At 61.2% G+C, this 115,343-nt stretch carries 89 protein-coding genes (2 of these 89 running past the window's edge); 47 read left to right on the top strand and 42 right to left on the bottom strand.

The window, feature by feature from the left end:
- From AEQ63_RS28905 to AEQ63_RS03850, 7 genes are all read right to left on the bottom strand, one after another.
- Positions 1-1,164, bottom strand: the start of a protein-coding gene (locus AEQ63_RS28905; RefSeq protein WP_064361842.1) for a BapA/Bap/LapF family large adhesin. Its footprint begins 5,964 nt before the window's first position; 1,164 of the gene's 7,128 nt are visible here — the first part of the coding sequence; the start codon lies at positions 1,162-1,164; the stop codon falls past the left edge of the window.
- Complete coding sequence (locus tag AEQ63_RS28900) at positions 1,062-5,759, bottom strand: Ig-like domain-containing protein (protein ID WP_064361841.1); 4,698 nt, start codon at positions 5,757-5,759, stop codon at positions 1,062-1,064. The genes AEQ63_RS28905 and AEQ63_RS28900 overlap by 103 nt, the downstream gene beginning before the upstream one ends.
- 420 nt (positions 5,760-6,179) lie before the next feature.
- A complete protein-coding gene (locus AEQ63_RS03870; RefSeq protein WP_064361840.1) occupies positions 6,180-7,124 on the bottom strand; it encodes an alpha/beta hydrolase in 945 nt (314 codons plus the stop codon).
- A gap of 62 nt (positions 7,125-7,186) precedes the next feature.
- The gene (locus tag AEQ63_RS03865) at positions 7,187-8,215 is read right to left on the bottom strand and encodes a transketolase family protein (RefSeq protein WP_042610265.1); all 1,029 of its coding nucleotides are present in this window, start codon (positions 8,213-8,215) and stop codon (positions 7,187-7,189) included.
- Positions 8,212-9,060, bottom strand: a complete 849-nt coding sequence (locus AEQ63_RS03860) for a transketolase (protein WP_064361839.1) — start codon at positions 9,058-9,060, stop codon at positions 8,212-8,214. Before AEQ63_RS03860 ends, AEQ63_RS03865 begins: the two co-directional genes overlap by 4 nt.
- Positions 9,061-9,077: 17 nt before the next feature.
- Positions 9,078-10,376, bottom strand: a complete 1,299-nt coding sequence (locus tag AEQ63_RS03855; RefSeq protein ID WP_042610267.1) for an MFS transporter — start codon at positions 10,374-10,376, stop codon at positions 9,078-9,080.
- A gap of 100 nt (positions 10,377-10,476) precedes the next feature.
- The gene (locus tag AEQ63_RS03850; RefSeq protein ID WP_064361838.1) at positions 10,477-11,226 is read right to left on the bottom strand and encodes an SDR family NAD(P)-dependent oxidoreductase; all 750 of its coding nucleotides are present in this window, start codon (positions 11,224-11,226) and stop codon (positions 10,477-10,479) included.
- 194 nt (positions 11,227-11,420) lie between these two features.
- On the opposite strand from AEQ63_RS03850, the gene AEQ63_RS03845 reads away from it, so the two are divergent.
- The 3 genes from AEQ63_RS03845 to AEQ63_RS03835 all read left to right on the top strand — a co-directional run bounded on the left by AEQ63_RS03845 (position 11,421) and on the right by AEQ63_RS03835 (position 13,005).
- Entirely contained in the window at positions 11,421-12,338 is a 918-nt protein-coding gene (locus AEQ63_RS03845; RefSeq protein ID WP_064361837.1) for a LysR substrate-binding domain-containing protein, read from the top strand.
- A gap of 84 nt (positions 12,339-12,422) precedes the next feature.
- On the top strand, positions 12,423-12,647 hold the full coding sequence (locus AEQ63_RS03840; RefSeq protein WP_042610270.1) for a DUF2188 domain-containing protein: 225 nt from the start codon (positions 12,423-12,425) through the stop codon (positions 12,645-12,647).
- A gap of 112 nt (positions 12,648-12,759) precedes the next feature.
- Complete coding sequence (locus AEQ63_RS03835; protein WP_052512501.1) at positions 12,760-13,005, top strand: hypothetical protein; 246 nt, start codon at positions 12,760-12,762, stop codon at positions 13,003-13,005.
- A gap of 335 nt (positions 13,006-13,340) precedes the next feature.
- On the opposite strand, the gene AEQ63_RS03830 is transcribed toward AEQ63_RS03835, so the two are convergent.
- Positions 13,341-14,249: a LysR family transcriptional regulator gene (locus tag AEQ63_RS03830; protein WP_064361836.1), complete on the bottom strand. Its 909-nt coding sequence runs from the start codon at positions 14,247-14,249 to the stop codon at positions 13,341-13,343.
- Positions 14,250-14,382: 133 nt separating this feature from the next.
- On the opposite strand from AEQ63_RS03830, the gene AEQ63_RS03825 reads away from it, so the two are divergent.
- From AEQ63_RS03825 to AEQ63_RS03815, 3 genes are read left to right on the top strand one after another with little or no spacing between them, the layout of a single operon-like run.
- On the top strand, positions 14,383-15,411 hold the full coding sequence (locus AEQ63_RS03825) for an alpha/beta hydrolase (RefSeq protein WP_064361835.1): 1,029 nt from the start codon (positions 14,383-14,385) through the stop codon (positions 15,409-15,411).
- A 23-nt stretch (positions 15,412-15,434) separates the two neighbouring features.
- Positions 15,435-15,872, top strand: coding sequence for a cyclophilin-like fold protein (locus tag AEQ63_RS03820; protein ID WP_236705230.1), 438 nt, complete (start codon positions 15,435-15,437; stop codon positions 15,870-15,872).
- A 12-nt stretch (positions 15,873-15,884) separates the two neighbouring features.
- On the top strand, positions 15,885-16,646 hold the full coding sequence (locus AEQ63_RS03815; protein ID WP_082367706.1) for a carboxymuconolactone decarboxylase family protein: 762 nt from the start codon (positions 15,885-15,887) through the stop codon (positions 16,644-16,646).
- A 555-nt stretch (positions 16,647-17,201) separates the two neighbouring features.
- Here the strand turns inward: AEQ63_RS03815 and AEQ63_RS03810 are convergent.
- On the bottom strand, positions 17,202-18,176 hold the full coding sequence (locus AEQ63_RS03810) for an AraC family transcriptional regulator (RefSeq protein ID WP_064361833.1): 975 nt from the start codon (positions 18,174-18,176) through the stop codon (positions 17,202-17,204).
- A gap of 97 nt (positions 18,177-18,273) precedes the next feature.
- Between AEQ63_RS03810 and AEQ63_RS03805 the strand changes: the two genes are divergently transcribed.
- On the top strand, positions 18,274-19,515 hold the full coding sequence (locus AEQ63_RS03805) for an MFS transporter (protein ID WP_064361832.1): 1,242 nt from the start codon (positions 18,274-18,276) through the stop codon (positions 19,513-19,515).
- Between the two features lie 5 nt (positions 19,516-19,520).
- On the opposite strand, the gene AEQ63_RS03800 is transcribed toward AEQ63_RS03805, so the two are convergent.
- On the bottom strand, positions 19,521-20,144 hold the full coding sequence (locus AEQ63_RS03800; protein WP_064361831.1) for a TetR/AcrR family transcriptional regulator: 624 nt from the start codon (positions 20,142-20,144) through the stop codon (positions 19,521-19,523).
- 129 nt (positions 20,145-20,273) lie between these two features.
- Between AEQ63_RS03800 and AEQ63_RS03795 the strand changes: the two genes are divergently transcribed.
- The gene (locus AEQ63_RS03795; protein ID WP_064361830.1) at positions 20,274-21,491 is read left to right on the top strand and encodes an MFS transporter; all 1,218 of its coding nucleotides are present in this window, start codon (positions 20,274-20,276) and stop codon (positions 21,489-21,491) included.
- Positions 21,492-21,511: 20 nt separating this feature from the next.
- Here AEQ63_RS03795 and msrA read toward each other — a convergent pair whose 3' ends face one another.
- From msrA to AEQ63_RS03780, 3 genes are all read right to left on the bottom strand, one after another.
- Positions 21,512-22,018, bottom strand: coding sequence for a peptide-methionine (S)-S-oxide reductase MsrA (msrA, locus tag AEQ63_RS03790; RefSeq protein ID WP_064361829.1), 507 nt, complete (start codon positions 22,016-22,018; stop codon positions 21,512-21,514).
- 144 nt (positions 22,019-22,162) lie between these two features.
- Entirely contained in the window at positions 22,163-22,948 is a 786-nt protein-coding gene (gene sseB, locus AEQ63_RS03785; protein ID WP_064361828.1) for an enhanced serine sensitivity protein SseB, read from the bottom strand.
- A gap of 271 nt (positions 22,949-23,219) precedes the next feature.
- Positions 23,220-25,346: a TonB-dependent receptor family protein gene (locus tag AEQ63_RS03780; protein WP_064361827.1), complete on the bottom strand. Its 2,127-nt coding sequence runs from the start codon at positions 25,344-25,346 to the stop codon at positions 23,220-23,222.
- Between the two features lie 189 nt (positions 25,347-25,535).
- Here AEQ63_RS03780 and ppk2 point away from each other — a divergent pair, with 189 nt between their 5' ends.
- From ppk2 to cydB, 5 genes are all read left to right on the top strand, one after another.
- Positions 25,536-26,351, top strand: a complete 816-nt coding sequence (gene ppk2, locus AEQ63_RS03775) for a polyphosphate kinase 2 (RefSeq protein ID WP_064361826.1) — start codon at positions 25,536-25,538, stop codon at positions 26,349-26,351.
- A 719-nt stretch (positions 26,352-27,070) separates the two neighbouring features.
- Entirely contained in the window at positions 27,071-27,286 is a 216-nt protein-coding gene (locus tag AEQ63_RS03770; protein WP_064361825.1) for a hypothetical protein, read from the top strand.
- Between the two features lie 23 nt (positions 27,287-27,309).
- A complete protein-coding gene (locus AEQ63_RS03765; protein ID WP_064361824.1) occupies positions 27,310-27,666 on the top strand; it encodes a VOC family protein in 357 nt (118 codons plus the stop codon).
- Between the two features lie 3 nt (positions 27,667-27,669).
- Positions 27,670-29,043, top strand: a complete 1,374-nt coding sequence (locus tag AEQ63_RS03760) for a cytochrome ubiquinol oxidase subunit I (RefSeq protein WP_064361823.1) — start codon at positions 27,670-27,672, stop codon at positions 29,041-29,043.
- A 12-nt stretch (positions 29,044-29,055) separates the two neighbouring features.
- Positions 29,056-30,057 carry a cytochrome d ubiquinol oxidase subunit II gene (cydB, locus tag AEQ63_RS03755; protein ID WP_064361822.1) on the top strand — a complete coding sequence of 334 codons (1,002 nt, stop codon included), beginning with the start codon at positions 29,056-29,058 and terminating at the stop codon, positions 30,055-30,057.
- Positions 30,058-30,060: 3 nt separating this feature from the next.
- Here cydB and AEQ63_RS03750 read toward each other — a convergent pair whose 3' ends face one another.
- Positions 30,061-32,670, bottom strand: a complete 2,610-nt coding sequence (locus AEQ63_RS03750) for a bifunctional diguanylate cyclase/phosphodiesterase (RefSeq protein ID WP_042610286.1) — start codon at positions 32,668-32,670, stop codon at positions 30,061-30,063.
- Positions 32,671-32,890: 220 nt separating this feature from the next.
- On the opposite strand from AEQ63_RS03750, the gene AEQ63_RS03745 reads away from it, so the two are divergent.
- Positions 32,891-35,095 carry an OsmC domain/YcaO domain-containing protein gene (locus AEQ63_RS03745; protein ID WP_064361821.1) on the top strand — a complete coding sequence of 735 codons (2,205 nt, stop codon included), beginning with the start codon at positions 32,891-32,893 and terminating at the stop codon, positions 35,093-35,095.
- A gap of 217 nt (positions 35,096-35,312) precedes the next feature.
- Here the strand turns inward: AEQ63_RS03745 and AEQ63_RS03740 are convergent, their stop codons facing one another.
- The 3 genes from AEQ63_RS03740 to AEQ63_RS03730 all read right to left on the bottom strand — a co-directional run bounded on the left by AEQ63_RS03740 (position 35,313) and on the right by AEQ63_RS03730 (position 37,327).
- Entirely contained in the window at positions 35,313-35,807 is a 495-nt protein-coding gene (locus AEQ63_RS03740) for a PaaI family thioesterase (protein ID WP_064361820.1), read from the bottom strand.
- A gap of 8 nt (positions 35,808-35,815) precedes the next feature.
- The gene (locus AEQ63_RS03735) at positions 35,816-36,973 is read right to left on the bottom strand and encodes a GGDEF domain-containing protein (RefSeq protein WP_042610289.1); all 1,158 of its coding nucleotides are present in this window, start codon (positions 36,971-36,973) and stop codon (positions 35,816-35,818) included.
- 105 nt (positions 36,974-37,078) lie between these two features.
- Entirely contained in the window at positions 37,079-37,327 is a 249-nt protein-coding gene (locus AEQ63_RS03730) for a hypothetical protein (RefSeq protein ID WP_042610412.1), read from the bottom strand.
- 166 nt (positions 37,328-37,493) lie between these two features.
- Here AEQ63_RS03730 and AEQ63_RS03725 point away from each other — a divergent pair, with 166 nt between their 5' ends.
- Complete coding sequence (locus tag AEQ63_RS03725; RefSeq protein WP_064362043.1) at positions 37,494-38,135, top strand: class II glutamine amidotransferase; 642 nt, start codon at positions 37,494-37,496, stop codon at positions 38,133-38,135.
- A gap of 89 nt (positions 38,136-38,224) precedes the next feature.
- Positions 38,225-38,566 (top strand): hypothetical protein, encoded by a 342-nt coding sequence (locus AEQ63_RS03720; RefSeq protein WP_042610291.1) that lies wholly within the window; start codon positions 38,225-38,227, stop codon positions 38,564-38,566.
- Positions 38,567-39,381: 815 nt separating this feature from the next.
- Here AEQ63_RS03720 and AEQ63_RS03715 read toward each other — a convergent pair.
- From AEQ63_RS03715 to AEQ63_RS03700, 4 genes are all read right to left on the bottom strand, one after another.
- Positions 39,382-40,338, bottom strand: a complete 957-nt coding sequence (locus tag AEQ63_RS03715; protein ID WP_064362042.1) for a 2-hydroxyacid dehydrogenase — start codon at positions 40,336-40,338, stop codon at positions 39,382-39,384.
- Between the two features lie 31 nt (positions 40,339-40,369).
- Positions 40,370-41,128, bottom strand: coding sequence for an SDR family oxidoreductase (locus AEQ63_RS03710; protein WP_064361819.1), 759 nt, complete (start codon positions 41,126-41,128; stop codon positions 40,370-40,372).
- A 33-nt stretch (positions 41,129-41,161) separates the two neighbouring features.
- On the bottom strand, positions 41,162-41,854 hold the full coding sequence (locus tag AEQ63_RS03705) for a fumarylacetoacetate hydrolase family protein (protein ID WP_042610294.1): 693 nt from the start codon (positions 41,852-41,854) through the stop codon (positions 41,162-41,164).
- A gap of 99 nt (positions 41,855-41,953) precedes the next feature.
- Positions 41,954-43,303 (bottom strand): MFS transporter, encoded by a 1,350-nt coding sequence (locus AEQ63_RS03700; RefSeq protein WP_042610295.1) that lies wholly within the window; start codon positions 43,301-43,303, stop codon positions 41,954-41,956.
- 540 nt (positions 43,304-43,843) lie between these two features.
- On the opposite strand from AEQ63_RS03700, the gene AEQ63_RS03695 reads away from it, so the two are divergent.
- Entirely contained in the window at positions 43,844-44,776 is a 933-nt protein-coding gene (locus AEQ63_RS03695; RefSeq protein ID WP_039758730.1) for a helix-turn-helix transcriptional regulator, read from the top strand.
- Between the two features lie 7 nt (positions 44,777-44,783).
- On the opposite strand, the gene AEQ63_RS03690 is transcribed toward AEQ63_RS03695, so the two are convergent.
- The 4 genes from AEQ63_RS03690 to AEQ63_RS03675 form a co-directional block, all read right to left on the bottom strand.
- Positions 44,784-45,977 (bottom strand): GAF domain-containing sensor histidine kinase, encoded by a 1,194-nt coding sequence (locus AEQ63_RS03690; RefSeq protein WP_042610297.1) that lies wholly within the window; start codon positions 45,975-45,977, stop codon positions 44,784-44,786.
- Between the two features lie 127 nt (positions 45,978-46,104).
- Positions 46,105-48,273 (bottom strand): TonB-dependent siderophore receptor, encoded by a 2,169-nt coding sequence (locus AEQ63_RS03685; protein WP_064361818.1) that lies wholly within the window; start codon positions 48,271-48,273, stop codon positions 46,105-46,107.
- A 269-nt stretch (positions 48,274-48,542) separates the two neighbouring features.
- Positions 48,543-49,382 carry a glutathione-dependent disulfide-bond oxidoreductase gene (gene yghU, locus AEQ63_RS03680; protein WP_064361817.1) on the bottom strand — a complete coding sequence of 280 codons (840 nt, stop codon included), beginning with the start codon at positions 49,380-49,382 and terminating at the stop codon, positions 48,543-48,545.
- 209 nt (positions 49,383-49,591) lie between these two features.
- A complete protein-coding gene (locus AEQ63_RS03675; protein ID WP_152972319.1) occupies positions 49,592-50,092 on the bottom strand; it encodes a cupin in 501 nt (166 codons plus the stop codon).
- A gap of 180 nt (positions 50,093-50,272) precedes the next feature.
- Here AEQ63_RS03675 and AEQ63_RS03670 point away from each other — a divergent pair, with 180 nt between their 5' ends.
- From AEQ63_RS03670 to AEQ63_RS03570, 21 genes are all read left to right on the top strand, one after another.
- On the top strand, positions 50,273-52,060 hold the full coding sequence (locus tag AEQ63_RS03670) for a thiamine pyrophosphate-requiring protein (RefSeq protein WP_064362041.1): 1,788 nt from the start codon (positions 50,273-50,275) through the stop codon (positions 52,058-52,060).
- A 25-nt stretch (positions 52,061-52,085) separates the two neighbouring features.
- The gene (locus AEQ63_RS03665) at positions 52,086-52,808 is read left to right on the top strand and encodes a DUF72 domain-containing protein (protein WP_064361815.1); all 723 of its coding nucleotides are present in this window, start codon (positions 52,086-52,088) and stop codon (positions 52,806-52,808) included.
- 75 nt (positions 52,809-52,883) lie between these two features.
- Entirely contained in the window at positions 52,884-53,771 is an 888-nt protein-coding gene (locus AEQ63_RS03660; protein WP_064361814.1) for a Dyp-type peroxidase, read from the top strand.
- A 205-nt stretch (positions 53,772-53,976) separates the two neighbouring features.
- Positions 53,977-54,729, top strand: a complete 753-nt coding sequence (locus AEQ63_RS03655; RefSeq protein WP_064361813.1) for a GntR family transcriptional regulator — start codon at positions 53,977-53,979, stop codon at positions 54,727-54,729.
- Positions 54,726-56,456, top strand: coding sequence for a fumarate reductase/succinate dehydrogenase flavoprotein subunit (locus tag AEQ63_RS03650; protein ID WP_064361812.1), 1,731 nt, complete (start codon positions 54,726-54,728; stop codon positions 56,454-56,456). Before AEQ63_RS03655 ends, AEQ63_RS03650 begins: the two co-directional genes overlap by 4 nt.
- Before the next feature lie 27 nt (positions 56,457-56,483).
- On the top strand, positions 56,484-56,729 hold the full coding sequence (locus AEQ63_RS03645) for a 4Fe-4S dicluster domain-containing protein (protein ID WP_007959413.1): 246 nt from the start codon (positions 56,484-56,486) through the stop codon (positions 56,727-56,729).
- A gap of 211 nt (positions 56,730-56,940) precedes the next feature.
- Positions 56,941-58,365: an ABC transporter substrate-binding protein gene (locus AEQ63_RS03640; RefSeq protein WP_177330586.1), complete on the top strand. Its 1,425-nt coding sequence runs from the start codon at positions 56,941-56,943 to the stop codon at positions 58,363-58,365.
- A gap of 237 nt (positions 58,366-58,602) precedes the next feature.
- Positions 58,603-59,379: an ABC transporter permease gene (locus tag AEQ63_RS03635; RefSeq protein WP_064361810.1), complete on the top strand. Its 777-nt coding sequence runs from the start codon at positions 58,603-58,605 to the stop codon at positions 59,377-59,379.
- Positions 59,379-60,227 carry an ABC transporter ATP-binding protein gene (locus AEQ63_RS03630; RefSeq protein WP_064361809.1) on the top strand — a complete coding sequence of 283 codons (849 nt, stop codon included), beginning with the start codon at positions 59,379-59,381 and terminating at the stop codon, positions 60,225-60,227. The genes AEQ63_RS03635 and AEQ63_RS03630 overlap by 1 nt, the downstream gene beginning before the upstream one ends.
- Positions 60,224-61,186 (top strand): HEAT repeat domain-containing protein, encoded by a 963-nt coding sequence (locus AEQ63_RS03625; protein WP_064361808.1) that lies wholly within the window; start codon positions 60,224-60,226, stop codon positions 61,184-61,186. The genes AEQ63_RS03630 and AEQ63_RS03625 overlap by 4 nt, the downstream gene beginning before the upstream one ends.
- Complete coding sequence (locus AEQ63_RS03620; protein ID WP_064361807.1) at positions 61,183-61,488, top strand: DUF971 domain-containing protein; 306 nt, start codon at positions 61,183-61,185, stop codon at positions 61,486-61,488. The genes AEQ63_RS03625 and AEQ63_RS03620 overlap by 4 nt, the downstream gene beginning before the upstream one ends.
- 147 nt (positions 61,489-61,635) lie before the next feature.
- Positions 61,636-62,253, top strand: coding sequence for a transcriptional repressor LexA (gene lexA, locus AEQ63_RS03615; RefSeq protein WP_064361806.1), 618 nt, complete (start codon positions 61,636-61,638; stop codon positions 62,251-62,253).
- Entirely contained in the window at positions 62,253-62,870 is a 618-nt protein-coding gene (gene imuA / locus AEQ63_RS03610; protein WP_042610311.1) for a translesion DNA synthesis-associated protein ImuA, read from the top strand. Before lexA ends, imuA begins: the two co-directional genes overlap by 1 nt.
- A 5-nt stretch (positions 62,871-62,875) precedes the next feature.
- Entirely contained in the window at positions 62,876-64,291 is a 1,416-nt protein-coding gene (locus tag AEQ63_RS03605; RefSeq protein WP_064361805.1) for a Y-family DNA polymerase, read from the top strand.
- Entirely contained in the window at positions 64,288-67,365 is a 3,078-nt protein-coding gene (locus AEQ63_RS03600) for an error-prone DNA polymerase (RefSeq protein WP_064361804.1), read from the top strand. The genes AEQ63_RS03605 and AEQ63_RS03600 overlap by 4 nt, the downstream gene beginning before the upstream one ends.
- Positions 67,366-67,651: 286 nt before the next feature.
- Entirely contained in the window at positions 67,652-68,326 is a 675-nt protein-coding gene (locus AEQ63_RS03595; RefSeq protein ID WP_161806066.1) for a CsgG/HfaB family protein, read from the top strand.
- Between the two features lie 28 nt (positions 68,327-68,354).
- Complete coding sequence (locus AEQ63_RS03590; RefSeq protein WP_042610315.1) at positions 68,355-68,723, top strand: DUF4810 domain-containing protein; 369 nt, start codon at positions 68,355-68,357, stop codon at positions 68,721-68,723.
- Positions 68,720-69,379: a DUF799 domain-containing protein gene (locus AEQ63_RS03585; protein ID WP_064361803.1), complete on the top strand. Its 660-nt coding sequence runs from the start codon at positions 68,720-68,722 to the stop codon at positions 69,377-69,379. The genes AEQ63_RS03590 and AEQ63_RS03585 overlap by 4 nt, the downstream gene beginning before the upstream one ends.
- A gap of 371 nt (positions 69,380-69,750) precedes the next feature.
- Positions 69,751-70,440, top strand: coding sequence for a GntR family transcriptional regulator (locus AEQ63_RS03580; RefSeq protein ID WP_042610317.1), 690 nt, complete (start codon positions 69,751-69,753; stop codon positions 70,438-70,440).
- Between the two features lie 135 nt (positions 70,441-70,575).
- Positions 70,576-72,687, top strand: a complete 2,112-nt coding sequence (locus AEQ63_RS03575; protein ID WP_064361802.1) for a PAS domain-containing hybrid sensor histidine kinase/response regulator — start codon at positions 70,576-70,578, stop codon at positions 72,685-72,687.
- 39 nt (positions 72,688-72,726) lie between these two features.
- Positions 72,727-75,360 (top strand): excinuclease ABC subunit UvrA, encoded by a 2,634-nt coding sequence (locus AEQ63_RS03570; RefSeq protein WP_064361801.1) that lies wholly within the window; start codon positions 72,727-72,729, stop codon positions 75,358-75,360.
- A gap of 465 nt (positions 75,361-75,825) precedes the next feature.
- On the opposite strand, the gene AEQ63_RS03565 is transcribed toward AEQ63_RS03570, so the two are convergent.
- Genes AEQ63_RS03565 through AEQ63_RS03540 form a run of 6 tightly spaced genes read right to left on the bottom strand, consistent with a single transcriptional unit; the run spans position 75,826 to position 81,254 of the window.
- Positions 75,826-77,769, bottom strand: coding sequence for a response regulator (locus AEQ63_RS03565; RefSeq protein WP_064361800.1), 1,944 nt, complete (start codon positions 77,767-77,769; stop codon positions 75,826-75,828).
- Positions 77,759-78,634, bottom strand: a complete 876-nt coding sequence (locus AEQ63_RS03560) for a sensor histidine kinase (RefSeq protein WP_042610321.1) — start codon at positions 78,632-78,634, stop codon at positions 77,759-77,761. Before AEQ63_RS03560 ends, AEQ63_RS03565 begins: the two co-directional genes overlap by 11 nt.
- Positions 78,627-79,640, bottom strand: a complete 1,014-nt coding sequence (locus AEQ63_RS03555) for an ATP-binding protein (RefSeq protein ID WP_064362040.1) — start codon at positions 79,638-79,640, stop codon at positions 78,627-78,629. The genes AEQ63_RS03560 and AEQ63_RS03555 overlap by 8 nt, the downstream gene beginning before the upstream one ends.
- On the bottom strand, positions 79,637-80,041 hold the full coding sequence (locus AEQ63_RS03550; RefSeq protein ID WP_064361799.1) for an ATP-binding protein: 405 nt from the start codon (positions 80,039-80,041) through the stop codon (positions 79,637-79,639). Before AEQ63_RS03550 ends, AEQ63_RS03555 begins: the two co-directional genes overlap by 4 nt.
- Entirely contained in the window at positions 80,038-80,400 is a 363-nt protein-coding gene (locus tag AEQ63_RS03545) for an STAS domain-containing protein (RefSeq protein WP_042610323.1), read from the bottom strand. Before AEQ63_RS03545 ends, AEQ63_RS03550 begins: the two co-directional genes overlap by 4 nt.
- Before the next feature lie 2 nt (positions 80,401-80,402).
- Positions 80,403-81,254, bottom strand: a complete 852-nt coding sequence (locus AEQ63_RS03540) for an STAS domain-containing protein (RefSeq protein ID WP_042610324.1) — start codon at positions 81,252-81,254, stop codon at positions 80,403-80,405.
- 261 nt (positions 81,255-81,515) lie between these two features.
- On the opposite strand from AEQ63_RS03540, the gene AEQ63_RS03535 reads away from it, so the two are divergent.
- Positions 81,516-81,779 carry a hypothetical protein gene (locus tag AEQ63_RS03535; protein WP_042610415.1) on the top strand — a complete coding sequence of 88 codons (264 nt, stop codon included), beginning with the start codon at positions 81,516-81,518 and terminating at the stop codon, positions 81,777-81,779.
- 58 nt (positions 81,780-81,837) lie between these two features.
- Here AEQ63_RS03535 and AEQ63_RS03530 read toward each other — a convergent pair whose 3' ends face one another.
- Positions 81,838-82,359: a DUF4142 domain-containing protein gene (locus AEQ63_RS03530; protein WP_016774469.1), complete on the bottom strand. Its 522-nt coding sequence runs from the start codon at positions 82,357-82,359 to the stop codon at positions 81,838-81,840.
- Between the two features lie 204 nt (positions 82,360-82,563).
- Here AEQ63_RS03530 and AEQ63_RS03525 point away from each other — a divergent pair, with 204 nt between their 5' ends.
- Together AEQ63_RS03525 and AEQ63_RS28725 are read left to right on the top strand one after the other, a co-directional pair.
- Positions 82,564-82,818: a hypothetical protein gene (locus AEQ63_RS03525; protein ID WP_064361798.1), complete on the top strand. Its 255-nt coding sequence runs from the start codon at positions 82,564-82,566 to the stop codon at positions 82,816-82,818.
- A gap of 99 nt (positions 82,819-82,917) precedes the next feature.
- Positions 82,918-83,082 (top strand): hypothetical protein, encoded by a 165-nt coding sequence (locus AEQ63_RS28725; RefSeq protein ID WP_177330585.1) that lies wholly within the window; start codon positions 82,918-82,920, stop codon positions 83,080-83,082.
- Positions 83,083-83,190: 108 nt separating this feature from the next.
- Here the strand turns inward: AEQ63_RS28725 and AEQ63_RS03520 are convergent, their stop codons facing one another.
- From AEQ63_RS03520 to AEQ63_RS03505, 4 genes are all read right to left on the bottom strand, one after another.
- Positions 83,191-84,267: an SMP-30/gluconolactonase/LRE family protein gene (locus tag AEQ63_RS03520; RefSeq protein ID WP_064361797.1), complete on the bottom strand. Its 1,077-nt coding sequence runs from the start codon at positions 84,265-84,267 to the stop codon at positions 83,191-83,193.
- Entirely contained in the window at positions 84,264-85,409 is a 1,146-nt protein-coding gene (locus tag AEQ63_RS03515) for a sterol desaturase/SRPBCC family protein (RefSeq protein WP_064361796.1), read from the bottom strand. The genes AEQ63_RS03520 and AEQ63_RS03515 overlap by 4 nt, the downstream gene beginning before the upstream one ends.
- A 112-nt stretch (positions 85,410-85,521) precedes the next feature.
- Positions 85,522-86,385, bottom strand: a complete 864-nt coding sequence (locus AEQ63_RS03510) for a LysR family transcriptional regulator (protein WP_064361795.1) — start codon at positions 86,383-86,385, stop codon at positions 85,522-85,524.
- Positions 86,386-86,494: 109 nt separating this feature from the next.
- Positions 86,495-88,222 carry a hydrogenase maturation protein gene (locus AEQ63_RS03505; protein ID WP_064361794.1) on the bottom strand — a complete coding sequence of 576 codons (1,728 nt, stop codon included), beginning with the start codon at positions 88,220-88,222 and terminating at the stop codon, positions 86,495-86,497.
- A 407-nt stretch (positions 88,223-88,629) separates the two neighbouring features.
- Between AEQ63_RS03505 and AEQ63_RS03500 the strand changes: the two genes are divergently transcribed.
- Positions 88,630-89,106 (top strand): antitoxin Xre/MbcA/ParS toxin-binding domain-containing protein, encoded by a 477-nt coding sequence (locus AEQ63_RS03500; RefSeq protein ID WP_064361793.1) that lies wholly within the window; start codon positions 88,630-88,632, stop codon positions 89,104-89,106.
- Positions 89,103-89,597, top strand: a complete 495-nt coding sequence (locus AEQ63_RS03495; RefSeq protein ID WP_064361792.1) for an RES family NAD+ phosphorylase — start codon at positions 89,103-89,105, stop codon at positions 89,595-89,597. The genes AEQ63_RS03500 and AEQ63_RS03495 overlap by 4 nt, the downstream gene beginning before the upstream one ends.
- A gap of 106 nt (positions 89,598-89,703) precedes the next feature.
- On the opposite strand, the gene AEQ63_RS03490 is transcribed toward AEQ63_RS03495, so the two are convergent.
- Together AEQ63_RS03490 and AEQ63_RS03485 are read right to left on the bottom strand one after the other, a co-directional pair.
- A complete protein-coding gene (locus AEQ63_RS03490) occupies positions 89,704-90,021 on the bottom strand; it encodes an SCP2 sterol-binding domain-containing protein (RefSeq protein WP_042610331.1) in 318 nt (105 codons plus the stop codon).
- Between the two features lie 63 nt (positions 90,022-90,084).
- Complete coding sequence (locus AEQ63_RS03485) at positions 90,085-90,795, bottom strand: histidine phosphatase family protein (RefSeq protein WP_064361791.1); 711 nt, start codon at positions 90,793-90,795, stop codon at positions 90,085-90,087.
- A gap of 204 nt (positions 90,796-90,999) precedes the next feature.
- Between AEQ63_RS03485 and sohB the strand changes: the two genes are divergently transcribed.
- On the top strand, positions 91,000-92,031 hold the full coding sequence (gene sohB, locus AEQ63_RS03480; RefSeq protein ID WP_064361790.1) for a protease SohB: 1,032 nt from the start codon (positions 91,000-91,002) through the stop codon (positions 92,029-92,031).
- 66 nt (positions 92,032-92,097) lie between these two features.
- On the opposite strand, the gene AEQ63_RS03475 is transcribed toward sohB, so the two are convergent.
- The 3 genes from AEQ63_RS03475 to AEQ63_RS03465 all read right to left on the bottom strand — a co-directional run bounded on the left by AEQ63_RS03475 (position 92,098) and on the right by AEQ63_RS03465 (position 94,939).
- On the bottom strand, positions 92,098-92,592 hold the full coding sequence (locus AEQ63_RS03475; protein ID WP_039758643.1) for a DUF934 domain-containing protein: 495 nt from the start codon (positions 92,590-92,592) through the stop codon (positions 92,098-92,100).
- Entirely contained in the window at positions 92,576-94,234 is a 1,659-nt protein-coding gene (locus AEQ63_RS03470; RefSeq protein ID WP_064361789.1) for a nitrite/sulfite reductase, read from the bottom strand. Before AEQ63_RS03470 ends, AEQ63_RS03475 begins: the two co-directional genes overlap by 17 nt.
- Positions 94,235-94,720: 486 nt before the next feature.
- The gene (locus tag AEQ63_RS03465) at positions 94,721-94,939 is read right to left on the bottom strand and encodes a DUF2970 domain-containing protein (protein ID WP_042610335.1); all 219 of its coding nucleotides are present in this window, start codon (positions 94,937-94,939) and stop codon (positions 94,721-94,723) included.
- A gap of 158 nt (positions 94,940-95,097) precedes the next feature.
- On the opposite strand from AEQ63_RS03465, the gene AEQ63_RS03460 reads away from it, so the two are divergent.
- Together AEQ63_RS03460 and AEQ63_RS03455 are read left to right on the top strand one after the other, a co-directional pair.
- On the top strand, positions 95,098-102,309 hold the full coding sequence (locus AEQ63_RS03460) for an NEL-type E3 ubiquitin ligase domain-containing protein (protein WP_064361788.1): 7,212 nt from the start codon (positions 95,098-95,100) through the stop codon (positions 102,307-102,309).
- Positions 102,310-102,448: 139 nt separating this feature from the next.
- Entirely contained in the window at positions 102,449-109,804 is a 7,356-nt protein-coding gene (locus AEQ63_RS03455) for an NEL-type E3 ubiquitin ligase domain-containing protein (RefSeq protein ID WP_082367704.1), read from the top strand.
- 51 nt (positions 109,805-109,855) lie between these two features.
- On the opposite strand, the gene metH is transcribed toward AEQ63_RS03455, so the two are convergent.
- Complete coding sequence (metH, locus tag AEQ63_RS03450) at positions 109,856-113,566, bottom strand: methionine synthase (RefSeq protein WP_064361787.1); 3,711 nt, start codon at positions 113,564-113,566, stop codon at positions 109,856-109,858.
- 155 nt (positions 113,567-113,721) lie between these two features.
- Here metH and AEQ63_RS03445 point away from each other — a divergent pair, with 155 nt between their 5' ends.
- Positions 113,722-115,343: the 5' portion of a fatty acid cis/trans isomerase gene (locus AEQ63_RS03445; protein WP_064361786.1), read on the top strand. Its footprint extends 673 nt past the window's final position; only the first 1,622 of its 2,295 coding nucleotides appear in the window; its start codon is at positions 113,722-113,724; the stop codon falls past the right edge of the window.

Below are 115,343 nucleotides of genomic sequence, written 5' to 3'. Positions count from 1 at the left end.
TACGGTCAGTGCCTGACCGTTGGCTTGCGGTGTGGTCAGGGTGATCGCAAACGTGCCATCGATGCTCACGGTGCCGGTGCCGACTAGCGTACCGGCGGCGTTGTACACATTGACCGTGGTGCCGGCCTCGCCGGTACCTGACAGCAGCGCGCCGTCAGCGCTTGCCACCAGCGCCGCTGGCGGATTGGGCGCGATCAGGTCCGGGGCGATCAGGTTGACGCTGTTGGATTCGTTGCCAGCGGCGTCGGCTTGGCTCAGGCTCAAAGTCTGGCCTGCGGTTTGCGCCGGGCTGAGGGTGACGCTGAACGTGCCATTGGCCCCCCCCACGGAGCCGCCGAAAACACCCCCGCCGGTGCCGAGCACCGTCACGGTTGCACCAGCTTCACCGCGACCGGTCAACGCAGTGCCGTTGGCTGCCAGACTCAGTTCGCTCAGCGGGGCTGGCGCAGCAATATCGGCAGCGGTGTAGTCGGTCGGGGACGAATGGATGCCGGTGCTCGACGTCGCTACGGCAGACAGCTGTTCGCCGTTCAGTTGTGCGGCATTCAGCGTGACGCTGAAGGTGCCATTCGCCGCCACCAGCGCGGTGCCGAGCAACACGCCCGAGGCATTGCGGATGCTAACGGTGCTGCCGGCGGTGGCCGAGCCGGTCAGGGTCAGCCCGTCAGAGCTGAGGGCCAGATTGGTCGGTGCGCTTTCCGCCAGATTACCCGGCGCGGTGACGGGGCTGGCCGGCCCGGTGTTGCCAGCGGCGTCGATCTGCACCACGGAAAGAGTCGAACCGGCCACGGCTGCTGGAGACAGGGTGACGCTGAAATTGCCGTTGCTGCCAACAGTGGCGGGGCCCAACAGCGCACCCCCGGCGTCACGCACTTCTACGCTGGCGCCGATTTCGCCGATGCCGGTGAGCGTGGCACCGTTGGCGCTGACTGCCAGATCGCTGGCCGCCAACGGGGCGCTGCTGTCGGCAGCGTTGACAATGGCCGGCGCCGACGGATTTCCCGCCGCGTCGGTGGCCGTCACGTTCAGCGCCTGGCCATTGGTCTGCGGGCTGTTCAGCGTTATTTGAAAGGTGCCGTTTGCAGCGGCCGTGGTGGCGCCGTGAAGCTTGCCCTGGCTGCCGCGCCCGGGCACCGTGCTGCGGGCCCCGGCATTCCCGGCCAATTGCCCGCCGGCCGCGTTCGGGGCCAGCCGCCCGGAATCGCCGGCGCAGTCAAACCCCCCGAGATGACTTCAACCGCCGTGGACACGTTGCCCGGCGGATCCTCTTGGGTGACGGTCAGCACTTCGGCATTCAGTTGTGGCGCGTTGAGGGTGACGGTAAACGCGCCGCCGCTGCCGACTTGTGCGGTACCGAGCAAGGTACCGTCAGCGCTGCGCACAGACACGGTGGCGCCGGGTTCGCCGTGGCCGGTCACGGTGACGCCATCGGCATTCACGGCGACTTGGGTCAGTGCCGCCGGTGGACTGATGTCCGGCGCATTGACGCTGGTCGACGGCGAGACATTGCCGGCAGGGTCGGTCTGGCTGATCGCCAACGCCTCGCCATTGGTCGGTGCTGGCGCCAGGGTCACGCTGAACGAGCCATCCGCGCCGACCACGGCGCTGCCCAGTTGAGTGCCGTCGGCGGTGGTGACATTCACCGTTGCGCCGGCTTCACCAGTGCCGCTGAGGGTACTGCCATCGGCGCTGATCAACGGATTCTGCACGGCGGCCGGTGGGGTGCCGTCGACGGTGATCACGCCGGTGGACGGCGAGGTGTTGCCGTTGGCGTCGGTCAGGGTGACCTGCAGGGTTTCGCCCGTGTTCTGCGCATTGGGCAGGGTGACCTGGAAATTGCCGCTCTGATCGACCAGACCAGTCGACAGGACATTGCCGGCGGCATCGCGCACGGTCACGGTGCTGCCGGCTTCGCCCTGGCCTTTGACCACGGTGCCGACGTCATTGATGCTGACACCGGTAGCGGCGGCGGGCGGTTGCAGGTCCGTAGCGATGATGCTGGCCGGTTGCGACAGGTTGCCGGCGGCATCGCTCTGGACCGCCGTGAGCGCCTGGCCATTGAGCTGCGCCGGGGTCAGCGTCAGGCTGAAGGTGCCATTGCTGGCGACCAGTGCAGTACCGAGCACGGTGCCTGCCGGGTCGGTGACGGTGACCGTTGCGCCGGCCTCGCCGCGACCGGTCAGCGCCGTGCCGTTGGCATTCAGCACCAGATTGGTCACCGCGTCCGGCGGTGTGCCATCGGCAGCGGTGACGGTGCCAGGCACCGACACATCACCGTCGGGGCTGGTGGCGGTGACTTGCAGGACTTGCGCATTGATCTGCTTGACGCTGAGCAGCAGGGTGAAGCGCCCGAAGCTGTTGATCAGGCCGGTGCCCAGGACATCGCCATTGCTGTTGGTCACTGTCACCGTGCTGCCAGGCGTGCCCGCACCGGTCAGGGTGAAACCGTCGGCACTCAACGCCAGATCGCTCGGCGTGGCGACTTGAGTGCCATCGGGACCTGCCAGCGGCACCGCCGGCGAGTCGTTGCCGCCGCCGTCAGTGCTGATCACTTCCAGAGCGCTGCCAGTGCCTGCCGCTGGATCCAGTGTGACGACGAAGCGGCCATCGGCACCTGCCGTTGCGGTGCCCAGGACGCTACCGCCGGCAATGCTCACGGTGACGGTGGTGCCGGGCTCTGCGAGACCGGACACCTGTGTGCCGGCGGGATTGATCGCCAGATCACTCACCGCCGCCGGCGGCGTGCTGTCCGGTGCGCTGACGCTACCTGGCAGCGAACTGTTGGTGCCGTCCGACACCACCACCTGCAAGGCTTCGCCATTGGTCTGGGCGGTATCCAGATTGACCGTGAATGCGCCCGTGCCGTCAGCGGTCGCGGTACCGATGACGTTGCCGTCGGCATCCAGCACCTGCACGGTGTTATTCGGCTGCGTAGTGCCAGTGACTGTGGCGCCTGCCGGGTCGATGACCAGCCCGGTCGGTGCGGGCGGCGCGGTGATGTCGGGTGCCGTGACCGGAGTGACCGGCGAGGGCAGGGCGCTCGCATCGGTCTGGATGACGCTCAATACCTGCCCGTCGAGCTGGGCTGGGCTCAGGTTGACGGTAAAACTGCCGTCGCTGGCAACTACCGTGGTGCCAAGCACCGAGCCATCCGGCGCGCTGACCGTGACGGTGCTGCCGGCCTGTCCGGTCCCGCTCAATGTCACGCCGTTGCTGCTGAGCACGACGTTGTCAGGCGCGAGCGGCGCCGTGGTATCCGCTGCCGTCAACGGCGTGTTGGGAGAAACGTTCACGCCGTCGGACTGGCTTACTTGCAGTTGCTGACCATCGATCTGCGGGCTGTTCAGTGTCACGGAAAACGCGTCGGTACCGTCGACGATCGCCGTGCCCAGCGTGTTGCCGGCCGCGTCCTTCACTGTCACGGTGGCGCCGGGCTCGCCTGTACCGCTGAGCTCAGTGCCGGTGGCGTCCAGCGCCAGATCCGATGGCGCGGCGGGGGCCTGAATGTCGGGCGCTTCAACCGGTACCGCCGGGGAGCCTGTGGGCGAGCCATCGGTCTGCACGACGCTGAGGTTCTGACCATTGGTTTGTGGCGAGGACAGCGTGACTTCGAAGCGTCCGTTGCTGCCGACCACCGCCGTTCCCAATACCACCCCGCCCGCATCGGTGACGGTAACGGTGGCGCCGGCCTGACCTGCGCCGGAGACCACTGCGCCGTTCGCCGAAATGCTCACATCAGACACCGCAACCGGGATCGTCAGGTCGGGTGCGGTCACGTTGACCGGCACAGACGGATTGCCACTGGCGTCGGTTTGAATCACTTGCAGTTGTTGCGCGTCGGTCTGCGCGGTCGAGAGGTTGACGGTGAAATTGCCATCGGTACCGACCGTGCCGGTGCCAATGATGTTGCCCGCCGGATCGCGCACGGTGATCGATGCGCCGATTTCACCTTTGCCGGTGAGCGTCTGTCCCTGACCATCGAGAGTGAGGTCGGACACCGCCGCCGGGCCCTGGGTGTCCGGCGTCACATAATTCAACGGCGGGGAGGTATTGCCGGCGCTGTCGCTTGCACTGATCTGCAACGTATCGCCATTGTTCTGTGGCGTGCTCAGTTGCACGGTAAACGTGCCGTCCGCTGCGACCACTGCCGAGCCGAGCAGATTGCCGTTGGCATCGCGGACAGTCACCGTCGATCCCGCCTGGCCGCGCCCGCTCAATCGGGTGCCGTCCACGCTCAATGCCAGATCGCTCGGTTGGGTCAGGCCATCAAGGTCGACGGCGATGATGGTAACGGCTGGCGAAGGATTGGCAGCGGCGTCGGTGAGCTGCACGATCAGTGCTTCACCGTCGATTTGCGCCGCGCTGAGCTGGACGCTGAACGAGCCGTCGGCTGCGACGAGCGCTGTGCCGAGCACAACCCCTTGCGCATTGGTGACGCTGACGGTGCTGCCGGGTTCGCCACGGCCAGTGACCGACAGCCCGTCATTGCTGACGGCCACCTCGGTTGCAGCGGCGGGACCCGTGATGTCCGGCGCATTCAAGGTGACTGTCGGCGATTGCGCACCGACGCTATTGATTGCCACGATACTGATGACTTCGCCATTGGCTTGCGCGCGGATCAGCGTGAGTATGAAAGTACCGTCAGCACCCACCGCCGCACGCCCGAGCAATTCGCCATTGGCGGCGCGGACCTCGATGGTGGTTCCCGCTCGGGCGGTGCCGGTCAGTTGGCTGCCGTCGCTGCTCAGGCCCAGATTGGCCGGCGTCTGTGGTTCGACGATTTCCGGAGCGCTGACCGTCGTGGCCGGCGACGCATTTCCGGCCGCATCGGTGGCAATCACGCTTAACGGCTGACCGCCGGTTTGCGCAGGGCTGAGCACTACGCTGAAGGTGCCGTCCGCTGCCACGACGGCGCTGCCGAGCAGGGTGCCATCGGCGCCGCGCACCTGAATGGTCGCGCCGGCTTCACCGGTCCCCCCTAGCCGCGTGCCATCGGCGCTCACACTCAAATTGGCTGGCGCCGTGGGCGCGGTCGTATCGGGTGCGGTAATCGTACCCGGCGTGGACACGTTGCCCGCAGGGTCGGTGAGCGTAACGTCCAAGGGTTGTCCATTGTTCTGCGGCGTCCCCAGGTCGACCTGGAAACTGCCATCGGCGCCGACGGTTGCGGAGCCCAGAAGATTACCCGCCGCGTCGCGCACCTGAACCACACTGCCCGCTTCGCCAAAACCACTCAGCACTCGCCCGTCCGCGGACAAGGTCAGTCCGGTCGCAGCAGCAGGGGGCGTCGCGTCGCCAGCGTTATCACCGCCGCCACCACCACCGCCGCCGCCGCCACCCGCAGCGGCCGCTGCACCACCCGCGCCCAACAGACCGAGCCCGGCAATCGCCCACGCGGGCGTTGCGCCGTCGACCACGCCGACGCCGGCGATCAGTTCGTCGAGCGAGTCAATTTCCTCGAAGGTGAATCCGTTGAACGGCTCCGCGCTGTAGCGCGCCTGCCACAGCGTCGCGTCGTCGCCTTGAAAAACAATGTCATTGGGCACGCCGTCAGGGCTGGTGACAAAGAAATTGGAGATTTTGATTTGCTCGCCAGACTTCAGGTTGACGATCAAATCCTGACCGCTGCGACTGGTCGACGCCAGTTGGTCCGGACGCACCGGCATTTGTATAACTGACGGCTGACTGAGCTGAACATTGCCCCAGTTCTGGGCAGTGAGCTGAGAATTGGCTTTGTCGGCAATGACGATGTTGTCCATTACTACTCCCTGTAAATGGTGGGCGGACGTCCACGGATGGTTTTAAAACCATAGATAGGGAGTTTGAAATGAGGCTGCCTGATTTTTGGCGATTCCGTTGATTGGCATTTTGCCAACTTTTATCTGTTTGAAATCAATGGATATTTAGGCAGCTACCGTTTGTCGGGACGTTGGATCCAACCGATATTTGGATGCAACAAAATGTGTCGTCTTTTACATTTCCACAATGGCTCGCAGAAAAATGATGACGTGAGGAGTGACGGGTAATGGCCAATCAATATCGGAGTGCCGACTTCCGATGACGACCTGCGCAGTCACCCATCTGCGAAGGTATTAATCAATAAGCGCAGGAAGTGCGAAAGGCTTTGTATAAGAAATCGGGCTTTTTCGTTTCAGCGGATTTTCAGGCTGTCGAGCATTTCATGCGCTAGCTATCGATCGCTGAAGTGATCGAACGATGTCCCGGGCTGATTGATCGGTAACATTTCCGGGGTGTTTATCAAACATATGCGGCGCACCAGGGTAGACATGCAGCTCGACGGCAACACCGGTGCGGGACAGACGCATGGCGAATGCCACGTCCTCTTCCAGAAACAGATCCAGCGCCCCGACGGCCAGAAACGTCGTGGGCAGGTTACTCAAGTCCTCCTGCAGGGCCGGTGAGAACCAGCCGATTCGCGAGTCATCCAGCGCGTGGTTGCCGCGCAGGCACTGCCAGCAGAACTGGTTGGCTTGTGGCGGCCAGCCAATCACTCCGGTCGTACCGTTTTGGTGAGGCGAAGCAGAGCTGCCCGAGCGGTAATCGAGCATTGGATAAATCAGCACCTGGCTGGCGATGCAATATTCGCCGCGATCGCGCGCCAGGATCGCCAGCGCTGCTGCCAGACCTGCGCCGGCACTGTGGCCCATGACAATCACTTTGTCGGCATCGATATTGAGCGCTTGCTGATGGGCGAAAACCCAGCCGAGGGCGGTGTAACAATCTTCGAGGGGAATGGGGAAGGGGTGTTCCGGGGCGAGGCGATAATCGACGGCGACGATGATTGCCTCGAGTTCGTCGGCAAGATCGGCCAGATAGTCATCGGCCATTTCCGGCCTGCCGAGGACGAAACCTCCGCCATGCAGATAAAGGATGACTGCCGGTTTTTTTTCCCGTGCCGCGCTGGCGGGCCGGTAGAGGCACAGGCGCAAACCTTCGCCGTCGTGGGCCGTTGTCCATAGGCTTTCACAGCGCGCTTGTTGTTCGGATTTGAATGTCCCGTGAACACGTTCTCGAATTGCCGGCAGCGTGTCCAGCGTCCAGGCTTCTGCGCCGGGCGTGAGAAAACTGTTGAAGTCGGGATCAAGCAGTTCATGTGCTTTCACGTTCTGCCTCTCTTTTTACGGATAAGCGGGCGCCGCGAATCGAAGCGCCGCTCCTGATGAAGTTACAGCCAGGCCTTGATCTGCGCGCAGACGGCCGGGGTCGAAATGCCATAGCGATCATGCAGCGTCGGCAGGGCGCCGGCGTCGAGGAAGGCGTCGGGCAAAGCGATCTGTCTGAAGGTAGGCGTCACGCCGTTGCGCAACAACAACCCGGCAACCGCTTCGCCCAAACCACCGATGATCGAGCTGTTTTCCGCGGTGACCACCAGACGCCCGGATTTGCGTGCTTCGGCGAGGATGGTTTGCTCATCCAAAGGCTTGATGGTCGGCACGTGCAGCACGGCCACATCAATGCCATCGGCCTGCAATTGCTTGGCCGCTTCCAGTGAACGCATGGTCATCAGGCCGGTGGAGATGATCAGCACATCATTACCGGTGCGCAGGGTCTTGGCCTTGCCGATCTCGAATTGGTAACCGTACTCGTCCAGCACCAGCGGCACATTGCCGCGCAGCAAGCGCATGTAGACCGGACCTTGGTGCGCAGCGATGGCCGGCACGGCCTGTTCGATTTCCAGCGCATCGCACGGGTCAACAATCATCAGGTTGGGCATGGCGCGGAAAATCGCCAGGTCGTCGGTGGCCTGGTGGCTCGGCCCGTAGCCGGTGGTCAGGCCGGGTAGGCCGCAGACGATTTTGACGTTGAGATTTTCCTCGGCGATGGCCATGCAGATGAAGTCGTAAGCGCGGCGCGAGGCGAATACCGCGTAGGTGGTGGCGAAGGGCACGAAACCTTCGCGCGCCATGCCGGCAGCAGCGCTCATCAGCAATTGTTCAGCCATGCCCATCTGGTAGAAACGCTCCGGGTGCGCCTTGGCGAAGATGTGCAGGTCGGTGTACTTGGACAGGTCAGCAGAGAGCCCGACGATGTCCGCGCGCTGCTCTGCCAGTGCCGCGAGGGCGTGGCCGAACGGTGCCGAGCGGGTCGCCTGACCCTCGGAAGCAATCGAGGCAATCATCGCCGAGGTGGTCAGGCGCTTTTTCACCGGCTCTCCAGTAGAAGTCGAAGTCGAAGTGTTGGCGGCGTTGCTCATTGGTCTTTTCCTTCTGCAAGGTTGCTCAGTGCCAGGTCCCATTCGTGTTCTTCAACGCGAATGAAGTGGGTCTTTTCCCGGTTCTCCAGAAACGGCACGCCTTTGCCCATTTTCGTGTCGCAAATGATCACCCGCGGTTGATTGCCCGAATGCTGGCGTGCGGCATCGAAAGCAGTCACCAGTGCGTCAAGGTCATTGCCATCGACGCGCTGGGTGAACCAGCCGAAGGCTTGCCAGCGATCGACGATGGGTTCGAACGAAAGAATCTCGCTGGAATAACCGTCGGCTTGCTGGTTGTTCACGTCGACGATGGCGATCAGGTTGTCGAGCTTCCAGTGCGAAGCCGACATGACTGCTTCCCAGGTCGAGCCTTCATTCAGTTCGCCATCGGACAGCAAGTTGTAGACGAACGAGGACGAACCTTTGCGCTTGAGTCCAAGGCAAGCGCCGACCGCGATGCCCAGGCCCTGACCCAGCGAGCCGCCGGTGATTTCCATCCCTGGCGTGTAGGCGGCCATGCCCGACATCGGCAGGCGGCTGTCATCCGAGCCGTAGGTTTCCAGTTCATCGAGGGGGATGATTTCGGCTTCGATCAGCGCTGCGTAGAGAGCGATGGCGTAGTGGCCGATGGAGAGATAGAAGCGATCGCGCTGCTCCCATTGCGGATCTGCCGGGCGATGGTTCATCGCATGAAAGTAAGAGACCGCCAGCAGATCAGCCGCGCCGAGGGCCTGACCGACGTACCCTTGACCCTGAACCTGGCCCATGCGCAGCGCGTGGCGGCGAATGTTGTGCGCGCGTTCGGTCAGGCTCGGCGATACAGCGTGTGAAAGATTAGTTGTCATGATGAAACTCCGTTAACTCAACGATTGACCAAAGCGGCGGGAATGCGCAGGACCAGACTGGCGCCGAGGAACAGCACACCGGTGATCAGGTACATGCCGATGGCACTGGAGCCGGTCAGGGTGGTGATCCAGCCGATCAGATAAGGCGAACAGAAGCCGGCGAGGTTGGCGAAGCTGTTGACCGCCGCAATACCGGCAGCCGCCGACACCCCGCCGAGCAGCGTGGTGGGCAGCATCCAGAACAATGAGGTGGCGGACAAAATGCCCGAGGCGGCGAGGCACAGACTGAGGATCGACAAGGTCGAATTGCCGCCCATCATCGCTGCCAGGCTCAAGCCGATGGCCCCGGCGATCATTGGCACGATCAGGTGCCAGCGGCGCTCGCGATGTTTGTCACCACTGCGCCCGACCAGCAGCATGGCGGCGATGGCGCACAGGTAAGGCAGGCTGGTCAGAAAACCGATGTGCAGCGGATCGGAAACCCCCGCATTGCGCACCAGGGTCGGCAGCCAGAAGGTGATTGCGTATTGACCCATCACCACACAGAAGTAGATGGCCGCCAGCAGCCACAAGCGTCGGTCGCGGATGAACTCGCCGACCGAGGCGTGGGTGACTTTTTGCTGGTCGTCTTCGGCCAGTTCGCGAGTGATCAAGGCTTTTTCTTCGTCATTGAGCCAGGTCGCCTGATGCACGCCGTCCTTCAGATAGCTCAGCACCAGCAGGCCGACGACCACGGTGGGCACCGCCTCAAGGACGAACATCCATTGCCAGCCGGCCCAGCCATGCACGCCGGCAAAATGGTTCATGATCCAGCCCGAGAGCGGGCCACCGACCATGCCTGACAGCGGAATGGCGATGAACCACAACACCGTCATGCGCGCCCGCCGATAGGACGGAAACCAATACGTCAGGTAGAGCAACAGGCCCGGTGCCAGGCCGGCTTCGGCAATCCCCAGCAGAAAGCGCAGGGCATAGAACTGCCAGGCGGTTTCGACGAAGGCGAACAGGGCCGACACGATGCCCCAGGTGATCATGATCCGCGCAATCCAGACTCGCGCGCCGACCTTGTGCAGGATGATGTTGCTGGGCACTTCGCAGAGGAAATAGCCAATGAAGAACACGCCGGCGCCCAGTCCGTAGACCGTTTCGCTCAGGGCCAGATCATTCATCATTTGCAGTTTGGCGAAACCGACGTTGACCCGGTCCAGATACGCGCACAGGTAGCACAGCATCAGGAATGGCATCAGGCGCCAGGCCGTTTTGCGATAGGCAGAAGAACGCACGGTCGAAACCGCTTCGAGCGACAGGGTAGTCATGATGGTCTGATCTCTTGTTTTTATTGACCGCCAGGCCATCAGGCCCGGCTGCGTCATCGATCCAGAACCGCACGGGCCACGCGGGCCCGCCCAGAGGTACTCAGTGAATCAGCATGCCGCCGTTCACATCGAGGGTGATGCCGGTCAGATAAGCGGACAAGTCGCTGGCCAGAAACAGCGCGGCGTTGGCGACATCCTGCGCTTGACCCAGGCGACCCAGCGGGATGCCTTCGATGATGGCGTGTCGACGTTCGTCCTGCATCAGGCCGCCGGTGATGTCGGTGTGAATCAGCCCCGGGGCAATGGAGTTGACCCGGATGTTGTCCGGCCCCAGTTCCCGCGCCATGGCTTTGCCCAGACCCAGCACCCCGGCCTTGGCCGCGCTGTAATGCGGGCCGCCGAAGATGCCGCCGCCGCGCTGGGCAGACACCGACGACATGCAGACGATGCTGCCGCAAGACTGTTGCCGCATCAGCGGAATCACCGCCTGCGACATCAGCAACGTGCCGCGCAGGCTGACGTCCAGCACCTTGTCGTAGTCCGAAGGACGAATATCAAGGGTCTTCAGCGGTTGGGTGATGCCGGCGTTGTTGACCAGAATATCAATGCGCCCGAAGTGCTCGATGATGGCGGCGACGGCTTGCTGAACCTGCGCTTCGTCGGCGACGTTGGCCGCCAGGCCGAGATGACCTTCGCCCAGTGATGCGGCGGCGTCCCGCGCGGCGGCGGCATCGAGATCGAGAATCACCACGCGAGCGCCGTGTTGCGCAAACGTGGTCGCGGTGGCGCGGCCAATGCCACGGGCAGACGCGGCACCGGTAATGATTGCGACTTTGTCTTGAAGAAGCATGGAGGAGGCCCTCGAATTGTTTTTATTGGGTCGGTCTGTGAAAAACCGATGACTCAGCTTGTCCTTCGAGGGGAGGGTGAGCAATAACGCGAAAGTCACTCAATGCTGAAAAAAATTCAGCACTCGTCAGGCCAGCTCGCAGATGGTTGAATGAAACCGGTCCGTACACCACAAGAAATCACCACGGAGTCCCCATGCGTCCAGAGACTGAGGCACCTCTCGTCCTGCCACCGCTGAAAGCAATTCAGGCCTTCGAGCAAACCGCGCGCTTCGGCAATGTCGCCAGAGCGGCAGAAGTATTGGACCTGACGCCATCGGCGGTCAGTCATCAACTGGCGAAACTGGAGGGGATGATCGGCCGACAGTTATTTGTTCGCGCCGCTCGGGGTGTCTCCCTGACGCCGGTGGGCGAGCAATACCTCAAGGAAGTCTCAGGGATTCTGCACAGCCTCGCCGTTGCCACTGAACGCGCGGCCAGCGACGTCAGCCTGGATTGCCTGCGTCTGCATTCGTCACCAAGCTTTGGCCTGCTCTGGCTGATGCCGCGCCTGGAAGCGTTCCGCGCCAGTCATCCGGACATTCAGATCAATCTGTCGTGTTCCTATGAATCGCTGCACTTCAGTCGCGACAAGATCGACGTCGATATCCGCCATGGTCTGCCGAACTGGCCAAGCTATGAGGTGCGTACGGTCAGGAACGAAACATTCGCGGTGCTGACCTCACCGAAACTGCTCGCGCAACGACCGGTACGCGGCGCGGCGGATCTGCTCGAATGCGACCTGATTTTATCGGAAGCGACCCTGCTCAAATGGCCGCAATGGTTTGCCCAGCATGGCCTGGCGCGTCCGGAACGCCCTTACGCATTGAGCTTCGATCGTTCGTACATGTCGCTGGAAGCGGCGAGTCATGGCTTGGGTTTCGCGCTGGAAAGCACATTGCTTGCGCAGAAGTATCTGGCGGCGGGCACGTTGGTGGAAGTGGCGCCTGAGTCGCTGAGTGCTGCGGTGGCAGCGCACCACTTGGTGTTTCCCAAGGCGCATTCGAGCTTTCCGCGTGTCCGGCGTTTTCTGGCGTGGATGGAGAGCGAATTGGGCCATGAATTCGCCTATTGAGTCGGAGTCAATTCTTTCAAACTCTCTGACGCGGCCAAGGTCAATCCATTACCGGTCTTGATCATTCACATCAGAGGTGAAGGAATGGATAACTACCACATCAACAAAAACCAGCAGCATTGGGAACTGGTCAAAGAGGGCGCGCAGCGTGCGTCCAAAACGGCTGAGACCAAAGCCGAGATCACCCAGATCGCCAGTGACTATCTGCAGGGTAAAACTGCCTCTCTGAAAATCCACAAAGAGGACGGCACGATCCAGGAAGAGCGCACCTTTCCGCGCGCCGCCGATCCGCGAAAAACCAAAGGCTGAGTCTGCGTATGGTCATTGCATGTCTGGGATGGGGGTCGCTGATCTGGAAACCGCAGGGTTTGCCGCTGGCGAGCGAATGGTTTGCTGATGGCAGCGCCAGGTTGGGGTGGTAATGATGAACGCTCGGCGCCAGGCGCAGATTGTCGCGATCTTCGATCAGTTGTTGGCACTGCGAGAAAGCGTGGACATTCTTCAGCATGTGGAGAACGGTAGCGTCGAGTCGCTTCGTGGCCATCAGACCGTCGACGCCCCCGAATCGCTGGATCTCGTGTTTCAAAAGCTGCATGAGGACATCGCCAGCATGGAGGAAACGTTGGCGACCATTGCCGAGGCTACCGGCGATGTGTCGAAGTTGTGAGGGTTTCGCGGGGTTGCCATGCAGAGATGATTTGCCTGATCTGACGCCTTCGCGAGCAAGCGCGCTCCTACAGGGTTTTTCATACACCGCCTGATTGCTGACCCACCACGAACCCAATGTGGGAGCGAGCTTGCTCGCGAAGGCGGAGTGTCAGGCAACTGTGCATCAACTGACCGACTGCTATCGCGAGCAGGCTCACTCCTACAGGGGTTTTCATGTACCGCCTGATTGCTGACCCACCACGAACCTAATGTAGGAGTGAGCCTGCTCGCGAAGGCGGAGTGTCAGTCAACTTTGCATCAACTGACAAATTGCTATCGCGAGCAGGCTCACTCCTACAAGGGGGCTGGGTCTCTCACCACGCGCAGCGCATCCACCACCAGTGAAAACGCCGGCGACGGTTGGCGGCGGCTGGGGTAGTAGAGGTGAAAGCCGCCGAAGGGTTCGCACCAGTCTTCCAGGACCCTGACCAAGCGGCCTTCAGCCAGATGCGCGCCGAACTCGTCTTCAGGCAGATATGCAACCCCCAACCCGCTCACAGCCGCGTCGGCGATATGCACAGTCGAGTTGAACACCAGTTGGCCGTCGACCCGCACTTTCAGCTTCTTGCCCTGACGCTCGAATTCCCAGGCATCGACACCGTCGTAGGTTGGAAAGCGGATGTCGATGCAGCGATGCGCCGCCAGATCGCGTGGGTGTTGCGGGGCCGGGTGCCGGGCAAAGTAGCTGGGCGAAGCGACCACGGCCATGCGCAGTGGCGGTCCGATCGGCACGGCAATCATGTCCTGGGCGACGGTATCACTGAAGCGCACGCCTGCATCGAAGCGGTCGGCGACGATGTCGCGGAAACCATAGTTGATATCGAATTCGACTTTGATATCCGGGTATTGCAGCAGTAGCGGTGTCAGCTTGGGCAGCAGGGTGGTCTTGATGATGTTGTCGCCGCAAGTGATGCGCACCGTGCCGGCGGGCTTGTCGCGCAACTCGGTGAGAGCGTCGAGTTCGGCTTCGATTTCATCGAAACGATGGCCGACCGTGTGCAACAGCCGTTCACCCGCCGCTGTCAGTGACACGCTGCGTGTGGGGCGCGTTAACAGGCGAATCTTCAGACGTGCTTCGAGCGCCGAGACTACCTGGCTCACCGCCGATTGCGTCACGCCCAGTTGCACCGCCGCGCGGGTGAAACTGCCGGAGCGGGCTACGGTGACGAAGGCGAGCAGATCGTTGAAGTTGGGTTTGGCCATGGTGCGCGCTCGGGTTGATTGATTAGCAGTGTTTATAACCGCATTAAGCACTCATTAGCTAATCAAAGCCTGGAGCCTGCGCAACAATATCTCCATCCCGGCCTCGCCTGGTTTCTCGATCAAGGACGCCCCCATGAAACGACTGTTCGTACTGCTCGGGTTTCTCCTGAGTTCATTCACTGCATTCGGAGCTGACATGTCCCACGGTGCCGATAATTTCTTTAAAAGCGATAAGGTGACCGTGCAGAAGGTCAGCTTCAAAAACCAATATCAACTCACGGTCGTCGGCAACCTGTTCATGCCCAAAGGGCTGGATCCTGCAGCGCGCAGCGCAGCGATTATCGTCGGCCATCCGATGGGCGCGGTAAAGGAGCAGAGCTCCAATCTGTATGCGCAGAAACTGGCGGAGCAGGGCTTCGTCACCCTGTCGCTCGACCTGTCGTTCTGGGGCGAAAGCGAGGGCGCGCCGCGCAACGCCGTCTTGCCGGACATGTATGCCGAAGACTTCAGCGCCGCCGTCGATTACCTCGGCACACGGCCATTCATCGACCGCGAGCGCATCGGCGTGCTGGGCATCTGCGGCAGCGGCAGTTTCGTCATCAGTGCTGCGAAAATCGATCCGCGTATGAAGGCCATCGCCACGGTCAGCATGTACGACATGGGCGCGGCCAACCGTGACGGCCTCAAGCACTCGCAAACGCTGGAGCAGCGCAAGCAGATCATTGCGCAAGCGGCCGAACAGCGTTACGCGGAGTTTACCGGCGGCAAAGTCGAATATACCGGCGGCACGGTGCTGGAACTGAAGGCCGACACGCACCCGATCCAGCGCGAATTCTTCGACTTCTACCGTACCCCGCGCGGCGAATTCACCCCGGCCAGTTCGACCCCGCAACAGACCACGCGGCCAACGCTGAGCAGCAACACCAAGTTCATGAACTTCTATCCGTTCGTCGATATCCAGAGCATTTCGCCGCGCCCGATGTTGTTCATCGCCGGCGCCGACGCACACTCCCGAGAATTCAGTGAAGAGGCGTTCCGGTTGGCTGGGCAGCCGAAAGAATTGGTGATCGTGCCGAATGCCGGCCATGTCGATCTGTATGACCGGGTTGATCTGATTCCTTTTGCCAAGCTGACACAGTTCTTCAAGAGCAACCTGAAGTAGCTTGCAGGCGACGGAGCAGAGGCATGCAAATCTTCGCGGGAATCTGGATGGGATGTGTGCTGATGCCATGGATGTCTTTTGCTCTGTCTGCCACTACCTCTGCGCAGGACACCACGATGTGGATGACTATCGGAAAACAGCGCTTTGCCATTGCCCTGGATGACAACCCGAGCACTCGGGAATTGCTCACGCGTTTGCCGCTGAGCCTGGACATGACCGACCTGCACAGCAATGAAAAATACGCCACCGTGCAGCCGCCATTGCCTACTCAGCCGTACCGGCCGGGCACCATCCACAATGGCGATTTTCTTTTGTATGGCGACGATACGTTGGTGGTCTTCTACAAAACCTTCGATTCGTCTTACCGCTATTCGCGTCTTGGTCGCATCGACCGGCCGCAGGGCCTCGCCGAGGCCTTGGGGCGCGGCGATGTGCGGGTGACGTTCACTTCTGATGAGTGAGGAGAGTCCTTGATGAATCGGAACACGCTGCATCAACGGCGCCTTCTTCGAGCCCTGGCCCTCGGCTGTGCGGTGCTCGCCAGTGCTGCCTGCGTGAATCCTCTTTGCGCCAATCCTTCCCGATCACCGGAGAAACCGATCATGAAAGAACAGCCTTTGACCCCTAAGCAACTGGCGATCGCCCCGATTGCCGCCAACACGGCCGCCGGCGACATGCCGCGTTTGCACGACGCGCTCAATCGCGGCCTCGACGCTGGGCTGAGCATCAGCGAAACCAAGGAAATTCTGGTGCAGCTGTATGCCTACGCCGGCTTCCCGCGCAGCCTCAACGCCTTGTCCCTGCTGATGAACGTTGTGGAGGAACGCGCTGCGCGGGGCATCGACGACGTGCCAGGACGCGAGCCCGGTCCGGTGCCGTCGGGGTATGCGCTCACCGAGCTCGGCACCGACAATCAGACCCGTCTGGTCGGCGCGCCAGTGTCCGGCCCGCTATTCGAATTCGCCCCGGCGATCGATCAGTTTCTGAAAGTGCATCTGTTCGGCGACATCTTCGCCCGCGACAACCTTGCATGGACGGATCGGGAGTTGGCGACTGTTGGTGCACTGGCGGCAATGGCTGGAGTGGAATCGCAGCTGGAGTCGCATCTGAAGATCAGTCTGAACGTGGGACTGACGGTCGAGCAGTTGCGTCAGGTGGCGCAGGAACTGGAGGCGCGCGGCGATTTGCAGGCTGCTGAGCGGGTGGGGGCGGGGCTGGACAAACTTAGAGGCTGAAGTTGGTAGGAATACCAGCATTTCCCGCGAATGACTCAGTCTACGTGCTGCATCTGCGTAACCGCCGCTTTGCTTACACGAAGTGGCGGCTTGAGACATGTTGAGCGACCAGGTCGGCCGCGCGTTCAGCGTTGAAGGCATTTTGAGGTTCGATTCGTCGAAAGCGTTTGATGAAAAAGGCGCCATCGACTAACACCGCAGTGGGCATGTTTTTTACCTAAAAAAAACGCCCAAGGGTTTGGCGCGTTCTGGATGATTAGAACGGCGTACTGCCTTGGGCGGGATGAGAGCAGATTAGGTGGGAGTGACGAATACGTCAACAACACCTTTTTCGTCTGACCTGTCTGTATCAAGTTGAATGTGCCCAGCGTTTTCAACTTTCAGGCAGCGACGGGGAAACGATAAATTGCGGAGGCTAAGCCGGCAAGACAGGCACTTCCGTAAGATTTGTAGGCAAAAACGCTGTATCTCGTAGGCTTGGTTATCTGTGAGCGGGTGAGCGCGGGGCTGGACAAAATCCAGCGGTGAGGGCGGTTCGGATTCATCGCTGCCCTCTTAGTGCGATTCTTGTATTGCGCGCTGGCGCCGACTCGCTCCCGGCGAGTTTCCCGTGATGCGCTTGAACGCGCGACTGAACGCGGCCTGGGAGGTGTAGCCCAAGCGCTGCGCCACTTCTTCGATCGGCAGCCTTTCCAGCGTCAGCCACTGACTGGCCAGGCGCATTCGCAATTCGGTGGCGTAGCGCAGCGGCGGGGTGCCGAGGGTGGTCTGGAAGCGTTCGGCGAAGACTGAGCGTGAGGTGTTGCAGAGCGTTGCCAGTTCGGCGACGCTCCAGTCGCGGCCCGGTTGCTGGTGCAAGGCCAGCAAGGCCTGGGCCAGACGTGGGTCGCGCAGTGCGGCGACGAGACCGGAGGCATTGCCGCAAGCGCATTCGACCCAGCCGCGAACGATCATCGCAGCCACGACGTCGGCAAGGCGGGCGAGAATGCCGGCGAAGCCGATGCGCGCTGCGCTGACTTCGCGTTCCATGGTCGCGAGGATCGGCATGAGGCCCGGATAGCGCTGGCCGCCTGCGTCGATCAGCATCAGTCCCGGCATCAGCCGACCGAGGCCTTGCAGGCTGCCGAGTTCGAATTCCATGCAACCGCTGAAGAGCAGGGCGCTATCGGGCGAATCGGTGCTCTGCCCGACCTGAACCGCACAGACCGTGTCGCCGAGTGGCGCGGCAACGGCGCTGGCAATGTCCTGCACCTCGGCGCCGGGGTGTGACAGCAACTGATGCGCGGCACCGTGGGCGATGAATACCGCATTGCCCGCCGACAATTCGTACAGGCTGCCGTCCTCAAGCTGCAACACCGTCGAGCCAGCGGCGACGAAGTGGAAATACGCATGGCCGGACTTGTCGCTGAAACCCAGGCCATATGGCGGACCGGCGTGGATGCGCCGGTATTGCACGCCACGCAGACGCATGCTGCGCAGCAACTCAGTGATGAGGTCCGAGGACAGTGAAAAGGGATCAGTGCTGCTCATGTTCGGGGTTTCGATCAAAAGTTAAAGACTGTGCATCATAGATCATCCGGTTTGCCACCCATAGACTGCGCTTTCGAAATGTCCGAGGAGTCTTGCGATGAATGATTGTGTATGTGACGGGCGATCCGCTGTGGGTGTGCGCGCTGACGAGGAGCCGCTGGTGCCGGCGTGGATGGCGGTGTTTTCACTCGCGATGGGGGTGTTCGGTCTGCTCACGGCGGAATATCTGCCGGCCAGCCTGTTGACGCCGATGGCGCTCGATCTCGGCGTGAGCGAAGCGTTGGCCGGACAAGCTGTGACGGTGACAGCGGTGGTCGCGCTGTTTGCCGGATTGCTGGTGCCAGGATTGACCCGCAGCCTTGATCGGCGCTTGGTATTGCTCGGTTTTTCGGCTCTGATGATCGCATCGAATCTGCTGGTCGCATTCTCGTCCAGCCTCGCAGTGTTGCTGATCATGCGAATCCTTTTGGGCATCGCCCTGGGCGGATTCTGGAGCATGGCGGCGGCCGTGGCGATGCGCCTGGTCCCGGCGGCGCTGCTGCCCCGCGCGCTGTCGATCATCTTCAGCGGGATCGCTGTGGGTACCGTGGTGGCGGTGCCGTTGGGCAGTTACCTCGGCGGGCAGTTTGGCTGGCGCAGTGCGTTTTTCGCAGCGGCGGCGGTGGGCGTGGTGACGCTGATGTTTCAACTGTTCACGTTACCGAGTCTGGCGCCGCACCGTCCGTCACGCCTGCGCACGGTACTGGAGGTTTTGCTGCGACCGGGTATTGCCATCGGCATGTTCGGCTGCGTGTTGGTGCACACCGGTCACTTTGCGTTGTTCACCTACATCAGGCCATTTCTGGAAAGCACCACCGGCGTCGGCCCGCAGACGCTGGCACTGATGCTGCTCGGTTTCGGCGTGGCGAACTTTGCCGGCACGCTGTTCGCCGGGTGGCTGTTGCAGCGCAGTCCACGGGCGACCCTGGTGCTGATGCCGGTGCTGGTGGGCGTTGCCGCTCTGGCGCTGGTCGGCTTCCCGGCCTCGGTCACCGGGCAGGCGGTGCTCCTGGCGCTCTGGGGGATGGCTTTTGGTGGTGTGCCGGTAGCGTGGTCGAACTGGGTGGCGCGTTCGGTACCCGATCAGGCCGAAAGCGCAGGCGGCATGGTCGTCGCGTCGGTGCAGTCGGCGATTGCCGCAGGCGCTGCCGCCGGCGGTTCGGTGTTCAGTTTCAGCGGCATCAATGGTGTGTTTGTCGCGGCCGGCATTCTGATGTTGCTGGCCGCGTTGCTGATAGCACTGAAGGTCAATGTCGACGTGCCGGAGCCGGGCTCGGCAGCGGTGCCGGTGCATCTGTGATTTGATCAGAGAGGGGTGCGAGTGACGGCAATGTCCCAGGTTTGCATGATCTGAGTAATGGCAGCATCGATGCTTTCCAGCGCGGTGTTGTCTCTGGCGAGTATGGATATGCCTTGCAGGAAACTGTCGAATACCGTCGCCATCGCCGCCGAATTTGTGTCGCTGGCCAGCTCACCGGCACTCACAGCGCGCTCGACGCAGGCTTGAATTCCCGCGCGGGTGCGCTGGCGTGAGCGGGTCAGGGCTCGCACCACGTGGGCATTTTCCGGGCTTGGTGCGCTCATGACGCCCAAAGTGACCATGCAGCCCTTGGGATGCGCGTCGTCGCACTGCATGCGTGCCGACTGGCGCAACGCGCTCTCGATGGCGTTGCGCGGTGCCAGACTTTCGTCCCACAGGCATTCGGTGACTTGCGCGTAGGTTGTCAGATAACGCTGCACACATTCATCGAACAAGGCTTCCTTGGAACCGAACGCGGCGTAGAAGCTCGGCGCTGAAATCCCTCCGCCAAGTCCGGCCTTCAATTGGGCGAGCGATGTCGCGTCGTAGCCGTGTTGCCAGAACAGCTGCATGGCCTGATCGACAGCGTCGTCGCGATCAAACTGACGGGGGCGACCGGTTCTCGCCATGGCAAAGCTCCTCGTTGAATTCATATAAAGACTAGTCGATACAGAAATTGTTGACAACGCTCCTTGTGCGCCTTCAGGATCTAGATCGATCGGTATTTATATCAGCGAAGGCTTTTCAAGGAGCATCCCGTGACACCATCAATAACGTTGACAGCCACCCCAAAACGCCTTCCCATCGGCGCTTTGCTGGCGCTGGCGATGACAGGCTTCATCTGTATCGTCACCGAAACCCTGCCCGCCGGCCTGCTGCCGCTGATCAGCGAGGGTTTAACGATTTCGCCCTCCATGGCAGGGCAAATGGTGACCGCATACGCATTGGGGTCGGTACTGGCGGTGATCCCGATGACCATCGCCACCCGCGGCCGGCGGCGCCGCAATGTGCTGCTGCTGACGCTCGTCGGCTTCCTGGTGTTCAATTCGATCACTGCGCTGTCGTCCCACTACGGCGTAACGCTGGTCGCGCGCTTCTTCGCCGGGGTCGCAGCGGGGTTGGCGTGGAGTTTGTTGGCCGGCTATGCGCGACGCATGGTCGTACCCGAGCAGCAGGGCAAGGCACTGGCACTGGCAATGGTCGGTACGCCGATTGCGCTGTCGCTGGGCGTGCCGCTGGGGACGTGGCTCGGCGGGCTGGTCGGCTGGCGCAGCACATTCGGCCTCATGTCGGCGCTGACCCTGCTATTGATCGTCTGGGTGCTGATGAAAGTGCCGGATTACCCGCCGCAACCGGCCCATCAACGCCTGCCGCTGCGCAACGTCCTGACCACCCCGGGCGTTCGCCCTGTGCTTGCGGTGGTGATCAGCTGGATGCTCGCGCATAACATTCTCTACACCTACATTGCGCCGTTCATTGCGCCGGCAGGAATGGCCGATCGTGTTGATCTGGTCTTGTTGGTCTTTGGCATTGCTGCGCTGGCGGGCATATGGCTGACGGCGAAGCTGGTCGAGCCGCTGCTGCGTACGACGGTCCTTCTGAGCCTTGCGACGTTTGCCGTCGTCTGCGTGGCGCTGGGTTTTGGCGGGGGTATGCCGGAGGTGATCTACGTTGGCGTGGCGGTATGGGGTTTGACCTTTGGCGGCGCGGCAACTTTGCTGCAAACCGCGCTGGCGGATGCGGCGGGCGACGGAGCGGATGTCGCCTTGTCGTTGAACGTGGTGGCGTGGAACAGCGCGATCGCTGGCAGCGGTGTCGTCGGCGGCGTGTTGCTCGATCGCTGGGGCGTTGCCGCATTCCCGTGGGCCATGCTGGCACTGGTCGCTATCGGCTTCGCCATTGCCTGGGGTGCCCGGGCCCACGGTTTCAAGTCGGGCCCGCGCTCTGTCGGAGCTTCGGTAGTGGCGGCGCATTGAACCCGCCATCACCCGTTTCTTTAAGCGCGCTTCGGCAGTTTCCAGTTCGGTCGGATGAAGTGGCAGGTGTAGCCATTCGGAATCCGCTCCAGGTAATCCTGGTGCTCGGGTTCCGCTTCCCAGAAGGGGCCGGCCGGTTCGATCTCGGTGACCACTTTGCCGGGACATAGCTTCGAAGCGTCGACATCGGCAGCGGTGTCTTCGGCGACGGCGCGTTGCTCGTCGTTGAGGTAGTAGATCGCCGAGCGATAGCTCGGGCCAAGATCGTTGCCCTGACGGTTCGGCGTGCTCGGGTCGTGGATCTGGAAGAAGAACTCAAGGATCTGCCGGTAGCTGATCACCGCGGGATCGAACTCGATCTCAATGGCTTCGGCGTGGTTGCCGTGGTTACGGTAGGTGGCATTCGGCACGTCGCCGCCGGTATAACCGACGCGGGTTTTCAGCACGCCCGGGTAGCGACGCAACAGGTCCTGCATGCCCCAGAAGCAGCCGCCGGCGAGAATGGCAGTTTCGGTTTGAGTGGTCATGGTGTGTCCTTCCTCTCGGAGACGATGGGGATATGCATTGTTATGAGGGCGGGTTGAAAGAATCCAAGGGCGCGCTCATCAGAATCGACCACTCGCCCTCTGATCAAGCGACATGCAGACGACTGCGATCTCGTCAGAACGTATTCAACCAAAGCCAAAAAAAGAACGCAGCTTGCTCGGTGACTTGCGTTCGTAGAACGGTTTGGTCTCCTTAAGGAAGTAATCACTCAGCCCGGCTTCTCCCGTCAGCACGCGACAAAAATCAACCGGGCCGCCATCTGGCGCTGTGTTCCCAGCGACGTTGCCGGCTTCGCGAATGACCTGCTCGATATCGCCATCTGCTTCGATGCCGACGATCAGGTGCGGTTTTTCATCGATCGAGGCGTCGTGCATCAGTGCCAGAAATGCGCGCTTCACGTTTGGATGTTTGGCCAGCAGTTGCGAGAGCGAGTGAACCATGGCCGATGGATAGTCCGAAGGTTGTCCAAGCAACACATTGGTTTCTTTCTCAACCGTGCGCTGCGTGGCGGGACGGCCGATTTCACCCGAGAGCAGGTGTTGCACTTCATCCGGGACGAACTCTTTGCCGTAGGGCGACTTGGGATTGAGGAAGAGCAACGCGCCCAAGGTGATTTCGAACAGTGACCGGGCGGGGATCTCAACGTAGCTCTGCTCGCTGTCGATGGATTGTTGCAGTGTTGGCAGCGAGGAGAAGAACGGAATGACCGGCGTGCCATCGGGCTTCTGCCAATGGGCGATGCTGATGTTGCTGCCGGCTTCGAGATTGACATGGCCTTGAGCAGCACCCGCTGTGCCGAGGATGTAGACGGTGGAATCCAGGAGCGTGCGATAGAACTCTGGACGATGCGCAGGTTCGTCGGCGGCCAGTCGGAGTGATGTTTCCAGAGGGTTTTCTTGCGAAGTATCCATGAGGTCAGTCCGTTATTTTCGATGGAATGCGATGATTATCCCGCCGCGACGAATATACCTGCATTCACGATGGGGCTTGTCTGAAGATTCCGGATCCAAAGACTTTCAGACACCAGAACCGGCGCAGTAAGTTGCGCTGCTCTACCCAGCACCACAAAACCAACTGTGGGAGCGAGCCTGCTCGCGAAGGCGTCGTGTCAGGCGAATAATTCATAACTGATACACCGCTTTCGCGAGCAGGCTCGCTCCCACATTGGAATTGGGTTGGGCTTCACAACAAACTCCACGAAACCCCAACATAAACACCCATCCCTTCACCCGGTGTCGACCGTGCGGCATCCAGCCCTTTGTCGTCATACCCCGGGGTGACCGTTGCTGCGTAGCGTTTGCCGGTCAGGTTGCGCATGTCCACCCAGCCTTGCCAGTCACCCTTCGGCGCGTTGTAGCCCAGCGTGGCGCCGAACAGGGCGTACGGGTCGGCGTAATAGCTGTTGGCGTAGTCCACGGCCACTTTGGATACCAGCTGCGTGTTCACGGCCGCGAAGAAACCTTGCGGCCAGTCGTAGCGCAGTTCGCCCTGATAGTAGTGCATCGGCAAACCGGGCAGGCGGTTGTTGCCGAAGCGTTCATCGTCGCGGTAGTGGAAATCGCTGAACGTGTAGGCCTGGCGCAAGCTCAACTGGCGCCCGTCGGCGGCGGTCCAGAGTTTGCTGTCGAGGCTGGCCTCGATGCCTTGGTGAACGGTCGGGCTGGCGTTGAGTTCGTAAGGCGTGACGGCGTTGGCGTCGGGCAGTACCGAGAGCAGTTCGTGACGAACTTGCGCGTAGTACCAGGCAAGGCTCCATTCGCCGAAGGCGCTGTCGCCACGGCCGCCGAGTTCCAGGGTGGTGGCAGTCTGGTTTTGCAGTTCGATCGGGTCGCGCTGGGTGCCGGTGGCGGCACCGTTGCCGGCAGGGAAGCGAACGTTGGAGCTGTAGATCAATGACCACGGATGGGGTGCTTCGACGGAGCGGCTGAGGTTGCCGAACACTTGCACGTCCGGTGTGATCTGGTAGCGCAGGCCAATGCGCGGTGCGTAGTCCCAGTCGTTGAGACTGGTTTTGCCGCCGCCCTGCGGGTAGGTCACGGCGCTCTCGCGGCGGGTGTAGATGGCGGCGAGGCCGGTGGTCAGCCAGAGGTCGTCGGCGATTTCCAGGTCGTTACCGAAATGCAGCACGGTGTCCGACCCCTGATAAGTGAAGTTGCGCATACGCGTGCCCGGTGCATAGCTGGCGGTGTTGCCGCTCGGGATGCGCACGAACTCGCTGGCGCCATCGTTGGGCAGGTGCTTGGTGACGCGCAGCCCGACAGTGCTGCGGCTTTCCAGGCCGAACAGGGTGTCGCGGCGCTTGTAGTCGAAGGTGCCGCTGACGTCGGTGTAAGCCACCTTCAGCCGGTTCGGGCCTTCGCGCAAATCCATCGGGTAGTCGTGGTAGACGAGGCCGGTCTGGATGCTCGAATCGTCGTCGAGGTAGAACGTGGTCTTGTTGCCGATGAAGGTACTGCCGGGTTGTTTGCGGCTGTCGTCGCGCGCCACATACGCCGGGTTGGCTGCCCGAGGACTGTGTTCGATGGAATGTTTGGTCACGCGGCCGGCGAGGTCGTTGTCGGTTTCCCGGTAGCGGAAGTAGAAGCGGGTTTCCAGGTTCGGGTTGAAGCGATAGCCGAAGTTGGCGATCAGGCCTTTGCTTTCACTGGCGGTGTGGTCCTGATAGCCATCGGCGTCGGCACCGGTCAGCGACACGTAGTAATCGAAATCCCCCAGCACTTGCCCGGAGCTGACCTGTCTTTGCTGATAACCATGGCTGCCGGTGGCGTAGCGCACTTGCAGTTTCGGCGCGGTATAACCGGTGTGGCTGACGTAATCGATAGCGCCGCCCAGCGCCAGCGCGCCGCGATCAAAACCGTTGGCGCCGCGCAGCACTTCGACATGGTCGACCCATAGCGGCTCGAGCAATTCATACGGAGTGCCGCCGGGGCCGGTCAACGGCAGGCCATCGAGCATCGTATACAGCCCCGAGGCGTGGGCGCCGGGTGCGCGGTTGATCCCCGATCCGCGAATGGAAATCTTCACGCCTTCGTTGCCCGCCGACTGCGCATACACCCCTGGCTGAAAGGCCAGCACGTCCTGATTGCTGGCCACGCGGCCCTGCAATGGCTGGCGCATGTCGACCACGTTGCTGCCGCCGGGCACCTGTTCGAGGCGTTCGCGAGCCTCTTCGACCGCTGCATCCGTGCCGCTGCGCTCATCCGCCGAAATCAGCACTTGCCCCAGTTCCAGACCCTGGGTCTCGGCCATTGCCGGACAGGCCAGGGCCAGACCGAGCAGGGCAGTGGGCAGTGATTTGGACGACGGCATCGAAAAACTCCAGCAAACAGGGGATCGGGCAATGAACAGTGCGACGTCAGAACAAATGCAGGAAACACATGATGATCCGGCTTTTTTCCCCGGCAATGGCAAACAACCGGGCGTGGACTAACCTCACGGATCAGGCCTCCAGGGTCAATAAACAATTTCACTGGGCTGTTGAAGCGCGAGGATCGATTCATGGCGAAAGACAGGAAGAAACCCGCAAAGGCCATAGAACGCCCGCGCTTGAAAAACAAGGACTACCTCGACCAGTTGCGCAAGCTGCACGTGGAGCTGGTCAAGCTGCAGGAGTGGGTCATCGCCAAGGGTGTCAAGGTGTGTATCGTCTTTGAAGGCCGCGATGGTGCCGGCAAGGGCGGCACGATCAAAGCGATTACCGAGCGCGTGAGCCCACGAGTGTTTCGCGTTGTCGCGCTGCCGGCGCCAACCGATCGCGAGAAGAGCCAGATGCATGTGCAGCGCTATCTTCCGCACCTGCCGGCGGGCGGTGAAGTGGTGATCTTCGACCGCAGTTGGTACAACCGCGCCGGTGTCGAGCGGGTCATGGGTTTTTGCACCGAGGAACAGGCCGACAAGTTTCTCAAGTCGATCCCGTGGGTGGAAAACGCCATCGTCGATTCGGGGGTGATCCTGCTCAAGTACTGGCTTGAGGTCAGCCCCGAAGAGCAGACCCGCCGGCTCGAAGCGCGAATCAATGACGGGCGCAAGATCTGGAAACTGACGCCGATGGATCTGAAATCCTACAGCCGCTGGTTCGACTATTCACGGGCGCGGGACGAGATGTTCAAGCACACCGATACCGATCGGGCGCCGTGGATGGTGGCCGACTCCAATGACAAACGGCGCGCACGGCTGAACATTATTACCGATCTGCTCAGTCGCATCCCTTATGAAGAGGTGGAGCGTGACAAGGTCGAATTGCCGAAACGGCAGAAGCCGGGCAAGTACCGGGAGCCGGATTATCCGTATAAGCGGGTGACTGAGCGGTTTTGACATTTGCCGGTTTTTTTGGGGGGCTTGGCGGCCTTTGGGCCGACCATGCGCTGGGGTTTTGGGGGGATATCCGTTTTTTTTGGTGCTGCGGCTGGCGGTTTCGCCCTTACGGCGAGTCACCTTTTCCAGACGCCGAAAAGGTAACCGAAAAGGCTTGCTCCTGCGTTCGGCCCTCGCAGGCTCGGGTTCCTTCGCTACGGGATCGATCCTGGCGCAGCGGCTCCGGTTTGCTTCGCTGCACCTACACTCGCTGTGTCCGACTGCGTCGTACGGTCGCTTCGCTCCCACGCCCGGATCAATCCCTCCGCTCAGCCTTCCGACGTCGCCCGTAGATCAAAGGCACTCGAGCTTGCGCTCATTGTTGAGTGGTGCGGCTTCGCCGCGGGCAGCTGCGCTGCTTTGCTTTTCTGTGGGAGCGAGGCTGCTCGCGATGGCGGCCTGACAGCCGACCTGCTTTTGAGGTTGTGCTCAATCCAACTGTAGGAGCTGCCGAAGGCTGCGATCTTTTGATCTTGATTTTGATTTTGCTTTTGCTTTTCTGTGGGAGTGAGCCTGCTCGCGATGGCGGAGGCACATTCACATTCAATCTGGCAGATATACCGCTGTCGCGAGCAGGCTCATTCCGACCAGGTTTTGTGCATTAACCTCCATCCGTCGTCTGCCCTGAACCTCCTTCTCGCTGTTTTTTCTACCGGGTAAGTCCCTCAGGAGATACCCGTATGTTCGATCAGCAGAAAAAGGCATCACTGGCGGCATGGCGCAAGATGGCGGAGCAGACAGAAGCCGCTCTGGATCCGGAACAGCAATATGACGAGTTGCTCAAGGCCGCCGACGAGATGGAGGAGCAAGGCCTGATTACCAGCGCCGAATGGCGCCAATTGGTGCGCGATGCCGGTAACGTGTTTACCCATAACCAGGAAGAAACGCACGGCTGAAAACTGCCATCGGAGGACTTCCCATGCTCAGTTATCTGTTTATCGGCGCCAACGATGTCGATCGTTCGGCGGCTTTTTACAAGGCGATCCTGACGCCGCTTGGCTACCTGCCTGATTGCGTCGACAAGTCCAACGGCCCCGGCAGCGTACACATTTCAAAACCTTTCAATGGCGAGCGAGCAACGCCGGGCAACGGCATGATGCCGGCGTTTCGCGCCGACTCCCGGCAAAAGGTCGATCAGGTGCACAGGGTGGGGGTGGACAGCGGCGGCACCGACGAAGGCCCACCGGGCACTCGCGAGGCCTACACGCCGGACTTTTATGTGGCCTATTTGCGCGACCCCGAAGGCAACAAGCTTGCTGTGTTCTACAGCGGCTGATGAATGGAGCCTGTCGATTCGGCCCTGATGGCGGCCCGCGCCCAGTTCGCGATCACGATCAGCTTCCACATCGTGCTGGCGGCGTTCAGCATCGGGCTGGCGAATTTCCTCATGGTGCTGGAAGCGTTCTGGTTAAGGACCGGGCGCCAGGTTTATCTGGATGTTTATCGCTATTGGCTCAAGGTGTTTGCGCTGAACGTTGCGGTGGGCACGGCGTCAGGATTGATTCTGGAATATCAGTTCGGCCTCAATTGGTCTCGGCTGTCAGCGCAGGCTGGCGATATCCTCGGCCCGTTGATGTTCTACGAGGTGATGGCGGCGTTTTTCATCGAAGCGGGATTTCTCGGCATCATGTTGTTCGGCCTGAAGAAGGTCGGTCCGCGTCTGCACTTTTTCGCCACCTGCGCGGTGGCGCTGGGCTCGCTGATCAGCGCGTTCTGGATCCTTTCCGCCAATTCCTGGATGCACACCCCCGCCGGCTATGCGATGGGCGCCGACGGGCGTTTCCTCGCCGAGGATTGGTGGGCGATCATTTTCAATCCGTCGTTTCCGTATCGTCTGGTGCACATGCTGCTCGCGGTGTTCATCGGCAGTGCGACGCTGATTGCCGGCATCAGCGGCTGGCAGTTGCGCAAAGCATCAGAGAATCCGCGCGCTCGGCTGCAATTCTCCATGGCGCTGTGGGTGATTGCCGTGCTGATGCCGGTGCAGCTTGTCGTCGGTGATCTGCACGGTCGGCACAGTCTCCACGCTCAGCCGCAGAAAGTGGCGGCCATCGAAGGCTCGTGGACGCGGCCGGCGCCGGGGGCAGGGGAGCCGCTGCGGCTGTTCGCCTGGCCGGATATGGACGAGCGGCGCAATCATTGGGAAGTCGCCATTCCACGCATCGGCTCCCTGTATTTGCATCACGATTTGACTGGCACCATCGCCGCGCTTGATGAATTCCCGGCTGAGGACATCCCGCCCGTCGCGCCAGTGTTTTTCGCGTTTCGGCTGATGGTCGGCCTGGGGCTGCTGATGCTCGGTCAGGGCGTGATCAGCCTGGTTCTGCGTCGGCGCAATCGCCTGTACACCGCGCGCGGATGGCGGGGTGCTTGCGTGCTATTGGCGCCAGCCGGGTTTCTGGCGATGCTCAGTGGCTGGGTGGTTACTGAAGTGGGGCGACAGCCGTTTACGGTCTATGGGCTGATGCGTACGGCTGACAGTCTGTCGTCAGTGTCCAGGGCGCAAGTCGTCGGGTCGACCTGGTTGATCCTGCTGTTTTATCTGCTGGTCTTCGGTATCGGCCTATGGGTGTTGCTGCGCCTGCTGCGTGAGCCGCCGCAGCCGGATCAACCGGGGCCGCAGCCAAGCCTTGCGGACGAAACCGGGCACTGAGGAGGCGCACACATGGACACGGACTGGCTGACACTGTTGTGCGCCGCCGCGCTGGCATTTTCGGTAATGAACTACGTATTGCTCGACGGCACCGATCTGGGCGTCGGCATGCTGATGGGCCTCACAAGTTGCAGCCAGCAGCGGCGGGCCATGGCGGTGACGATTCTGCCGGTATGGGACGCCAACGAGACCTGGCTGGTGCTCGGCGGCGGTGGGCTGCTGGCGTTGTTTCCGCTGGCGTACGCGATTTTGCTGCCGGCGCTGTATGTGCCTTTTATCGTGATGTTTCTCGCCTTGATTGCACGCGCCATGGCGTTGGAGTTCCGCGACTACGCAGCGAACGAACAGCGCAAAAGAATCGTCGACGGCGTACTGGCGCTGGCTTCGTTGCTGACCGGATTTGTTCAGGGCATGGTGCTTGGCACCCTCGTGCATGGCGTTGCGCATCAGGGCGGTCAGTACATCGGCGATGGCCGCGACTGGCTGAACCCGTTTCCGGTGTTTTGCGGTCTGGTGCTGGTGCTGGGTTATCTCTGCCTGGGGACGTGCTGGTTGTACTGGCGCACCGAGGATGAACTGCAACGACGCTCGGCGCGTCAGGCCCGCGTGCTGGCGCTGGTCGTCGTGGCGTTTCTGATGGTGCTGATCGGTTGGACGGCGACGTTGCAGCCGCAATACGCCCGGCGGCTTGCCAGTATCTGGCTGTGGCTGCCAGCGGGGATGGTCGTCAGCGCATTAGCGATGGTGTTCATCAATGGTTTGCGCAGCCGCTTCGATTGCGTGCCGCTGTTCGCCGCACTGGGCGTCTTTGTCCTGGCCTTCGCAGTGATGCTGGTCGCGCTGTATCCCTTCATCGTTCCGCCGGATCTGACCTTGAGCGAAGCCGCTTCCAGCCCGACCAGCCAGATCTTCATGCTGGTCGGTTTCGCCGTGCTGATCCCGATCACTCTGGCCTACAACACCTTCGGGTTTCGCGTATTCAGCGGCAAGGTTCGAGTTGCCGAGCACAGTTGAGACTCAGGTCACCCGGCCTTTTTTGCTGACTGGCGACAATCTCGATGCGCGTAACAGATCAGCAAACGCCGCTTTGTCGATCGGCCGACTCATGAAATAACCCTGCACCTCGTTGCATTGATCCTTGCCGAGAATCGCCAGTTGCTCCTCGGTCTCGACGCCTTCGGCAGTCACCGTCAAACCCATGGCCTTGCCCAGGCCAATGATCGCCTGCACCACGGCGCGATCATTGGTGCCGCTGCTGATCGAGGCGATGAAACGTTTGTCGATCTTGATCCCGTCGAATGGATAGGCGCGCAGGTAACCGAGGGATGAATAGCCAGTGCCGAAGTCGTCCATGTTCAGGCGTACACCGAGTTCTTTGAGCTGGTTCATGGTGGTGAGCGCGCCATCGGTGTCGTTGAGCATAACGTTCTCGGTGATCTCCAGCTCCAGGCGACTGGCGGGGAAGCGCGTGTCGACCAACACTTCGCGAACGTCCTCGACCACATCGCTAAGGGCAAATTGCGCAGGCGAAAGGTTGACCGAAAGGAGAATGTCATGGGGCCAGTCCAGCGCGGTTTCGCAGGCTTCGCGCAGGACCCAGCGCCCCAGCGGCACGATCAGGTCGGTCTGCTCGGCCAGCGGAATGAACACGTCCGGCCCGAGCAAACCTTGGGTCGGGTGCTGCCAGCGCACCAGCGCTTCGACCGAAACAATCTGTTTGCCATCGACTTTGTAACGCGGCTGATAGTGCAGAACGAACTCGTTGTGCTTGAGCGCATGGCGCAGGTCATCTTCCATTTGCCGGCGCGTCTGGATCTGGTCGCTCATGTGCGCTTCGAAATAGCACCAGGTGTTCTTGCCGTCGGACTTGGCCTGATACAGCGCGATGTCGGCATAGCGAATCAGGTCGCTGGCGACGAAGCCGTGACGACGGCTCAGAGCGATGCCGATACTGGCGCCGATATGCAGCGGATGCTGCTCGTAATTGATCGGCTGATGCAGGCTGCCGATCAGCCGTGTGCAGAACTTGTCGATCTCGTGATGGCTGTCCATGCCGTTGAGCACCACGACAAACTCGTCGCCGCCGAGGCGCGCGACGATGTCGTTTTCACGGGTGCATTCGCGCAGACGCGTGGCGACTTCCTGCAATACCGCATCACCGGCCGGATGGCCGAGGGAATCGTTGATCGGCTTGAAGTTGTCCAGATCGATCATCAGCAGCGACAGCGCCGGCGCGTGTTCTTTCAATATCAGCACTTCATCCAGATACCGCGCCAGTTTGTTGCGGTTGGGCAGACCGGTCAGGGCGTCGTGCATCGACAGGTGCTGGATCTGCGCGTGGGCGGCGACCTCGTCGGTGATGTCGCTGGCGGTACCGCGATAGCCGACGACGCTGTCCTTGTCGAAAATCGGCCGAGCGGAGAGCCGGCAGTGACGCGGTTGCCCGGAGTGGTCGCGGTAGGTGCAGCGCAAATCCCCCGCGCTGTTTTCTTCGCTGAGTTTGCGCAGCCACAGTTCCAGCGGCGTGGTATCGCACGTCAGCAACTCACCAATGTCTTGCCCCAGCCAGAAGGCCTGTGGGTAGCCGGTCACCTCGCTGAACCGCGCCGACAGGTACGTCAGCGCCAGTTGACCATCGACTTCCCAGATCCAGTCCGAGGCCGCTTCGGCAACCGCACGAAAGCGTTCCTCACTGGCTTCGAGCGCATGATTGGCCGTCTCCAGTGCCTGATTCGACGCCTGCATGGCATGAATGCTGTTGTCGACGTATTGCGATGAGCGCAAGGCATGGCGGAAGAAATAGGCGGTGAGCAGCATCAACACCAGAAACGTCGCGCCGAGCGGTGGCACCAGCGACCACAACAATTGCTGGCCGGGTCGTTGCAGGTCGGCGACCAGGCTGTAGCCGGTGCTGTCGAGTGGCACACGCGGCTGACCGGATTCAATCGTTTCGTCCGGGGCAAGGGTCAGATTGGTCAGGCCATAACCGCTGCCGATCTTGCGCAGTTTGGTTGGGGTCAGCTTGTCGACGAACACCAGTACCGAGGTATTTCTCAGTTCATCCAGCGGGCGTTCATCGTTGGGGATGATTGCGGCAGCGGTGATCAGCGCCGGCCAGCCTTCGAACAGCGAATAGCTGCTGACCGGTTTGGTCAGGTCGGGCTGCCCCAGCACTTGCTCGACCAGCGCCGGGGCGGAGGCTTGCAGCACCGTGGACACGTCGGTCTCGACCATCTGCCCTCGAATCACTGCGTACTTGGTGCGCTTGCGATCAAGGACGAACACGCCGTCATAGCCATCGGTGGTGAACAGGGTCTTGCCCATGTTCTGTTCGGTGTACGCCCATTCGGTGTCGACCGGCCCGCTCAACGCCTCAAAGGCGCGGGTCCAGTAGGCGTAGCTGGTGATGTAGTTTTTCGACGCGGTGATGCGGTTTTCCACCGCGCGCACGGAATAGAACTGATTCTGTTCCAGGTCCTTGCCATCGAGGGTTTTGGCGATGCCCAGCAAGGTGCTGATGGCGGCTATGACACCGGCAACGAACAGCGCGCCGACGGCGATGGCCAGGCGTCGGGTCACGGCGCGTTGCGGGGTGGGGATTGGCTGCGCAGCGAGAGTTACGGCCATGTGCTCGTCCTTGATCCGGTATCTTGGGAATCTAGAACAATGGCGCGGGCACAATGTTCAGATTGTTGTTCTATGACATCGCCTGATTTGTTCAAAGTGTAGCGAATCCCACGGGATTTCCAGCATCGCCGGCCAGCGGCGAATCCCGAAAGGGCGAGACTTCCCGCACAAAAACCGGATAATGGCCGCCATTCGTTTAGCCGTATTCTGGTAATCCCGCATGGAAATCAAGGTCAACTTTCTCGACAACCTTCGACTTGAAGCCAAGTTCGACGACTTCACGGTGATCGCCGATCAGCCCATCCGCTACAAGGGCGATGGCTCGGCACCGGGACCGTTCGACTACTTCCTGGCGTCGTCGGCCTTGTGCGCGGCTTACTTCGTCAAGCTGTACTGCGACACGCGCAACATCCCGACAGAGAACATTCGCCTGTCGCAGAACAACATCGTCGACCCGGAAAACCGCTACAACCAGATCTTCAAGATTCAGGTGGAATTGCCCGCAGACATCTCCGACAAGGATCGCCAGGGCATCCTTCGTTCCATCGACCGCTGCACCGTAAAGAAAGTGGTGCAGACCGGCCCCGAGTTCATCATCGAAGAAGTCGACAACCTCGACGCCGATGCCCAGGCCTTGTTGATGCCGCAGTCCGATTCCCAAGCGGGCACCTACATTGCCGGCAAGGACCTGCCGCTGGAACAGACCATCGCCAACATGTCGAAGATCCTTGCCGACCTCGGCATGAAGATCGAAATTGCCTCTTGGCGCAACATCGTGCCGAACGTCTGGTCGCTGCATATTCGCGACGCACATTCGCCGATGTGCTTCACCAACGGCAAGGGCGCGACCAAGGAAGGCGCACTGGCTTCGGCGCTGGGCGAGTTCATCGAGCGCCTGAACTGCAACTTCTTCTACAACGACCAGTTCTGGGGCGAAGACATCGCCAATGCCGAGTTTGTGCATTACCCGGACGAGAAATGGTTCAAGCCCGGACCGAAGGACGAGTTGCCGAGCGAGATTCTCGACGACTGCACTCTCGGCATTTACAACCGTGACGGTGAGTTGCGCGGCTCGCACCTGTACGACACCAACTCCGGCAACACCCAGCGTGGCATCTGCTCGCTGCCGTTCGTGCGCCAGTCGGACGGCGAAGTGGTGTACTTCCCGTCCAACCTGATCGAAAACCTCTACCTGAGCAACGGCATGAGCGCCGGCAACACCCTGGCCGAAGCGCAGGTGCAATGCCTGTCGGAGATTTTCGAGCGTGCAGTCAAACGCGAAATCCTCGAAGGCGAAATGGCCCTGCCGGATGTGCCGCAGGAAGTGCTGGAGAAATACCCGAGCATCCTCGCCGGCATCAAAGGCCTGGAAGAGCAGGGCTTCCCGGTGCTGGTCAAGGACGCCTCGCTGGGCGGTGAATTCCCGGTGATGTGCGTGACCCTGATGAACCCGCGCACCGGCGGTGTTTTCGCCTCATTCGGCGCGCACCCGAGCCTGGAAGTCGCGCTGGAACGCAGCCTGACCGAACTGTTGCAGGGCCGCAGTTTCGAAGGCCTCAATGACTTGCCGCAGCCGACGTTCTCCGGGCAGGCGGTCACCGAGCCGAACAACTTCGTCGAGCACTTCATCGACTCCAGCGGTGTGGTGTCGTGGCGCTTCTTCAGTGCCAAACCAGACTTCGAATTCGTCGAGTGGGACTTCTCCGGCCAGGGCGAAAATTCCAACGCCGAAGAAGCCGCGACCCTGTTCGGCATCCTCGAAGACATGGGCAAGGAAGTCTACATGGCGGTCTACGAGCACATCGGCGCCAAGGCCTGCCGCATCCTCGTGCCGGATTATTCGGAGATCTACCCGATCGAAGACCTGATCTGGGACAACACCAACAAAGCCCTGCAATTCCGCGCCGACATCCTCAATTTGCACAACCTCAGCAAGGTCGGCCTGCGTAATCTGGTCCAGGGCCTGGAACGCAGCGAGCAGGACGACTACACCGATATCACTACGCTGATCGGCATCGAGTTCGACGACAACACGCCGTGGGGCAAGCTGACGATCCTGGAACTGCGCTTGCTGATCTACCTCGCGTTGCAAAAGTTTGACGAGGCCAAGGATCTGGTGGAGGCGTTCCTGCAGTACAACGACAACACCGTTGAGCGCGGCTTGTTCTATCAGGCGGTCAACGTGGTGCTGGAGATGGAGCTGGATGAAGATCTGGAGCTGGAGGATTACGAGGCCAATTTCCGCCGGATGTTCGGTGACGAGCGCATGGATGCGGCGATTGGATCGGTGAATGGCAGCGTGCGCTTTTACGGTTTGACGCCGACGAGCATGAAGCTGGAAGGGCTGGATCGGCATTTGCGCTTGATCGAGAGCTATAAAAAGCTCCATGCGGCGCGGGCGGGTGTGGCGGCTTTGTCGCGTTGAAGAGCTGGCTCAGAACGTTTCGCTTTCGGCTTGAGTATGGCTGCGTGGCTTGAACCGCAGCCCCTCACCCCAGCCCTCTCCCGAGGGAGAGGGAGCCGATTTTCAAGCTTTTCAGAATTTGAGTTCGACTCGGTTTCCCAGGTCGGCGTATTTCCACAAGACACCTCGGTCAGTTCCCTCCCCCTTTGGGAGAGGGCTAGGGTGAGGGGCTTTGGCTTTAGCGGCCATGCGCTGCATCCGCCAACTGCCCCGTATCCACCCGCACAAACACTGAATCGCCCACCGCCGTCAGCACTTCCCCTGCATACACCTCGCAAATCACCCGGGTCTTGCGCCCGACCTCACCTTCGACCCGCGCGCGCAAGAGCAGCGGTACGCCCATCGGTGTGGGCTTGATGAACTTGATCCCAAGGTTGCCAGTCACGCAGTCGATGCGCGGCAGGCTGCCGGCTTCGCGGTTTTCCGCGCGGTAGTGCCAGGCCATCGCGGTCCAGTTCGAGTGACAGTCGACCAGCATCGCGATCAGTCCGCCGTAAACCAGATCCGGCCAGCCGCAGTATTGGGCTTCAGGCAGGTGTTCGGCGATCACATGGCGGCCGTCGTCGTCCCAGCGGCTTTTGACGTGCAGGCCATGCGGGTTGCGGCCCCCGCAGCCGTAGCAAACGCCTTCGGGGGCGGCGAGGTCTTGCAGTGGGGTGTCGTGGCTGGACATGGCGGGGGTCATCCTGGGGTGGCAAGGCCGGACAGGCGCAAGCGATTGCGGCCGCCGCGTTTGGACTCGTAGAGCGCGGCGTCGCCCAGTTCGATCAGCGCATCCAGACTGGCCGGTGGTCTGTCGAACAGGGTAGCGCCGATGCTCAGGGTCACCGCAGCAGACGTGGGATAGGTGTGCGACGCCAAGGCCAGAAACTGTTCGCGCAAGGCATTACCCAGTTCAAGAATAGCTTCGGCTGAAGCGTTGTTGAGCAGCATCAGGAATTCATCGCCGCCCAGGCGCGCGGTCAGCGCATGGGCGGGCAGCCGGGCGCGGATCATTTCGCTCAAGGCGATCAGCAAGCGGTCGCCGGCGATGTGCCCGTACTGATCGTTGACCAGTTTGAAGTTGTCGATATCGATCAACAACAGCGCACCCGGGCGTTGCGCGCAAACTCCGGCCAGCAGGCGTGGCGTGCGTTTTTCAAGGGCGCGGCGGTTGTAGAGGGCGGTGAGCGGATCGCGCTCGGCGAGGCGGGCGATCTGCTTTTCCCGGCGATAACGCTCGGTCCCGGTCATCGACAGGGCGATCAGCATGATCGCCATGGCGCCTTCGACCAGCGAGATCTGAATGATCTCGCCGCGAAACGCCGCCAGATCGATCAGCGTGCCGGGGATTACTACGGTCAGGGCCTTGGCGACATAAAAGATGCCGTGGCCGAGCAGCACATAACGCAATTGCACCGCGCCGACGCTCAATGATTTGCCGTGCGGACGCAGCAGCGAACTGGCCTTGAGTGTGGGAATCGCCACCAGCAGCGAGTTGGCCACCAGCATGGCTTTGGACCACAGCGGCCCGTCCGGCAATAACAGCATGATCAGCCACGTCGCGAAAATCAGGTACCACGCCGGCGACAGTCGGGCCTGGGTGAAGCGTGCCACGCCGAGCAGGAAAAAGAAGTGTGCGGTCACCAGCAGGCCATTGGCGAACCAGATGCCCAGCAGCAGAAAACCACTGCTGCGCAGCAGGGCGAGGGTGGAACCGATAGTGATGGTGGCGAAACCGGCGCTCCAGAACAGTAGCGAAGGCTCACGGATACTGCGCCACTCGACCGCCAGGTACAGCGCGGCAGCGGCTGCGAGGGCGATCGTGATGGTCAGCATCGTTGGCGGGTCGAGCGGCATTTCCGGGCAGGCCTGTCTGTATGGCAATAGGCCTGCGATTGTAAGCGTTTGGTCAGGTTTTTCGCAGGGGAAGCTTTGCCGGGCAGACCACTGGCGCTCCAGCATTCACTCTTGCGGGCGTAGCCAGGTGTCGACAACACGGCGATCGAGCTCTTCCCAGTAGGCCATGCCCAGCACCCGCGTGGTATTGAGCCCGCGCAGGTAGCCGCGCAGTTGGTGAGCAGTGTCGCGAATCAATTGCGCATCGTCGGTGTTTTTGTCCAGCAGCACGGTTTCGTACTGGACCAGGTATTCCGCCACCCGCTCGCGATATTCGGGCAGCACGGCGTCACGGATCAGATCAAACGTTCTCAAGGCGAGACCCTCATCATTTTTTTTGGTAGGTCCAGTGTGCATCAGTCTGCGTGGCACGCAACTATTGCTGGAAGTAATAGTGACCATCAAGAAACGCAAGTTCTGCTTTGCCGGCGATCGGCGGAAAATCGCCTCCATCGAAGACGCAGCTCAAGGAAATTGCGCGATGAATGTTCTGACTCGACTGGCAATGATCGCCCTGCTGATGGGCGGGTTGGTGACCGCACCGGCTTACGCAGACGACGCCCGGTCGTGTCACCTGCAACCCATCGCCGCCAGCACCTCGGCGTTGCAGCACACGCAGACCGTGGGTGTATTGCTCAGCGAAAACACGCTGCAGAACCTGCAATACCTGGAGCGCTACCACGACATGGCGCTGAACGGCGCGAAAGACGCGCTGGACTCGCGAATCCGCGACGCCTTTGTCGGCAGCTCCGATCCGGAACTGGCGCTCGACTGGCTGGTGAGTTCGCTGCAGCAGCAGTTCGTCTCGGTGACTGTTTACGACAACCTCGATGCGCTGTTGCAGGCCCATCCGGATGTGGTGGTCAAGCTCGACACCTTCAATCGCTTGCTGACCCAGCGCAACAGTCTGGTCGAGGCGCGCTTTTCCGCGCGGTTCTACGACGCCGATCTGCAATACATCGGCAAGGCCGAAGGAGCGATCGAGCGAGAGCTGCCTTCGGTCTGGGTGCACAACCAGGCGGCGCCGCAAGTCGCTGCACAGATCAATCAGCAGCGTGACCTGCAACTCGACGCGCTGAAGCAATTCGATGTATCGCTCAAGGCCTTGGTGGCGTCGAGCTGATTCTCAAAAAAAATTGAATGGCAGCGGCGATGCCGTGAAGTCGAACCGTTGCCGGTTGAACCGAACCTTTATTTTCAGGATTACCCCCGATGCGTGCTTTATTCGTGCCTGCCATGGCTTTGGCTTCCCTGTTGCTCGCTGGTTGTGCTTCGGCGCCGAACGATCCGACCCTGACGTTGCAGACCAGCAAGACGCCTGCGCAATACGCTGAATGTGTGGTGCCGAAGTTGCAGGGCAGTGCGTTGAATCCGACGGTTTCGCAGAGTCAGCGCAGTTATCGGATTGTGGTGCCGAGCAAGGTGTCGGCGGATAACGTGCTGGAGGCCTACAAGGCGGGCAAGGGTGGCAAGGTGTTCATTTATGAGCGGCATTTGCTGGCGTCGAATTTGTTGCCGTCGAGTTTTGAGCGGGCGGCTCAGGATTGCATTTGATCTGAGCGCTTGGGTGGTTTTTTACAGAGCTCCTTTGGTTGGCCGCAACCAACCAATTTTTTGGCCCCACACTGGTTTTCCGGTTGTGGGGTTTTTTTTGGGGGCTTGGCGGCCTTTGGGCCGACCATGCTCCTTTTGGGTTTGGGTGTATATCCGTTTCTGCGGTAACGGCTTCTTATGGTTCCGCTCTTACAGCGGGTCACTTTGGCAGACGCCCCAAAGTAACCAAAGGTCTGTGCCCTGACGTTCGGCCCGCTCGCTTAGGCTCGGGGTTCCTTCGCTGCGGGATCGATCCTGGCGCAGCGGCTCCGGTTTGCTTCGCTGCACCTACACTCGCTGTGTCCGACTGCGTCGTACGGTCGCTACGCTCCCACTCCCGGATCAATCCCTCCGCTCAGCCTGCCGACGGGCTCCAGGATCAAAAGCGGAACTCGAGCTTGCGCTCATTGTTTGTAGGAGCTGCCGAAGGCTGCGATCTTTTGATTTTCTGTAGGAGCGAGCCTGCTCGCGAAGGCGGCCTGGTAACCGACCTGTTTTTGAGTGGAGTGCGATCCAATTGTAGGAGCTGCCGAAGGCTGCGATCTTTTGATCTGGCCTTTGCTTTTGCTTTTCTGTTGAGAGCAAGCCTGCATTGGACGTTGGGTGTTGGCCAATTCCTGTCCACGCCACAGAAACCTGTGGGAGCTGGCTTTCCAGCGAAGGCGGCCTGACAGACGCCCCTTTTCTCACTGAATGTACGCAATCAAACCTGTGGGAGCGAGCCTGCTCGCGAAGGCGGTGTGTGCCGCGATCACGAACAGCGCTCCGGAACCCGTTCACCCAGTCACACACCCAGCCGGCACTTTTCCCGCAAACGTATCTACCAGACTCGCCACCACCATTTCCCCCATCCGCGTACGCGTCTGCAATGTTGCACTCGCCCGATGCGGTTGCAGCACCACCTGTTCGTTGGCAAACAAAACTTCTGGCACGTTCGGTTCGTCGACGAACACATCCAGCCCAGCCCCGGCAATCTCGCCAGCCGCAAGGGCGGCGACCAGATCCGTTTCGTTCACCAGTTTGCCCCGGGCGACGTTGACCAGGTAACCGTCCTTGCCCAGCGCCTGCAGCACTTGCGCGTCGATAATCGCTTCGCCCTTGTCCGCCGCGGCGGCGAGGATCAGGGCGTCGCTGTCGCGGGCCAGTTGTTTGAGGTCGGCGACGAAGGTGTGGGGGACGTCGCTCATGGGGTGCAGATCGGTGTAGCTGATCGGGCAGCCGAAGGCGGCGGCGCGGGTGGCGATGGCGCGGCCGACGCGGCCCATGCCGACGATGCCGATGCGCATGCCGGAGACTTGTCGGGCCAGGGGCAGGGGCGCGAGGGGGGTTGGGCTTTGCGGCCATTGGCCGGAGCGTACGTAGCGGTCGCTGGTGCACAGGCCGCGGCAGACCGAGATGAGCAGGCCGATGGCGAGGTCGGCGACGTCTTCGGTGAGGGCGCCGATGGTGGCGGTGACGCGGATGCCGCGGTCGCGGGCGTAGGCGAGGTCGACGGCGTCGGTGCCAACGCCGTTGACCGCGACCACTTCCAGGTTTGGCAGTTGCGCCATCAGCGCCTGGCTGATGCCGGTGTGGCCGCCGGTGATGACGCCGCGGATGTTGGCGCCGTGTTCCTCTATATAAGCGGGCTTGTCCGTCTGCTGGAAGTAGCGGCGTACGGTGAACAGTTCTTCCAGGCGCGCGTTGATTTGCGGGATCAGGATCGGGCTCAGTTGCAGGATTTCTGGCTTCAGGGCTACCTCGTTACGCAATAAAAAGGCCGGCTCAACCGCGGCCGGCAAACGGCATGGCGCTGGCCATGACGGTCATGTTCAGGACGTTGGCCGACAGCGGCAGGCCGGCGATGTAGCGCACCGCATCGGCGACATGTTTGACGTCGACCATTGGCTCGACGGCGATGCTGCCGTTGGCCTGGCGCACGCCTTTGGTCATGCGCACCGACATTTCCGTCAGGGCATTGCCGATGTCGATCTGGCTGCAGGCGATGTTGAATTCGCGGCCGTCCAGTGCCAGGGATTTGGTCAGGCCGAGCACGGCGTGTTTGCTCGCGGTGTAGGCGCTGCTGAACGGGCGCGGTGTGTGTGCGGAAATCGAACCGTTGTTGATGATCCGACCGCCCTGCGGCTGTTGTTTGCGCATCAGCCCGAACGCGCCGCGGGCGCAGAGGAAGACGCCGTTGAGGTTGGTGTCGATCACGTTACGCCATTGCTCGAACGTCAGTTCATCCAGCGGCACGGCGGGGGCATTGACCCCGGCGTTGTTGAAGACCACGTCGAGGCGGCCGTAAACCTCGGCAATCGTCGCAAACAGCACGTCGACACTGGCCGGATCACGCACGTCAGTGGGTACCGCGAGTGCTTGATGACCTTGGCTCTGCGCCAACTCAACCAGTGTTTGCAACGGCTCGGACCGGCGGCCGGCGAGCACGAGAGTGAATCCATCGGCCATCAGGCCCAGCGCCACGGCGCGGCCGATGCCACTGCCGGCGCCGGTGACCAGCGCGACTTTCAAAGGGGTGGTCATATTGTTGTTCTCCTATATTCAGAATCCGACGGATCAGGGCCGTGGGCCGACGCGCATTTGCAATTGACCGATGCCGTCGATGCCAGCGCTGATCACGTCGCCCGGTTGCAGGCTGTCGACGCCGGCGGGGCTGCCGGTCATGATCAGGTCGCCGGCGCGCAGGGCCACGGATTGCGAGATGCGGGCGATCACTTCGCTGACCGACCAGATCTGGCTGTCGAGGTTGTCGCGCTGGCGCTCTTCGCCGTTGACGTTCAGCCACAACTCGCCCTCGGGATGGCCGGAGCGGCTCACCGGGACGACGGCGGTCATCGGCGCGGCGCCGTCGAACACCTTGGCGCCTTCCCACGGCAAGCCGTTGCTCTTGGCCGCGCGTTGCACGTCGCGGCGAGTCAGGTCGAGGCCGGCGGCGTAGCCCCAGACGTAGGCCAGAGCCTGATCTTCAGGAATGTTGGCGCCCCCTTCACCGATAGCGACGACCAGTTCGATTTCGTGAACGAAGTCCTCGCACACCGAAGGGAAGGCCACGTCGCCGACGGCATCAACTACGCAACTTGCCGGTTTCATGAAGAACACCGGTGGCTGGCGCGACTGGCCTTGAGTGTCCGGCCACGGGTAGTTGCGGCCGACACAGAACACCCGGCCAACGGGGAAGCGTTGCTCGCTGCCGAGTACCGGCAGGGTTACGGGCAGATCCGGGGTAAAGACGTATTCGGTCATGTTCATCCTGCGGGTCATCCTGTTTGAAAGGGCAGCGTACGGCGGCTGGCGTCGGCGAAGTTGGACGAAAGCCGCCTGCGTTTGGACAAATCCGGGTTTTTCCGCTCAGCGCACCTTCAGTTCGATGCGATACAGGCGTCCGAGCAACAACGAGTAGGAGAGCGTGCCGATCAGCGCCACGCCGCCGATGAACCAGAAGGCATAGGCGAAGGTGCCGGTGGCGTGGACGATGGCGCCGATCACGATCGGCGTGACGATGCCGCCGATGTTCGCCGCCAGGCTGGTGATGCCGCCGGTGAGGCCGATCAGCTCTTTCGGCGCTACTTCCGAGACCGCCGCCCAGGACGATGACGCGATACCTTGGGCGAAGAAGGCGATGGTCAGCACGGCGATGCAGATCAGGTTGGAGTCGGTGAAATTCACCAGCACGATCGACATGCCCAGCATCGAGCCGACCACCAACGGCAGCTTGCGGGCAAACGACATCGAGTAGCCGCGACGGATCAACAGGTCGGAAACGATGCCAGCCAGCAGAATTCCCACCGTCGCACCGACGAAGGGCAGTACGGCGAAGATCCCGGCCTTGATCATGGTCAATTTGCGTTCTTCGATCAGGTAGGTCGGGAACCAGGTGAGGAAGAAATACAGCGCCGAGGTGCTGGCGAATTTGCCGATGCAGATCGCCCAGATCTGCCGATAACTGAACAGCTCGGCAATCTGCCGCCAGTTGAAACGGGTGCGTTCCTGACTGCTCTTGACCAGACCGCCGCCGGTTTCGATGTACTTCAACTCCTCCTGGCTGACTTTCTTGCAGTTCAGCGGATCGCGATACAGGTACAGCCACAGCACACCGAAGACAATGCCCAGTGCGCCGGTGCTGTAGAACACGTGGCGCCAGTCGAAGGTGGTCGCCAGCCACAGCAGCGCGCCGGTGAACAGCGCCGTGCCGAGGTACTGGCCGCACACGTAGATGCTGCTGGCCAGCCCGCGTTCTCGCGCCGGAAACCACACCGTTACGGCACGGCTGTTGGCCGGGAAGGCCGGGGCTTCCATGGCGCCGACCGCCAGACGCAGGCCGAACAGCGAAGCGAAACCGCTGGCGAAGCCTTGGCAAACGGTAACGGTCGACCAACTGATCAGCGACACGCCGTAGGTGAAGCGCGAGCCAAACCGGTCGGCGATAAATCCCGCCGGCACCAGTGCCAAGGCATAGGTCCAGGCGAAGGCGGAAAAGATCAGGCCCATTTCGATCTTGTCCAGGCCCAGGTCCTTGGCCATGAACGGCGCGGCAATCGAGATGTTCACCCGGTCGATGTAATTGATGATCGTCGCAATCAGCAGCAACGACAGCATGAACCAGCGCCGCCGGGTGGGCAGGCGCTGCGACGAGACGGCATCGCGTGCGCCGGCAATCACCGGCGGCACCGTGGCACTGGAAGAGTGGGAGTTGGACATGCGGAGACCTCGTTATTGTTAGAAGAGTCGAGATTTTTCGAGCAGCCGACGCCGTTGCCCGCAACGTGTGGGGCAGGGCGATCGAACGGCTTGCAGCGCGGGTTTCAGATGTTCAGGAACGTCTTTCTGCGATTGACTTGAAGGGAAGGTAGGGCGGGGCGGCGAGGGGGAATAGCAGGATCATGACGTGCGCACCTTTGATTGTTTTTGAAAGAGGTTGGGCTGCGTTGTCATTACAGTGGTCGTACAACGGTTCTAAATCAACCGGCGGGTTAGAACGTTTTTTCTTCAAAAATGGGGATTAGGCGAACCTGTCCAAAAAGATAAATACGATTTGTCTTGATAAAAAGGATTGCGTAGCCATCTTAAGCGCATGATTAATAACGGTTATCCGAATTTCGATAGCAATTCAGTTTTTGGACAGGCGCGTGGCGAGGCTTGTCTCATAAAAGCCATTGTCATCGTATGACTCATTGCCGCATATCGCTCAACCCTGCAAGATGACAGGCGCCACCTCACTGCCCGGAGGACCTCCCGCCCATGTCTTCACCCAGCCGTATTCCGACCTACGTCATGCAGCAGCGCAGCGAATTGACCGATTTCTACATTCGCGACAAAAAGGGTCGGCGCGCTGAAACCGCGCCTCACCGGCATGAGTATTTCCAGATCCAGATCAACCTCGGTGGCGACACCGTGCAGCACATCGGCAGCGTGCAGCGGCCGTTCCCGCGCAACACCCTGGCGTTCATCCTGCCCCATCGCGTGCATGTGATTCCGCATCCCGAGGACAGCAATTTCATCGTCATCAACTTTTCCCAGACGTTCCTCTTGCCGCATTTGCAATGCGACCCGATGGATCTGGAAGAAGTGTCGATCCTGCTGGCGCCGGAGCTGTCGCCGTTCCGCTTTCAGGAGCATCTGGATTTCATTCTGGGCGATGAAGATTTCGCTCAGGTCTGCGGCCTGATCGAGCAGATGCGTGCACTCGATGAGAACCGTCAGTTCGGCACGCGGGAAATGCTCAAGGGGCTGTTGCTGCAGATGATTGGCAGCGTGTGTTTTCTCTATGCCGAACCGCTCAAGCGTCTGGCGGAAGAGAATGCCGCCGAGAACAGCCGTCGCGACGCCCTGAGCCGGATGTTCGAATACTTGCGGAAGAACATCGCCGATCCTGATCTCAACCTGATCAAAGTCGCCGCTGCGACCTATCTGTCACCGACCTACCTGACGCACTGGCTGCGCAAGGAGATCGGCAAGACGTTCACCGAGCTGGTGCTGGAGCGGCGCATGCACGCAGCGCGCAATTTTTTGCTCAACAGCACGCGCTCGGTGGGCGAGGTGGCGCGGTTGTGCGGGTTCGCCGACGAGGCCTATTTTTCCCGACGCTTTCGCCAGATTCATGGCCAGCCGCCGGGGCAGTTCCGTCGGCGCCAGCTCAACCCGGACACGCCGCAGACGCCGTTGAACACCTGAGCGGCGCTCAGACCCACTTGAAGCGCGCAGGGAAGCGCGCGACGAAACAGGTGCCTGCTTTGCTGTCGGAGGTGACGCTCAAAGTGCCGTTGTGCGCATTGGCAATTTGCCCGGCAATGTACAAGCCCAGCCCCAGCCCTTCGTTGCGCTGACCCGCTTCGGAACGCGAGAACGGTTCGAACAGCAGCGGCATCAGCGCCGGCGGAATCGGCGCGCCCTGGTTGGTCAGGGAAATGACCATCTCGTCGCCCTCGGCATACGCCTTGAGCACGATCGGCTCGGCCGTCGAGCCATGGGTCACGGCGTTGCCCAGCAGGTTCGACAACAGCTGGCTGATGCGCAGCGGGTCGCAATAGACCCCGGTCGGCACTTCAAGCGAATCAATGAACTGCGCCTGCGGGTACGCCACCTGGATCTCGTCCAGGGTCTGGCGCAGCGTTTGCTGCAAGTCATCGACCAGTTTGCGCTGCACCGGAATTCCGCTGCCGAGCCGGCCCCGAGCGAAGTCGAGAATGTTTTCGATCAACACGCCCATGCGTACCGAGCTGGTGCGGATCGCCGACAGCAGCGTGCGCGAGCGCTTGTCCTCGGCCTTGCTTTCGAGCAGGTCGGCACTCATGCGAATGGCGCTCAGTGGCGTGCGCAAATCGTGGCCCAGCACCGCAATGAATTGCTCGCGCAGACGGCCCATTTCGTTGGCATCGGCCAGGGCGGTTCTGGTTGCGTGCAGATGACCTTGGGTATCCAGGCTCATGGCGATCAGTTGGGCGAAGAGGGTAAGGGTCTTTTCGATGGCCGGGTCGTCGAGGTTCGCCGGAACCGAATCAATGGCGCAGAGTGTGCCAAAAAACTCGCCATTGGCCTTGATGATAGGAATCGAAATGTAGCTTTCCAGACCATAGGTTTTCGGCGTGTGGTGCGTGGAGAAAACCGGGTGCTGGCTGGCATGGCCGAAGATCACCGGCTGATGGTGCTGACGGATCTCATGACAAATCGTCGATTCCAGTACCAGTTCGCCGCCGGGCAACAGGCCGAAGTCTATCGAGTCATCCACGGCGCAAGCGATCCACTTGCTCTCGGTGACCCGCGCTACAGCGGCGAAGCGCATGCCGGTCGTATGCTTGACCATGCTCAGGATCACCGGCACAGCGTCAATGCTGCCGATGGCTTGGAGGTCGGAGGAGAAATCTGTCTGGGGCATGGCCGGCGCTTCGCGAAAGTGTCGCCAGAGACTATCGGTTATTGCCGGCCATGCCTAATGAACGTGCAAAAAAAGGGCGCCGGGAAAACTCCCGGCACCTGTCGTGCTGCGTGCTGAGCCTGTCGACTCAGAACTTGTACTTGGCCGTCATCATGTAGCTGCGCGGCGTGCCGTAGTTGTCGGTCGAGCCCCACGTCACGTCAGTACCGATGGACGAGTAGTACTTGCGATCGAAGATGTTGTTGGCGTTGACCTGCAGGTCGAGGTGTTTGTTGACCTCGTAGCCGGCCATCAGATCGGTGACCGCGTAGCCACCCTGTTCCAGGCGATAGCTGCTGCCGTTGGCCAGGGCGATGTCGTTGTACATGCGGCTCTGCCAGTAGACGTTGCCGCCCACCCGCAGTTTTTCCAGCGGGCCTTTGAAGCGGTACACGGTGGAGACCTTGAACAGGTGCTCGGGCATGTCGGTGTCGAACTTCTGGTTGTTGTTCGCCGGGTTTTCGTCCTTGATGTAGTGGGCGCGGGTATAGGTGTAGCCGGCGCCGACTTGCCATTGCTCGGTCAGCGCACCTTGCAGTTCCATGTCCACGCCCTGGGCGCGAACCTTGCCGGAGGTTTCGTAGCAGGTCAGTTCCGGGCAGCCGAGCTGGGTCGCCGCCTGGGTGGCGCGGTTGGTCTGGTCCATCTGGAACACCGCCACGCTGCCGTTCAGGGCACCGTCGAAATATTCGCCCTTGATGCCGACTTCGTAGTTTTCACCGACGATCGGCTCAAGCACTTTGCCGCCGAGGTCTTTCTGGGTTTGCGGGGTGAAGATGTCGGTGTAGCTGGCGTAGACCGAGTGATGGTCGTCGAGCTTGTAGATCAGGCCCGCATAACGGGTCAGGTTGCGGGTGACCTTGAAGTCGCCATCGGCCGAGCGATCGTCGTAGTCATACCAGTCCAGACGACTGCCGAGGATCAGCGTCAGCGGATCGGCCAGGCTCAAGCGCGTAGTCAGGTAAACCGCGTCCTGGGTGGTGACGTTGCGCGACTTGCCGCTGCGCACGAAGTCAGGCTTGGGCGCGCCGATCGGCAGGCCTGTGTCGTAGGGCGAGTATTCCTTGGTGGTCGCGTCGTATACGCGATTGCTCGCGCCGACCACCAATTCGTGGGTACGGCCGAACGCTTCGAACGGGCCGCTGGCAAAACCGTCGAACGCGCGTTGCTTGTCGGTGTGGTGCGATTGGTAGGCGGTGGTTTCCAGCGGGCCGTCGGAGCGCGACAGGTATGTGCCGGAGAATTCGCCCTCGAGCGTTGAAGTCGAACCGCCGAGGTGCAGTTTCCAGTCGTTGTCGAACCGGTGTTCGACTTCACCGAACACGGTGTCGACCTGCAGCTTGCGGTTTTCCCAATCGGTGCCCGGGTAAGTGGAGCGGGGCAAGTCGAGGTGATGACCGTTTTCACCGATCGGCAGGCCACCCCAGAAATAGTTGGTCTGGTCGTTCTGCCGCGAGAAGCCGAGGGTCGCGGTGGTGCTGTCGCTCAGGTCCGCTTCACCGATGGCATAGAACAGCCCGTGATCGTTTTCTTCCTTGTCGCGGAAACTGTCGGCGCCCTGATACGACGTCACCACACGGCCACGCAGCGTGCCGCTTTCGTTCAGCGGGCTGGAGGCATCGACTTCGCCACGGTAGTCATCCCAGCTGCCGGCGGCGCCAGTGAGGGTCACGCGCTGATCGGCGGTTGGACGCTTGCGCACCATGTTGATCGCCGCCGACGGGTTGCCGGCACCGGTGACCAGACCGGTTGCGCCACGGACGATTTCCACCCGGTCGAACATCGCCAGGTTCGGCTGCACCGCCAGGGTGAACGGCGAATACGAGCTGGGCAGGCCGTCGTACATGATGTTGTCGATGTCGAAACCGCGCGCCTTGTAAGTCTGCCGACCCGGGCCGCTGGCCTCGCTGAGGAACAGCCCCGGCGTGCCCCGCACCACGTCGTTGACGCTGGTCATGTTCTGGTCGTCCATGCGCTGTCGCGTGATCACCGTCACCGCCTGCGGCGTTTCGCGCATGGTCAGCGACAGCTTGGTCGCGGTCTGCATCGGGCCGGTGGTGTAGGACTGCGTGTCTTCGGTGGTGCTGCTCATCTGCGTAGCGCCGATTTCGGTCGCTTGCAGTTCCAGCGGGCCATTGGCTGGCGCGCTGGGGGCGGTTTCTTCGGCGAGGGCAGGTGCGATGCTGACCATGCCGATGGCGATTGCGAGGAGGTTAGGTGAAAGGTTCGAACGGCGGTGGATGGTGTGAAACGACATCTATCTGCTTCCCCAAGATGACCCAAACGAAACTGATGCGAGTGCATGTAAGAATTATTCGCATTAGTATGTAGGAAGTTTCCTGAGGAATAAACCCGTACGGTTCAGTTAGTTAATGATTTTTTCACAATTGGATTTGATCGCTTCCGCAAACAAATGTGGGAGCGAGCCTGCTCGCGAAGGCGGTGTATCAATCAACAGATGCGTTGTCTGACACTCCGCTTTCGCGAGCAGGCTCGCTCCCACAGGGTTATGCAGTTTTTTTGGAATCAGTCCAGATCCTGCGCACCGTGCCGCTCCGGCACCTGACTGTCTTCATCACCCCAGGTGCGGTTCACCCGTTGTCCACGTACGACCGCCGGGCGCATGGCGATGTCTTCCGCCCAGCGCTGTACATGGGTGTACTCATGGGCCGCGAGAAACTCCGCCGCCGAGTAGACGTTGTTGCGCACCAGTTGCCCGTACCAGGGCCATACGGCGATGTCGGCGATGGTGTAGTCGTCACCGGCCAGATAGGCGTTGTCGGCGAGACGGCGGTCGAGTACATCCAGTTGCCGTTTGGCTTCCATGGTGAAGCGATTGATCGGGTATTCGAGCTTCTCTGGCGCGTAAGCGTAGAAATGCCCAAAGCCACCGCCCAGATACGGCGCCGAGCCCATTTGCCAGAACAGCCAGTTGAGGGTTTCGGTACGACCGGCCGGATCCTTGGGCAGGAAGGCTCCGAACTTTTCCGCGAGATACAGCAGGATCGACCCGGACTCGAACACCCGGATCGGCGGCTCGACACTGCGATCCAGCAGCGCCGGAATCTTCGAGTTCGGGTTGATTTCGACAAAACCGCTGGAGAACTGATCGCCTTCGCCAATGCGGATCAGCCACGCGTCGTACTCGGCCTCGCTGTGCCCGAGCGCGAGCAACTCTTCGAGCAGGATGGTGACTTTGACGCCGTTGGGCGTGGCCAGCGAATACAGCTGCAACGGATGCTTGCCGACAGGCAGCTCTTTGTCATGAGTCGGCCCGGCGATCGGGCGGTTGATGCTGGCGAAGTGGCCGCCGGAAGGCGCTTCTTGTTTCCAGACCTTGGGCGGAACGTAAGACGCATTGCTCATGAAACGGACCTCGTCGATGCTGGGAGAGAACAGGTAGACACCGTAGGGAAAATTTCCGGCGGGTGCCAGCCCCCACAGATTTATCTGCCAACCCAAATCCCCTGTAGGAGTGAGCCTGCTCGCGATAGCGGTGTATCAGCTAGAGAAGTAGTGACTGATACACCGCTATCGCGAGCAGGCTCACTCCTACAGGGTTATGTGGTGAATCATCAAATCCAATACTGTCCAACAGCACCACCGGTTCCCTGCACCGGATCACTCTCAGGAAACCCAAGCCCCTGGATCCGCGCCAACTGCGCATCACTCGGCGCCTCCCGGCAAATATCCGCCTGCTGCCCCGGCGGATACGCGCCCACCACCAGAAAATCCTCACTCGATCCCAGATTGCAGTGGCCAGTCCCGGCCGGCAGCAACAACACATCCCCGGCGCTGACGTCGACGACCTGCCCATTCGGCCCGCCCAGCATCAACCGTGCCTGACCGGCCGCCACGCCAAGCACTTCGTGGCCTTCGGTGTGGTAGTGGTGATAGTCATAAATTCCGTAGCGCCACTGCGCTGGCCAGCCGTTGGCGCCGAACATCTGCTCGAAACGCGCTGCGGGGTCGTCGCCCTCGATGGCGATCGCGTGGCGATAGATCAGCACCGGCAGACGCGGATTGTTCGGCACCCAGTCATTGCGTTCGAGCAGCAGGGTTTGTACTTCAGTCATGGCGAATCCTCCTTTGATCATTTTTCAATCGACCGCAGGGCAGGGTGCTCGCCTCAAAAAATCGTTGCTGCGTAAACACGGGGCCAAAGTCCATGCCCGGACAATCCAGCGAAACTTCACCGCGAAGCGGGCTGTCCAGACCCTTACATGTCCATGCAGCAGCAAATGGCGAGGGTCAAGATGACGAAGACAGTAGGTGATTTTCTGGTGGAACGGCTCAGCGAATGGGGCGTGACGCGAATTTTTGGCTATCCGGGCGATGGCATCAACGGCGTCTTCGGCGCCATGAGCCGGGCCAAAGGCAAGATCGAATTCGTTCAGGCACGGCACGAAGAGATGGCTGCGTTCATGGCCTCGGCCCATGCGAAGTTCACCGGCGAGCTGGGCGTGTGTATCGCCACGTCCGGCCCCGGCGCTTCGCACCTGATCACCGGCCTCTACGATGCGCGCATGGACCACATGCCGGTGCTCGCCATCGTCGGGCAGCAGGCGCGCACGGCGTTGGGCAGTCATTACCAGCAGGAACTGGACCTGGTGTCGATGTTCAAGGATGTGGCCGGTGCATTTGTGCAGCAGGCCTCGGCGCCGTCGCAGGTGCGCCATCTGCTCGATCGCGCGGTGCGAACTGCCGTCGGCGAGCGCCGCGTCACCGCGCTGATCCTGCCCAATGACTTGCAGGATCTGCCTTACGAACAACCGGCGCGCGCCCATGGCACTGCGCATTCCGGCGTCGGTTACAACAAGCCGAAAGTCGTGCCTTATGAAAGCGATCTGCAACGCGCCGCCGAAGTGCTCAACAGTGGCGAGAAAGTTGCGATTCTGGTCGGTGCCGGCGCGCTGGAGGCGACTGATCAAGTGATCGCCGTGGCGGAAAAACTCGGCGCCGGTGTGGCCAAAGCGCTGCTGGGCAAAGCGGCATTGCCCGACGAACTGCAGTGGGTGACCGGCAGCATCGGCCTGCTCGGCACCGAGCCCAGCTACAAGCTGATGAGCGAGTGCGACACCTTGTTGATGATCGGTTCGGGCTTCCCGTATTCCGAATTTCTGCCTAAGGAAGGCCAGGCGCGCGGCGTGCAGATCGATTTGCAACCGGACATGCTCAGCCTGCGGTATCCGATGGAGGTCAATCTGGTCGGTGATTCAGCGGAAACCCTCGCTGCGTTGCTGCCGCTGCTGGAACAGAAAACCTCAAGCAAATGGCGCAAGAAGATCGAAGGCTGGCGCGGCAGTTGGGAGAAAACCCTGGAGAGACGCGCCATGGCCAAAGCCGATCCGGTCAACCCGCAACGGGTGGTCTACGAGCTGTCACCGCGCTTGCCTGAGCAGGCAATCATCACCAGCGATTCCGGCTCCTGCGCCAACTGGTACGCCCGCGACCTGAAAATCCGCCGGGGCATGAAATGCTCGTTGTCCGGTGGCCTGGCCTCGATGGGGGCTGCGGTGCCGTATGCGATCGCGGCGAAATTCGCCTTTCCCGAGCGCCCGGTGATTGCCCTGGTCGGCGACGGCGCGATGCAGATGAACAACATGGCCGAGCTGATCACCGTCGCCAAATACTGGCGGCAGTGGCAGAGCCCGAAATGGATCTGCGCGGTGTTCAACAACGAAGACCTCAATCAGGTCACTTGGGAGCAGCGAGTGATGGAGGGCGATCCCAAGTTTGAAGCGTCGCAGAGCATTCCCGACGTGCCGTATCACTTGTTCGCGATTTCCATTGGCCTCAAGGGCATCTTCGTTGATCGCGAAGAAGACGTGGCGGCTGCGTGGGAGCAGGCGCTCGCCTCGGAAGTGCCGGTGCTGATCGAGTTCAAGACGGACCCGAACGTGCCGCCGCTGCCACCGCACATCAAGCTTGAGCAAGCGAAGAAATTCGCCACGACCCTGCTCAAGGGTGATCCGGACGAGGCCGGGGTGATCATGCAAACCGCCAAGCAGGTGCTTGGTTCCGTGTTGCCCGGCAAAAAATGACGGTGGGCGCTTGAACGAGCCTGTAATGTTCATCGGTTGTGCCGGCTGGAGCCTCGGTCGCGAGCACTGGCCGGAATTTCCTGCCGAGGGAACGCACCTGCAACGCTACGCCGCGCGCTGCAACTGTGTGGAGATCAACAGCTCGTTCTACCGCCCGCATCGACGCCAGACCTACGAGCGCTGGGCCGACTCGGTGCCACCGGACTTTCGCTTCGCCGTCAAAGTGCCGAAGCTCATCACCCATGAGCAACGGCTGGCGGACAGCGCGGGAGCGCTCGATGAGTTTCTCGGCCAGTGCGAAGGCTTGGGTGATCGCCTTGGCTGCCTGCTGGTGCAATTGCCACCGAAACTGGCGTTCGATGCACCAGTGGCCGAGGCTTTCTTCGGCGCCTTGCGCGAGCGTTTTCAAGGCAGCGTGGTGCTGGAACCGCGACACGAATCGTGGACTGACGCTGAGGCACTGCTGGTGGAGCTGCAGATTGCTCAGGCAGCGGTCGATCCGTCACGGATCAGCACCGACACCGCGCCGGGCGGCTGGCAGGGCCTGCAGTATTGGCGCTTGCATGGCTCGCCGCGGATTTATCACAGCGCTTATGACGCGGCTTGTCTGCGGCAGCTTGCTCAGACCCTGCAGAGTGCGAAAGCCGAAGTCAGAGACATCTGGTGCATCTTCGACAACACCGCCAGCGGCGCGGCCACGGCAGATGCGCTGGCTTTGAAGGCGTTGATCGAAGGCCGTTCACGCTGAAACAGCGACGCTTTCGCCACCCACACAAACCATCCGGCTACAGGTAAACTCCGCGCACTTTTTCAAGGAGTTCACATGAGTTACTACCAGCCGGGCATTCTCGCCACCCCTGTTCCTGCGCAAGCACGTCATCTGTTTTTCGCTCTGGCGTCGGTGCAAGCCTTGCCGCAAGCGATCGACAATCTGCTGATGCTGGTGGATGGCAAGTCGGCAGTGGTGGGCTTTGGTGAGTCGTTGACCAAGGCGCTGAACGTTGAGATCGCTGGCCTGCGCAGCTTCCCGGCCCTGACCGGCGTCGGCGTGGACAACCCGTCGACCCAGCATGCGTTGTGGGTCTGGTTGCACGGTGTCGACCGGGGCGAATTGCTCAATCGCAGCAATGCCATCGAAGCGGCGCTGGCCCCGGCCTTGCGCCTGGTGCAGATGCAGGAAGCCTTCCGCCACATGGAAGGCCACGACCTCACCGGTTACGAAGACGGCACGGAAAACCCGCATGACGACGCCGCTGTCGCCGCCGCGTTGCTGAGCACCGGCGCTGATGGGCTGGTCGGAGGCAGTTTCGCCGCGATCCAGCAGTGGCAGCACGATCTCAAGGGCTTTCATCGCCTCACTGCTGGCGCCAAGGACGACATCATGGGGCGTCGCCTGAGCGATAACGAAGAAATCGACGACGCGCCGATCTCCGCCCACGTCAAACGCACCGCCCAGGAAAGCTTCGCCCCGGAAGCTTTCGTGGTGCGCCGCTCGATGCCATGGATCGAAGGCGACCGCGCCGGTTTGATGTTCCTCGCTTTCGGCTTTTCCCTCGATGCGTTCGAAGCACAACTGCGGCGCATGAGCGGTCTGGAAGACGGAATCGCCGATGGTCTGTACCAGATCAGCCGACCGATCACCGGCGGCTACTACTGGTGCCCGCCGCTCATCGACGGACGCCTTGATCTGCGTGCGCTGCGCATCGGCTGAGGATTGAGCAAAACGGTAACGTCAAAAGATCGCAGCCTTCGGCAGTTCCTGCAGGGCAATCGCATTCAATCTGTAGGCGCTGCCGAAGGCTGCGATCTTTTGCATCTCAAGGGCGAATCTAAGGTTATGCCCAAACAATATTTCTCAAGCTTGTCATAACGTCTCTAAGATCACGTCATAACTCGTTATGACAAGTGATTCCGTGATGACCGATAACGTTCTCTCCCTCAGTAGCGTTCCGCTGCACACCCAGTTGCGCGATGTCCTGCGTGCGCGAATTCTCGATGGCGAATACCCGCAAGACAGTCAGATGCCTTCTGAAAGCGAGCTCGGTGCACTGTTCAAAGTCAGCCGCATCACCGTGCGCCAGGCCCTGGGCGATCTGCAAAAGGAAGGGCTGATCTTCAAGATCCATGGCAAGGGCACCTTCGTCGCCAAGCCGAAAACCTTTCAAAACGTCAGCAGCCTGCAAGGCCTTGCCGAGTCGATGACCGGGCGCGGCTACGAGGTGATCAACCGCCTGCGCAGCTTCAAATTCATCGCCGCTGACAAACGAGTCGCCGAGCGTCTGCAGGTGGCCGAAGGCGAGATCGTCGCGCAGATCAAGCGCGTACGGCTGATCAACCGCGAGCCGATCTCGCTGGAAATCACCTACCTGCCCAAAGCGCTCGGCGAGCGGCTGGAGAAGGCGGATCTGGTCACTCGCGACATCTTTCTGATCCTGGAAAACGACTGTGGCATCGCCCTCGGCCACGCCGATCTGGCCATCGACGCGGTGCTGGCCGATAGCGACCTGACCCAGGCACTCAACGTTGAAGCCGGCTCGCCGATCATGCGCATCGAGCGTTTGACTCACGACGCCCAGGGCCAGCCGCTGGACTTCGAACACCTTTATTACCGTGGCGATGCGTTCCAGTACCGCCTGCGGATCGACCGGCAGAAAGGGGAGCAGGCATGACCCGCAACGTTCTAGAACAGGAATACGACATCGTCGTGATTGGCGGTGGTACGGCCGGGCCGATGGCGGCGATCAAGGCCAAGGAGAAGAACCGCGATTTGCGCGTGTTGCTGGTCGACAAGGCCAACGTCAAACGCAGCGGCGCGATCAGCATGGGCATGGACGGGCTGAACAACGCGATCATCCCGGGGCATTCGACGCCGGAGCAGTACACCAAGGAAATAACCATCGCCAATGACGGCATCGTCAATCAGGCGGCGGTTTACGCCTACGCCACCCACAGTTTCGAAACCATCGAGCAGCTCGACCGTTGGGGGGTGAAGTTCGAGAAGGACGAAACCGGTGATTACGCGGTGAAAAAGGTCCACCACATGGGCGCCTATGTGTTGCCGATGCCGGAAGGGCACGACATCAAGAAGGTCCTGTATCGGCAGTTGAAACGCGCACGGGTGAGCATCACCAATCGTCTGGTCTGCACGCGTTTGCTGACTGACGAGGAGGGCGCGGTCAACGGTGTCATGGGCTTCGACTGCCGCACCGCCGACTTCCATGTGATCAAGGCCAAAGCGGTGATTCTTGCCTGCGGCGCGGCCGGACGCCTCGGTCTGCCTTCGTCGGGCTACCTGATGGGCACTTACGAAAACCCGACCAATGCGGGTGACGGCTACGCGATGGCCTATCACGCCGGCGCCGAACTGGCGAACCTCGAGTGCTTCCAGATCAACCCGCTGATCAAGGATTACAACGGCCCGGCCTGCGCCTACGTCACCGGCCCGCTGGGTGGCTACACCGCCAACAACAAGGGCGAACGCTTCATCGAGTGCGACTACTGGAGCGGGCAGATGATGTGGGAATTCCATCAGGAACTGGAAAGCGGCAACGGCCCGGTGTTCCTCAAGCTCGATCACCTGGCCGAGGAAACCATCCAGAACATCGAGGAAATCCTGCACAGCAACGAGCGCCCGAGCCGTGGCCAGTTCCACGCCAATCGCGGCACCGATTACCGCACGCAGATGGTCGAAATGCACATTTCGGAGATCGGTTTCTGCAGTGGTCACTCGGCGTCCGGCGTGTGGGTCAACGAGCGTGCCGAGACTTCGGTGAAGGGCTTGTACTCGGCCGGCGACATGGCTGCGGTGCCGCACAACTACATGCTTGGCGCGTTCACTTACGGCTGGTTCGCCGGGCACAACGCCGCGGAGTTTGTCGCCGACCGCGAGTTTTCCGCACTGGACGCTGAGCAGATCGCCAGGGAAAAAGCCCGGCTCTATGCGCCGCTCGATCGCGCAGAAGGCCTGCCGCCGGCGCAGGTCGAGTACAAGCTGCGGCGCTTCGTCAACGACTACCTGCAACCGCCGAAAGTGACCAAGAAGATGCAGATTGGTCTGCAACGTTTCAGCGACATCGAACGCGATCTCGAGCAGATGAAAGCCAACAACGCTCATGAATTGATGCGCGCGATGGAAACCAGCGTGATCCGCGACTGCGCCGAAATGGCCGCCCGCGCGTCGTTGTTCCGCGCCGAAAGCCGCTGGGGCCTGTACCACTATCGCGTCGACCATCCGCAACGCAACGATGCCGAATGGTTCTGCCATTGCCATCTGAAGAAGGGCGAGGACGGCCGCATGAGCAGTTTCAAGAAAGCTGTCGAGCCTTACATCATCCCGCTCGACGCCGAGGAAATGCAGGCCTACGACCGCCTGCGGGTCGGCGCTTTCGCCGCTTGAAGCATCATTTTTCAGAGAGTCCGAACCATGGCTTATCAAGCTCAGGAAATCTTCTTCCGCTCTAACGCCCCGGTCACCGTGGACGAGGACAAATGCATCGCCGAAAAGGGCTGCACCGTGTGTGTCGACGTCTGCCCGATGGACCTGCTGGCGATCAACCCGGCCACGCAAAAGGCCTACATGGCCTTCGATGAATGCTGGTACTGCATGCCGTGCGAGAAGGATTGCCCGACGGGGGCCGTCAAAGTCGAAATCCCCTATCTCCTGCGTTGAAACGCTTTCCCCTGTAGGAGTGAGCCTGCTCGCGATAGCGGTGGGTCAGATGTAGATGTGTTAGCTGACACACCGCTATCGCGAGCAGGCTCACTCCTACATTTGGAAATGTGACAAACCAAAGCCATCCGGAAACCCCGGACGCTCGATTCACCGAAAACCCCTCGTTTCCCACCGCGCCCTGATCGCGGCGGAGACGAATTTCAAACCAATGATTCGAGGGGAAACACTCATGTTGCGTGCAGCACTTGCCGGTCTGGTACTGGCTTCGTTGACCTTGTCGGCCTCGGCCGAAACCATCCGCATCGCCATCGGCACCCAGGACACCACCATCAATTGCGCAGCCGGTGGGCTGTTGATCCGTGAACTCGGTCTGCTGGAAAAATACCTGCCCCACGACGGCGCCTACAAAGACGCGAAGTACGACGTACAGTGGAAGAACTTCACCAGTGGCGCGCCGCTGACCAACGAGATGGTCGCGGGCAAACTCGACTTCGGCGCCATGGCTGATTTCCCCGGTGCGTTCAATGGTGTGGCGTTCGAAACGGCGGGCAAGCACAGCCTGTTCATCAGCGTGCTGTCGGGCAGCATCAAGGGCAGCGGCAACGGCATCGTCGTGCCCAGCGCCTCGGCCGTGCAGAGCTTGAGTGAACTCAAGGGCAAGACCATTTCGGTGCCATTCGCCTCGACGGCCCACGGCATGTTGCTGCGCGCCGTGGCAGAGCAGGGCTGGGACCCGCTCAAGGATGTCAACATCATCGCCCAGCCACCGGAAGTCGCCGGCTCCGCCCTGCAAGCCGGGAAGATCGATGCCCACGCCGATTTCGTGCCGTTCGCCGAACTGTTCCCGAGCCGTGGTTTCGCCCGCAAGATCTACGACGGCGCCCAGGCCAACGCGCCGACCTTCCATGGCGCACTGGTGGATCAGGCCTATGCGAAGAAGTACCCGGAAATTGTCGTTGCCTACCTGCGCGCCAGCATCGAAGCCAACCAACTGCTCGCCGCCGAGCCGGAGAAGTACAGCGAGCTGATCGCCAAAGTCACCGGCGTCGATGCCGAGGTCAACTACCTGTTCCACGGCCCGCTGGGCGTGCAGACCCGCGACCTGAGCTGGAAACCTGAATATCGTCAGGCCGTCGGCACCGCCATCGACACGTTGAAATTGCTGAAGAAAGCCGATCGCGGGCTTGATCTGAATACTTTCATCGACGACCAGTACATCCGCGCCGCTTTCAAGGCCTCGAACCTCGATTACACCGCGCAACTGGCCAACTACGCGCAGACGCCTTTACCGGGTGTGGATGCGGCGACGGGCAAGGCCATCGCCGACGTTAGCCATGTCGCTGAGATCTGGGTGCGCGGTGAGGAAAAAGTCCGCCGTTATGGCTCGGCTGAATCGGCGTTCACCGCCCTGGCTGCGCTGAAGCAGGAAGGCAAGAACATTCGTGCGGTGTATGCGCAGGCCAGTGACAGCGGGATCAAGTTGCTCGCTGAACAAGCCTGGTTTGCCAGCGATGCCAAGGGCCGCCTCAGCGCATTTCTGCTCAAGGGCCAGGCCCAGCAATACGCCACGGCGCAGGGCGGCAAGGTGTTCGATTTCAGCGATGCCACTGCGCAAGCCGTCGCTGCGCGCTGAAGATCAAAAGCCCCTCACCCTCACCCTAACCCTCTCCCGGAGGGAGAGGGGACTGACCGAGTTGTTTGTGAGAGATACGCCGACGTGAAATACCGAGTCGAACTCAGGTTTTGAAAAGCACGCAGGTCGGCTCCCTTTCCCCCTCGCCCCCTTGGGGGCGGTCCGACGTTTCGGGAGGGCTGGGGTGAGGGGGTAGATTTCAGCCATCACACAGATCCGCAAGCGGAAATGCCACTCATGAAAACACTACGCTGGGCACCAAGAATCAGCTCCCTGTTGCTCTGCCTGCTCTTCTGGCAACTCGCCGCCAGCCATCACTGGAACCTCGGCCTGGTGACCTTCGCCAACGTGCCGACGCCACTGGCGGTGATCGAAGCCGCGCTGGGCCTGGGCGACTCCGGCAAACTCTGGCAGCACTTGAGCAGCAGTCTCGGTCGCGTCTTTGCCGGCTACCTCGCCGCATTGCTGATCGGCATCGCTCTGGGGCTGGCCATCGGTCGTTCGAAGTGGGCCGAAGACATCCTGCTGCCGCCACTGGAAGTCCTCCGCCCGATCCCCGCCGTAGCCTGGATTCCGCTGGCGATCCTGATGTTTCCGTCCTCGGAGTTGTCGATGGTCTTCATCACTTTCACCGGCGCGCTGTTCCCGATCCTGCTCAACACCGTGCACGGCGTCGAAGGCGTCGATCCACGTCTGATTGCCTCGGCGAAGAGCCTCGGAGCAGGGCGCGGGGCGATTCTGCTGGAAGTGATCCTGCCGGGCGCTGCGCCGAGCATCATCACTGGCCTGGCGATCGGCATGGGCACTTCGTGGTTCTGTCTGGTGACGGCGGAAATGATCTCCGGGCAGTTCGGTATCGGTTATTACACCTGGGAGTCCTACACCATTCAGAACTACGCCGACATTGTCGTCGGCATGCTCCTGATCGGCGTGTTGGGCATGGGCAGCAGTTGGCTGATCAAACGCCTGGGCGGCTTGTTCACGCCCTGGCATCGACCGCGAGGCAAAGCCTGATGAGCGTGATGCAAACCCCGGAAGGGCGGATCGACATCCGCCAGTTGTCCATCGTCCTCGGCCAGGGCCGCGAAGCCTTCGAAGCAGTGCAGGGCCTCGATTGCCAGATCGAACCCGGTCAGTTCGTCTGCATCCTCGGCCCGTCCGGTTGCGGCAAGTCGACCTTGCTCGGCGCCCTGGCGGGCCACTTGAATGCCAGGACCGGCAGCCTGAAAGTCGACGGCAGTGAAGTGGCCGGCCCGTCACCGCTGCGCGGCATGGTGTTCCAGCATCACACGCTGTTCCCGTGGCGCACGGTGCGCGACAACGTCGCCTTCGGCCTGAAGATGCGCGGCGTCGGCAAGGCTGAGCGGCATCGCGCCGCTGACGACATGCTCAAGCTGGTTGGGCTCGAAGACTTTGCCGAACGCTGGCCGGATCAGCTCTCTGGTGGCATGCAGCAACGGGTCGAGATCGCCCGGGTGCTGGTCAATCGCCCGCGTCTGTTGCTGATGGACGAGCCGTTCGGTGCGCTGGATGCGCTGACACGTCTGAACATGCAGGAATTGCTGCTGGACATCTGGACGCGCATCCGCACCACCGTGGTCTTCGTTACCCACGACATCGACGAGGCGCTGTTTCTTGCCGATCGCTTGCTGGTGATGAGCGCGCGACCGGGGCGGATCATCGAAGACTTGCGTCTGGACTTTCCACGCCCGCGCACCAGTGAACTGGTGACCAGTCCCGAGTTCGCCCGCCTCAAACGCCACTGCCTCGACCTGCTGCGCCACGACAACGACCGACCGCTGCCGCGCCTCAATCCGCTCGGTCTGCCTCCTGAAAACCCTTTGCCGCGATTTGCCCTATGACCTCTATTTTTGCTGTGACCGATAACGAAGACATCCTCGCCCTGCAACCGCGCCTGACGGCGGAAGACGCCGGCGTGCGGCGCATTGCCCTGATTGATCTGGCCGATCTCGAAGAACCGGATGGCTTGCTCTGGCTGGTCGATCGACTACGCCAGGATCCCGCTGAGGATGTTCGGGCTGAAGCTGCGCGATTGCTTGAAGCGTGGGAAGACGAAGCGGTCGTGCAAGCCTTGTGCGAAGCGCTAACGGATCCGTCGCCCGCCGTACAGTCGGCGGCCGCGCAGAGTCTGAGCCTGCTCAAGACTGCAGCGGCAGGTCGGGTGATTCTGCCGTGGACCGCCCATGCCGACGTCAGTGTGCGTATCGCTGCATTTCGGGCGTTACGAGAATTGCGCTTCGCCGAGGCCGCGCCGGCTGCCCTCGCAGCGTTGGGTGATGCCGATGCCAGTGTCCGTCGCGAAGCGGTCGGGGTACTCGGCTGGCTCAAACAGCTCGACGCACTGCCAGCCTTGGCCTGCCTGGCCAGCGACGATCCGGACACCGAAGTGCGTCGCGCCGCCACCGGTGCGCTCGGTCTGGCCAGCGGCGTCGATGTGCTGCCGGCGCTGCGCCAGGCCTTGCATGATCATGCCTGGCAAGTACGCGAAGAAGCCGCGACCACGCTGGGCAAGGTCGGCCACAGCGACGCCGGCCCGGCTTTGGTCGAAGCGCTGAGCGATGACTATTGGCAAGTGCGGCTGCGCGCCACCCGCAGCCTCGGTCGACTGCGCTTCGTCCCGGCGCTGGACGCGCTGATTGATACTCTCGGCCACCGCATCAGCAACCTGCGCAAAGAGGCCGCGCTGGCTCTTGGAGAGTTGAACGAACGCGGCGCCGTGGCCGCGTTGCAGGCAGCGCAGGACGACGGCGACCCGGAAGTGCGCAAAGCCGTGCGCATCGCATTGAGTCAGTTGCAATGAACCCGTTGTCGGTGGGCAACTCGCAGAGTGCGCGCACGTTGCGGCTGAGTTGGCCGGACGGGCGCGCATCGTTGCTCAAGCACGCCGATCTGCGCCGGCAATGCCCGTGCTCGCAATGCCGCGCGTTTCGCCTGCGCGGCATCACGCCGCTGGTTGATGATCGCGTACGCCTGATCGAACTCAACCCGCAGGGGTATGGCGTGCAACTGGTGTTCAGCGATGGGCATCAACGCGGGATTTACCCGTGGGAGTATCTGGCGCAGCTTGATTCTTCGCCTCCCCGCATTCTTACAGAGACATGAGGATTCTGTAGGAGCTGACGAGTGAAACGAGGCTGCGATCTTTTGACTTTGACTTTGACTTTTAAAAGCAAGATCAAAAGATCGCAGCCTTCGGCAGCTCCTACGCCGACTGGCGGTTCTTGTCATAAAATTCCCGCAGGAGTACAAATGTACTCCATGACAAACCTGACTCCCCGCCGTACCGCCATTCTGACCTTTATCCGCGATCGCATCGCCGAGCACGGTCAGCCCCCAAGCCTCGCTGAAATCAGCGAGGCGTTTGGTTTTGCCTCGCGCAGCGTGGCGCGCAAGCATGTGCTGGCGCTCACCGAAGCCGGTTTCATCGAGGTCAATCCGCATCAGGCCCGCGGCATTCGCCTGCTGGGGCAACCGCCGCGTCCGGAGTTGCTGGAGATCCCCGTGCTCGGTCGCGTGGCCGCCGGTGCGCCGATTGGCGCCGATGCCGACATCCATAACCGGTTGCTGCTCGACCCGGCACTGTTCTCGCGCACCCCGGATTACATGCTGCGGGTGCAGGGCGACTCGATGATCGAAGACGGCATCCTCGACGGCGATCTGGTCGGGGTGCGGCGCAATCCCGAAGCGCTCAACGGCCAGATCGTCGTTGCGCGTCTGGACGGTGAAGTGACCATCAAACGCTTCGAACGGGTCGCAGATGAAGTGCGCCTGTTGCCACGCAACCCGGCTTATCAGCCGATCGTTGTGCGTGATGATCAGGATCTGGCCATCGAAGGCGTGTTCTGTGGCCTGGTGAGGCAAGGCTGATGGGCGCCGTCGTTGCACTGGATACGCTGTTCAATGGCGGCCAGGTCTGGCGCGGCCGGCCTGCGCCACCGGCGGCGAGCCCGCAGCCGACCGGGCATGCTGCTCTGGACGCGGCCCTGCCCAGCGGCGGCTGGCCGGAAGCGGCGCTGAGCGAAATCCTCCTCGCCGGCCCCGGTGTCGGTGAACTGCAACTGGTCTGGCCGACCCTGGCGCGATTGTCGGCGGCGGGTGAACGCATCGTGCTGGTGGCACCGCCATTTGTGCCGTACCCGCAGGCCTGGGCCAATGCCGGGGTTGATCTGCGCCAGTTGTCGGTGATTCAGGCCAGTGAACGCGATGCCTTGTGGGCGGCGGAGCAGTGCTTGCGCTCGGGCAGTTGCGGCGCAGTGCTGTGCTGGCCGAACAAGGCCGATGACCGTGCGCTGCGGCGTTTGCAGGTGGCGGCGGAAACCGGCCAGACCCTGGCCTTTGCCTGGCGCCCGTTGAGCGAAGCGGTCAACCCCTCACCGGCAGCGTTACGGATTGCCATCGATGCCAGACCGGCGCAGCTACGGGTGCTCAAGTGCCGCGGCGGGCTGGCGCGTGCGGCGCCGATTGCCTTTGCCGTGGGGCACTGATCGTCATGCGCTGGGTATGTATTCTGTTTCCGCAATTGGCCCTCGATGCCGTGCTGCGTCAGCGGCCCGATCCTGATGAGCCGTTGGTGCTGCTCAGCGGCCCGGCCCAGCGCAGGGTGCTGCAAGCAGTGAATCCGGCGGCGCGTAAACTCGGCCTGCGCCCCGGCATGTCGATGACTGCCGCGCAAGCCATGAGCAAAGGCTTTGCCACCGCTGATTACGAGGTGGCCGAGGTCGAACACTGGCAGCAGTTTCTTGCTGCGTGGGCCTATCGCTTCAGCGCGCAGGTCAGCGTGCATTACCCACGCACCGTGGTGTTCGAGATTGAATCGAGCCTCGGCCTGTTCGGCACCTGGCCGCAATTCGAAGCTCGCCTGCGCCAAGAGTTGCAAGACCTCGGCTTTCGGCACCGTATCGTCGCCGCGCCGAACCCGGTGGCCGCGCGGGTGCTGGCCAATGCTTACGATGGCCTGGTGGTGCCGGACGGCGAAGCCTTGCAGCATCACCTCGGGCAATTGCCTGTCGACCGTGTCGGCCTGGAACCCAATGTCGCTACGGCGTTGTCGCGCATGGGCCTGCGCAATCTCAGTCAGGTACAAAGCCTGCCACGTCAGGCACTGGCCCGACGTTTCGAGGCGCAGATGCTCAAACACCTCGACACACTGTTCGGCGCACGCCCTCTGGCGCTGGCGTTCTATCTGCCGCCAGACCGTTTCGATATCCGCATCGAACTGAATTTCGACGTGCAATCCCATCAGGCCTTGCTGTTTCCGTTACGACGCCTGACCGGCGATCTGTCGGCATTCCTTTGCGGGCGCGACAGTGGCGTGCAGCGTTTCGATTTGCATCTGGAACACGCAGGGCTGCCGGACACGGTGATCAAGGTCGGTCTGCTCAGTGCCGAACGTGATGCGGCAATGCTCTTCGAGTTGGCCCGTGGGCGACTCGAACACGTGCAGGTCGAGGCGCCGGTACGGGGTTTTCGCTTGCGCGCCGAAGACCTGCCGAGTTTCGTGCCGCAGTATCAGGAGCTGTTCGACGACCGCCCGCAGCAGACTTTGCCCTGGGAACAATTGCGCGAACGCCTGCGCGCACGGCTGGGTGATGATGCCGTGCAGGGGTTGCGCTTTCAGGCCGATCATCGCCCCGAGTGCGCATGGCAGAACGCCGTCGATAAACAGCCTTGCACAGGTTTGCCCAGCGTCCAGCGTCCCGGCTGGCTGCTCAATGAACTGCAAAGCGTGCCGGAAGGTTCGGCGCGGATTCTCATGGGGCCGGAACGCATCGAATCCGGTTGGTGGGACGGTGGCGACGTGCGGCGTGATTATTACCTGATCCAGAACCGCGCCGGTCAACAAGGCTGGGCCTGGCGCGCCGTGGGTGAGGGCGGTCCGCTGTGGCTGCAGGGCTGGTTCGCATGAACACCGGATATGCCGAACTGCATTGCCTGTCGAACTTCAGTTTCCAGCGTGGTGCCTCGAGTGCACTGGAGCTGTTTCAACGGGCGAAAAAGCAGGGTTATCAGGCGCTGGCGATCACCGATGAATGCACCCTGGCCGGGATCGTCCGCGCATGGCAAGCGGCAAAGTCCGTCGAATTGCCGCTGATTATCGGCAGCGAGATGCGCATCGACAACGGACCGAAACTGGTGCTGCTGGTGGAGAACCTTGCTGGTTATCAGGCCCTGTGCGGTTTGATCACCCGCGCCCGGCGACGTACGCAGAAAGGCCAGTATCAGGTACTGCGTGAAGACTTCGACCAAGCGCTGCCGGGGTTGCTGGTGGTGTGGGTGCCGGATTCGGCGGATGACCGGGAAGAGGGCCGCTGGCTGAAACAGACTTTCGGCGAACGCCTGTGGCTGGCGGTGCAACTGCATTGCGGGCAGAACGACCAACAGCGGTTGGCGGCACTATCGGGGCTGGCGAATGAGCTGCAGATTCCAGCGCTGGCCAGCGGCGATGTGCACATGCACGCCCGTGGCCGCCGTGCCTTGCAGGACACCATGACCGCGATTCGTCATCACGTCCCTGTCGCCGAGGCGGGTCTGCGTCTGCACCCCAATGGCGAGCGGCATCTGCGCTGTCTCGATGTGCTGCGCGAGTTGTATCCGCCGGCCTTGCTCGAGGAATCGGTCAACCTGGCCCGACGCTGCACCTTCGATCTGAGCGAACTGCGCTATCAATATCCGAAAGAGCTGGTGCCCGAGGGCCACTGTGCCAGTTCCTGGTTGCGGCAACTGACCGAGGAGGGCATCGCCTGGCGCTGGCCGGAAGGGCCTCAGGCCAAGGTACTCAAGCAGATTGACGACGAACTGCAACTGATCGCCGAACTCGGCTACGAAAGCTACTTCCTCACCGTGCACGACGTGGTGCGCTTTGCCCGCACGCAGAAAATCCTCTGCCAGGGCCGCGGTTCGGCAGCCAATTCGGCGGTGTGTTTTGCCCTGGGCATCACCGAGATCGATCCGGATCGCACCACGCTGCTGTTCGAGCGCTTCATGTCCAGGGAGCGCAACGAGCCGCCGGATATCGACGTCGATTTCGAGCACGAGCGCCGTGAAGAAGTCCTGCAATACGTGTTCAACCGTTACGGTCGGCGGCGCGCTGCGCTGACGGCAGTGGTCAGCACCTACCATGCCACCGGCGCCGTGCGCGATGTGGCCAAAGCTCTGGGCCTGCCGCCGGATCAGATCAATGCGCTGGCCGATTGCTGCGGCCGCTGGAGTGATGAAACGCCGCCGCTGGAGCGCTTGCGCGAGGGTGGCTTCGACCCGGACAGTCCGGTGCTGCGCCGGGTGTTGAGCCTGACCGGGCAACTGATCGGCTTCCCCCGGCACCTGTCGCAGCACCCTGGCGGTTTCGTGATTTCCGAGCAGCCGCTGGACACCCTGGTGCCGGTCGAAAACGCAGCCATGGCCGATCGCACCATCATTCAATGGGACAAGGACGACCTCGATGCGGTCGGCCTGCTCAAGGTGGATATCCTCGCCTTGGGCATGCTCAGTGCGATCCGTCGTTGTTTCGACCTGCTGCGCCGGCATCGCGAACTGGATCTGACGCTCGCGACGATCCCGCCCGAAGACAAACCGACCTACGCAATGATCAGCCGCGCCGATACCGTCGGCGTGTTCCAGATCGAGTCGCGCGCGCAGATGTCGATGCTGCCGCGCCTGAAACCGCAGACGTTCTACGATCTGGTGATCGAAGTGGCGATCGTCCGGCCGGGGCCGATTCAGGGCGGCATGGTGCATCCGTATCTGCGCCGGCGTAATAACGAAGAGGCGGAAACCTATCCGTCTCCGGCGCTCGAAGTCGTGCTGAAAAGAACCCTGGGCGTGCCGCTGTTTCAGGAGCAGGTCATGCAGATCGCCATCGTTGCTGCCGACTACAGCCCCGGCGAGGCCGATGAGCTGCGTCGTTCCATGGCTGCGTGGAAGCGCCATGGCGGACTGGAACCGCACAAGGAACGTCTGGCCGCCGGCATGAAAAAAAACGGCTACACCCCGGAATTCGCCGCGCAGATCTTCGAGCAGATCAAAGGCTTCGGCAGTTACGGCTTCCCCGAATCCCACGCCGCCAGTTTCGCCTTGCTGACCTACGCCAGTTGCTGGCTCAAATGCCACGAGCCGGCGGCGTTTGCCTGTGCGTTGATCAACAGTTGGCCGATGGGCTTTTACAGCCCTGATCAGATTCTGCAGGACGCGCGCCGGCACCAATTGCAGATCCGCCCGGTGGATGTGCGGGCCAGCGATTGGGATTGCAGCCTCGAGCCGCTGAGTGCCGGGCAACCGGCGATTCGCATGGGCCTGCGCATGATCAAAGGCTTTCGCGAAGAGGACGCCCGGCGCATTGAAAGCGCGCGCCGCCACGGAGCCTTTGCCGATGTCGCGGATCTGGGCGAACGCGCCGCCCTCGACAGCCGTGCGCAAGCCTTGCTGGCGGACTCCGGCGCCTTGCGCGGTCTGGCCGGGCACCGCCATCGTGCGCGCTGGGAGGTGGCCGGGGTGCAGAAACAACTCGGCCTGTTCGCCGGACTGCCCAACGAAGAAGAAGACAAAATCGTCCTGCCCAAACCCAGCGTTGGTGAAGACCTGCATGCCGATTACGCCACGGTGGGCACCACACTGGGGCCGCATCCGCTGGCGTTATTGCGTGGCGAGTTGCAGGCGCGGCGCTGCCGCAGCTCGCGGGAATTGCTGGATATTGAACATGGCCGGCCGGTCAGCGTGGCCGGGCTGGTCACCGGCCGGCAGCGCCCCGGCACGGCCAGCGGGGTGACGTTCGTAACCCTGGAAGACGAGTTCGGCAACGTCAATGTGGTGGTCTGGCGTGATCTGGCCGAGCGTCAGCGACAGGTGCTGGTCGGTTCGCAATTGCTCAAGGTCGATGGCCGCTGGGAACGCGAAGGCGATGTGCGCCACCTGATCGCCGGGCGCATGAGCGACCTCAGCCCACTGCTCAATGGCATTCACGTGCAGAGCCGGGATTTCCACTGATTCCAGGCACCCAAGCCAAACCTCAACCCCCTGCAGGAGCGAGCCTGCTCGCGAAAGCGGTCAATCAGTCAGAGAGAATTAGCCTGATACGCCGCTTTCGCGAGCAGGCTCGCTCCCACAGTGGAACTGCAAACGGCCGGTCCAGCCATTTCATTGGCGCCAAAAAAAACCTGTTCTCAATGATGGCACTTTGTCATAATCCCGCGCCTTTTCAGCTCCCGAGCGCATTGTCGTGCCGGGACATCTGCGTTTTTCAAAGGAATACTCAATGAGAATGATCTCCCGGATGCTGGTTTCAAGCGTCGCCATCGCGGTGCTGGGCACCCTCGCCACGACATTGGCCGGCTGCGCCACCGAAAGCTCCCGCGCGCTGCCGGTGGCGAAGGTTGAAAGCGCATCCCAAGTCTGGACCGGGGTTCGCGTGCCAATGGCCGTGGGCAAGTTCGACAACCGCTCCAGCTATATGCGCGGGATCTTCTCCGATGGTGTCGATCGTCTCGGCGGTCAAGCCAAGACCATTCTGATCACCCACTTGCAGCAGACCAACCGCTTCTCTGTGCTGGATCGCGACAACATGGGCGAAATCCAGCAGGAAGCAACCATCAAGGGTCAGGCCCAGCGTCTCAAAGGCGCCGATTACGTGGTAACCGGTGATGTCACCGAGTTTGGCCGCAAAGAGACCGGTGATCATCAGTTGTTCGGCATTCTCGGCCGTGGCAAGACCCAGGTCGCCTACGCGAAGGTCAACCTCAACATCGTCAACATCAGCACCTCGGAAGTGGTCTATTCGACCCAGGGCGCCGGTGAGTACGCCTTGTCCAATCGCGAAATCATCGGTTTCGGCGGCACCGCTGCCTACGACTCGACACTCAACGGCAAAGTCCTCGATCTGGCCATGCGCGAGGCGATCAATCGTCTGGTCGATGGCATGAACGCTGGCGCCTGGAAACCGGGCAACTGATCATCGCCCACTGCAAGGAGCACTACACATGAACCCGTTTTTTTCGCGCTCGCTGATGGCGCTGACCCTGGCTGCCAGCACTGTGCTGGCCGGTTGTGCGGCCCCGAAAACCCTCTATCAATGGGAGGGCTACGAGCCTCAGGTCTACGAATATTTCAAAGGCGAAGAGCCTAAGGAAGCCCAGGCCGAAGCACTCGAACGTGATCTGCAGAAGATTCGTTCCACCGGCAAGGCTGTGCCGCCGGGTTACCACGCGCACCTTGGTCTGCTCTATCTGAGCATGGGCAAGGACGACCAGATGGTGCAGCAGTTCAACACCGAGAAAACGCTGTTTCCCGAGTCCGGCACCTATATGGATTTTCTGCTTAAAAACGCCAAGGCCGGAGCCGTGCAATGATCTCGCGTACCTTGAAACTGTTCGCCGGCGTACTGGCCCTGACCGTGCTGGGCGGCTGTGTCGCGCCCAAGACCGTGGATTACGCGGCCTACAAACAGGCGCGGCCCAAGACCATCCTGGTGCTGCCACCGCTGAACACTTCGCCGGATGTGAAGGCGTCGTACAGCCTGTTGTCGCAGGTGACTTTTCCACTCGCCGAAGCCGGGTACTACGTATTGCCGATCACGCTGGTCGACGAAACGTTCCGCCAGAACGGCCTGACCACCCCGGATGACATTCACCAGGCGCCGCCTGCCAAGCTCAAGGAAATCTTCGGCGCGGACGCGGCGCTGTACATCACCGTGACCGAGTACGGTACGCGTTACATGGTGATCAGCAGCGAAACCGCAGTAACGGCGACGGCGAAACTGGTCGACCTGAAAAGTGGTACCACGCTCTGGACCGGAGCGGCGCGGGCATCGAGTGAAGAGGGTGGCAACAACGGTGGCGGTGGGTTGATCGGCATGCTCATCACTGCTGCGGTGAAGCAGATCATCAACAGCTCCACCGATGCCGGTTACCCGATTGCCGGTGTCGCGAGCAATCGTCTGCTGTCGGCCGGACACCCGGCGGGTCTGCTGTATGGACCGCGTTCGCCGAAGTACGGCACCGACTGAGATAACTCCATAAATCCCTGTGGGAGCGAGCTTGCTCGCGAAAGCGGTATGTCATTCAACGGTGATGTTGACTGACAGAAAGCTTTCGCGAGCAAGCTCGCTCCCACAAGGGAATGGGTTGTCCGTCGGTTTATTTGGCGCAAAGCCAAATCCGTTCGCTACTGCCCACGCTCGCAACGAGTGGTCGGCAGATAATCCATCACCTCGCCAAAACGAACTCCCGCGATTGGCCGATGTTCAGCACCCTCATCCGCCGCTGTGCAATATATGAATGCAATTTAGCCATGCGCGGATTAATCTGCGTCTGCCGCTCTTTTTCCATGGCCAGCCATCGCCAAGGGCTGGCTGTCCGATGCCAAAGGAGTGTTCGAATGACCGAAAAGAAACTGGAAACCACGGTCGACCGCGTCTACCAAGGGGTTTACGCGGCGATCAGCAAGCGTTCGTTGCGCCCCGGCATGAAGCTGGGCGAGGCCTCACTGGCCGAACTGTTCAATGTCAGTCGCACCTCGGTGCGCGCTGCGCTCAAACAACTGGAAGCCGATGGCCTGGTCACCACCGAGCCCAACAAAGGCGCGTCGGTGTCGTTGCCCAGTGACGAGGAGATCCGTTCGCTGTTCGAAACCCGGCGGCTGATCGAAATCGGCATCGTCACTGAACTGTGCCGGCGCAAGGACGCCGTGGCGATGCAGGATCTGCGTGCGCACCTGTTGCTGGAAGATGCCGCGCACGCCGCCGGCGACCACGAGCGGCTGATTCACCTGCTGGGCGAGTTCCACATCAAACTGGCGCGCAGTCTGAACAACCCGGTGTTGCTCGACTGGTTCCAGAAGCTGATCTCGCGCGCCTCGCTGTACGCCGCCGCGCTCGACGACGACAGCCATCAGGCATGCCGCGACGATGAACATCTGCGTTTGCTCGAGTACATCGAGGCCGGCAATCAGAGCGCTGCGATCGAGCTGACCTGCACCCACCTCAACGGAATCGAGAAGGCGATTCTCGACGTTGCGGCGAAAATGAAAACCGGCTATCACCCACTCAAACACTTGATTGGCGTCTGAATGGCTCGGCGTCGCAAATCGGCTATACCTCCAATGAAACCAATGCGCTTTCAAAGCCTCGAAACACACGGGCGTCGCGTCGTTGAAGCGTTGCGATAGATCGGAAAACCGCAAAAAAGGACACTGAGTCAGGCGATGCAGTTTTTATCCGAAAGCCACGGCTGTGAGGGCTGGAAAGGCGAAATGGCCGGACGCATACGTGCGTTCGACTGGAGCCATACCGAACTGGGTCCGCTCGCCGACTGGCCGGCCAGCCTGTGCAACACCGTGCAACTGATGCTGGCCTCGCCGCTGCCGATGGTGATGCTTTGGGGCCACGCCGGCTACATGATCTATAACGACGCCTATTCCGAATTCGCCGGCGGCCGCCATCCCTACCTGCTCGGCGTGCCAGTCGAACTGGGCTGGCCGGAGGTAGCCGAATTCAATCGTCACGTCGTCGACACCTGCCTGGCCGGCGGTACCTTGTCCTATCGCAACAAAGAACTGGTATTGCTGCGCGACGGCGTCCCGGAAGACGTCTGGATGGATTTGTATTACAGCCCGGTCGCCAACGACGAAGGCGTGCCTGGCGGCGTCATGGCGATGGTGGTCGAGACCACCGAACTGGTGCATTCCGAGCGCCTGCGCCAGGCAGCGGAAGATGCCTACCGGGCCGACAATGAGCGCGTGCGCCTGGCCTTGAATGCCGGCGCACTGCTGGGCTCGTTTGTCTGGGACATCAAGAACAATCGCTTGTCCGCCGATGAACGTTTCGCCCGCACCTTCTCCTATCCCGCTGACCAGGACCTGAGCGATCTGCAACAAGACATCGCCGAATCGCGCATCCATCCTGACGACCATCCCTGGGTGCAGGACCGCGTTGCCCATTGCGTACGCACTGGCGAGCCGTACAACGCCGAATACCGTGTGCAGCGCGCCGATGGTCAGTACCTGTGGGTGTTGGCCAGCGGCGCCTGTGAGTTCGATGAGCAGGGCAGGCCGTTTCGTTTCCCCGGCGTGCTGATCGATATTCATGAGCGCAAGAACGCCGAAGAATCACTGCTCAAATTCACCCGCAACCTCGAACAGCGCGTGGCCGCCGAAGTCGATGCGCGACTGGCCGCGGAAGAACAACTGCGGCAGTCGCAGAAACTCGAAGCCATCGGCGGCCTCACCGGTGGTGTCGCCCACGACTTCAACAACCTGCTGCAGGTCATCGCCGGCAATCTGCATTTGCTCGCGCGGCATGAACCGAACAATGCCAACGTACAGCGCCGGGTCGGGGCTTCGCTGGCAGCGGTCGAACGCGGTGCCAAATTGTCTTCGCAACTGCTGGCGTTTGCCCGACGCCAACCGCTTTCGCCCGCCGTGTGCAATCCACAACAGATTTTCGAAGGCGTCGGCGAATTGCTGCAACGCGCGTTGGGCGAAACCATTCAGATCGACGTGCAGCTGCCGCCGCAGCCATGGCACATCAACGTCGACCGCAACCAGTTGGAAAACGCCATTCTCAATCTGGCGATCAACGCCCGCGACGCGATGAAGGGCGAGGGGGTTATCGGCCTCAGCGCTGCCAATGTGCGTCTCGACAACGAGTTCTGTGCCGGCAAAGGCATTTCGGCTGGCGAGTATGTGCGCGTGGCGGTCAGCGACACTGGCGTGGGTATTGCCCCACAGATGCTCGAGCAGGTCTTCGAACCGTTCTTCACCACCAAGGCCGACGGACAGGGCACCGGCCTGGGTTTGAGCATGGTGTTCGGCTTCGTCAAACAGAGCGGCGGCCACGTCGAGATCGACAGCCAGCTCGGCGAAGGTACGCGAGTGCAGCTGTATTTCCCCCGCAGTCTGCGTCCGGTCCGCGAAGAGACAGCCAGCGTCGGCGAACGCAAGGGCGGTGGTCACGAGACGATTCTGGTGGTGGAAGACAACGACGCGGTACGCGCTTCTGCGGTGGAGTTGCTGCGGGAAGAAGGCTATCGGGTGATGACGGCGGGCAATGGCGACGTCGCCATGCAGATGTTGCTGGAAGGCATAGAAATCGATCTGATCTTCACCGATGTGGTCATGCCCGGCCTGATCAAGAGTTCCGATCTTGCGGCGTGGGCCAAGGTGCAGATGCCACCCGTGCCGGTGCTGTTCACCTCCGGCCACACCCGCGACATCATTTCCCGCGACCACCAGCTCAGTCCCGATACGCATCTGCTCGGCAAACCTTACAGCCCGCAAGCTTTACTGCAGATGATTTGCGAGGTGCTCGGCACCTGAGGCCGAGCGCTGCCCCGGTTTTCAACACAAGGCACGCCGATGATTCCCAAGCCCAACCCAAAAGCCCCCGCCGGCATGGTTCGCGTGCGCGGCGCCCGCGAACACAATCTGAAGAACGTGGATGTCGATATTCCCCGCGATGCGCTGGTGGTGTTCACCGGCGTCTCGGGTTCGGGCAAGTCGTCGCTGGCGTTTTCCACGCTGTATGCCGAGGCCCAGCGGCGTTATTTCGAGTCGGTGGCGCCGTATGCGCGGCGGTTGATTGATCAGGTCGGCGTGCCGGATGTCGATTCCATCGAAGGTCTGCCGCCCGCCGTGGCTCTGCAACAGCAGCGCGGCACGCCGAGCGCGCGTTCCTCGGTGGGCAGCGTGACGACATTGTCGAGCCTGATCCGCATGCTTTATTCCCGCGCCGGCAGCTATCCGCCGGGGCAGCCGATGTTGTATGCCGAAGACTTTTCGCCGAACACGCCGCAGGGCGCCTGCCCGGAGTGTCACGGGCTTGGCCGCGTCTACGAAGTGACCGAAGCGCTGATGGTGCCGGACCCGAACCTGACCATCCGCCAGCGCGCCGTGGCGTCCTGGCCGCTGGCCTGGCAGGGCCAGAACCTGCGCGACATCCTCGTGACCATGGGCATCGACGTCGACATTCCCTGGAAGAAACTGCCGAAAAAGCAGCGCGACTGGATTCTCTTCACCGAAGAAACGCCGACCGTGCCGGTGTACGCCGGGCTGACCCCGGAAGAAACCCGCGTCGCCCTCAAACGCAAGATGGAACCGAGTTATCAGGGCACCTTCACGGGCGCTCGGCGCTACATCCTGCACACCTTCACCCACTCGCAAAGTGCGCTGATGAAGAAGCGCGTTTCGCAGTTCATGCGCGGCAGCCCGTGCCCGTTGTGCGAGGGCAAGCGGCTCAAGCGCGAGGCGTTGTCAGTGACTTTTGCGGGTTACGACATCGGCGAGCTGTCGCAAATGCCGTTGCTGCAAGTGGCCGAAGTGCTGCGGCCGGTGGCAGCGACCAGTTATCTGGAGCAGGCCGAGGAGAGCGGCGACACCCTCAGCCATGCGCAGACGCGCGAGGCCCGCAAACAGCGGGTCGCCCATGGCGCCAGTGGTCACGCCAGCGCGCCGGACGTGCGTCACACGCCGAATCTGTCGCTGGAAAAACGCCTTGCGGCGCAGCGCATTGCTGAAGATCTGCTGGAGCGCGTCAGCACCCTGACCGATCTCGGCCTGGGTTATCTGGCGCTGGAACGCAGTACGCCGACCTTGTCGTCGGGCGAGTTGCAGCGTTTGCGCCTGGCCACGCAGTTGGGTTCGCAGCTGTTCGGGGTGATTTATGTGCTGGACGAGCCATCGGCCGGCCTGCACCCGGCAGATGGCGAGGCGCTGTTCGAGGCGTTGCAACGGCTGAAGGCTGACGGCAACACATTGTTCGTGGTCGAGCATGATGTCGAAACCATGCGCCGTGCCGACTGGCTGATCGACGTCGGTCCGGCAGCGGGTGAGAAGGGTGGGCGGGTGTTGTACAGCGGTCCGCCCGATGGATTGTCGACCGTCGAGGATTCGCAGACCCGGGCTTATCTGTTCGCCGAAAATCAGCGCCCCGAGCGCACCGCGCGCAAGCCGGGCGGGTGGCTGAAGCTGGAGGGTGTCACGCGCAACAACCTGAATAATCTCAGCGCTGAATTTCCCTTGGGCTGTTTCACCTCGGTGACTGGGGTGTCTGGCTCCGGTAAATCCAGTCTGGTCAGTCAGGCATTGCTGGAACTGGTCGGCGCGCAATTGGGCCGGCCGATAGCCGAGGTCGAGTCGGAAGAACCGAGCCTGGAAGACGACACGCCAACCCCCAGCACTGGCCAGATCACCACCGGCCTGGAGTCGATCAAGCGGCTGGTACAGGTTGATCAGAAACCGATCGGACGCACACCGCGTTCCAATCTGGCGACCTACACCGGGTTGTTCGACAACGTGCGCAAACTGTTCGCCGCGACGCCCGAGGCGCAAGCGGCAGGCTATGACGCCGGGCAGTTTTCCTTCAACGTCGCCAAGGGCCGTTGCGCCACCTGCGAGGGTGAGGGTTTCGTCAGCGTCGAATTGCTGTTCATGCCCAGCGTGTATGCACCGTGCCCGACCTGCCATGGCGCGCGGTACAACCCTGAGACACTGGCGATTCTCTGGCAGGGCTTGAGCATCGCCCAGGTGCTGCAATTGACCGTCGATGAAGCGGTGGCAGTGTTTGCCGAGCAGGCGGGGATCCGGCGTTCGCTGGAGGTGCTGCGCGATATCGGCCTGGGTTATCTGCGCCTGGGGCAACCTGCCACGGAACTGTCCGGTGGTGAAGCGCAGCGGATCAAACTGGCAACCGAGTTGCAGCGCAGTCAGCGTGGCGCGACCCTGTATGTGCTGGACGAGCCGACCACGGGCTTGCACCCCAGGGATGTCGATCGGTTGCTGGAGCAACTCGACACGCTGGTAACGGCGGGGCACACGGTCATCGTGGTCGAGCACGAAATGCGTGTGGTCGCGCAGAGCGACTGGGTGATCGACATCGGCCCCGGCGCCGGTGATCAGGGCGGCAGGATCGTCGCCGCCGGCACACCGCAGAAAGTCGCCGCCAGCAAGAAGAGCAAGACCGCGCCGTTTCTTGCCCGTGCTTTAAGCCGCTGATTGTGGCGCCCTGCCGGAGGCCTTCGCGAGCAGGCTCGCTCCCACAGGTTTGCAAGGTGTACCCAGAAAGTTGGTCACGCCCCGGATCCCTTGTAGGAGTGAGCCTGCTCGCGAAAGCGGAGTGTCAGTAACAGATGAGTTGACTGACCGGACGCTATCGCGAGCAGGCTCACTCCTACAGTTTTGCGAGGTGTACCCAGAAAGTTGGTCACGCCCCGGATCCCTTGTAGGAGTGAGCCTGCTCGCGAAAGCGGAGTGTCAGTAACAGATGAGTTGACTGACCGGACGCCTTCGCGAGCAGGCTCACTCCTACAGTTTTGCGAGGTGTACCCAGAAAGTTGGTCACGCCCCGGATCCCTTGTAGGAGCGAGCCTGCTCGCGAAAGCGGAGTGTCAGTCGCAGACGAATTGACTGGTCGGACGCCTTCGCGAGCAGGCTCACTCCTACAGGGGGATGTGCTTTGATTCAGGCGCCATCGAGCGTGCGGCGGACCTTGTCGAGCAGTTCGCTGATCTGGAACGGTTTGACCAGCATTTCCATCCCTGTGCCGAGGAAGACCTGGCGGTTGATCGCGGTTTCGGCGTAGCCGGTCATGAACAGGATCGGCAGCCCTGCATTCCAGCCGCGGGCGACATCCGCCAGTTCGCGGCCGCTCATGCGCGGCAGGCCGACGTCGGTCAGCAGCAGGTCGATTGACGGGTCATTCTGCAAGCGCTCCAGCGCCGACTCGATATCCGCCGCCTGCGTGCAGCGATAGCCGGCATCTTCCAGCACTTCGTTGACGAACAAGCGAACAGTGGCCATGTCTTCGACGATCAGCACATGCTCGCCACTGCCTTTGGCATCAGGCACCGGCACAGGCAAGTCGGCGCCGGTCGGGTCGTTGGTGCCGGGCAGCATGATCGTCACTTCGGTGCCACGCCGGGCAACACTGCGGATGTGCGCGTCACCGCCAGACTGACGGGCAAAACCGTAAATCGTCGACAGGCCGAGCCCGGTGCCCTGGCCCAACGGTTTGGTGGTGAAGAACGGTTCGAACACTTTGTCGATCACGTTGTGTTCAATGCCGGTGCCGTCGTCGCGTACCGACAGCGCCACGTAAGCGCCATCGGCCAGATTCGGATCGCCGTGGGAATAAGCGGCGTAGGTGTTGACCCAGATATTGCCGCCGGAGGGCAGGGCATCGCGGGCGTTGATCACCAGGTTGAGCACCGCGCTTTCCAGCTGCACCGGATCCACCAGCGCAATCGCCGGTTTGTTGGTCAGTTCCAGCTTCAGGGTGATGCGCTCACCGATGGTGCGCACCAGCAATTCTTCCAGCGAGCGAACGTGCTCGTTGATATCCACCGGCCGGGTGTCGAGCGGCTGCTGACGGGCGAACGCGAGCAGACGATGGGTCAGCGAGGCCGCGCTCATCGCCGAGTTCAGCGCTGCTTCGGTATAGAACTGCACCTTGTCCAGGCGCTCATCGGCCACGCGTTTCTGAATCAGTTCCAGACTGGTGATGATCCCGGTCAGCAGGTTGTTGAAGTCGTGGGCGATACCGCCGGTGAGCTTGCCCAGTGCATCCATTTTCTGCACTTGCAGCAATTGCGCTTCGGCGTGCACGCGTTCGGCAACTTCCTTAGCCAATTGTGTGGTGGTGTCATCCAGTCGCGCCAGATGCGAGCGCTCGCGGTGGCGATGTTCGGTGACATCTTCGACGAATACCAGGCTCAATTCCGGGGTGCGATACGGCGAAATCTGCCACTGCGTTTCGCGAATCTCGCCTTGCACGCTCATGTTCAGCGTGCCTTTCCAGCGCTCGCCGTCGACCAGTCGCAGACGCAGTTCATCGAGGATCGAGCATTGATCTTCGGCGAAACATTCACGCAGGGCCTGTGGGTCACGGTTGTCGACGATCAACTGAGCAAAGGCATGGTTGCATTCATGCACATTCAGATTGGCATCGATTACCGCAATCGGCGCCGAGACGTTGGCGAAAATCTCGCGAAAACGTGCCTCGCTTTCGCGCAGGGCGTTTTCCGTGTCGCGCACCCGCAGCAAGGTGCGCAGCGTCGCCAGCAGTACGTCGGGGTCGACCGGGTGAATCAGGTAGGCATCGGCGCCGGCGTTCAGACCGGTGATGATGTCGCCGGTCTGGATCGAGGCTGCTGACACATGGATCACCGGCAGCAGCGCGGTGCGCGGGTCGGCGCGCAGCAGGCGGACGATATCGAAACCGCTCATGTCCGGCAGGTTGACGTCGAGGATCAACGCATCGAGGGCTTCGCTCTCGATCAGGGCCAGACCGTCACTGCCGGTGCCGGCTTCGAGCACCGCGTAGCCGTGGCGCTCCAGACGCCGGCGCAAGGCGTAACGGGTGGCGACGTTGTCATCGACAATCAGCAGGCGGATGTCACGATTCATCGACGTTCTCCAGAGCGATTGCCAGCGGGATGATGACAAAGAACGTCGAGCCGACGCCCGGGGTACTTTCAACCCCGACTTCACCGCCCAGCAGCGCGGCGAAACGCTTGCACAGTGACAGACCCAGACCGGTGCCGCGCAAGCGTTTCTGCAACGGCGAATCGACCTGGGAGAAGTCCTCGAACAGCGTGTCATGCAGTTCTGGCGCAATGCCGATGCCGGTATCGCTGACGGCGAAGCGCACTTTGTCTTCGCCTTCCATGCGCGTCGAGACGCGCACTTCGCCACGGGTGGTGAACTTCAGCGAGTTGGAAATGAAGTTGCGCAGGATCTGCCCGAGCTTCTTGTCGTCGGTATACAGGCGCGGCAGGCCGAGCGGCTCTTCGAAGATCAGATCCACCGCCGTCGCATCGACGATCGGCCGGAACATGCCGCGCAAGGCGGAAAACAGATCGAACATGTCGAACCAGGCCGGAGAAATGCTGATGCGCCCGGCTTCGATCTTCGCCAGATCGAGCAGGTCATCGACCATGTCGCTGAGTTCCCGGGCAGCAGTGCTGACGAACGCTACCTGCTTGTGTTGCTCGGGACTGAGCGGGCCGTCGAGTTCGTCGGCGAGCAGGCTGTTGATGCTCAGGATCGAGCCCAGTGGCGTGCGGAATTCATGGCTCATGTACGAGAGGAACCGGCTCTTCAGATCCGAGGCCTGACGCAGTTCCTCGGCCTGATTGTCGAGCTCGGCGTACAGCGCAAGCACGCCCTGATTGGTTTCATCGAGCTCTTCGCGCAGGGCAGTGGTTTCACGCTGCAGCTGGGCGATGAGCGCCGCCTGCTCGGCAGGGCTCAGGGTTGTCGATTCAGCCATGGGCGGCCTCCAGAGCAACGACCAGTACCGTCACGTCATCGCGGCCGCGACAGAAGTCGCGGTGCAGGACGCTGGCTATCACGGCGGGATGGCGATGCACCAGGCCGGGGTAGTCTGCAAGATTCCAACGGGACTGTAAGCCGTCGCTGTACATGATCAATAAATGTCCGTTCACGTGAGCATAGTCAAAGGGTTTGGCTTTACGGTACTGGCCGCCAACGATACCGGGGTGCGAGGCCAGACCGCGGGATTTGCCAGGCTCCAGCAGACTGGCGCCGATGTTACCGACACCGGCGAACGTCAGGCCGTCGCGCTGGCTGTCGAACTGGGCGAACGCCACGGCGCCGCCGCGGGTGCCAAGCATTTCCTGATGCAGGTCTTCCATCAATACCACAGGATCGGCGAACGGTGCCCGGGCGAATGCTTGTGCCCCGGCCAGGCCTGCGCGCTCGGCGTCTTCGCCATGGCCGAGGCCGTCGACCACCAGTGCGCTGATCCGCGAACCTTCATACTTCAGGTGCCAGACATCGCCGCAGGCTGGATCGGCATGCAACGAATGCTGGCTGACCCCGAAGCGGATATCGGCCTGCCGATCGCTGCGGGCAAAGATCCGCGCCAGCAGCACGGCGCCGCGGTGGTCGGCGTAAACATCGAACACATCCGTCTGACGCGACACCGCGCCGAGACCGATGCCCTGCGTACCGCCGGTGGAAAAGCCATCCGCCAGACACGCGTCCAGGTCAAAGCCCTGCGCGCGATCCACGGTCTGCATCTCGATGGCGAAACCGTTGCCCGGTCGTGGCAGTACGCGCAGGTGAAATTCGCCGCGTCGGGCATGCTTGAGCACGTTACTGGCCAGTTCGGTTGCCACCAGCGCCACGCGCCCGGCGTCGTTTTCATCGAAGCCATGCTGCTCGGCGAGTTTCTGCGCAGTGCGCCGTGCGTGACCGATCTGGCTGCTGTCCTCGATCGGCAGGACCTGGGTCAACGACCCGGTGATATTCATGTCCATCGTGTGATCGTAATGCGCGTGCCTTTACCGGGCTCAGTGTCGAGTTCGAATTCATTGACCAGGCGTTTGGCGCCGGTCAGGCCCAGGCCCAGCCCGCTGCCGGAGGTCCGGCCGTCGGTCATCGCCAGTTTGATGTCAGGGATGCCCGGGCCTTCGTCGCGGAAGGTCAGACGCAGGCCGCCCCGGCCGTTTTCCTCGGGGCCCTGCCAGTCCATGTCGCCACCGCCGCCATAGACCATGGTGTTTCGCGCCAGCTCGCTGACAGCGGTCACCAGTTTGGTCAGGTCGATCAGGCGCATGCCGCACTCGGTGGCGAGCTTGCGCGTGGTCTGGCGGGCCAGCACCACGTCCTGTTCAATGGGAATGGGTTGAGTACCGCTGCTGCGCACGGTCATTGTGCAAGTACTCGTTCCCGCAGCAGTTTCATCCCGCGTTCGACGTTCAGTGCGGTACTGACGCCCGGCAATGTCATGCCCAGCTCTACCAGGGTGATCGCCACTGCCGGCTGCATGCCGACCAGCACGGTTTCGGCGTCCATGATTTTCGACAGCCCGGAAATTGTGCCGATCATGCGCCCGATGAACGAATCGACCATGTCCAGCGCCGAAATGTCGATCAACACACCGCGCGCCGAGGTCCGGCTGATGCGCTCGGACAGATCGTCCTGCAGGGTCATCGCGAGTTGATCATGCATGTCGACCTGAATGGTCACCAGCAGGAATTCGCCCATTTGAAGAATCGGAATACGTTCCATGGTCAAGCCGTCTTGACGAGGCTGACACCCAAGCGGGTCAGGGCCAGTTTCAATGCGTCGGCCAGGTTGGCCTTGGTCACTACGCCTTGCAGATCCAGACCGAGGTGGACGATGGTTTGAGCAATCTGCGGACGCACGCCGCTGATGATGCAATCGGCGCCCATCAGGCGGATCGCGGTCACGGTTTTCAGCAGGTGCTGGGCAACAAGTGTGTCGACGGTCGGCACGCCGGTGATGTCGATGATGGCGATTTCCGAACCGGTGTCGACGATGCGTTGCAGCAGCGATTCCATCACCACTTGGGTGCGCTGCGAATCAAGGGTGCCGATCATTGGCAGGGCGAGGACGCCGTCCCACAGCTTGACGACCGGGGTCGACAGTTCCAGCAATTCTTCCTGCTGACGCTTGATCACCGCCTCGCGGGATTTCTGGAAGGTGCCGATGGTGTGCATGCCGACGGTGTCGAGCAGTTCGGAGACTTCCAGCAATTGCTCGGCGAGCAGTGCCGGCTGGTCCTGATAATGGTTTTGCAGCAGGGCGAACAACGGCCCCTTCAGAGCGAAGATGAAGTTGGCAGTTTGCTGGGAATCCTGGCCGAGCAGGGCGCGGCTTTGCGACAGCTTTTCAAGGAACTGGCGGGTATCTTCCCAGCCTGCGGCGGCAATTTTGCTGCCATTGCCGTTTTCCAGGCCGGTCAGCAGCAGGCTCAGCAAATCGCGGGTCTGTTGCGCGAGGTCATGTTCCTTGAGGTTGCGCGTGGCGCCGCTGGCTTCGAGGCGTTTGGTCCATTCGCTCAGCAGTTGCGTCTGGTTGTTCTTGATTGCTTCGACTGTGCTGTTCTGCAGTGCTGCCATGTGCGTGTCGCTCCGATACGTATTGGGGGCCGGCGCAGCGAAATGGCCGGCGCGAATTGACTGACATTTGCCGCTTGAAATAGTTGTTCATCCAGCGCTGAATTTTTCTGCCTGCCGCGTCGAACACCCCGGTAACTCTAGTCGGCGTGGCAGCAGGCAACGATCTTTTGAACGAATCTACGGCGTCAGGCTTCGAATCTGCATGCCCGACGTTTTCCAGTCGTGCTGGAAGAGGGAGGCAGGACTATGAATGAGGTGGATATGAACGAGCAAGCGCCGCAACAGCAAAATCAGTCCTCTGAGTCGATTAACCGCAACGATCCGGCGATCGACCCGCAAACACCGGGGCAAACCAAGCCTGCACCGGCCGAAAAAGGGCAGGCCGACAGTGCGGCCAGCGAAGTTGATCAGAAACAGCATCACGACGACAACAACAACGAATTCAGCCCCGGCTTCAAGCCTGACCCGGACCGCCCCGCACCGGGCGAAAGCACCGACGCCGACATCGACACCGATGGCGGTTGATCGGCAGAACGCAAAAAGGCCGCATCGATGGATGCGGCCTTTTTTATTGCCCGGGCGTTTATTTGCTCGGGTGTTTGGCTTGCAGCTCTTTGGCGTGGGCCAGATGTTTTTCCAGCGCCGGCAGCATTTTCTGCGCGAACGCTTTCAGTTCAGTAGCGCCTTTGGCCTTGTCATCGGTCACGGTATTCGCCTGCTTCTTGAACAGCTCGATCGTCTCTTCGTGAGCCTTGACCTGGTTATTGGCGTAGGCCGCATCGAAGGATTCATCGCGCATGTCGAGAATCTTTTCCTTGGCCTGCTTGACCAGCGTGGTGGTGTCCGGGACTTCGATGTCGTTGGCTTTGGCAATCGCCGCCAGTTCATCGTTGGCCTTGCTGTGATCAGTGATCATCTGGTTGGCAAAGGCTTTGATGTCGGCGGACTGGCTTTTTTCCAGGGCCAGGCGGCTAGTTTCGATTTCAGCGATGCCACCAGCAGCGGCGTTATCGACAAAGTCGTTGTCAGTCGCGGCAAAGGCGCTGCCCATGCCGGCAGACAGTGCAACAGCCAGGGCGAGATGACGCAGGTTGAATCCGTCCATTGGGTATCTCCACGCAGGTTTTTGTGAGCGTTATCCAATGGAGCGGGAGGACACGGCAAAGGTTTTATCGCATTTACGACAGGGCGACGAACGGCAACCGCTGGTCTGACAGGGAGTCGACAGAAGCCATTGCCCAAGGCCATGCTGATAATGAGTCAGCGCATCGGTCGCGCTGGTTGTCGATCAAATTGATGGAGGTGTTTCATGCCGGTTTCACATGATCTGTATCAGGACCTGGGCTGCAAGAAGGAAGAGATCGAGCAAAAACGCTCCGAGGATCCGAAGCTGGATTCGTTGCTTAACAAGTATTTTGATGTCGATAAAGCGGTCGTCGAGGCCGAGAACGCCAAGTCAGACGCCCCCACTGACGATGACCTGAAAAAGCTCAAAGAGAAGCGTGTAATCGTCAAGGAGCAGATCGTCGCCCAACTGGCGGGGCAGCCGCTGACGGGCCAGTAATCGCCCGACCCGTGGTCATTTTCCCAAGGGAACGGCTACGGCCAACGGCACCTCCAATGTGCAGAGTCTGCAAACCATCGACTCGTTGCGAGGTGCCACATGAACGACCCCAGATTCCCCAGTGAAGAGCAGGGCGGTTTCGACCCGATTCCCACCCGTCCCGAACCGAACAGCCCGGCGCATACCACTGCGCATCCTGAAGAACCGGTCGAGGAGCTACCCGAAGACGACGATCCGGACAAGTTCGATAGATCCAGCAACTGACAGACCGCTATCGCGAGCAGGCGCACTCCTACAATTTGAAATGCGTACCCCTGTAGGAGTGAGCCTGCTCGCGATAGCGCAATTCAATTGCGCGCAAATCCCGCTGACTCACTTCAGCGCCGAATCCAACCCTATCCGCCCCATATGCCCCGCCTTCAACGAGCCGAAATACAACCACTGCCCGTACTCGCGCACGGTAGTGATCGGCGAGTAATTGCCATCGCTCGCATCCTGCAGATTGGCGATCACTTTGCCGTCCAGATCCAGACCGAGGACAAACCCACGCTTCTCCACAGGCTTGGGCAAGACCGTCAATGCCCGCACGATCATCTTGCGCAAAAACGGATGTTCAGCCGTGCCGTCGAGCAAGGCATTGCGCGGCGCATACAGGGCTACCCAGAAGCGATTGCTGCCATTGAACGAGAGGTTGTCGGGCAGCCCTGGCAAGTTGTCGATGAACACGTCGTGGGTGCCAGCCTTCGGCCCGCTCAGCCAATAGCGGCTGATGCGGTAGGCGCCGGTTTCGTTGACCAGCACATAGGCCTCGTCCGGGCCAAGAGTGACGCCGTTGGCGAATTGCAGTTTGTCGAGCAGCACGCTGGTCTTGCCGGTCTGAAAGTCGTAGCGCAGCAAGCGTCCGTCGGCGCCGTGCTCGATGATGGCCTCGCCGTCCTGGCCGTAGCCCCAACGACTGGAGGCATCACTGAAGTAGGCGTAGTGGCCTGACTTGTCGACCGCTACATCATCAGTGAATCCAAATGGCACACCGTTGGCCTCGGTGGTCAAGGGAATCATTTGTCCCTGCGCATCCAGCGACAGCAAACCCTTGACCGCATCGGCAATCACCAGCATGCCGTTCGGATGCCGGGCCAGGCCCAACGGGCGGCCACCGGTGTCGGCGAGCACCTTGCGCTGCGTGCCGTCGAGGCTGCTGCGAATCAGCCTGCCGTCATGTAATCCGGTGATGAGGAAGTCGTCCTCCAGCAACAAGGCTTCGGGGCCTTCGATGTCGCTTGGCCCGACCTTCGCCACACCTTTGAGGCGCTTGTTGTCCGCGTAGATACCGTCTTTCAGCGAGGGCGCCGGTGACGGTGTCCAGGCCACCGGCTCGACTTTGGTTGGCAGCAAAAGCAAGAAGGCGATGACGAGAACGATCAGCAGGCCCGGCAGATGACGTAATTTCACGCGCTGGCCCTCGCCGCGCCGATGAACTGTGCGGCCGTGTCGCGCAGGGCGAGCATGGACGCCGCAGACTCGCGTTCGATGCGCCGCTTGAGCAACAGGCGATTGGCGAGGCGCATGAGCAAGCCGTCAAAGCGATATTCCAGCGTACGCACGAAGCGCGTGCCGCCAGCCTCCGCCGAGCACTCGTAAGTCAGCCGCAAGGACAAGCCCTGATCGCTTTGCGCGCGGGCGCACCAGCGCCGTCCCGGCAGATATTCCGTCACTTCCCAGCGCAAATGGCCGGCACGTCCGCCGGCATGAATGTCCTCTTCGAAGCGCGCACCGGCATGCAGCGGACCTTGCGGAGCGTCAATCTTCAATGAGGAGGGATGCCAGTCCGGCCAGTGACTGACGCTGGCGGCATAGGCCAGCACGCCGACCGGTTCGCCGGCGATGTCGATCTCGTGCTGCATGCGCGTCATGGGCATTTTCGAATATCTCAAAGGGGCGGGTTCCGGCTCGCGATACAGCGTGCCGAACAGGTAGTCCATCAAGGGCAGAACGATGTTGAAATTGCGTTCCTGCATGCGCTCGCGGCGATGATGCAATTCATGCAGACGGCGCATCTGGCGGATCCACGGCAAACGGCTCAACGGATTTTGCGGCGGCAGATGTTCGCAGGCATGGAACACTTCGTAGAGCAGATATCCAAGCACCATGCACCCGGCGAACAGCCCGGCGACATTGGCGTTGACCTGCGCGAGCAGCCACCACAGGGGCAGGGTGATGAGCAGCGTATGAATGACGATCAGCCAGGCCGGAAACAGAATCACCCGCCAGTCTCGCGCACTGTCGTAGGTCATATGGCCGGGGGTGAAAAAGCTGTGATGGTCGCCGGCATGCCGGGCGTAGAACATCTTTGCGAACGCTTTTTTCTGATGACCGAGATGGCGATGGACCATGTACACGCCGAAATTGAACAGCATCAGGGTCAACGGCACGGTCAGCCATTCCAGCCAGCTCACCGAATGCACCGTGCGCCAGAACGCAGCGATAGCGAGAATGCCGAACAGCAGCACGAACATGCCGTGCAGCCATGGGTTGTACAAAGGGTGAATGGCCGCACGGTAGCGGCTGCGAAATGTCTCGGTGGTCTGCCTCAACGCTTTCACCTGCGGGTATTGTCGTTATACCCGGCAGAGTAGCCGATCCGCTGATGTCTGCAGGGCCAACCTTGAGGTCACAAGCGCCATGCTCCGGACTGCGCCTGCGGTGTCAGCTCAGAGGGTTCCAGCGCTGCGACCAGTCGTCATCGGTACGGATCACTTCGCGGAGCAGATCGAAGGCCTGCTGCAGCACCGCCGAGTCGCGATCACGCGAATACACCAGGTAGGTCGGGTAGCCGAATTCCGGCGCTTTGGTGACGGCTTCCAGCGCCCCGGTTTCCAGATACGTGCGCACGACCCGGGTGCGGAAATAGCCGCTGCCGCCATGTTCGAGGATGTATTGCAGGGCCAGCGGGCCGAGGTTGAAGCTCAGCGCCGCTTTGGCTTTTTCCGGCAGCGCGGCGTCATGTTGACGGCGGAAGTCAGGGCCCCAGTCGATGTAGACGTAAGGATCAGGGCGCTCGGGCGCGCGCACCAGAATCAGCTTTTCTTCCAGCACTTGTTCGACCTGTAGCCCGGGCCAGTATTCCGGCTGATAAACCAGCGCGGCATCGAGCACGCCGTGTTCGAGTTGACGCAGCAGGTTTTCGCCATCGCGGATTTCCATGCGCAACGCATGTCCGGGGATTTTTTCGCGCAGTTCCGCCGCCCATCTGAGCATCAGCGGATTGCACAGGCTGACCTCGCCACCAATGTGCAGAACGTTGTGATAACCCTCGGGCAGCGGCAAGTCGCGGCGCGCGGCTTCCCAGGTCTGTACCAGTTGATTGGCGTAGATCACGAACGCTTCGCCATTGGCCGTCAACTTCGCCCCGGCGCGATTGCGCACGAACAGCGTACTGCCCAATTGGCTTTCGAGTTTCTGCACCCGTGCGGTAATCGCGGTTTGCGTGACGAACAGCTTCTGCGCGGCGGCGGCGAGACTGCCGTGACGAACGATTTCGAGAAAAGTGCGGGCGAGGTCGATGTCCATGAGGCGGGGCCGGTGTCTGGAGGTGGCGCGCATTGTAAGTCAAAAGCCCCTCACCCTGGCCCTCACCCTGGGGGAGGGCCAGGGTGAGGGGAAAGCAGACACCACAAGATCAACTGGCCAACTCGGTGCGCTCAAGCAAGCCCACTCGCGCCCAATCCTCTATGAGGCGCGCCGGCGTGCCACACACCCTGCGCTTGTAGACGAAGTGGCTGCACTTTTCGGCAAAGCGATTGCGGTCATGCAGCATGTCCTCCTGCATTTGCTCCAGCTCCGCGTCTCGGCATCGACGGATCAGTGCCTGATCGATCCGCAACTTGCGTTCGCGCACCGCCGCATAAGCGGGATCACTCAATACGCTATTCGCTCGTTGCAGCAGCCACAGGGAAAACTCGTCCGGACAGCGCGGGCCGATCTCCTGAACCATGCCCAGTTGCCAGGCTTGCACCGCACTGATCGGCAGGCAGGCCTGGGTCAATTGCTCGGCGATCGTCGGGCCGACGGCGCGGGGCAGGCTGTAGGTCCAGTATTCCGAGCCATACAGACCCATGCTTTTGTAGTGCGGATTGAGCACGATATCGGCGCGGGCAAACACGATGTCCGCCGCCAGCGCCAGCATCACGCCGCCCGCGCCGGCGTTGCCGGTCACGCCGCTGACCACCAGTTGCCGCGCGCTGAGCAGTTCGGCGCAGACATCGTCGATTGCCTGAATATTGGCCCAGGCTTCGGCGCCGGGATCCTGCGCGGCTTGAATCACGTTCAGGTGCACGCCGTTGGAAAAACTGCCCCGGCCGCCCCTGATCAGCAGCACTTGCGTATCCCGGGCCTTGGCCCAACGCAGTGCCGCGACCAGGCGCTGGCATTGCTCGGTGCTCATCGCGCCGTTGTAGAACTCGAACTTCAGTTCCCCGACATGGCCCGACTCACGGTAACGAATCGGCTGATACGCTTCGTCGCTGAACGGCTGTGTGGCGATCGACCAGCCCAGCACTGGCACATGGTTGAGTTGTCCGGCGAGCACATGCCGGGCCGGTTGCTTGAAGGTTTCCTCGCTGGGTTGAGGTTTGCGTCGCAGCGCGCCGATCCACAGGCTCTGGTCGCCGGCAGCGATCAACACCGCGTCGTCATGCACCGCAAGAATCTCGCCGGGCGTGCCTCTTCGCGAGTCAAGGTGAGCGTCATACAGGTAATACTGCCCGCCAGCCAGACTTGCCAGCACGCCCGGTTGCCCGTCTGCTGCGTCGATACAGCGCTTGATGAAGCGCGCGCAATCGTGCCAGCTGAAGCTGCGATCAGCCTGTTTCATGTTCGGTTGCAGGCGCCCGCGCACGCTGGGATCGGCGTAATCCAGTTCGACCGGCCGCAACCCTTCGACGAATTTTTCCACCACCTCGCGGATGCACACCAGCGCCGCATCGCTGACGCGGCCGTTGTACAACTCGGATTTGCGCATGCCCGCAGGCAGGTTGAATTCGCAGGTGGCCCACACCGGCCCGGCGTCCATTTCTTCGACCGCCTGCAGCGCGGTGACACCCCAGATCGGCAGTTCGTTGCTGATCGCCCAATCCAGTGCGCTGGCGCCGCGGTCGCCAACGATGCCGGGATGAATGATCACCACCGGACGCCGGGCATCGGCCCAAAGTGCCTGTGGCACACGGTCCTTGAGGAACGGGCAGATCACCAGGTCGGCGCCGCTGTGCTCGACCTGTTCACACACCGAAGCCGGGTCGGTAAACAGCACCACGCTGGGCAAGTGCCCAGCGTGACGCAGTTCCAGCCAGGCCCGTTGCGTCAGGCCGTTGAACGCTGACGCCAGCAGAATGATCTTGAGCGATTGCATGGGATTCTTCCTTGAGTGAGTCGGCCGCAGGCTCCCGGTGAGCCTTCCCTGGCTTTCGATGGAGCGGGAAGCGTACGCAGTGCTTGCACGTCCACAGGTGACCGAGGTCAACGTTGTGTCAGGCAAGGCGAGAATTCACGCGCTGAAATTTCCGTTCAGGTCCTACGGAAACAGGAGTGTTTCGATCAGATACGTGGATATTTCTGACGACTTTTTCAGGTTGGTCGTCGGACGCTGGGGCTATAGCATCAGTCCTGACATTGAAGTCATCGAGCGCACAGATCGCTCCGGACCCGGACAAAGGATGGAACATGCGAATCCCACTGATTGAAAGCCATACGCCTGCTTATTCCCCTCGCCATTACTGGCGCGACGATCGCGCCAGATGCCCCTCGGAGGACGTCGCCATGCCGACTGCCAAAGCGCCCCGGCTCACCGGCTTGAAGAAGCTCGAGGGCAAGCCTCTGGAGTTGCTGTTGCGTGGACAGGACACCGGCGACGACCCGATGCTCGTCCTGCGCTGCACAAGCGAAGGATTCGAGCTGCTCGATGTGGTCAACATGATTGCCTCCTCCGAGCTGTACCAGCAGGGCGAGATGGTCAAACGCATCACCGGCAGATCCGTGAGAACTGTGCGACGTCTGCTCAAGGAAGGCGCGCCGGTGCGTCTGGACACGCCGCAGAGCATCCTCGCCTGGCAATATGCCGCGGCACTGGAACTGGCCACCGAAGTGTTCGGGCGTCAGGCCAAGGCCGAATCCTGGCTGGAGCAACGCGCAACGTACTTCTACGGCTATGTGCCACTCGATCTGGTTGGACATGCGTTGGGGTTCAGGATGGTGGAGGAGTATCTGAACCAGATCAAATACGGGGTTTATCAATGAATCCCTTGCCCTGGGATGATCGCTGGTACGCCTGGCGGCTGGATCGCGCGGTGTACAGCGAAACCTGGGACAGCGGTCTGGGTTCGAAACGGGACGGCGGCCGCTGGAATACCCCCGGGCGGCGAGTCGTTTATGCGTCGGTCGACCCATCTACAGCGATTCTCGAGGTGGCCGCCCATGGCAGTTTCGACGCGCTTGATCAGGAACCCTATGTGTTGACCTGTTTTGAAATCGTTCACCAAGCCAGCGTGAGAATCGTGCAGCCGGAGGATGTGCCCAATCCGCACTGGCTCACCCCGATGAAAACCTCGCCCAACCAGCGAAAGTTTGCCGATGCACTGTTGGCTGAACACCCTTTTGTATTGGTGCCTTCGGTGGCAACGAGGCACTCGTGGAATTTGCTGGTGAGTTGCGATCTGGCGGAGGGTCAGTTCAGGATGGTTTCGCAAGAGCGGTTCGGGCTGGATACGCGGTTGTTGCAGGAGGTTTGATCGTATCTCCGCGAGCGGAGGACGAAGCCGAGCCCTGCGCTGATTCCCCTTGCATGAACGACAAATCCCGCCACAAGGGCGGGATTTGTTTGAACCCAGCAGCTTCTTACGAAGGGAACAGCTCGGACAGTTTCATCGACAGCATCATGTCGCCTTCAACGCGCAGCTTGCCGCCCATGAACGCCTGCATGCCGTCGGTTTCGCCGCTGACGATACCTTTCAGGGTTTCGCTGTCCAGCACAAGCGTGCAGTTGGCGTCCGGGTTTTCACCTTCCTGGATGTCGCAGGTGCCGTCTTTGACGATCAGTGCGTATTGCTTGTCTTCGTCGGTGATGTTGAAACCGAAGACCAGGTCCAGACCGGCAGCGGCTGCTGGGTTGAACTTGGCTTGCATTGCTTTTACGGCATCAGCTACGGAGGTCATGGTTCGATCCTTTCTTGGTCATGGGAGCTGGGTGGTTACAGCCAGGGTCACAGTAAGCCGGACTCAGCGAAAAGTGATGAGTTCCGGGGCCTTCAGCAGTTGCAGGTGTGCGTGACTGTTGAAGGAAGCCAGAGCCACCTCGCGACCGCGAAACTTCAGCTGGTTGAGCGAGGTGTTGACGATTTGCCAGTTCAGTTCAAAGGCCTGTCGGGCAGGCATTTGTGTAATCAGGTGGAGCAGGGCGGTGATGGTGCCGCCGGAAGTGAAGACGGCGATTTTCTGGTTTTTTTCCGCCACATCGAGAATACGGTGCAGACCGGCCTGAACGCGCTCGACGAAACCCAGCCAGCTTTCCAGCCCCGGGGTGTCATGAGTGCCCGCGAGCCAGCGTTCGACGATCAAAGCAAAGATGCGCTGGAATTCACCGCGGTTCTGCGCGGCATTGCGCAGGATGTCGAGAGCTTCCGGCTCTTCCGGCAGCATCGCCGGGAGCAGGGCGCGGATGACCGCATCGGCATCGAATTCGTTGAAGGCGGAATCGGTTTCAAGAACGGGAACCGGCAGGCCTCTGGCACTGAATTGTTCCAGTGCACTGGTGGCGGTGTGCTGTTGACGACGCAGGTCACCGGCAAGGCAGCGGTCGAAGTTGATGCCCAGATCGGCAAGGTGCTGGCCGAGGATTTCTGCCTGACGCACGCCGGTCGGTGACAGGACGTCGTAATCGTCTGCACCAAAGGAGGCCTGGCCATGTCGTATCAAGTAGATGCTGCCCACGTCCGCGTCATCCCGGTACGTTGAAGGTCAGGCGAGGTTATGAGGATGGCGGAGAGCTGTCAATGAAAAAACATACGCTTGTTTGAAATGCCCGTTACAGGCGTGTTGCCAGAGGTTTCACGGCTGGCCGACGAGCCGGCGCATGGGTATGCTGGAGCCATTCCGCGTGTGTTTCACGTTCACGCATTGCATTGAGGAGTCTCTGTGGATTTTTTCACCGAATACGCCAGCTTCCTGGCCAAGACTGTCACCCTGGTGGTCGCCATTCTGGTGGTGCTCGCCAGTTTCGCCGCGTTGCGCAGCAAGGGACGGCGCAAATCGGCGGGCCAGTTGCAAGTCAGCAAGCTCAACGATTTCTACAAAGGCCTGCGTGAGCGCCTGGAGCAGACCCTGCTCGACAAGGATCAGCTCAAGGCATTGCGCAAGGGCGAAGCGAAAACCGAAAAAACCGCGAAGAAGCAGAAGACCCAGCCAGAGCCGAAGTCCCGGGTATTCGTGCTCGACTTCGACGGCGATATCAAGGCTTCGGCCACCGAGAGCCTGCGTCACGAGATCACCGCGCTGTTGACCCTGGCCACGCCGAAGGACGAAGTGGTTCTGCGCCTGGAAAGCGGCGGCGGCATGGTGCACAGCTACGGTCTGGCGTCGTCACAACTGGCCCGAATCCGCGATGCGGGCGTGCCATTGACCGTTTGCATCGACAAGGTCGCGGCCAGCGGCGGCTACATGATGGCGTGCATCGGCGACAAGATCATCAGCGCTCCATTCGCGATACTCGGTTCCATCGGTGTGGTCGCGCAGTTGCCTAACGTCAACCGCCTGCTGAAGAAGCATGACATCGATTTCGAAGTGCTGACTGCCGGTGAATACAAGCGCACCCTGACGGTGTTTGGCGAAAACACCGAAAAGGGCCGTGAGAAATTTCAGGAAGACCTCGACATTACCCATCAGCTGTTCAAGAACTTCGTCGCCCGTTATCGCCCGCAATTGGCAATTGATGAAGTGGCCACCGGCGAAATCTGGCTGGGGATCGCTGCCCTGGAAAACCAGCTGGTGGACGAACTGAAGACCAGCGATGAATATCTGGCGCAGAAAGCCAGACAGGCCGAGGTTTACCATCTGCACTACGCCGAGCGCAAAAGCCTGCAGGAACGCATCGGCATGGCTGCCAGCGGTTCGGTGGATCGTGTGCTGTTGAGCTGGTGGAGCCGCCTCACCCAGCAACGCTTCTGGTAAACAAGCAGGCATAAAAAAACGCCGGTCAATGACCGGCGTTTTTGTGTCCGCAGTAAATCCGCAGGCTTAGCGCCGACGAAACAACGGCAGCGGCTCGTCACTGGCGGCCTGGTAGGTCACCGAGAAGTCCTTGAGACCTTCCAGTGCTTCGTACGGGTCTTTATCGGCGCGGATGGCGAAGGCGTCGAAACCGCAGCGATGCATGTAGAACAATTGGTCCCGCAGAACATCGCCAATCGCCCGTAGCTCGCCTTTGAAACCGTAACGGTCGCGCAGCAGACGGGCATTGGAGTAACTGCGGCCATCGGTGAACGCCGGGAAATTCAGCGCGATCACTTGAAACTCACTGACGTCTTCACCGATTTCTTCGGCTTCCTCGTCGGCATCCAGCCACACGCCCAGACCGCCATCACGGGCCTTGAGCATGCGGCTGTGTTCGCGCCACAACTGCAGAGGAACGATCAGATCGTCGCAGTTGCTGATCTCGTCGATGTTGAAATCCTTGGGCAGCAAGTGCCAGGTTTCGTCGACGACTTCGTTGTTCTTAATGATTCGCTGCATAGACGCGTTCCTTGAAGAGGTCGATGCCAATACGCTGGTAGGTGTCGATGAAGCGCTCGTCTTCGGTGCGTTGCTCAACGTACACGTCGATCAGCTTCGAGATCACGTCCGGCATGGCTTCCTGAGCGAAGGACGGGCCGAGGATCTTGCCCAGGCTCGCATCCCGGCTGGCGCTGCCGCCGAGGGAGACCTGATAGAACTCTTCGCCTTTCTTGTCCACGCCGAGGATGCCGATGTGGCCCACGTGGTGGTGACCGCAGGCGTTCATGCAGCCGGAGATGTTCAGGTCCAGCTCACCGATATCGAACAGGTAGTCCAGATCGTCGAAGCGACGCTGGATCGATTCGGCAATCGGGATCGACTTGGCGTTGGCCAGCGAGCAGAAGTCACCGCCCGGGCAGCAGATGATGTCGGTCAGCAGGCCGATGTTCGGCGTGGCGAAACCGCCTTCACGCAACTCGCCCCACAGGGTGAACAACTGACTCTGCTCGACGTCGGCAAGAATGATGTTCTGCTCGTGAGAGGTGCGCAGCTGACCGAAGCTGTAGCGGTCGGCCAGATCGGCGACGGCGTCGAGCTGTTTGTCGGTGATGTCGCCCGGAGCAACACCGGTCGGCTTCAGCGACAGCGTCACAGCGACATAGCCAGGCTTCTTGTGCGCCAGGGTGTTGCGGCTGCGCCAGCGGGCGAAACCCGGATGCTCTTTGTCCAGATCGGCCAATTGCACGGTCTGGTTTTCGAGGGTCTTGTAGTCCGGATCGACGAAGTGCTTCGCAACGCGATGCAGTTCGGCTTCGGTCAGCGTGGTCTGGCCACCGCGCAGGTGCTCCATTTCCGCATCGACTTTCTGCGCGAACACTTCCGGAGTCAGCGCTTTGACGAGGATCTTGATCCGCGCCTTGTATTTGTTGTCACGACGGCCATAGCGGTTGTACACACGCAGAATGGCGTCGAGGTAGCTCAACAGGTCCTGCCATGGCAGGAATTCGTTGATGAATGCGCCTACCACCGGCGTACGACCGAGGCCACCGCCAACCAGCACGCGGAAGCCCAACTCGCCAGCAGCGTTATGGACAGGTTCCAGACCGATATCGTGGACTTCAATGGCAGCACGGTCACTGGTCGAACCGTTGACGGCGATCTTGAACTTGCGCGGCAGGTAGGCGAATTCCGGGTGGAACGTGGTCCACTGACGAACGATCTCGCACCATGGGCGTGGATCGATCACTTCATCGGCGGCGACGCCGGCAAACTGATCGGTGGTGACGTTGCGCAGGCAGTTGCCGCTGGTCTGAATAGCGTGCATCTGCACGGTCGCGAGTTCGGCGAGAATGTCCGGGATGTCTTCCACGGCCGGCCAGTTGAACTGCACGTTCTGCCGCGTACTGATGTGGGCGTAGCCCTTGTCGTAGTCGCGGGCAATCCTGGCCATCATGCGCACCTGGCGCGAAGTCAGTTGGCCGTAAGGCACCGCCACCCGCAACATCGGTGCGAAGCGCTGGATATACAGGCCATTCTGCAGGCGCAGGGGGCGGAATTCTTCTTCGCTCAGCTCACCTGCCAGATAGCGTCGGGTCTGATCACGGAACTGCTTGACGCGGTCCTCGATGATCCGCTGATCGTACTCGTCGTATACGTACATATAAGTCCTGTTCTCAGGCTTGGGCTACTCGGAAAACGCTGCGTTTTCGCTTGCTGGAGTCCGATGATGCCTCTGCAATTCTGCGCGCACGGCCGCGCACTCCTGACGGAGCCGGGGCAATATACCCGTTTGCAGTTATGCGCAAAAGTGATGTTTGAGTATATGGAAAGAACCAAATCGCCTAACACGCATCACTGTCAACTAATCCACATTTGTCGTGCGGACAATCATCGTCTTAACTGTGATCGAGTCTTTGTGCAATCACCGATAAAACCGACAAGAGGCGATGCAATGAGCAACCCGACCAAAGCCAGAAAAAGCGACAGCAGTGTCGACGCATGGGCCATTCTGTTCCTGATCATTCTCGTAGTAGGGACAGCGGTCTTCTGGGTCAGCCACCAGTAAGCCAGGTTCCGGGCCTTTTCCTGGGCCCGGCCCCCTGCGCATCCGCATGAAGCCATGTAGCCAACGCCTCAGTGTGACGGTTCACACGCCGGCCAGATGCAGCACCAGTTTGACGATGGCAAACAGCGTCAACCCGAACAGCGCCGTGAACAGAATGCCCAACATCACGAAATGACTGGGTTTGCCATGGGTAAAGTCTCGTTCCCTGTTTTTGCCGCTTTGTACGCCGAACGCCGCTGCCATGACGCTTTGCAACATTTGCCAAAAGGTCGGCGGTTTGTTGTCGACTGGATCGTCCATAAATCCCTCCGCTGAAAGTTGTGCCTCTCAAGCATAGTCAAATAGCGCTCGGCTGTTCGCAGACACGTCGTTACAACTGCCGCCTCTGCCTATAACCCTGTACCGCTGAAGCCACCCATACAAGTGATGTGCTGTCGCTCCATTTACAGGAGCGATGTATGTCCCCCGATTTCCTTATTCCTCAAGCCACGGACAAGCCTGCACCACCGCCTGCTACCGAGAGCCTGCAGGGGCCTTTTCTGGAGGCTGCGGTGCCGCCATGGCTGATCGATGCTTCTGCTCTGAGAAAGGCCGAGTTCAAACAGGCCAGGACCGTCCTGCCGAACTGGTACAGCACCATGGCACCGGCACACCGTCGTGTTTTGCATGAAAGCTACGGCCACAGTTTCAGCACGCAGACGCGATTGGACCAGACCATGGCAGCGTTCAAGGACATTGATGCGTTCGCCCGGCCCATCCTGATGCAGGCGCTTAAAAGCCGTTTTCAGGTCGAGGTTGATGTCGACAAAACCCTGTTATGCCTCCGGCGCCCCATACGCGCCGGTCTCCTCGGCGAGGAAATCGGAACTTACGAATCCTTGACGCTCCCTTTGCTGCAGGCGGCGCTGCACAACTTCGAAAGTGACGAATGTCGGTACGGGGCGTTTCACCGAAGCTCCGCGTTTGCAATCCAGAACCCTGCCACGGAGGTCTACACGGCTGTGCCGGTAAACGTGTCGGTCAGAAACTTTCTCGGTCTGTGCCGTGAACTGGATATCGGTGCGAAGTATCAGGCCTATCTCGATTCTTTTTTCCATCCCGAAAACCCCAAGGCCGAGGCGAGGTTGCGCCGGCGGTTCATTGCCAGCCAGAAAACAGCCATGCGTGCGGCGGCTGATCGGGCTTTGTTGACCAAGGACATTCTGCCGGAAGACCACGCGATGATCATTTCGGTCATCAGAGGCGAGCGACATCCCAGAATCGGTCGCAATCAGGTCTGGTTTCAGGACCTGAGCCTGATGAGGCACAGGTTGGTGGGCTGTGTTGCGTTCAAGATCGCCGAAAGGAATCGCCCCACCGAGGCAGTGATTCTTTATGTGCCGAATGATCCGGTACATCCGCTGAAGCGCTATACCGGCACGCAAATGCAGAGCACCTTCAAGCGGCTGCTTACCGCTCGTGTTCCAGGGCAGTCGGCAGACATCGAACCGACGCCTTACCAGCGGTTTCTGAGCCAGTTCTTGCCCTACGAAAAACGTCCTTACTATTTCAGCCAGTTCGTGAAGGTTGCCGACTCTGCGTCCGACTGGCTGACGTCGCCCTGGCGCAAAATACTGGAAGCCACACTGACCGCAATCGAGATATGGAAAACCTCGCCCAAATACGCGAAGAGAGTGCCGGAGCCCGATCCCTACATTGCCGCCGCGTTGATGCCCCACGTGCAGGCTTTTCCCTGGGCAGCCAATTCTGACCTGTGGACTTACCTCTATGAAAAGCACCGCGAGAAGGTCTTCGCTGATGCCCGCTGCCACGCGGTTCCAACCGCCGACGTGGACGCCAGTGCACGAAACGCCAAACTGTCAGGCCTGCTGCAATTCGGCCTGCTGGCGCTGAATGTGGCGTCGATGTTTGTGCCGGTGCTGGGCGAGATCATGCTGGTGGTGATGGCCGGCCAGTTGTTGTTCGAAACCATCGAGGGCGTGGTCGAATGGAGCGAGGGTGACAGGCACGCCGCCAAGGCGCACTTCGTGGATGTAGCGGAGAACCTCGCGCAGATTGCAGTCATGGCGGCAGTCGGCGCGGGTTTCAAACGGCTGACGGCGGTAAAGGCGGAGCCGCTGATCGAGCAACTGCATCCCGTGACTCTGCCCACTGGCGAAACCCGTCTGTGGAAGCCCGGCTTCAGTGGCTATGAACAGCACCTCACGTTGAGTGGATCAGTGCGGCCGAATGCACAGGGGCAGTACCGGATCGACGGCAAAATCTGTTTCCGCCATGGCGGCAGGTTCTACGAACAGACACTCGATGAGTCAACCGCTCAATGGCGTCTCAAACATCCCAGCGATGCCGACGCTTATCAGCCAGTCCTGAGTCATAACGGTCAGGGCGCCTGGCGGCTGGCGCTGGAGCAGCCGATGGACTGGGAGCGACTGACCCTGCTGCGGCGCATGGGGCATATCACCGACGACTTCAGCGATGAATCCCTGTTGATGCTCGCCGATATCAGCGCCGTCAGTGACAACGCCTTGCGCAAAATGCACATGGATCATCTACCGCCACCTCCTGAATTGCACGACGCGATGCGCCTGTTTCGCGCCGATAGGGGAGCCAGGCAAATGATCGAGCAACTGCGCGGAGCGAGGCCCATTGATGAGGGGTATCTGTACGCACTGCCTCTGGTCACCGAAATGCCGCAGTGGCCGGCCGATCGGATACTGGAGTTTTTCCTCGGTGCCGAGGGCGAAGGATCGTCGATTCGGTACGGTGCGCAGACGTCACTGCCCGGGTTTGATCGCAAACCGGTCATCCGTATCAGCCGTGCGCAGGTACTGAACGGAGAAATGCCTGCACGAATTCTGGCAGCGCTGCAGGAAAAAGAAGTACGCCAGCTCCTGGGCCCGGCCGACGCGCAGTTTCGTCCAGCGAGGCCAGACGCATTCAGTCGCAGGCTCGCCGATTATGCCCATACACGACAGTCGGCCATTTTCGACAGCCTTTACCGAGGCAGCGAACCGCTGGGCATACGTGGGCGCATGCTGCAGCGTGAATGTCCCGGACTCAGCGATGCGGCCGCAGAGGATGTGCTCGATCATGCAACGGCGGCGGAACTGGCTCGAATGGACGCTGCCGGGCGCTCCCCGTTGAAAATGCTCGAAGAGGCTCGCTGGCATGCTCGCCAGGGGCGCCAGGTTCGTGCATTCGCCGGTTTGCACAGCGAGAACCTGGCTTCGGCAGACAGCCGAAGGCTGGCACTGTTTGCGCTGGAGCAGTTGCCAGGATGGCCGCAGACATTGCGCCTGGAAATTCGCGAGGGCAGCACAACCGGCGCGCTGCTCGACAGCATCGGTGAGCCCGCGGCACCGGTGAAACGCTATCTAGTCAAGAACGGGCCTGCTTATCAGGCCTTCGATGATCGCGCAGAAGCGCTCAACAGGTTATCGAATGCAGAGGACAGCTTCTATCATTCGCTCCTGCACGCGCTGCCCGATGACATACGCTTGGCCATTGACTTGCCGGAAGGAAGCCCTGGCAGCGAACTGCAACATAAAATCATCGGCTTGGCCCATGCGCATCGACGCCAAGCTGCGCACGTTCTGGCGCCGCAGGCCAAAGCGTTCAAACCACCGGTGCGGGTGAGCGCGAGGCTCAAGGGCTATTACGCCAGTGGCCGAGGCCCAAATCTTGCGCCATCCCTGGAGTCACGGGTGGCGCATCTTTATCCGCAGGCGCGGCAGGCCGAGGCGTTCCTCACCCAGCAACGCGGCAGAAGTAATGCGCAGATCTTCAGCGAACTGGAGTCCCGGCGGGAAGACTGGGAAAGACTCGATACCACCCTGGAGCAATGGCAGGCAGGCCCGACCGGGAGCCAGGCCGCGCTGCACAGGGCGCAAGTTGCTCAGGCACTCAGGAATGCCTGGCGCAATGGCCCGTTGGCCGGGCAAGAGGCCGAAGCCGGGCGCCTGTCGTTGGTGTGCGATACGCCGTTGCCTGCGCTCTCCACACGCTTTGCTCATATCAATGAACTGTCAGTGACGGGACAGGGCATAACGGATGCCAATGCAGACAGTTTTCTGGCGGCGTTCCCGAATGTCACGGATTTGTCGATCGGCGAACTGGGGCAACAGGCCCATCGCCCCACGTTTGTGGCCGGCGCGCTGACGACCCTGCCGGTGGTGGTCGGCCGAATGCCCGGACTGACCCGTCTGCGTTTTTCCACCGATGCGGCGTTACTGGCGCCGAGCTTTTCTCAACGGCTCAGCTCGCTTGCCAGGCTGGAAACGCTGCGCATCGATTACTCAGGAGTCGACTCAACCACTCTGCATGAACTTGACCTGACGCCATTGACCCGCCTGCGCAGCCTGCGCATTGACGCGCCCCGTGCCTTGTGGCGATGGCCCGCGTACGTTGAGCGCCTTGCGCATCTTGAGCGTCTGGATCTGACGCATACGTTGATAGAGACGCTGCCCGAATCGCTGTATCACGATCAAGAGCAGCTTTGGGCCGGGCTGGCGCTCGACTGGTCGAGGGTGACCCCGGCGACCTTCCGGCGCGCTTACGAATACGTCAGCCAATATTCCGGCCCACTGGGCCACCTGCTCGATCTGCATCAGATGGTCGGCGAGTTCTGCCGCGCCGAACTCGACACGATGGCGCCAATGCCGAATTTCACTGACCCGTTATCCGCAGCGTTCAACGCGGCCTGGGGGACACCGCAGGCCAGAGTTACCGCCATCGAACAGCTTCGGGCGGAGCATGAAGCCATTTTCGCGGCGTTCTACACACCCTCCCTGCGGCATGGAACACGTTATGCGACCCTCCGGCGCCAGTGGTCCACGGGGCCTAACGCCGACGTCGTCAGTGCGCTCAAAACCAACTGGTATGGCACGGTTCGCCAACGGTACGGCCTGACCGCCAACGTGGCGACATTTGAATTGCCGGTGACCCGATCAGGCCACGCCATATCGCCGGCTACAGACTTGATCACCGAGTTGCCGCCACTGCCGGCAGGCAGTTTCTCCCACGTGCGTACGGTGCGCCTGGGAAGGCTGGACGTCCCCATCGAACAGGCTCGGCACTTTCTCCGCGCGTTCAGTCATGTCGAATCACTTGAATTCAGCGGTAATACCTTCACCGAGCTGCCCTTTGCGCCGGATGAGCTGTCAGCGCTGACGCATCTGGATGCAGCGGGCAACAGGATCGAGGTTACGCCTGTCGTGCAGCGGCAGATCGCCGGATTGCAGCGTCTCAGAAGGTTGAATTTGAGTAACAACCCGCTGGGCAACATCGATGTGAGCCTGTTGAGCCGATTGCGTGCCCTGAGCCTGAGATCGACGCAGTTGCGAACCTGGCCCGCCGGTGCCGAAAACCTGCCTCGGTTGACCTGGCTCGACCTGCGAGACAACCGGGTCTCGTCACTGCCACCGTCGGTGTTGACCCATCCCGACGCGCTGATGAGAGTCAACCTGACAGGTAACGTATTCAGTCCTGAGGGTGAAGCAAGCCTGCACGCGGCGCTGCGGCGTATCGAGCAGGAACGGTGGCTGGGGCAGGGCACGCTGGCGCGATTTGCTGCAGAACCGGTGCCGGAGGCTTTCCCTCCTGCGGAAACAGGCGGGTCGTTTATCGAGCTGATGCTCTCGCTTCCGGAAGCTGCGACGGTGCTTCAAGGGCAAACGGGGCCGTCGACGCAGTTGCAACGACTGACTCGCCTCATGCCGGTCGAGCAAGCGCGGCTTCACTTGCAGAATCTGCGCGCGTCGGGGGCGAGCGATGCGCAGATCGAAGCACGGATCACCGAATGGCAGCACCTTGGCGAGGCATTGGTCCGTCGGGCGAATGATTGGCTGTACACCCGCGAAGTGCGCACGGACACCTACAGGGTCAATGCGCGAGACCGATCGGTCGCGGCGAGGCGCCTCTTCGAAGCCTGGCTGGACGGGCTCACAGAGCCTGTCGACAGGGCCCGGCTGGATCTGGATTTCCAAGGCCTGCAAACCGGTGATTTGCCGGACCTGGCAATGCCGATTCCAGCAGTCAGAACGCTGGATCTGAGCCGCGTGGGCATGACCACGCGGGGTTCGGACGGGTTTCTCGCGGCTTTTCCCCATGTCGAAACCTTGTACATCAGTGGCAATCCCTTGGGGTCGGTGCCTGCGCCGGTACTGCGAATGCAGCATCTGCAACATCTGGAGATGCAGTATTGCGATCTCGCGGACGCGACGGACCTTTACCCGTTGCTGGCCCGTGCGCGTCTTCGCAGGCTGGATGTCGGCTACAACGAACTTCGTGTCTTCAACCCGCCCGACTTTGGCGCTGTCCAGACCCTGGACCTGCGTTACAACCACCTGACTGCATGGCCTGGCCGTGTATTCGAAGCGCCGCAGTTGCACAGCTTGAACCTGAGCGGCAACGAGCTCACACGCATTCCCGGGGAATTGTTCAGCGGCGAGCACGAGCGTCTGATCCGGGGGACTGATCTCTCCGAAAATCGACGCTTGTCCCTTTCTGCTTTGCAGGACATGCGCCGCTATGCGCGTGAGCAGTCGGCGTCGCACGTGCTGGGAATGTCACGCCGAAACATTGAAACGATGATCGACACACACCTTTTCGGCGATCTGTTCGGTGGCGCAGAAGCGGCCGGCATTCCCGAAGACGACGTCGGCAATGTGGACCTGGACGATCCTGAGGCCGCTGTCCTGCCTGTCGAAGAGGTCCTGGATCCGCTCAACGATGTGGCTCCGAGATCAAGAGATCCGTGGCTCCAGCGCAGCGACGTGACGCTCGCGGCTCGCAGAGCGGACATCTGGGCGCAACTGGCGCAAGAGCCCGATCACCAGCGTTTTTTTCAGTTGCTGCGTTTGTTGCGCGACACGGAGGACTTCCGGCTGGTACCGGCCGACCTGACGCGCAGAATGTGGGATGTCATGCAAGCAGCCACCGAGAGCAGCGAACTGCGCCAGTTGCTGTTTCTCGGCGCTGAAAGCCATGGCACGTGCCCGGACGGGCGGATTCTGACATTCAGCGACATGGAAGTGCGGGTGTCGGTGTATCGGGCACTGCACGACATCCCGGTGCATCGGATGGCGCTAAAGGGCCGGGCGTTATTGCGTCTGTCCCGGCAATTGTTTCGTCTGGACAGGATCGAGACGCTGGCTGACGCCGCAGGGCGGGGCAGGGATCGTGCCGAGGTGCGCCTGAAATATCGTATCGGTCTGACCGGTGGCTGGGGCGATGGGGTGGATCTGCCCGGGCAGCCGGCCTACATGCTCTATGACGAACCCCTCAGCGGTGAACTGCTGACTCAGACCCGGGCCTCGATCCTCGAGGCGGAGCGGACCGATGCACTGCCATTGAGCATGATCGCCCGCGATTACTGGATCACCTATCTGGAGGAACGCCTCCCGCTGGAGATGCAGGCGATTGACTCCGCGGTTGATCAGCAACGCCAGGAACGCTGGAGTGCGTTGGATGATCGGCTCTACCGGGGTGAAATCGATGCACGGGAGTACGATCAGGAACTGGTCGATCTGGGCAAGGCCATGGAACGGCTGCTCACCCAGAAACGTCTCGAGCTGACACGTCGGGAGATCGTCGATCTGCAGAGCTTTGCCGATGAGGCCGAAGAGGGTGATCGAGTCACGCCGACACCGGGACCTTCGAGCCGCCCTTGACGGGCGCGGCCTGGCGTTGAAGATTGCGCCGTGAGTGATACACATCAGGTTACTCACGGCCGCACCGGCAATACCCGGATACCGCAGATCCGCTGACGGGACATGGTCTGCTGATCGCTCCATCAAACCAGGAGTGATCATGGTCACTATCCCATCCAACCCAGAGACGCCGCACGCTGCGCCGCTCGCACGAGTTGTCGCTGGCAGCCAGCCGACAAAGCTCAATACAACGCAAAGCCTGCACCGGGATTTTCTCGAAAAGTCCATCCCGCCGTGGCTGTCCGGCGCTTCGTCGCAACGGCGCGAAGCGCTCAAAAACCTCCCGACTGCGCTGCCAGCGTGGTACCTCGACGCGACGCCGGCACAACGCAAGACGCTGGCCGACAGCATGAAGGCCAGTGTTGTAGCCCAGAACGATCTAGATAGAACCATGGCGACCCTTCAGGACGTCGAGACATTTGCCAGGCCATTGCTGCTCAAAGTGCTCGAGGACCGGCATCAATTACAAATCGATGTCGACAAGACGTTCCTGTGCCTGCGGCGTCCCGTCGAACTGGGCATTGAAAAGATCGAGCTGGCGTCCTTCGAGGTCCTCAAGCTGTCGATGCTGGAAGCCGCGCTGCACAACTTCGAAGCTGACGAATGCAAGCAGGGTGCTTATCACTCGACGTCGGGTTTCGTGGTAGCCACCTCCACCCCAGGTACATTCGAGCACGTGAGCATCGGCCTGACGGTGATGCAGTTCCTGACGCTTTGCCGAGAGCTGGATGTCGGCAAGCAGTATCAGAGCTATTTGACGACATTCTTCCACCCGGACGATGCGGTGGCAGAGGCGGTGCTCAGCGAGCGCTTCATTGCCAGCCAAAAGGCGACGATGCGCGCCGCAGCCGATCAGGCGCTGTTGCAAAAAGACATTGAGCCGGCGGATCACGCAATGATTGTGTCGGTGATCAACGGCAATATGCACCCGTGGATGGGCGATAAACAGGTCTGGTTCAGTGACCTGGGCGTGATGAAAAAAAGGCTCACCGGGTGCGTGGTGTTTGTCATTTGCCAGAAGTACCGCTACGGCGACGAGCTGATTCTTTACATCCCTCACGATCCGGAGCACCCGCTCAAGCGCTACACCGTCCAGCAGATGCGCGATGAGTTCAAGCGCTTGCTCACCGCCCGCGATCCCGTCCAAGAGCCCGGCGCAGAACCGACCGCGTACCAGCGCTTTCTCAGCGAGTTTCTGCCGTATGACCAGCGTGCCTATTATTTCAGCCAGTTCAGACAAAAGGCGGCCGGTTCCCCGAGCGATGCCTGGGCAATATGGCGCTCGCCATGGCTGTCTGTGGCGCAGGTGCTGGCGGGCGGTTCGGTGTTCACCCGGATCCGTGAACTGCCACCCGAGCGTGAGATCAGGTGGGATCCTGTGCCTGATCCCTACATTGCGCCATCGACGTTCGGTCGCAGCGGACGGGGGATTTGGGCGCCCAATGAGGATCTCTGGCAATACCTTTACACCCAGAGCCGCGCCAAGGTATTGGCCGACGCACGCAGCCATGCCGTGCCATCGGCGGATGTCGATGCGAAGGCCCGGGACGCCAAGCTCGCTCATCTGCTGCAGATCGGCATGCTCGGCCTGAACCTGGTCTCGATGTTCGTGCCGGTGCTGGGCGAGGTCATGATGGTGGTGATGGCCGGGCAATTGCTGAATGAAACCCTGGAAGGCGCGATTGAATGGAGTGAGGGCGATCGTCGGGCGGCGAAGGATCACCTGATCGATGTCGCGGAGAATCTGGCGCAGATTGCGTTGATGGCGGGGGTGGGGGCCGGGGGGCAGAAAATCTCCAGTGCCAGAGCCGTGCCGGTCATCGAGCGGCTGCAGCCGGTAACACTGCCCGACGGCGAAGCTCGACTGTGGAGAGCCGACCTGAGAGCCTACGAGTCCGCTGTCACGCTGCCAGACAGCCCCGGCCCGAATCCTGCCGGCCAGCATGTGCTGGAAGGTCAGACCTTCATCCGCCAGGGCGGTAAGGTCTACGAGCAGTTTTACGATGAGTCGATCAGCAAATGGCGCATCAAGCACCCGACCGATGCCCGCGCCTGGCAGCCAGTGCTCGAGAGCAACGGACGCGGTGCCTGGCGGCATACGCTGGAGCGGCCGCGGGACTGGGATCGTCTGACCCTGCTGCGGCGCATCGGCCACGAAACCGAAGCCTTCACCGACGCGCAGTTGATCAAGGCTGCCGATATCAGCGGTGTCAGCGACGCCGCTCTGCGCAAGATGCACGTCGATTCTGCGCTGCCTCCACCGGAACTGACCCAGGCCATGCGCGTGATGCAGGCGGATAGCAACGCGGCACTGGTAGTCGAACAGTTGCGCGGGACAAAACCGATCGACGAACTGTATCTCTATGCGTTGCCGCTGATCACCGAAATGCCGCGCTGGCCGGCGAACCGGGTGCTGGAAGTATTCGACGGCGAGCAATTGTCCGGCAAGTCGGTCAGGTACGGTTCCGCACGGCGCTTTCGCGACGTCGGCGTCAAGGCACCGATTCAGATATCGCGGGCCGATATTCTCAGCGGTGGCCTGCCAGCACATATCCTTGCGGCGCTGGACGAGTCGGAAGTCACCCGGCTCCTGGGCGAGCAAGGCGCACGCGTGCGCGGTGCCCGGCCGGCAGAGTTCGGTAAGCAGATCGCCGACTACGCCGACACTCGTCAGCCGGCGATCTACGACAGCCTCTACAAGGGAACCGACCCCATCGATTCGCGGATTGCGCGTTTGCAGAAGGCCTGCCCTGGACTCAGCGAACCCGCGGCACAAACGGTGCTGGCCCATGGACGCCCCGAAGATCTCGAGCGACTGGATTCAGGCCATCGAGTGCCGCTACGCCTGCTGGAAGAGGCACGCTGGTACGCCCGCCAAAGCCGACAAGTTGCGGCCTATGCCGGCCTGCGCAGTGAAAACGTCGCTTCGGCGGACAGCCGGCGCTTGGCATTGCACACGCTGGAGCAGCTGCCGGGTTGGACGGACAGCGTTCGCATTGAAGTTCGCGAGGGCAATGATGCCGGCCTGCTGCTCGACAGCATCGGCAGTGAAACAGCCAGCGAGAAGAAATACCTGATCAAGAAAGGCGCTCAGTTTCAGGCGTTCGACGAACTCGGTCTTGCACTCAACAGCCTGCCGCGCAACGGCGACAACTTTTACTCATCAATCATGCACGCCCTGCCTGATGACGTACGCCGCAGCCTCGGTGTGCCCGAGGTGGGGCAGTCCGCCCGGTTACAGAAAAAGATCATCAATCATGCCGATCGGCATCAGGCAGATGCGCCTGCGCTGCTCGCGCCGCAGGTCAAATGGATCAAGCCGCCCGTGCGTGTGAACACTACGTTGATCGGTTACCCCGCGAGCGGACGCGGCGCCGGGTTGCAAATGAACCTGACCGATCATGTGTGCGATGTCTATCCGCAGCTTACCTACGAACAGGCTAACGGTTTCATTCTCGAGCAGTACCGGACGGGTAAAGACGACAACGCGATTTTCCAGCTGTTGCAATCACGCCGCGAAGAATGGCAGCAGTTGAACAGGACGCTGGATGAATGGGCAGGCACATCCACGGCGGCGCCTTGGGAACGTTCTGCAACGGATCACAAGTTTCGCGCCGCGCAAGCGTTGAAAACCTGTTGGCGCAACGCCTTGTCCACCGGAGTTTCAGGTGCCGATGAACTTTCGATACTCACTTATGATCCGCTGCCAGAGCTGACGGCAGACTTCGCCCATGTGCGTAAACTTTCGATTGGCGGCAATGGCATCACCGACGCCAATGCGGACGCCTTTCTGGCGCGATTTGCCAACGTGCAAAAGCTGTCGCTGGGGGAGCGTGGCAGTCTGTTTGGCGCCTACATGGCGCATGAGCAGGCACTGACAACCTTGCCTCTGACTGTGACCCGGATGTCTGCACTGAGGAAACTCAAGTTCAGGACGGCAGCCACGGTGATGGCCTCCGACCTGTCGAGCAGACTGAGTACGCTGACCGCCCTTGAGGAGCTTCATCTTGCTTTCCTCGACGGTGGGAGCCATGCCGCTGGCCTGGATCTGACGCCCCTCAAACGCCTGAAGAAACTCCGGATCGAAGCGTCGGGCCTGGCGCAATGGCCGGCCTATGTGCAGCAACTGCCTGAACTGGAACGACTGGACCTGACGCAGACCGCCATCGCATCCATTCCCCAATCGCTCTATGTCGGGCACGAAAGACTCTGGGCAGGTTTGTCGCTGGACTGGTCCATGTTCTCCCATGAAGCGTTCAAACCCGCTTACGACTATGTGAAAAACTACATGGGGCAGTGGCGACATCTGGTCGATCTGGACTTGATGGTTCGTCGCTATTGCGCCGGAGAACTGCAGTTCCTCACGGGCGAAGCCGGCCGCCTCAACCCGTTGCCTCAGCGCATCATGACCCTCTGGAACACCCCGGAAACCCGGCTCAAGGCTGTGGAGATTCTGCGTGTGGAGCACACCGCGATTTTCCGCCAGTTCTACGAGGCCAGCGCATCCGATGGATTGCGCACTGCAATTCCCGCCGCCCGCTGGCAAGCGCAGCCCAATGCACGGGTGGTACGTGCTCTGGAAAAGAACTGGCGTGCAGCCATCCGCCGGCGCTATCGCTTGAATGACGACGTTCGTCCTTTCAATGGGACGAACTGGGCAGCCAGTATCGATCTCGACGATGCCGGTGTGTTTGAACTGGTGGACACTGCATGGGTACAGGGCGAGGAGTCGGTCAGTGAGCTGCCGCGATTGCCAACCGGTGCGTTTGCTCACGTACAGAGCGTTCGACTGGACCGGTTGAATGTGCCGATCGACCAGATTCGCGATTTTCTCCAGGCATTCAGTGGCACCACCAGCCTGGAAGTCACCGCCTGCGGACTGACAGAACTGCCGGTCCGGCCCGCCGATGCAAGCCACCTGACGCAACTGGACGTGTCTCTCAACCTTATCCGCGTTACCCCTGAGGTGCAGAGCCAGTTCAATGCCCTGAACAAACTGGAGCATCTCAATGCCCGGCTCAATCGCCTGGACACACTGGACGTTTCTCGCCTGACCGGGCTCAAGACGTTGAACCTCAGCTCCAATGGCTTCAATCAATGGCCGACCGGGGCGGAAAGCCTGCCGCACTTGCGGACATTGGATTTACGACATAACACCATTGGGTCGCTCCCCGACCAGGTGCTTGCCAACGACGCTGTGCTGCTGAAGACCCGCCTGCAGAACAACCGCTTCAGTACTGAAGGCGAGGCGGACATGCGGGCGGCGCAGCGCCGGATTGAAATGTCCGTTGGGTTGCCGGAAGGTGCCTTGCAACGGTTCGACGCGCAAACGGCGTCATTGCCGGCCAATCCAAGCGCGACCCCGCCGGAAAGTGCGCTGGAGCGCGCCGGTCAGCTGTTAGCGCTTGCGCCCGTTGCTGCAACTGGCGCCAGTTCCGACATGAGTGCCCGTGTGCTGGAGATATTTCCCTCGCTGACCCTTGAACAAGCGCAATCCAGCGTTGCCCGATTGCGCGTTGAAGGCCTGTCCCCGGAGCAAATGGCGGACAGGCTGACCCAGTGGCGAGCGAGTGACGAGACGCTGACGCGTGAGTTGAACGGCTGGATTTTCGGCGCGGCGCCAGGACCTGGTGAAAGCGTGTCATCGTCCACAAGGTTCTTCAACGCGACGAGGATCCGCAATTGCTGGCGGGACGGTCTGACAGGGCTTTCCGAGTCTGCCGGACCAACGCTGAGCCTTTCAGCGGGGGTCATGAGCGATCTGCCTGCGCTGTCAAACGTGTTTGCCCATGTGCGGACACTGGATCTGACAGGGGTCAAGTTTTCAGTCGATAGCTTCAACCTCTTTTGCCCGGCGTTCCCTGAGTTGACCACCCTGAAACTCAACGGCAATGCACTGGAGCGGCTGCCCGAAGCTGTCGGTCGTCTGACCCGCCTGGAACGTCTGGAGTTGAGCGGTAATCGGCTGGCCGTGGCACAAACCGTGTATCAGCACGCGGGTGGGTCGCAGTTGCGCTGGCTCGACCTCAGCCACAATCAGCTGGAGGAGTTCAGCGCCACCAACTTCCCCCGTCTGGAAACCCTCGATCTCAGCCAGAACGGGCTGGGATTCTGGCCTGATGACGTGCTCGATCTGGCGCATTTGCAACGGCTGGACCTGTCGGGCAACAACATCATGGTCTTTCCGGATCGCCTGTTGGACGGTAACCATGAAGCGCTGGTGGACGGCACCGACCTGTCCGAAAACTCGCTGTCGCTCAATGGCCTGCAGCAACTGCGCGAATACAGTGCGGCCAACGCAGACCGTGATGTCATGGGTTATTCCCAGACTTTTCTACAGGGTGAAATTGCCGAACGCGAATTGGAGACCGATAGCGATTCGGATTCTGGCTCCGGTCAGGGATCGGATTCGGATTCGGATTCCGACAGCGATGGCCCAAGTGGGGGTGGCGGTGCCAGGCCCGTTGATACCCGCGCCGTCGTGCAGGCAGCGGAGTTCATTGCCTATCCGGCGCGAGATACGGCAGCGCCAGCGATGGCCGCCTGGATGACGTACACCCATGCAGATGCGCAAGCCGCGCGGCAGGCGTTATGGCTGCAATTGGCTGATCAGGACAACCATGAGCCGTTCTTTCATTTGCTCTCGACCCTGCCCGATACCCTCGAATTCAGTTTGTCAGGTGCCGATCTGACCCATCGGGTCTGGCAAGTCATCGAGGCGGCCACGGAAAATGCCCAACTGCGCAACCTGTTGTTTCTCAACGCCGAAACCCACGGCACCTGCCCTGATGGGCGAATCCTGTCGTTCAGCGAGCTGGAAACCCGCGTCTATGAATACATCGCCCTGCGCGATATTCCACGACACCGCCCGGAGCAGCGCGGCAGGGCCTTGCTTGATCTGAGTCGACGTCTGTTCCGCCTGGAAAGGGTTGACCGACTGGCCGAAGCTGCCGCCAGGTACAAGGACCGCGCGGAAGTCCGCCTGCAATACCGCATCGGCATGACTCGCGGCTGGCCGGACGGCCTGGAATTGCCGGCTCAACCAGAGCACATGCTGTACGCCACACCGATTCGCGGGCAGCGGTTGATTGATGCGCGTGCAGCCGTTCTCGCCGATGAAGCGTCGGACATGTTTCTGGAGGATCTGATCGGTCGCGATTACTGGATCCGCTATTTGCGCGAGCGCAACCCCGAGGTATTCGAGACACTCGAAAGCAACGCGAGCCGGCGCCAGGAGGAGGTCGAGGACCTCTACCCGGACAAAGACGATAGCGAGGCGACTCGTAACCGCTACCTGGAGGCGATGGCCGCACTGGAGATCGAACTGGCGGAAGCGCGCATTGAAAAGCTGAAAGAACTGTCTCGCGCGCAAATGCAGAGTCTGGCACTGGCGGGCGAAGGCACGGCACAACCTGATCCTTCTTCACCGCAGCCCGGCCCATCATGGCGCCCGTGAGCGGATGAATGATGAGGCCCGGGAGCAAGGTGCTGTCGGGCCTCATGCATCTCAGCTGTCGTAACCCAGATTCGGCGCCAGCCAGCGCTCGGTCACGCTCAGGTCCTGACCTTTGCGCGCGGTGTAGCTCTGCACCTGGTCCTTGTCGATCTTGCCCACGGCAAAGTACTGCGCCTGCGGATGGGCGAAGTACCAGCCACTGACCGCAGCAGCGGGGAACATCGCGTAGTGCTCGGTGAGGAACACGCCACTGCGCCCGGCACGCATTTCGGCCGCTTCCGGGTCCAGCAGGGTGAACAGCGCGGCTTTCTCGGTGTGATCCGGGCAGGCCGGGTAGCCGGGAGCGGGGCGGATGCCACGGTATTGCTCTTTGATCAGCGCATCGTTATCGAGGGTTTCGTCCTTGGCATAACCCCAGTGCTCTTTGCGCACCTGCTGGTGCAGCCATTCCGCGCAGGCCTCGGCCAAGCGGTCGGCGAGGGCCTTGACCATGATCGAGTTGTAGTCGTCGCCAGCGTCCTGATAGGCCTTGGCCACTTCTTCGGCGCCGATGCCGGCAGTGGTAATGAAACCGCCGACGTAATCGGTGACTTCGCTGTCTTTCGGCGCAACGAAGTCGGCGAGGCAGAAGTTCGGTTTGCCGTCGGTCTTGATGATCTGCTGACGCAGGTGATGCAGCCTGGCCAACGGCTTGCCGTTATCGTCGTACAGCTCGATATCGTCTTCGTTGACCTGATTGGCCGGCCAGAAACCGAATACCGCGCGGGCGCTGATCAGCTTTTCGTCGATCAGCTTGGTGAGCATTTCCCGGGCGTCCTTGTACAGCGCGGTGGCGGCTTCACCGACCACTTCGTCCTCGAGGATGCGCGGGAATTTGCCGGCCAGGTCCCAGGAGATGAAAAACGGTGTCCAGTCGATGTATTCGGCCAGCACCTTCAAATCGATATTGTCGAGCACCTTGCTGCCGGTGAAGGTCGGTTTCACGGGCTGATAACCGGCCCAGTCGAATTGCGGCTTCTTGGCGATCGCGGCGGCATAGCTCAGGCGTTCGGTGCGGGCGCTGCGATTGGACGTGCGCTCGCGCACGTCGATGTATTCCAGACGGGTTTTCTCGACGAAACCGGCTTTCAATTCCTTGGACAGCAACTGCGTCGCCACACCCACGGCGCGCGAGGCGTCGGTCACATAGACCACGGCATCGTTGCTGTACTTCGGCTCGATCTTCACCGCCGTGTGCGCCTTGGAGGTGGTCGCGCCGCCGATCATCAGCGGCAGATGGAAATCCTGGCGCTGCATTTCGCGGGCAACGTGAACCATTTCATCCAGCGACGGGGTGATCAGGCCGGAGAGGCCGATGATGTCGCATTTCTGTTCCCTGGCGACCTGCAGGATCTTCTCGGCCGGGACCATCACGCCGAGGTCGACGATGTCATAGCCGTTGCAGCCGAGCACCACGCCAACGATGTTCTTGCCGATGTCGTGCACATCGCCTTTCACCGTGGCCATGAGGATCTTGCCCTTGGCTTCCGGTTTGTCACCTTTTTCCAGTTCGATGAACGGAATCAAGTGCGCCACGGCCTGCTTCATGACGCGGGCGGATTTGACCACTTGCGGGAGGAACATTTTGCCGGCGCCGAACAGGTCGCCGACGATGTTCATGCCGGACATCAACGGGCCTTCGATCACTTCGATCGGCCGCGCAAACGACTGTCGGGACTCTTCGGTGTCTTCGACGATGTGCGTGGTGATGCCCTTGACCAGCGCGTGTTCCAGACGCTTGTTGACGTCCCAGTTGCGCCACTCTTCGGTCTCGGCTTCCTTGACGCTGCCGTCGCCCTTGTACTTGTCGGCAATGGCGAGGAGGGCGTCGGTGCCGTCCGGGGTGCGGTTGAGGATCACGTCCTCGACAGCGTCGCGCAGCTCCACCGGGATCTGATCGTAGATCTCCAGCTGACCGGCGTTGACGATGCCCATGGTCAGGCCGGCGCGGATCGCGTAGAGCAGGAACACCGAGTGAATCGCCTCACGCACCGGGTTGTTGCCACGGAACGAGAACGACACGTTGGACACACCGCCGGAGCTCAGCGCATACGGCAGCTCGTCGCGGATGTAGGCGCAGGCATTGATGAAGTCGACGGCGTAGTTGTTGTGCTCTTCGATGCCGGTGGCGACGGCGAAGATGTTCGGGTCGAAGATGATGTCTTCCGGCGGGAAGCCGACTTCATTGACCAGAATGTCGTAGGAGCGTTTGCAGATCTCTTTCTTGCGCGCTTCGGTGTCGGCCTGACCGGCTTCGTCGAAGGCCATCACCACCACTGCAGCACCGTAGCGCTTGCACAGTCGGGCGTGATGGATGAACTGCTCGACGCCTTCTTTCATGCTGATCGAGTTGACGATGCCCTTGCCCTGAATGCACTTGAGGCCGGCTTCGATGACTTCCCATTTCGACGAGTCGATCATGATCGGCACACGCGAGATGTCCGGTTCGCCGGCGATCAGATTGAGGAAGGTGACCATGGCCTTCTTCGAATCGAGCATGCCCTCGTCCATGTTGATGTCGATGATCTGCGCGCCGGCCTCGACCTGCTGCAGAGCGACTTCGAGGGCTTCGGTGTAGTTGTCTTCACGAATCAGCCGGGCGAACTTTGCCGAACCGGTAATGTTGGTGCGCTCGCCGACGTTGACGAACAGCGAGCTGCGATCGATGGTGAACGGCTCCAGGCCCGAGAGGCGGCAGGCTTTGGGAATGTCCGGAATCTGTCGCGGTGCATAACCGGCCACGGCGTTCGCGATGGCTTCGATGTGCCCCGGCGTGGTGCCGCAGCAGCCGCCGACGATGTTGAGGAAACCGCTCTGGGCGAACTCTTCGATGACTTTGGCGGTTTGCGATGGCAGTTCGTCGTACTCGCCGAATTCATTCGGCAGGCCGGCGTTCGGGTGCGCGGAAACGTGGGTGCTGGCCTTGTTCGACAGCTCTTCCAGGTATGGGCGCAGTTCGCTGGCACCAAGGGCGCAGTTCAGCCCCACGGAAATCGGCTTGGCGTGGGCCACCGAGTTCCAGAACGCTTCGGTGGTCTGGCCGGACAGGGTGCGGCCGGAGGCGTCGGTGATCGTGCCGGAAATCATGATCGGCAGTTCGATGTGCAGTTCTTCGAACACACCTTGCACGGCGAAGATCGCCGCTTTGGCGTTGAGGGTGTCGAAGATCGTCTCGATCAGGATCAGGTCGGCGCCGCCCTCGATCAGGCCCTTGGTGGCTTCGGTGTAGTTTTCTACCAGCTCGTCGAAGGTCACGTTGCGGTAGCCGGGGTTGTTGACGTCGGGCGACAGCGAGCAGGTGCGGCTGGTCGGGCCGAGCACACCGGCGACGAAGCGCGGCCTGGCCGGATTTTCGGCGGTCTTGGCGTCGGCAATCTTGCGCGCCAGACGTGCGCCTTCTACGTTTAACTCGTATGCCAGCTCTTCCATGCCGTAATCGGCCATGGAAATGCGCGTGGCGTTGAAGGTGTTGGTTTCGAGAATGTCGGCGCCGGCGTCCAGATAGGCTTTTTCGATGCCGCCGATCACGTCCGGACGAGTGATCACCAGCAAGTCGTTGTTGCCCTTGACGTCACTCGGCCAGTCGGCGAAGCGCTTGCCGCGATAATCCTGCTCTTCGAGCTTGTAGCTCTGGATCATCGTGCCCATCCCGCCGTCGAGAATCAGGATGCGCTCTTTGAGGGCTTGCTTGAGAGCTTGAAGGCGGACGCTGCGATCGGACATGTGGACTACTCGAAAAGACCATTACGAAGGAGCGGGATCATAGCAAACCTGTGCGCTTTTAGAGCACGTGCGGCTTTTGCATGAATATCGCTCATGTTGGTACGAGCGTCATAACGGTAGAATCGCAGCCTTTTTTTACCATCGGGATCAGCAGCATGCCGTACCGCGTCATCAGTTTATTGTTGCTGGTCCTGAGCGGGAGCGTCGCGGCGCAAGATCCCGCGATGCCGCCTTCGATTTCCTACAGCAGGGATATCCAACCGATCTTCACCGAGAAGTGCGTGGCGTGCCATGCCTGTTACGACTCGGCGTGCCAGCTCAATCTCGGCAGTGGCGAAGGCGCCGCGCGTGGCGCGAGCAAGATGCCGGTATACGACGGCGAACGCACCCAGGCCGCACCGACAACGCGACTGTTCTATGACGCCTTCGGCAAGCGCGCCTGGCAGCAGAAAGACTTCTATTCGGTGCTCGACGCCCAGGGCAGCCAGGCCGCGCTGATGGCGCGCATGCTCGAACTCGGCCACAAGACGCCACTGACGCCGAACGCCAGGCTGCCCGAGGACATCGTCCTGGGGCTCAACCGCAACAATCTCTGCGCGATGCCTGGCGAATTTGACGCTTATGCCGGGGCGCACCCGAAAGAAGGCATGCCGCTGGCCGTCACCGGCCTGACCGATCAGCAGTACCAGACCTTGCAGCGCTGGCTGGCGTCTGGCGCACCGATCGACGAGCAGAGCCTGGCGCCGAGCGCGAAAGAAGCGATGCAGATCGCCCAATGGGAAAACCTGCTTAACGCCCCCGGTGCCCGGCAGAGTCTGGTCGGGCGCTGGCTGTTCGAGCACTGGTACCTGGCGCACATTTATTTCAAGGATGGCGAGCCGGGGCATTATTTCCAGTGGGTGCGTTCGCGTACACCGAGCGGGCAGCCGATCGACCTGATCGCCACCCGCCGCCCCAACGACGACCCAGGCACGCGGGTGTATTACCGCTTGTGGCCGGTGCAGGGGGTGATCGTGCACAAGACGCACATCACCTACCCGCTGAGCGCGGCGAAAATGGCCCGCATCAAAAGCCTGTTCTACAACGGTAACTGGCAGGTCAACGCGCTGCCGGGCTACGGGCCACAGAGCCGCGCCAATCCGTTCGTCACGTTCGAAGCGATTCCAGCCCAGGCGCGCTATCAGTTCATGCTCGATAACGCCGAATACTTCGTCCGTACTTTCATTCGCGGGCCGGTGTGCCGCGGGCAGATCGCGACCGATGTGATCCGCGACAACTTCTGGGCGCTGTTCCAGGCGCCGGAACATGACCTCTATATCACCGACCCGAATTACCGCGGCCAGGCCACGCCGCTGCTGGCGATGCCGGGGCAGAACGACGACGTCGGCAGCGTGCTGAGCCTGTGGCGCGACTACCGCGACAAGCGCAACGAATACGAAGCCCTGCGCCGCGATAGCTACGCCGATCTGCCGGCGCCGAGCTGGTCGACGCTGTGGGCCGGCAACGACAATGCCCTGTTAAGCATCTTCCGCCACTTTGACAGCGCGTCGGTAACCAAGGGTTTGATCGGCGAGGTGCCGCAGACGATGTGGCTGTTCGACTATCCGCTGCTGGAGCGCACCTACTACCAGCTCGCGGTCAATTTCGACGTGTTCGGCAACGTCTCCCATCAAGCGCAGACCCGCCTGTATTTCGACCTGATCCGCAACGGTGCCGAGCAGAATTTTCTGCGCCTGATGCCCGCCGATTCTCGCGAGGACTACCTCAATGATTGGTA

Source organism: Pseudomonas sp. RIT-PI-o (genome assembly GCF_001297215.1).
Classification (GTDB): domain Bacteria; phylum Pseudomonadota; class Gammaproteobacteria; order Pseudomonadales; family Pseudomonadaceae; genus Aquipseudomonas; species Aquipseudomonas moraviensis_A.
Note: the sequence above shows the minus strand (reverse complement) of the source record. Positions and strands in the feature narration are given on the sequence as shown.

What these genes read in the sequence shown, in the direction of transcription:
- AEQ63_RS03525 (WP_064361798.1), top strand. Translation starts at nt 82,564, where the DNA reads ATGCCGGTTTCACATGATCTGTATCAGGACCTGGGCTGCAAGAAGGAA.
- AEQ63_RS03765 (WP_064361824.1), top strand. Translation starts at nt 27,310, where the DNA reads ATGCTCAGTTATCTGTTTATCGGCGCCAACGATGTCGATCGTTCGGCG.
- AEQ63_RS03725 (WP_064362043.1), top strand. Translation starts at nt 37,494, where the DNA reads ATGAATGTTCTGACTCGACTGGCAATGATCGCCCTGCTGATGGGCGGG.
- AEQ63_RS03630 (WP_064361809.1), top strand. Translation starts at nt 59,379, where the DNA reads ATGAGCGTGATGCAAACCCCGGAAGGGCGGATCGACATCCGCCAGTTG.
- sseB (WP_064361828.1), bottom strand. Translation starts at nt 22,948, where the DNA reads ATGGATACTTCGCAAGAAAACCCTCTGGAAACATCACTCCGACTGGCC.
- AEQ63_RS03585 (WP_064361803.1), top strand. Translation starts at nt 68,720, where the DNA reads ATGATCTCGCGTACCTTGAAACTGTTCGCCGGCGTACTGGCCCTGACC.
- AEQ63_RS03665 (WP_064361815.1), top strand. Translation starts at nt 52,086, where the DNA reads ATGTTCATCGGTTGTGCCGGCTGGAGCCTCGGTCGCGAGCACTGGCCG.
- AEQ63_RS03580 (WP_042610317.1), top strand. Translation starts at nt 69,751, where the DNA reads ATGACCGAAAAGAAACTGGAAACCACGGTCGACCGCGTCTACCAAGGG.
- AEQ63_RS03600 (WP_064361804.1), top strand. Translation starts at nt 64,288, where the DNA reads ATGAACACCGGATATGCCGAACTGCATTGCCTGTCGAACTTCAGTTTC.
- AEQ63_RS03645 (WP_007959413.1), top strand. Translation starts at nt 56,484, where the DNA reads ATGGCTTATCAAGCTCAGGAAATCTTCTTCCGCTCTAACGCCCCGGTC.
- AEQ63_RS03535 (WP_042610415.1), top strand. Translation starts at nt 81,516, where the DNA reads ATGAACGAGCAAGCGCCGCAACAGCAAAATCAGTCCTCTGAGTCGATT.
- AEQ63_RS03490 (WP_042610331.1), bottom strand. Translation starts at nt 90,021, where the DNA reads ATGACCTCCGTAGCTGATGCCGTAAAAGCAATGCAAGCCAAGTTCAAC.
- AEQ63_RS03800 (WP_064361831.1), bottom strand. Translation starts at nt 20,144, where the DNA reads ATGGCGAGAACCGGTCGCCCCCGTCAGTTTGATCGCGACGACGCTGTC.
- AEQ63_RS03850 (WP_064361838.1), bottom strand. Translation starts at nt 11,226, where the DNA reads ATGCTTCTTCAAGACAAAGTCGCAATCATTACCGGTGCCGCGTCTGCC.
- AEQ63_RS03635 (WP_064361810.1), top strand. Translation starts at nt 58,603, where the DNA reads ATGAAAACACTACGCTGGGCACCAAGAATCAGCTCCCTGTTGCTCTGC.
- AEQ63_RS03605 (WP_064361805.1), top strand. Translation starts at nt 62,876, where the DNA reads ATGCGCTGGGTATGTATTCTGTTTCCGCAATTGGCCCTCGATGCCGTG.
- AEQ63_RS03865 (WP_042610265.1), bottom strand. Translation starts at nt 8,215, where the DNA reads ATGAGCAACGCCGCCAACACTTCGACTTCGACTTCTACTGGAGAGCCG.
- cydB (WP_064361822.1), top strand. Translation starts at nt 29,056, where the DNA reads ATGGACACGGACTGGCTGACACTGTTGTGCGCCGCCGCGCTGGCATTT.
- AEQ63_RS03685 (WP_064361818.1), bottom strand. Translation starts at nt 48,273, where the DNA reads ATGTCGTTTCACACCATCCACCGCCGTTCGAACCTTTCACCTAACCTC.
- AEQ63_RS03460 (WP_064361788.1), top strand. Translation starts at nt 95,098, where the DNA reads ATGTCCCCCGATTTCCTTATTCCTCAAGCCACGGACAAGCCTGCACCA.
- AEQ63_RS03505 (WP_064361794.1), bottom strand. Translation starts at nt 88,222, where the DNA reads ATGCAATCGCTCAAGATCATTCTGCTGGCGTCAGCGTTCAACGGCCTG.
- yghU (WP_064361817.1), bottom strand. Translation starts at nt 49,382, where the DNA reads ATGAGCAATGCGTCTTACGTTCCGCCCAAGGTCTGGAAACAAGAAGCG.
- AEQ63_RS03495 (WP_064361792.1), top strand. Translation starts at nt 89,103, where the DNA reads ATGAATCCCTTGCCCTGGGATGATCGCTGGTACGCCTGGCGGCTGGAT.
- AEQ63_RS03780 (WP_064361827.1), bottom strand. Translation starts at nt 25,346, where the DNA reads ATGCCGTCGTCCAAATCACTGCCCACTGCCCTGCTCGGTCTGGCCCTG.
- AEQ63_RS03575 (WP_064361802.1), top strand. Translation starts at nt 70,576, where the DNA reads ATGCAGTTTTTATCCGAAAGCCACGGCTGTGAGGGCTGGAAAGGCGAA.
- msrA (WP_064361829.1), bottom strand. Translation starts at nt 22,018, where the DNA reads ATGACCACTCAAACCGAAACTGCCATTCTCGCCGGCGGCTGCTTCTGG.
- AEQ63_RS03760 (WP_064361823.1), top strand. Translation starts at nt 27,670, where the DNA reads ATGGAGCCTGTCGATTCGGCCCTGATGGCGGCCCGCGCCCAGTTCGCG.
- AEQ63_RS03455 (WP_082367704.1), top strand. Translation starts at nt 102,449, where the DNA reads ATGGTCACTATCCCATCCAACCCAGAGACGCCGCACGCTGCGCCGCTC.
- AEQ63_RS03695 (WP_039758730.1), top strand. Translation starts at nt 43,844, where the DNA reads ATGTCTTCACCCAGCCGTATTCCGACCTACGTCATGCAGCAGCGCAGC.
- AEQ63_RS03750 (WP_042610286.1), bottom strand. Translation starts at nt 32,670, where the DNA reads ATGGCCGTAACTCTCGCTGCGCAGCCAATCCCCACCCCGCAACGCGCC.
- AEQ63_RS28725 (WP_177330585.1), top strand. Translation starts at nt 82,918, where the DNA reads ATGAACGACCCCAGATTCCCCAGTGAAGAGCAGGGCGGTTTCGACCCG.
- AEQ63_RS03660 (WP_064361814.1), top strand. Translation starts at nt 52,884, where the DNA reads ATGAGTTACTACCAGCCGGGCATTCTCGCCACCCCTGTTCCTGCGCAA.
- ppk2 (WP_064361826.1), top strand. Translation starts at nt 25,536, where the DNA reads ATGGCGAAAGACAGGAAGAAACCCGCAAAGGCCATAGAACGCCCGCGC.
- AEQ63_RS03770 (WP_064361825.1), top strand. Translation starts at nt 27,071, where the DNA reads ATGTTCGATCAGCAGAAAAAGGCATCACTGGCGGCATGGCGCAAGATG.
- AEQ63_RS03640 (WP_177330586.1), top strand. Translation starts at nt 56,941, where the DNA reads ATGATTCGAGGGGAAACACTCATGTTGCGTGCAGCACTTGCCGGTCTG.
- AEQ63_RS03835 (WP_052512501.1), top strand. Translation starts at nt 12,760, where the DNA reads ATGATGAACGCTCGGCGCCAGGCGCAGATTGTCGCGATCTTCGATCAG.
- AEQ63_RS03625 (WP_064361808.1), top strand. Translation starts at nt 60,224, where the DNA reads ATGACCTCTATTTTTGCTGTGACCGATAACGAAGACATCCTCGCCCTG.
- AEQ63_RS03470 (WP_064361789.1), bottom strand. Translation starts at nt 94,234, where the DNA reads ATGTACGTATACGACGAGTACGATCAGCGGATCATCGAGGACCGCGTC.
- AEQ63_RS03530 (WP_016774469.1), bottom strand. Translation starts at nt 82,359, where the DNA reads ATGGACGGATTCAACCTGCGTCATCTCGCCCTGGCTGTTGCACTGTCT.
- AEQ63_RS03590 (WP_042610315.1), top strand. Translation starts at nt 68,355, where the DNA reads ATGAACCCGTTTTTTTCGCGCTCGCTGATGGCGCTGACCCTGGCTGCC.
- AEQ63_RS03855 (WP_042610267.1), bottom strand. Translation starts at nt 10,376, where the DNA reads ATGACTACCCTGTCGCTCGAAGCGGTTTCGACCGTGCGTTCTTCTGCC.
- AEQ63_RS03860 (WP_064361839.1), bottom strand. Translation starts at nt 9,060, where the DNA reads ATGACAACTAATCTTTCACACGCTGTATCGCCGAGCCTGACCGAACGC.
- AEQ63_RS03710 (WP_064361819.1), bottom strand. Translation starts at nt 41,128, where the DNA reads ATGACCACCCCTTTGAAAGTCGCGCTGGTCACCGGCGCCGGCAGTGGC.
- AEQ63_RS03690 (WP_042610297.1), bottom strand. Translation starts at nt 45,977, where the DNA reads ATGCCCCAGACAGATTTCTCCTCCGACCTCCAAGCCATCGGCAGCATT.
- AEQ63_RS03815 (WP_082367706.1), top strand. Translation starts at nt 15,885, where the DNA reads ATGAATCGGAACACGCTGCATCAACGGCGCCTTCTTCGAGCCCTGGCC.
- AEQ63_RS03510 (WP_064361795.1), bottom strand. Translation starts at nt 86,385, where the DNA reads ATGGACATCGACCTCGCCCGCACTTTTCTCGAAATCGTTCGTCACGGC.
- AEQ63_RS03830 (WP_064361836.1), bottom strand. Translation starts at nt 14,249, where the DNA reads ATGGCCAAACCCAACTTCAACGATCTGCTCGCCTTCGTCACCGTAGCC.
- AEQ63_RS03570 (WP_064361801.1), top strand. Translation starts at nt 72,727, where the DNA reads ATGATTCCCAAGCCCAACCCAAAAGCCCCCGCCGGCATGGTTCGCGTG.
- AEQ63_RS03705 (WP_042610294.1), bottom strand. Translation starts at nt 41,854, where the DNA reads ATGAACATGACCGAATACGTCTTTACCCCGGATCTGCCCGTAACCCTG.
- AEQ63_RS03540 (WP_042610324.1), bottom strand. Translation starts at nt 81,254, where the DNA reads ATGGCAGCACTGCAGAACAGCACAGTCGAAGCAATCAAGAACAACCAG.
- AEQ63_RS03675 (WP_152972319.1), bottom strand. Translation starts at nt 50,092, where the DNA reads ATGACTGAAGTACAAACCCTGCTGCTCGAACGCAATGACTGGGTGCCG.
- AEQ63_RS03845 (WP_064361837.1), top strand. Translation starts at nt 11,421, where the DNA reads ATGCGTCCAGAGACTGAGGCACCTCTCGTCCTGCCACCGCTGAAAGCA.
- AEQ63_RS03560 (WP_042610321.1), bottom strand. Translation starts at nt 78,634, where the DNA reads ATGGCTGAATCGACAACCCTGAGCCCTGCCGAGCAGGCGGCGCTCATC.
- AEQ63_RS03550 (WP_064361799.1), bottom strand. Translation starts at nt 80,041, where the DNA reads ATGACCGTGCGCAGCAGCGGTACTCAACCCATTCCCATTGAACAGGAC.
- AEQ63_RS03820 (WP_236705230.1), top strand. Translation starts at nt 15,435, where the DNA reads ATGCAAATCTTCGCGGGAATCTGGATGGGATGTGTGCTGATGCCATGG.
- AEQ63_RS03500 (WP_064361793.1), top strand. Translation starts at nt 88,630, where the DNA reads ATGCCGACTGCCAAAGCGCCCCGGCTCACCGGCTTGAAGAAGCTCGAG.
- AEQ63_RS03700 (WP_042610295.1), bottom strand. Translation starts at nt 43,303, where the DNA reads ATGTCCAACTCCCACTCTTCCAGTGCCACGGTGCCGCCGGTGATTGCC.
- AEQ63_RS03825 (WP_064361835.1), top strand. Translation starts at nt 14,383, where the DNA reads ATGAAACGACTGTTCGTACTGCTCGGGTTTCTCCTGAGTTCATTCACT.
- AEQ63_RS03555 (WP_064362040.1), bottom strand. Translation starts at nt 79,640, where the DNA reads ATGAATATCACCGGGTCGTTGACCCAGGTCCTGCCGATCGAGGACAGC.
- AEQ63_RS03745 (WP_064361821.1), top strand. Translation starts at nt 32,891, where the DNA reads ATGGAAATCAAGGTCAACTTTCTCGACAACCTTCGACTTGAAGCCAAG.
- AEQ63_RS03650 (WP_064361812.1), top strand. Translation starts at nt 54,726, where the DNA reads ATGACCCGCAACGTTCTAGAACAGGAATACGACATCGTCGTGATTGGC.
- AEQ63_RS03620 (WP_064361807.1), top strand. Translation starts at nt 61,183, where the DNA reads ATGAACCCGTTGTCGGTGGGCAACTCGCAGAGTGCGCGCACGTTGCGG.
- AEQ63_RS03740 (WP_064361820.1), bottom strand. Translation starts at nt 35,807, where the DNA reads ATGTCCAGCCACGACACCCCACTGCAAGACCTCGCCGCCCCCGAAGGC.
- AEQ63_RS03735 (WP_042610289.1), bottom strand. Translation starts at nt 36,973, where the DNA reads ATGCCGCTCGACCCGCCAACGATGCTGACCATCACGATCGCCCTCGCA.
- imuA (WP_042610311.1), top strand. Translation starts at nt 62,253, where the DNA reads ATGGGCGCCGTCGTTGCACTGGATACGCTGTTCAATGGCGGCCAGGTC.
- AEQ63_RS03805 (WP_064361832.1), top strand. Translation starts at nt 18,274, where the DNA reads ATGAATGATTGTGTATGTGACGGGCGATCCGCTGTGGGTGTGCGCGCT.
- metH (WP_064361787.1), bottom strand. Translation starts at nt 113,566, where the DNA reads ATGTCCGATCGCAGCGTCCGCCTTCAAGCTCTCAAGCAAGCCCTCAAA.
- AEQ63_RS03595 (WP_161806066.1), top strand. Translation starts at nt 67,652, where the DNA reads ATGCTGGTTTCAAGCGTCGCCATCGCGGTGCTGGGCACCCTCGCCACG.
- AEQ63_RS03810 (WP_064361833.1), bottom strand. Translation starts at nt 18,176, where the DNA reads ATGAGCAGCACTGATCCCTTTTCACTGTCCTCGGACCTCATCACTGAG.
- AEQ63_RS28900 (WP_064361841.1), bottom strand. Translation starts at nt 5,759, where the DNA reads ATGGACAACATCGTCATTGCCGACAAAGCCAATTCTCAGCTCACTGCC.
- AEQ63_RS03465 (WP_042610335.1), bottom strand. Translation starts at nt 94,939, where the DNA reads ATGGACGATCCAGTCGACAACAAACCGCCGACCTTTTGGCAAATGTTG.
- AEQ63_RS03840 (WP_042610270.1), top strand. Translation starts at nt 12,423, where the DNA reads ATGGATAACTACCACATCAACAAAAACCAGCAGCATTGGGAACTGGTC.
- AEQ63_RS03475 (WP_039758643.1), bottom strand. Translation starts at nt 92,592, where the DNA reads ATGCAGCGAATCATTAAGAACAACGAAGTCGTCGACGAAACCTGGCAC.
- AEQ63_RS03545 (WP_042610323.1), bottom strand. Translation starts at nt 80,400, where the DNA reads ATGGAACGTATTCCGATTCTTCAAATGGGCGAATTCCTGCTGGTGACC.
- AEQ63_RS03655 (WP_064361813.1), top strand. Translation starts at nt 53,977, where the DNA reads ATGACCGATAACGTTCTCTCCCTCAGTAGCGTTCCGCTGCACACCCAG.
- AEQ63_RS03720 (WP_042610291.1), top strand. Translation starts at nt 38,225, where the DNA reads ATGCGTGCTTTATTCGTGCCTGCCATGGCTTTGGCTTCCCTGTTGCTC.
- AEQ63_RS03670 (WP_064362041.1), top strand. Translation starts at nt 50,273, where the DNA reads ATGACGAAGACAGTAGGTGATTTTCTGGTGGAACGGCTCAGCGAATGG.
- AEQ63_RS03565 (WP_064361800.1), bottom strand. Translation starts at nt 77,769, where the DNA reads ATGAATCGTGACATCCGCCTGCTGATTGTCGATGACAACGTCGCCACC.
- lexA (WP_064361806.1), top strand. Translation starts at nt 61,636, where the DNA reads ATGTACTCCATGACAAACCTGACTCCCCGCCGTACCGCCATTCTGACC.